The sequence below is a fragment of the Paenibacillus dendritiformis genome, from assembly GCF_945605565.1.
Lineage (GTDB): Bacteria > Bacillota > Bacilli > Paenibacillales > Paenibacillaceae > Paenibacillus_B > Paenibacillus_B dendritiformis_A.
Genome location: NZ_OX216966.1, coordinates 4,709,841 through 4,825,183 on the forward strand (window position 1 = coordinate 4,709,841; position 115,343 = coordinate 4,825,183).

The following is a 115,343-nucleotide window of genomic DNA, read 5'->3' on the forward strand; positions in this document are numbered from 1 at the left end:
GGATTTATCCATAGTTTGCTGGAACAGCGGAAGGTTTATGCATCGTTTCCTATGTTACGCTCTTCAGGCAGACAACTCTGCCATCAAATCGGTTCTTCTTCGACTTCAAAATTATCGCGGTTGTCGCACAGACATTGCTTGAAGCCCGTTTCCACACGGCCTTTTTCCCTCTTGCCGCGCAGCACGAACTTCTCTCCGCACCGGTTGCAGCGAATGGTTACTTTTACCCGCACACGCTCACTCCTCCATCATCTGTAAGAGGTGTTCACAACGTCGCTGTGAACACCTCGCTTCGGAGAGGAAACAGCAAGGATCGCTCCTCACTTCCTATGTGCCAGTATTGCCTACCCGTTCACATATTAATCTCTTCCTCCCGCTTCACCAGATGAAGAGGCGAGCGGGCATTCGCCCGGCGCACCTTGCCCATGCCGTAGTACCACAGAAAAATCATCAGCGGTACGACAAACCATATCCAGTAACGTGTCACCGTCAACAATATCAGATCATAAATGCCATGCCAGAAAATAGGGAACAGCAGGGAATAGGCCAGGTAGCGCCTGGTCCGTCCGCCATTGTCCTTGGTGAACTTCGCCTTGCCCATATAGTAGCCCATCATCACGCCGAACATCGCATGCCCCGATACCGGCAGCAGCGCCCGCAGGAGCAAATGCGAGAAGGAAGAATGATTAATCCATGCATACAGGACGTTCTCGATGGTGGCAAAGCCTAGAGACACTGCAACGGCGTATAAAATTCCGTCGTAATGCTCGTCGAACTCAACATGATTATAGATCATATGATACAGCACGAACCATTTGACCGCCTCTTCCACCCCAGCCGAAATGGCGAAGGAGGATACGAGCGGGTTGTCTCCCCACCACAGCACGAGCCCGTGCTGCACAATCATTATCGGGAAGACAATCAAAAATCCGAGCAGGAACACGCGCACGACCATATGAATCGGTTCATAATCATAGCGGTCCTTCAGATAGAAGTACACCAACAGCGCAATGCCGGGGGCTATCGCGGCCGTCAGCAAAGGCAGTATCGGCGTCGTTGATTCCATCGTCTGCACGGCCGTATCTGAAGTGCTGGCGGCTATCGCTGTGATAGCCGGTACTATGCCCACACTTACACCCACCCCCGGTAGCGCGCCGCTTCAGCCGTCTTGCGCACGCCGACCATATAAGCGGCGAGCCGCATGTCCACTTGCTTCATCTGATGCGTCTCGTATACTTTGTTGAAGCCCGCCGTCATCAGCGTTTGCAGCTTCTGCATAACTTCTTCCTCACTCCAGTAGTAGCCTTGGTTGTTCTGAACCCATTCGAAATAGGAGACGATGACGCCGCCGGCGCTTGCCAAGACGTCCGGCACGAGCAGAATGCCCCGTTCCGTGACAATCTTGGTCGCTTCGATCGTCGTCGGTCCGTTGGCCGCTTCGACGATAATGCTCGCCTGGATCTGATGGGCGTTGTCCTCGGTAATCTGATTCTCAATCGCTGCCGGAACGAGAATATCGCAAGGCTGCACGAGCAATTCTTCGTTCGTAATCGTATTCTTGAACAGATTGGTGACGGTGCCGAACGAATCCCGGCGGTCTATCAAATCCGGGATGTCGAGCCCTTCCGGATCGTAGAGCGCACCGTTGACGTCCGAGATGCCGACCACCTTCGCTCCCGCTTCATGCATGAACTTGGACAGATAGCTGCCGGCGTTCCCGAAGCCCTGCACGATGACGCGCGCATCCTTGAGCGGAATGCCGCGCACCTTGAGCGCTTCGAAGATCATCATGACGACGCCCTGCGCCGTGGCGGTCTCGCGCCCCTTCGATCCTCCAAGCACGATCGGCTTGCCCGTAATGAAGCCCGGGGAGTCGAACTCCCGAATATGGCTATACTCATCGACCATCCATGCCATAACTTGCGAGTTGGTCATGACGTCCGGCGCCGGAATGTCCTTGTTCGGACCGACCATCTGGCTAATCGCGCGGACATATCCGCGGCTCAACCGCTCCAGTTCGCCGAACGACATCCGCCGCGGATCGCAAATAATTCCGCCTTTGCCGCCGCCGTACGGCAAGTCTGCAATTCCGCATTTCAAGCTCATCCATATGGACAGGGCTTTGACCTCTTCTTCCGTCACATCCGGATGAAAGCGCACGCCTCCCTTGGTTGGACCGACAGCATCGTTATGCTGGGCACGGAAGCCGGTGAACACCTGAACTTTGCCGTCATCCATGCGCACCGGTATCCGCACCGTCAGCATGCGAAGCGGTTCCTTCATCAGGTCCACCATATCTTGTCCATAACCCAGACGCTGCAATGCCTGTTCAATGACGAGCTGAGTAGAAGCAAGTAGGGAGTTGTGATCATTAGCGGTCATCATTATTCACCTCATAGGTTTATAGTAGAGAAACTCATTGAACCCGGGTGTCTGGACATTGCTGTGTCCAATGAGAGCAAGCTTGAATATACTGACTGACATATGATGACAAATGAAAACAGGGGACTCGCTCCGTTCCGAAGCGGGCGCTCCCTGTTAATCAACAGAAACCATTTAGGCGTGCCGAGGAGGGAAATGACTGCAAATGACGGAAATCGCATTCTCCGGGAGAATGCATGTACCGTACTCCTCCAGAACTGCGGCGGTGACGGACGCGGCTTCCCCATACTCAGCAAGAATGGAAACCAGACCTTGCAGACGGTGAGAGTCGAGATCCGCCGGTTCCGTATAATATATCCACTGATTATTATATTGGTATAGCGCACCTGAGACGGAGAAATTGGTATTCACCGTATGAGCCGCCTCGATGAAATGCTCAAAATCGCGGAAAGCGAAAACGATGGTGTCGCTCTCTTCCAGCGTTACTTCCATTTCATACACATCATCCAGCTCGTCTTCATCCGCGCCGCTCGCATGATGCCCCGCACCATCCCAGCGGGTTCGGGTTACAATGACGACCATGCCTTGGGCAGGCATTGCGAACACTTCTACGGCAAGCGGTCCCGTCGCGTCGAATCCGAGTTCAGTGTAAGCCTGGTCCATCATTTCCGCGAACAGCTCCTGCAGCTTCGTCATCTCGCGCCACAGATCTTCGCGTTGGATCCCGCGCTCCGACAAATCGTCGAACGTAAGAAAAACACGGATTTTGTCTTGGCTCAGACGTTCGATTTTCATGGACAGGACCCTCCTTTGCAACTTCGGTTATAACAGATTATGAAGCAACATATAATATGTGCTGAAAATGGTTCCTTGTAACCTCATGTTATCATTAATTCAAATGTTTTGCACTACATAAAATAGCCTGTTCGCATCTTCTTAGGTATGTACTGGAAATACCCAAAAAAGCCGTCGATGAACGCTCGACGGCTCTTGTTGCCGGTTGCTCGATCAAGACGGCCCGAATCGGCTGCATGATCGTGCAGCCATTCCTTGCTATTTCATTAGTGGCGGGCTTGCTGCTGCATGTCCGCTTTGGCCTCTAACGCTTGAACCGAAGTCTTTAAGGCATCCTGGGCGGTCGCGGCAGCAGCCGAAGAATTCATGGATGAAGGCAGCGGAGCCAGTCCGTTCTCGCTCAGAATCGCATCAACCTTGCGCTTGACTTCCGGATCGCTGTCGATGAGCTGCTTAACTTTGTCCAGGCTGAACTCGTTCGCGTTCGCTTGGCCGGCCGCTTTGGACAAGGCGTTGCCCATATTGGCCAGATTCGTCATCGCAGAATCCATCACTTTGTTTTTCGCTTGGCCCATCACGTCCTGCATCACGTTTCCAGCCACCTGAAGCTTGGACTGCAGGTTCGCAAGCGATCGGCGATCGGCCATATACATGCCAGCGATTACACCGAGAGCCGAACCGGTAAAAAATGCTCTCATATTCACTGCTGTTCCCTCCTCGATTATTAGGATTCAGTAGTTAGTGTGGTCGCCGTTCACCTGAACCATGCGCAATAAATTCAGGAAACAATGGGGCATGCCGTCGCCAGGACAGCCAAGTGCGGTCTTTGCCTGTTAGCGTGCCCGAAGCGTAATGAAATGAACCTCCGGCGGGCTGCACAGGCGGAAAGGGACATGCGAGGTCCCATATCCCCTGCTGATGAATAATCGTGTGTGATGTCCGTCTTTGTCGGAGAACGGATACCAGCCGGCCAAGTATTGGCGGTAAAACTTCCCTGTCCGGATAGGTCCGAGGCCCGGCAAGCAAATTTGGCCGCCATGAGTATGCCCCGACAAAACCAAATCGATGCCCTCCATATTCTCCCCGCGCAGCGAGCGCGGATCATGAGTAACGACGATGGTGCACCCCGGCTGCTCCCGAACGTCAAGCATACTGAGCCTGGCGTTCGTTCTTCCCGTACTGAAGTCATCCCAGCCGACCAGCCATATCCCCGCTCCATCCCGCTCCAGCCGGACGGCTTCATTGTCCAGCAGCTTCACGCCCAATCCCCTCAGCATATCGTCAAGCCTGCGGATATCGGTCTTGTAATCATGATTGCCATGAACGGCAACGACAGGACCAAGGCGCGACAGCATCCGTATGTTATGCCTGCACCGTTCCAGCGGAACGCCGGCTTCCGTTATATCGCCGCCAAGGATGACGAGATCCGCCTTGGCATGCTTCAGCAGAACTGCCATCTCCCGCTCGGTAATGGTCCGGCGATGAATATCAGAAATAAAAAACAAGCGGGTGCCGTCGAAGGATGACGGCAGCCGCCTTAACGACACTTCCTCTTCCACAATGTTACATCCGCTCGCTTCCCGCAACATGTAGCCCGTAACGGCACAGAAGCCCAGTACAACAAGACCGATAACAGCAATCATGGCGAATTATCCCTCCAACGCCATCTTATGCCGCCCCCACAAGAAGAGAGCGATTAAAAGCCCGATAAACAGCAAAAACAATATATTGTAAAACCATTGCGTAATTTTTGCGTAGTTGGAAGGATACAATTCTTTGCGGGATGGCAAATAACGATCTTCATCCTCTTCCTCATCAAGGAGAGCCACCGCTTGATCCCCCGGCTCGTCTCCCTGATGGTTCGATGCTGTTGTCGTGGTGTCTGGATGGGATCCGGCCGGTTCCTTCCCAGGGGCGGAAGCCTTGGGCGCCGAATCTTCCCGCAGCCGGCGCAGCGCAGTGAGCGCCGGACTGTCTTCCATGTCGGGGGCCGCAGATCTGCGTGTGAACCCGCGAAATGACGGGTCTGGCCGCTTCTCGCTCATAACTCCCTCCGAAAGCGTAAAATAAGTCCCATAATCAAATCAATGAAAAAATGAGCCGCAATAGGCGCCCACAATGTTCCCGTCCACTCGTAGACGGTCCCGAGCGCATAGCTGATTAGAAATACCATCAGTGTCGGCAGCCAATGGCGCAAATAGCGGACATGGATCGCGGCGAACAGAATGCTGGTCCAGTACGGACCAAAAGCATGCTGCACCGCCCCCCGGAACAGCAGCTCTTCACATATGCCTACAATAAGGCAAATGACGACAATATGCCACACCGGCCGCTTGCCGAACAGCTTCTCGTTCATGCCCCCGTCATCTGTCATTTCCTCCGGCACGAATTGCGATACGGCAATATCGACGAGCACGACGACGACGGCCAGTCCGGCGCTCCACCACAGCCACTGCCATCCTGCCGGCAGAGCCAGAAGGGCGAACGGATTTCTGCCCTGCAGCCATATCCATATGAGTCCTGCCAGCAGGGTCAAGCCTTGCGTCAGGTACAGGTTAAGGAGCAGGAGGCGATCGTCCAGTTCGTGAACACGAACCTGCCGTTCTTTAAATTGATTCCATTTCTGTTTCATTCGATCCCTGCCTTACCGATATATACACGAAGATGCAAGTAAAGTTGCGACAAACCGACAGATGAATCATATCAGAAAAAATGACTCCGATACAACCTCGGCCATTGCAATCAGCTCGACGCTTCCTCTACAATAGGTAAAGTTAGCAATGATTACCACCCCCCGCCCGATTCGGGCGACACGTTCATTCATGAAGGAGGCAATGCCGCATGTCCAACTTGGTTGTAGAGGCTTTCGTCGAAATTCCGGCTGGAAGCCAAAACAAATATGAGTATGACAAGGAAAAAGGCCGATTCATTCTCGATCGCGTTCTCTACTCCCCGATGCATTATCCAACCGAATACGGGTATGTGAACGATACGCTGGCGGAGGACGGAGATCCGCTTGACATTCTCGTTCTCACCACCTTCCCGACTTTCCCGGGCTGCGTCATCGAGTCCCGCGTCATCGGGGTGCTCATCATGTCCGACGACAAAGGCCGCGACGAGAAGCTCCTCGCCGTGCCGACGAAAGATCCCCGCTGGAATGAAGTGAAATCGCTGCACGACGTGCAGCCGCATCTTTTGCAAGAAATCTCGCACTTCTTCCAAGTCTATAAAGACTTGGAGAACAAGAAGACGACCATCGAAGGCTGGAAGGATGCCGAATTCGCCAAAAATCTGTATGAACAGTGCATTGTCCGATACAACGCAACCAAATAACCGTTTTCACTTCCGATTACGCGGTATTATGCCGTTTTTCTCCCTATTGACACTGATCAGGAAGCGTGATACATTAAATGCAATTTCATGATGTAATACGGTGAAGGAAAAGAACAGATGCGAAGGCCTCCAGAGAGCCGATGGGTGGTGGGAATCGGCGGCGGACCATCCTGTTCCAGCGTTCCGGAGTTGTTGTGCTGAAGCTTGCAGACGGCAAGTGCGTAGGTCCGACCGGCTAGAGCCCGTTACTGCTCGGCATCTCGTTGCGAGATGGTCAAGGTCTGGCGTGCAAGCGCCGGGCGAATAAGGGTGGCACCACGGAAGAAGACTCTCGTCCCTTACTACGGTCGTAGTATGCGGACGGGAGTTTTTTTATAGATAACTATGATTTAGATATTGGGAGGAGATATCCATGTTTAAAGTACTCGTATCGGATCCGATCAGCGATTTCGGCATCCAGCAGCTGGTCGATGCGCAGGATGTGACCGTCCTGAAGAAGACCGGATTGTCGGAAGACGAGCTGATCGACATCATCGGCGATGTCGACGCCCTGCTGGTCCGCAGCCAGACGCGGGTGACGGCGCGCATCATGGAAGCCGCCAAGCAGCTCAAGGTTATCGGACGCGCGGGTGTCGGCGTCGACAACATCGATCTGGAAGCCGCGACGAAGCGTGGAATCATCGTTATCAATGCGCCGGACGGCAACACGATTACGACCTGCGAGCATGCCTTCGCCATGATGATGGCGTTGTCGCGCCATATTCCGCAAGCGTATGTGAAGACGATTAGCGGCGTATGGGACCGCAAATCGTTCCTTGGCGTCGAATTGATGAACAAGACGCTCGGCGTGCTCGGGATGGGCCGAATCGGGAGCGAGGTCGCGAAGCGCGCCAAGGCGTTCGGCATGGAAGTCATCGGCTACGATCCGTTCATGACGGACGAACGGGCGGAGAAGCTTGGCATTAAGCTCGGAACGGTTGACGAGATTATCCGCGCAGCCGATTTCATCACGGTCCATACTCCGCTTACCGACGAGACGCGCCATATGATTTCCCGTCCGCAGTTCGAAGTGATGAAGCGGGGTATGCGCATCATCAACTGCGCGCGCGGCGGCATTATCGATGAACGGGCGCTTATTGAAGCGATTGACGAGGGCATCGTAGCCGGAGCGGCCTTCGACGTGTTCGAGGCGGAACCGCCGGCTGCGGATCATCCGTTCTTGAGTCATCCGAAGATCATTGTCACCCCTCACCTGGGCGCATCGACGGTAGAAGCGCAAGAGAACGTGGCGGTTGATGTCTCCGAGCAGGTGCTGCATATTTTGCGGAACGAACCATTCAAAAATGCGGTGAATATGCCGCCGGTCGCGCCAAGCGTGCTGAAGAAGATCCAGCCTTACTTCAAGCTCGCCGAGAAGCTGGGGCAGTTCGCCGGCCAAATGGCCAAAAGCCCTGTCCTGGAGATCGTCGTCAATTATTGCGGCGACCTGGCCGAGGTGGATACTCAGCCGATTACGCGCCACATCGTCAAAGGCGTTCTGTCCCGCCATCTTGGCTCCGATGTGAATGAAGTCAACTCGATGCATCTGGCCAAGGTCCGCGACATCCATATTTTGGTGGAGAAATCCCATATCGCCAAAGGATTCACCAACCTGCTGACGGTCAAGCTGCGCACCAGCACCGAGGAACGGCTCGTAGCCGGCACGCTGCTGAACGGATACGGAGAACGGATCGTCCAGATCGATAAATATACAGTGGACTTGGTGCCGGAAGGCTATCTCCTTCTTATCTCGCATCATGACAAGCCGGGCGTCATCGGACTGGTCGGCTCCCTGCTCGGCAACAACGGCGTGAACATCGCCACGATGCAGGTAGGACGCAAAATCGCCGGCGGAGACGCGATTATGGTGCTGTCTGTGGACAAGTCGGTGCCGCAGGATGTGCTCGCGGAACTGAAGGCTCATGCGGATATCAATAAAGCGAAAGTCATCGTATTATAACGAAAAGATATTCAGATATAGCAAAAATGCGCGGCTTGTTCCACGAGCAACAAGATTTTGGTAAAAAATCCGTCTTGCTCTGACAACATTAGCGAATTGCCGCACGACACAAAACTCCCTTCTCCGCCAAGCGGAAAAGGGAGTTTTCTCATTTCGTCATCCGTTCTCTTTTTGTGACACCGGGATCGGGAGCTGGATGGTGAACGTTGTCCCCTCGCCCTGGATGCTGTGAACCTGGATAGAGCCCTTGTGGGCCTCCACAATATTTTTGACGATAGCCAGACCCAATCCGGTCCCGCCGGTTGCTTCCCGCTTGCGGGCCTTGTCCGCCTTGTAGAAGCGGTCGAAAATATAGGGGAGATCCTCAGACGGTATGCCCTGGCCGTGGTCCTGAACGACGATGCTGAGCGTCTCTCCGCCGTCGGCGGACATGCCGCGGCTCGTGCCGATGCCTATTTCCTCGCCGGCCGAAGAATGCCGCAGCGCATTGTCCAGCAGATTGGTCAGCACCTGCTCCAGCCGATCCTCGTCGGCGGCGGGCAGCACCGGATCATGCGCTTCGAGCTTCAGCACGATCGGAATCTGCTGCTCCTTCGCGAGCACCGTATATTTGCGATACACGCGGTGAATCAATTCATTCACGTCGGTCTCGTTCCAATGCATCTGCATATGGCCCGATTCCATCTTGGCCAGATCAAGCAGATCTTTGACAAGACGCCCCATGCGCAGCGATTCGTCATGAATGACCTGGACCAGTTCCTGACGTTCCTCCGGAGAGGCGGCGATATCATCCATCAGCGCCTCGCTGTACCCTTGCAGCATCGAGAGCGGGGTCCGGATCTCATGGGACACATTGGCGACGAAGTCCGTCCGCATTTTCTCGAGCTTGACTTCCTCCGTAATATCCCGCAGCACGGCGACCGCCCCGCGCACGCGGCTGTCGGCATGGAGCGGGCCCATCACGACCGACCACACTTCCTTCTGTACGTGAACCCGCGCCGTCACTTCCTTCCCTTCCTTCACGACCGTGTGGAAATAAGGCTTCAACGGATCGGGAACCGCCGAAGATTCGGCCCCTTCCTCCTGAATGTTCCACTCCATCTGATTCCAGGTATTCAGGATCGCTTCACCCTGCGGATTCGTGAGCAGCATCTGGCCGGCCGCGTCGAACGTAATCACCGCGTCGGTCATGCTCCGCAGCACGCTGGCCAGGTGCTCCTTCTCATGCTGCAAATCCTGAATGGTCAGCTTCAGCTCCTCCGCCATATGGTTGAACGTGCGCGACAGCTCGCCGATCTCGTCGGAGGAGCGTATCGTCACCTTCGTGGAGTACTCTCCTTGCCGGATCGTGTCGGCCGCCTCCTTCAGCTTGCGGAGCGGCTGCGTAATCTTCGTGAACAGGAACAACGCGAAGAACGTCGTCAGCGAGAAGCCGGTAATGGCGGTATAGACGAACAATTGCTTAATGTCATTCGGATGCGCGAAGTTGCTGTCAATGTACGGCAGCAGGTATACGCCCAATGTCGCCATGACGAAGGCGACGAGGCCGATGATAGTCATCCATAGCTTTCCGACAATGCTTCGCCAAAATTTCACGTTATTTAGGCACCTCTAACTTGTAACCGACGCCCCATACGGTCGTAATCATGGCCGCCGCCTCCGGAGACACCTTGTTCAGCTTCTCGCGCAGACGCTTCACATGAGTATCCACCGTCCGCAGATCCCCGAAAAATTCGTAGTTCCATACATCCTTCAGCAGTTCCTCGCGCGAGAACACTTTGTCCGGAGATATCGCCAAATAGTGAAGCAGCTCATACTCCTTCGGCGTCAGACTCACTTCCTGGCCGCCCGCCGTGACGCGGTGGGCATCATGCTCAATAACCAAATGAGGGAATACGATATTGTTGCTCGTCTTCGGATCGTTGGTCAAGAACGCCGTCGCCGACGAACGGCGAAGCACCGCCTTGACCCGGTAAATCACTTCGCGCGGACTGAACGGCTTGACCACATAGTCATCCGCCCCCACCTCAAACCCTTGCACCCGGTTCATTTCTTCGCCCTTCGCGGTAAGCATTATGATCGGCGTCGCCTTAACCTGCCGCAGCCGCGTGCATACTTCGATGCCGTCTATTCCCGGCAGCATCACGTCGAGCAGGATCAAATCATAATCTTCGCTTACCGCTTTGCGGAGCGCCATTTCTCCATCTTCCGCCTCATCAATCGCGTACCCCTCTTTTTCCAGATACATTTTGAGCAAGCGGCGAATGCGTTCTTCATCATCAACTACCAGTATGCGATTCACATGTTCAGACATATACGACTCCCCTTCCAATGGTTATACGCGTAACTGGACAGAACAAGAGTCCTGTCCAGTCGCATGCGCAGCTGCCCGGATTATACTCCGGCATAGGAATGCAGCCCGGAGATAATAAGATTGACTCCGACCAAAGTAAACATAACAATCAAAAAGCCAATGACGGCAAGCCAGGACGATTTCGTCCCGATCCAGCTGCGGGACAGGCGCAGATGCAGGTAGGCGCTGTAAAAGAGCCACGTAATGAGCGCCCACACCTCCTTCGGATCCCAGGCCCAGAATCGGGACCAGGCAATCTGCGCCCAGATCATCGCGAAGATAAGCCCGCCCAGCGTAAATACCGGGAAGCCTAGCGCAATGGACCGGTAGCTGATCTCATCGGCCAGCTCCGGATCGACGCCGCGGACAAGCGGTTGAATCGACTTCGCGATCGGCTTCCGGATGAGCAGGCGAATGAGGCCATACAACGCGAGCCCGGCCAGAAGCGACCAGATGACGGTGTTCAGCTTCCGTCCCGCCTGCACGCCCTTCATCCAGCTTGGCGCTTCCATCAGCGGAAGCGAAATGCCGATGAAGCTCGGCACCTTCTGCAAGGAAGCCGAATCGCTGTTGTACGGAGCGACCAGCGGCGGCATTTGATACGTGACCTTTTCCAGCCTCGTCTCGATTTGACCGTTCTTGACGCTCTCCACCTTCTGGTCAATGATGACCTCGTATCCGGCCCCGCGGAAAATAAACACAATCGAGATGAAGCCGACGACGATGACGATGCTGGCCATCGTGAACTCAAGCCATCGCTGCGGCCGGCGCGGCGCACCGGCATCCCAGCGGACCGAGCGCAGCAGATGAAGCAGCCCGGCCAGGAAGCCGACCGCGAAGAACGCGTAGCCAAGCGCGACCATCGTTACATGGATATAGAGCCAGATAGAGTCTAGCTGCGGGATTAGCGGCTGGACTTCACTTGGAAAGACAGAGGCATAACCCATAATGATAACAGCCAGCGGCACCCCGAATGCGCCGAGCACCGTTGAACGGTATATCAGATACACCACGACGAAAGCGGCAATAATCATCATCGCCAGGAAGGACATAAATTCGTACATATTGCTGACCGGAATATGTCCTGCGCCAATCCAGCGCGTGAAGAAGTAGGCGGCCTGCGCCAAGAAGCCGATAAGCGTCACGGCGAACGCTATCTTCCCCCACTTCCGCTCCCGGCGGCCGGAAGCCTGGGATTTGCCGCCTCCCAGGGCGAACACGAACAGAATGAACGCGATGCAGAACAAGAAAAATGCGACGATATAGGCATCCTGGCTAAATTGTAGCAGATTCAAGCCTTATTCCCCCCACGATCTATCATTTTGGAATCCACCTGCACATCGGCGGCCGCCAATGCTCGTGCCACTTCATTGCGCAAGCCGAACCAATTTTTGTTCGTATGCGCTCCCAATGCCAGATTCTGTCCATCCAGCCGCAGCCACACGCGGCGGTGCTGCCAGTAGAAGCCCATAATAAGACCGATCATGCTGATGGCGGCTCCGATCCAGATGAACGGCATCGCCGTATCCTTGCGTACCGTCAGGTAGCTCATGGATTCGGACATCGTCACATCATTCATGGACGGCACGCGCAGCTCGAACTGCTCCGCCATCTTGCCGTTGATGACATCCTGTTGGAAGCGGACCTTGTCTTTTTGCAGCGGGAAATAGAGATAAGGCTCTCCTTCATCCGATAAGCCAGGTCCCTTAATCAGGAAAATAAAAGCGGGAGCATTCGGCTCCTGCGACAGATTCGTCGGCTCGCCTTTGCTGTTCAAGCCAAAGTCCATGAATTTGCTCGTTAATTCCAGGGTATAAGGCCCTACCTTATACTCGCGTTCCGTCCGGTTCACTTTCAGCTCAAATTGCCCATATACTTCGCCGGTAGCCGGATTCCGGAGCTCAGGCTTGACCGCCACGAGCTTCGGCGTCAGATCGAAATCGAACTGATACGCCGAGATGCCATCGTATTCCAACGGCTCGTTGACCCGGATATCATGCTGGTGAACCTTCTCCAGCACCGGCTCTGCGACCGGATCGTCGCACTTGTCGACGCAGCGGAACAGGGTCGCCTTCGTCTCGAACAGCTTCGGGAACACCCGGCCTTCCTTGACGAATTGCTCCGGCATCTCGTCTTCCGAGTAATACTCGACCTTGAAATGATCATTTTGCAAATAGTACGGCGTATTCGGAATCTCCCGCGGCTCACCCTGCGGAAATCCGGCATAATACTCCATATGCCATCCCGGAATGCTTCTTGCCAGCACCGCCAGCAGGAAGACGATAAGCCCGATATGGTTGATATAAGGCCCCCAGCGGCTGAAGCGGTTCTTCTCCGCGAGCAGCGCCCCATCGTCGCGGACGATATGGTAGCCGCGCTTCTTGAGGGCGTCCGACATTGTGTCCAGCCACGCCTCCGGCTCCTCCTGGATGTCGCCCTGATAGACGACGCGCTGCCGCGTAATGAATTGCTCATGCTTGCGAACCTTTTGCTTATGTAAGGCGCGGTACAGCGGAAGGACCCGGTCCAGACTGCATATGACGAGTGAAGCCCCGATCATGACGAGCAGCATAATGAACCACCACGATTCATACGTATGGGACAAGCCGAGCAAATAATAGATATGCCCGAGCGTGCCATAGGTCTGCTTGTAGTAGGTCGCGGCGTCGATCGAGATAAAATTGCTTTCCTGCGGATAAATGGTTCCGAGAGAAGCCCCGATCAGCGTAATGATAATAATGATGATCGCGATTTTGACCGAAGAGAAAAAGTTCCATATCCGGTCAATCCATGAAGGATTCGCTTTTTGCGATTTGCGGGCGACGCCGTCATATCTCATTTCGAGCACCGCATCGGACCCGGGCTCCTCGTTTTGCGGTTTGCCGCAGGCTTCGCACAACACCGTTCCTACGGCATTCTGATGCCCGCATTCACATTTCGTGTTGACAAACGCCACGTCATTGCCCCCCTTCCATATCCCGGTTAGGTGCCTGTAATCTGCTGAAGATAAGCATTCAGCTGATCAGGGGATAATTCTCCGATATGGATGGCGTGGACCTTGCCGTCCGGCTTAATGAAAAACGTGGTCGGCATCGGCCCGATACCGAACGCCTTGATCGCCTTTTTCTTCTGATCCAGCAGCATCGTGAAATGCACGTTCACTTTTCTCATATAATTCTCGACGACCAGAGCATCTTCCCCCGCATTGACGCCGACAACCTCGACCCCGCGTTCCTTCCAGTCATCTGCCGTACTTTGCAAGGCGGGCATTTCCCGCTCGCACGGCTCGCACCATGATCCCCAGAAATTCAGGACGACCGTCTTCTCCCGGTAATCGCTTAACTGAACCAGATCGCCCTGCACGTTCTGCAGTGTCAGGTTCGGTATCGCGTCCCCGGCTTTCGGCGTCTCCGACTTCTTGAAGGCAGAGCTGACAGCGAAGCCGCCGAGCAGCAGGATGCCCGCTAAAATAATGATTTGGACTGTCTTATTGCGTTTTCCCATCATCTACGCCCCTTCCAGAGGTTGTTCAAAATCCGGTTTTGATCACGAAGAGATTCGGGAAGTAACGCGGCATCGAATCTTGCATTCACTCTCGAAGTCCGCTGCTCATGTAGTATTGCCTACACTGCGCTGCTCCTTCTTCGAGTTCAAGCAACCTTCTCGGTGCTGAAAACCGGATTTGCTGAACACTTATTACTATGACTTTTTTCACAATCAGGCAGAAGAGTTGCTACAATTTCCGCACACCATCCACGATCATTATAATTCATTGGTTGAGCGCCCCCTCTTCCTTAATATGAAAATTATGTGTCATAGCAACGGGAAACAAACCCCACGCCTGCCGGGTTCGTTCCGACCGATTCAAGAATCGGCTCAGGCCTCTGTGCGGTTCGCCTTGATCGCCATCTTCAGTTCGTTGACCTCGGATTTGGTCAGATGACGGAATTTGCCCCGTGGAATCCCTTGCAGGAAGATGTTGCCGAATTGAACCCGCTTCAGCTTCACGACAGGATGCCCAATCGCTTCGAACATCCGGCGGACCTGGCGGTTGCGACCTTCATAGATCGTAATGCTGATCGTGGCCGATTTGCGCTCCATATCGACATCATGATATTCCACCTCGGCCGGCTGCGTCATGCCGTCCTCAAGCTGAATGCCCTCTCTCAGCTTCTCCAGCAGATCGCCGTGAGGAATGCCCTTGACGGTCGCGTGATACGTCTTCGCGACATGATGGCGCGGATGCATAAGCATATTCGCGAGATCGCCGTCATTGGTCAGAAGCAGCAGCCCTTCCGTATCATAATCAAGCCGGCCTACCGGATAGACCCGTGCCCCGATGCCCTTGACGAAATCAAGCACCGTTTTGCGCCCTTCCGGGTCGGACATGCTCGTAATGACCCCTTTCGGCTTGTGGAAGGCGGCATATACTTTGTTGGCATTTGCAGTAATCGGCTTGCCGTTCACGGTAATGATGTCTGTCGCGGGATCCGCCTTGACCCCTAACGCGGTCACGACCTCTCCGTTAACCTCCACCTTTCCGTCCAGTATCAATTGTTCACATTTGCGGCGCGACGCAACCCCTGCGTTTGCCATAATTTTTTGCAATCGTTCTTCCATCGATGTCTGTCACCTCAAACCTATGATATCCTTTTGTGAACAAGACCACAAGCCGGAGGTTCAAAATATTGTCGAAATCCATAACAAAGGGGGTGTCCCAAAAGTAGTATTCAACTACATTGAGACAGCCCCCTGATTCTCAAAGCTCGACTCGCCGACAAACTGCAAATATACACCATTCCTTGATGAAGTGTACTCCGTTACAGGGAATCCTGCAAAACGGCATCAATTTCAGACTATCCAATCGATAAAAGACAAAAATCGATGAAAATAATGTACTATTCAGGCTGTTGGAAAACCCCTGTTTTTTACGAAGGGGTGGAGATTGTCCATTTACCTAATCAAAACTTGGCACGCATAGCGTTTTAAGTCGATTTTTTCTACTGAGAGACGAGATCCACCATATAAAAAATAAAGTGGAGAAAATTCCCACAGACTTCTCAACGGCCTGATTTTACGGGATCCAAGAGACCGCGTCGGATCCTGGGGGCATCATCGCCTCGTTGCCTCTCGGGGCTTGAACGTGTGGAGGGAATTGCTGCTATTTTACAGGAATTTCGGCTCAATGGGTCCACATCCCGAGGAATTGCTGCAAATCTACATCATTTATGGCCCTCTTGCTTCAAGTCGAAGCAAAACGGGTGAAATTCCTGCAGTTTTGCAGGATTCGCTTTCTGGTAAAGTCGTCCATATCGAATTGCTGTATTTCCGCAGGATTTTGCTTACCGAATAGAAGTGTCTGGAGAAATCGTGTAGTTTTGCGGATTTCGCCTACCGGATAGACGTGTCTAGGGAAATGGTGCAGTTTTCAGGTCGTTGGAAACCCCTGTTTTTTACGAAGGGGTGGAGATTGTCCATTTTCCTACTCAAAACTTGGCACGCATAGCGTTTTAAATCGATTTTTTCTACTGAGAGACGAGATCCACCACATAAAAAATGAAGTGCCAAAAAATCCCTTGGACTTTCTCAACAGCCTGACTATTGCAGGAATTTCATCAAATAGCGGCTGAAAGAACAGAAATTGCTGCAGATTTCACTCCTTCATCCATCTTCCACCGTTTTTGCGCACCGCCGTTTTTCCGAACTGTACAGTTTCTATGCGAGTGTATCTGAACTTTACAGTTTCTATCCGAGTGTATCCGTTTTTCCGAAATGTCCAGTTTCTAACCTAGCGTTTCCGTTTTTCCGAACTGTACATTCTCTATCGAGCGTCTCCGTTTTTCCCGTATCCACATTCGCTGTTGACTCGTCACCTCAATCATTTTGCAATGCTTATGAGACGCTCCCTTCCCATGATTCGATTCCGCCATGTCACCCGAAGACGAGCAAACAGACGATAATGGCGGCTACAAATCCGACCAAATCGGAGAACAAGCCCACCTTGAGCGCATAGCGTCCCTTGCGGATGCCGATCGCTCCGAAATAGACCATCAGCACATACAGCGTCGTATCCGTGCTGCCCTGAACGGTGGAAGCCATTCGTCCGATCATGGAATCCGCGCCGTAGGTCTTAATCAGATCGGTCGTAAAAGCGAGCGAACCCGCACCCGTTATCGGCCGCAGGAAGGCAAGCGGCAGCACCTCGCTCGGCACGCCGAACCAGTTGAGCAGCGGAGCGAACCAGCCGACGATCCACTCCATCGCCCCGGAGGCCCGGAACACGCTGATGGCAACCATCATCCCCACGAGTGCAGGAATGATGTTGATCGAGGTCTGGAAGCCGTCCTTAGCCCCTTCCACGAATGATTCATAGACGGGGATGCGCTTGAAATACGCGTATAAAGGGATGAAGACGATAATGGCCGGGATGGCCCATGCAGAAATAAGCGACACTACAGCATACATGAGCAGCCGTCCTTTCCGAACGAGTGATGAATTCCCTCTTCAGCCAATGGCGCTTGACCGCATGACCGGGCCTGCCCGGTCTTAGTCAGGCATCGGCGGCACGCCAAGCCCGGTCTGGCCGGTTCCGGCCGTCTTGCTCGGCGGGCGGGCCGAAGCCCGGTTGCGGTACCACCGATCGGCCGCAATCGCGGCAGCCGTCGCCACCATCGTAGCCAGCAGCGTCGTCCCCACGATCTCAGCCGGATTGGCCGATCCGAAATTCATTCGAATCGCGATGAGCGTCGTCGGAATCAGCGTGATGCTGGACGTATTGATCGCGAGCAAGGTGCACATCGCCGGCGTCGCCGTCTCCTTGTCCGGATTCAGCTTCTGCAGCTCTTGCATCGCCCGTATCCCCATCGGCGTCGCCGCATTCCCCAGTCCGAGCAGATTCGCGCTCATATTGGACATGATGTACCCGAGCGCCGGATGATTGGGCGGCACGTCCGGGAACAAAAAGCGGACGACCGGGCCAAGCGCCTTCGCGACTTTAGCCAGCAGGCCGCCGTCTTCTGCGATGCGCATCATCCCCAGCCAGAACACCATCACGCTAATCAGACCGAAGCTGACCGTCACTCCGGTCTTCGCTCCGTCAAAAACGGCCTCCGTTACCGCCTCAATCCGCCCTTGAGCGGCTGCCGCGATAAACCCGACCAGCAGCATGAACATCCATATTGCATTGACCATCGTTCTCCCCCCTTATGACATCCGGCGTCCCCTTCCCTGACCATTAGCGCGCATGAAATAACGAGCCTGCCGCGGTCCGCATCCCGTGGAACCATCTGGCGGCGGCGGAAGCCTCCTTGCCCGTTCCAGCCCCGTCGCCGCCTGCCGCAGCTTCCTCCAGCTGGACGGAAATCAGCGGCTCCCCGTCCAGCTCATAACGAAGCGAACCGCGATAGCCTAACCGGTAATCGAGACTTCCCGCCGGTATCAGCCGCACGGACGACTTGACCCGGTCGCGCTCGTCCGCTCCGAGCGGGTAGGCGACAGAGGCCGAAGCTTGAAGATGCTCGTAGCCTTGGATCTTGTCGCCCTTGGCGACCAGCGGTACCGCCGGAAAGGCCGAGAACCCGTAATTAAGCAAGCGGGAATGATCGAGCCAGTCGTTGCCGTCATTGAGCGTCACGACCGCCAGCTGCTGGCCGTTCCTCGTCGCCGAGCTGACGAGACAGCGAAGCGCTTTGGACGTATAACCGGTCTTCACCCCGTCGGCACCCTCGTACAACTGCAGCATCTTGTTCTTATTCGTCCATCTATAATCCCATTTCTCATTCGGATTCGGCACGGTCTTCACCTTTGTACGCACAATCTCCTGGAAGGTCGGGTTATGAAGCGCGTACGCGGACAGCCGGGCCAGGTCGTTCGCCGTCGTATAATGCCCGTCGGCATCCAGCCCATGCGGGTTGCGGAATTGCGTCTTTTCCAGTCCAAGCATTTCCGCCTTCTCATTCATCATGTACACGAACCCTTCTTCAGACCCGCCGACATGCTCTGCGATAGCGACGGCGGCATCGTTGCCGGAGCGCAGCATCAACCCGTACAGCAGATGGTGGAGGCTCATTTCCTCGCCTCTGCGCAGGAATAAGGAGGAGCCTTCCTTGGCGAAAGCCCGCTTGCTCGTCTTCACGGCATCGCTTAGCTTCCCGGTTTCAATCGCCACGATGGCGGTCATAATTTTCGTGGTGCTTGCCATCGGAAGCGGCTCTTCGCCATTCCGGCTATACAGAATACGCCCGCTTGCGACGTCGATCAGCGCCGCGGCCTTGGCATGGATGGCGGGGGGCTTTATCCGCTCGGCAAGGGGTTCGGGCTCGCGTTCGGGTTCAGCCTGCACAACCATCCCCGTAGTATCGGAAAATCCCGCGCTTCCGTACCACGCCTCGCTGAACGGGCTAAGGACAAGAAGCACGGAACTAATGAGCAGCAGTTTTTTGGTGAATCCCGCATTGGTGAATCGGATCATAGGGTCCTCCTTTTTGTGATGCCAGTCCAATTGTTACCATGTGTATGCTTGTCTTCTCCCAGGTATGCGGAAGGAGACGAGAAATAACGGAAGCAGACGAGAAAACATGCGAAAGAAGACGCAGACAGAACGACAAACAGCGCCAAGCCCGCCTCCTCCTTCGCACATCGCATAGCAGATGGGGAAGGCAGGCGAACTTGACGCTTCTGCGTGTAAGAAGCATTACGATATCACGCCTCTTCTTCATTCGGTCCGTCGTAACGGTCGCGCGTGAACATCGCTTCTATCCGATCAATCACGCTTGGCGTGACGTCGATAATCCGTTCGAGCAGATGGGTCTGATTATCAAGCGATACGACGTTGATGCCTTGCGGGCCAACGACAAGGAACGCAATCGGGGTCAAACAAACGCCGCCCCCGCTTCCGCCGCCGAACGGCATGGCATGATTCGATTGCCGATCCTCATGCCCGTTCCCGGATCCGGTTCGACGCGGATCAATCCGGAAGTCGCTCCCGCCCGCAGCGAAGCCGAAAGCGACTCTGCTGATGGGAAGAATAACGCTGCCGTCCGGGGTCTGAACCGGATCGCCAACGATCGCGTTCACATCGACCATTGCCTTGATATTCTCGAACGCAGCTTGCATCAATCCTTCGACAGGATGTTCTGCCATTGCCTTGAGTCCTCCTCCGCATATATAAAATAGTGCCGTTCCAAAAGCCGCATATGGCTTTTTCCACACCTATCCCCACATCAGGTACTGCCTGCACGTGCATAGCTTGCGCACAAATAAAGCGTAGTATGTATAGGCTAGCTCTGTACTTTCCGTGTACTGGCGTTCGCCAGCGTCCGCCGCCACATGCGGATTCCCCCTTCGGCACGCACAATGCGGAAGACAAGCCGGGCCAGCGAGCGAACGACATGGCCGAATCGTATCTCGGCGATACAGACGATGCGGGTGGAGAAGTACGGATGATCAAATTGAGGTGTAATCTCCAGAATAGGATAATCCTGAAAACGAAGAATATAGCTTAGCTTGCCGACAAGCCATGACTTGACGGACCAGGTCGTGCCCGTGACGATGGCGGTTCCGGCCGGATCGCTAAGCCCGATCTCCGTCTCCCAGATGAACAGACTGCACTTCATCTTGTCCATCGTCTCCTCAAGCCACTCGACAATGCCTCTTGTATGCCGGACCAGCCGCTTGATCCGTCGGGCGTACTTGGCAACCGTCCGCCGGTTCACCTTACTTCTTTTTTTATCCTGGCTTCTCCCGCCGAAGTTCTCCTTCTTGTTCTGCTTCAGATCGAAGCCTTCCTCCATATTGAGGAAGCGGATAGATCGCCATTCGTACCGCCAGCGAATCCATCCGTAGAAGGCCCGGATAATAAGGAAGACGCGCTCATGCTTATCCGCTTTGTGGATGACCAGCTTGCATTGAATGGTCGAGAAGAGAATCAGGAAGAGCAGCATGGCGATGACCGCTGCGATGCCTGCCATAATCCATATCCCCATAGTCTGCCTCCGATCCGAATGATTTCCTGAACTAACCGTATTATGGCCTTTTATCCAATCAGACATGCAAGAAGTTCCATCGCCGCATTGATGAGGCGGATACCGGGGACGGCAAAGCCCGCCACAGATCGACTGACGTCGTCCATTGGCGGGCTCGTTGATGCCTTTTTATTTCAGCTCTTATTCATTTCATTCGCTCTGCCGCTCTCAGGCTACCTCCCGCTCATCCTTAACGCGGGTCAGCCAAGATCCAATTCATCCGTGTCAAGCGATTGGCCCGGCGCGAGTTCAACGCCCTGAATGCCGATCACTTTCAGTTGGGACACGAAGGCCGCGCCATCCTGTTCAATCGGCGGGAACGTATTGTAATGAATCGGGATGACGACCTTCGCCTTGCTCCATTGCGCCGCCAGAAGCGCGTCCTCCGGATCCATCGTGAAGAAGCTGCCGATTGGCAAAAAGGCGATGTCCGGCTTATACCGCTCTCCGATCAGCTTCATGTCGCTGAACAAGGCGGTATCTCCGGCATGGTAGACGGTCAATCCATCCATCTGAAGCACGATTCCCGCCGGGTTGCCCAAATATTGAGCCTGCCCGTTCACCGTTACCGAAGAGCTGTGGAGGGCATTGACCCATTTGATCGAGCCGAAGTCGAACGTGCCTCCTCCGCCCAGATTCATGCCGATGGCGCGCGCTCCCTGCTGCTCCATGTAGTCGGCCAGCTCCACGATGGCCAATATGGTGGCTTCATTCCGCTTCGCAATGTCTGCCGCGTCGGCGATATGATCGCCATGGCCGTGGGTAAGAAGCACATAATCCGCCTGAATCTGATCCGGCGCGGCCTTGGCGGCCGGATTGCCCGTCAAGAACGGGTCGATGATAAGCCGATGCTTCCCGGTATCGATTTCGACGCAGGCATGCCCATGAAACTGAATACGCATTTTAACGATCTCCTCCTTCTTCGTTCACATCTTCAATCGTCAGCTGCCGTCCTTCTAATTTCTCGAACAACAGCTGCGTCTCCTCCTCCAAGCCTTCACTTTGTTCGAAGGCCGAGGCTTCCGGCAGCTCGGACAAGCTGGCGAGCCCGAAATAATCAAGAAACGCACGCGTCGTGCCGTATAGAATCGGCCTTCCGATCGCTTCAGCCCGGCCCGTTTCTTCGATCAGGTCTTTGTTCACAAGCGTCTGAATGGCCCGATCGGATTTGACGCCGCGAATCTCCTCGATCTCCACGCGAGTGATTGGCTGGCGGTATGCCACGATGGCCAGCGTCTCGAGCGCCGCCTGGGACAAAGACGAGCGGGAAGGCGAATAGGCCATCCGTTCGAAATAAGGCGCATGATCCGGCAAGGTCGTCAATTGATACATGCCGGCAATGGCCACGATCTGGATTCCGCGCTTCGAACGCTCCATGTCCGCCTGCAAATCATGCAGCGCCTCCATGACGATTTCCTGCCGCTGTTCCGTAATTTCTGCGATTTGCTTACTATTTAAACCTTCATCTCCCGCCATAAACAGGAGGCCTTCAATAATCGACTTCAACGTCTGAAAGTCCATCGTCTTCCACATCCCCTTGCCACTGAATCACAATTTCATCGAATACCCGATCTTGAAAACAACGAATCTGCTTCATCTTCATTAATTCCAGCACCGCAAGGAACGTCACGACCACCTCGTGGCGGTTCAATTGCTCGCTCAGCAGCTTGGAGAACAGCAGCTTGCCTCCCCTTCCCACCGGCCGCAGAACGGTGACGATATCGCGAATCCGATCCTTCACGGAAATCTCGTCGCGATGAATCGTGGCGACCATCGTGCGCCGGGATGCTTTGCGCAGCGCCTTCTGGAAGGCGGCAATCAAGTCCGACACATGGAGCCCTTCCACCGGATTCGACGGCTTCGAAGGCATGAACGGAGTCAGATCCTCCGGTTCCTTCGTGAACAGCAGGCTTCGCTCCGACTCCTTTTCCCGCAAATGCTCGGCGATTCCTTTGTACTTCCGGTATTCAATCAGCTTGCGGATCAGCTCCGCTCGCGGATCCAGTTCCTCTTCTTCGTAGTCCATCATGTCGTCGTCCCATTCCATGACAGGCGGCTTCGGTAAGAGCTGCTGGGACTTCATCGCTAACAGGGTCGCTGCCATAACGAGAAACTCGCTCGTAATATCCAATTCCAATTCCTTCATGCTATGTAAATAATCCATATATTGATCGGTGATCTCGCTGATCGAGATATCCTGAATAGCAATCTCCGCTTGATCGATAAGGTGAAGCAGCAGATCAAGCGGCCCTTCGAACAGCTCCAGCTTGTAAGTGACGGACACGAACGTTCCTCCCGTAAAAAACAAATGTAGCGCCCTATTATAAAGGCATGTACCTCTATAAAGGGCACTACATTAAATAAGCACTATTTCAACTGATTCGTCAAGTTTGCCATTTCAATTGCCGTTGCGGCTGCTTCCCAGCCCTTGTTGCCGGCCTTCGTGCCTGCGCGCTCGATCGCCTGCTCGATCGAATCCGTCGTCAGCACGCCGAACACGGTTGGCACGCCTGTTTTCATATTCACTTGGGCGACCCCTTTGGCCGTCTCGCTGCACACATAATCGAAATGCGGTGTAGAACCGCGAATGACTGCGCCCAACGTGATCACCGCATCATATTTGCCGCTTTCCGCCATTTTCTGGGCGATAAGCGGAATCTCGAACGCGCCGGGAACCCAGGCGACCGAGATCTCCTCGTCCTTCACGCCGTGGCGCTTCAGCGCATCCAGTGCACCGGACAGCAGCTTGGAGACGATGAATTCATTGAAGCGTCCGGCAACGATGCCATATTTTAATCCTTCCGATACTAAATGACCCTCAAATACATGTGGCATAGGTAAAACCTCCTGATGGAATATAGTTTGCTGTGCTGATTGCTAGCTTGCGGTTCAGGTTTCGATTTGTTCGTTCTGCTCGATGTCATCGAATACAAGCATATGTCCGAGCTTCGCTGCCTTCGTATGCAGATAACGCGTATTGTCTTCGTTTTCCTGCATCTGAATCGGCACCCGCTCGACAATTTCCAGGCCGTAGCCTTCAAGTCCTCTGATCTTGCGGGGATTGTTCGTCATGAGCCGGATGTGGCGGACGCCGAGATCCTTCAGAATCTGCGCGCCGATTCCGTAATCCCGCAGATCCGCCGGGAACCCGAGCTTCAGGTTCGCGTCCACCGTATCCAGGCCTTGTTCCTGAAGCTTGTACGCTTTCAGCTTATTAATGAGGCCGATCCCCCGGCCTTCCTGGCGCATATAGAGGAGCACGCCGTTCCCTTCCCGCTCAATTGCGCGCAAGGCGGCGGCGAACTGAGGCCCGCAGTCGCAGCGGTGAGAATGGAACACATCGCCGGTCAGACATTCGGAATGGACCCGGACCAACACCGGACTCGTACCGTCGATCTCGCCCTTGACCAAGGCGACATGCTCCTTGTTGTCGACCTCGTTCGTGTAGGCGATCGCCCGGAACACGCCGAAGTCGGTAGGCATGTTGACTTCGACTTCGCGCCGGACCAGATTCTCCTTCTCGTTGCGATAATGAATCAGATCTTTGATGCAAATGAGCTTCAAGCCGTGCTTCTGCTTAATCTCTATCAGGTCTGGCAGCCGCGCCATCGTCCCGTCTTCCTTGATCACCTCGCAGATGACCCCCGCCGGCGACGCTCCGCACAGGCGGGCCAGGTCGACGGCCGCTTCGGTATGGCCTGCGCGGCGCAGAACGCCGCCCCGCTTCGCGATAAGCGGGAAAATGTGGCCCGGACGACGGAAGTCCGCCGCTTGCGCCTTCGGATCGAGCATCTTCTGAATCGTCAGCGAGCGTTCATAGGCCGAGATGCCTGTCGATGTCTCCACGTGGTCGATCGACACCGTGAAGGCCGTCCCGTGATTGTCGGTGTTATGCGTAACCATCGGCGGCAGATCGAGTTCTTCTGCCCGCTCGGGCGTAATCGGCACGCAGACGAGCCCGCGGCCCTCGGTAATCATGAAGTTGATCGCATCCGGCGTAGCCTTGTCTGCAAGCGCCACGAAGTCGCCTTCGTTCTCGCGATCCTCGTCATCGACGACGATGATCACTTTGCCTTCCATTAAGTCTCGTATGGCATCCTCTATCGTATCGAACTGAAATTGTTCACTCATCGCCCTTCCCCCTTTGCATGATGTCACATAAAGCCGTGTTCCGCCAAAAAGGCGCTGCTGATGCGAGAGCTTCCGCCAGTGGCGGAGCGGCTGCCGAAGGCCAGCAAATGATCGACATATTTGGCCAGCACGTCGCATTCGATATTGACCGTGTCTCCCGGCTGCTTGCCATGCAGCGCCGTCTCGGCTAGCGTATGCGGAATAATCGAGACGGCGAACATGCCCTCCTCCGCCCGGGCCAGGGTGAGGCTAATCCCATCCACGGTAACCGATCCCCGGGGGATCATATACTTCGCCATGCCCGGATCCTCGGCCAGGAATTCGAACACAACCGCATTCGCCTGCGCCGTCCGGCGCATAATGCGCGCCAGCCCGTCGACATGGCCCTGTACGATATGTCCGCCGAAGCGGCCGTCCGCCGCCATGGCCCGTTCCAGATTGACCGGAGCGCCCGGCTGCAAATCCTTCAAGTTCGTATGCCGGAACGTCTCCGGCATGACATCCGCCATGAAGGAGCCGGAGTCATAGGAGACCGAGGTCAGGCATACTCCGTTCACGGCGATGCTGTCCCCGATCTTCATCCCTTCCAGCACTTTCGCGGCACGGATATGCAGCACCATCGCTTCTCCGCGCTTCGTCACGGCCTGCAGCCGGCCGACTTCTTCAACGAGTCCCGTGAACATCGTCGCTTCCTCCCTTCTCATCCAGCGTTGCGGCAATCCGTTCAAACACCGTGCCGAACGGATATCCGCTAATGCAAACATTGTCTCCTAGAGTTTCCACCCGCGTATGCCGGAGCCGGTACGCGTCGTTCATCCGGCTTATGCCATCGAAGGCGAAGTTGGCCGGCGACCCCGCACCGCCGACAATCGTCGGCGCATAGAACAGCACGACCCGATCCACCCAGCGGCCCTCCAGCATCGCGCCATTCAGGCGGCCGCCGCCCTCCAGCAGGATGGAGCCGATCTCCTGGCTTCCGCACCATTCCATCATTCGCCGCAGATCGACCTGCGGCCCGTCGCCCGCCGCGATAACCTGCACGCCGCGAGCCTCCAGCTCTTCCCGCTTCTTGGCGTCCACCCGGGAAGTCGTGAACACGATCGTCGGCGCGGAGCGGTCGGCGACGACCTTCGCCTCCAGCGGCAGCCGCAGCTGTGAATCGACGATAAGCCTCGTCGGATGAAGTCCCGGTACCGCAAGCCGCGTCGTCAGCGAAGGATTGTCGGCCAGCACCGTGCCGATACCGGCCATAATCGCCTGATGGCGGTGCCGCATCGCGTGCACCCGTTCCCGGGCCTGCTCGTTGGAGATCCACCGGCTGTCGCCCGTATGCGTCGCGATGCGGCCATCCAGCGTGCTCGCCGTCTTGAGCGTGACGTACGGCAAACCGGTCGTGATGTACTTGGCGAACATCTCGATGAGCGCCTCGGCCGCGGGCTGGAGCACGCCCGCCACCACCTCGACGCCCTGCTCACGCAGCAGCTTGGCTCCCCGGCCGCTGACCGCCGGGTTCGGATCGAGGCTGCCGATGACGACGCGCTTGATTCCGGCTTCCAGCAGGCGAAGGCTGCATGGAGGCGTCTTGCCGTAGTGGCTGCAAGGCTCGAGCGTGACATAGGCGGTAGCGCCGCGTGCGGCTTCGCCGGCCATCTGCAGCGCATGCACCTCCGCGTGGCCTTCGCCGCGCTGCAGGTGGGCCCCCAGACCGACGACCCTGCCTTCGCGGACGATGACGCAGCCGACGGCCGGATTGATGCTGGTCTGTCCCATGGCCCGTTCCGCCATATCCAGCGCCAGCTTCATATAGAACTCGTCATTGATTACCGCATGCACCAGAGCGTCCCTCCTTCTTTTTACAGCTTGCCCCATCGCAGCAAAAAACCCTTCGGAATCCTCCGAAGGGCTAGGTTGTTGAGCTTACAGGTATGTACTCTTTTTCATCATAGGTACAGTCAAATAAACAGTCCGGCATCGTTCGCGAAAAAGACGCAACCGCCTCCCGCGTACGACAAATAAACCGGCTGAATATCGGTAACTGAAAAAACTATGTGAAAAAAAGAACTAAAAAGAGTTAAAAAGAAAACTCTTCTCCTGACGCCCTTCTCCCATCCAGACTATACTGTCGGCTCTGGAGTTGCACCAGATCCACCGTTCGAACGAAGTTCGCCCGGGTCACGGACTAAGGAAGACGATAGCCGTCAACTGCGCTACCGTTCCATCACCGCCGGTCGGGAATTGCACCCTGCCCTGAAGGTTCAGCAGATATCATATTGAGTAATCAACAATCGATTACGTAACGGATCTTATCATTTCAAGCGGAAAAAGGCAAGGCTATCCCTCACCTTTGTATTCGACGCCTCAGCCCAAGACGTCTGGATCAAAAAAGCGGGTTCTGCGTCGCCACACAAACCCGCCCAAAATAGCATCCGTGGAAAACTACGTATGATACCACCAAAAATAAGCTACCACAAAAAGCAGTGCGTTCCAAGATGTAATGTATTCACAGCATAGTAGCTTTGAAAAGGGCACCTGGTAAGGCCTGGCCTCTCATCAGACAAGTGACCTTTTCATAGCACAGTTAAAGTGAGATTTTCAAGAATAGGTGACAGACTCCCCCTCACCTTACCTTCTCCGCCGGGCCGCGATCACGATCAAATAGGCGGCCAACACGAGCACCACTCCGATAGAGTCGACCGCAACATCGGCGAGATGTCCGGTCCGCCCGGGTACGAAGGTCTGGTGCCATTCATCGGAGCAGGCGTATAAAACGGCAATCAGGCCGCTCCCCGCCGCTACCAGTCCCTTCGAACGGACGCGGGCCGACAGCGTCAGGATAAGCAGCAGCGTCAGCAGGGCGAACTCGGCGATATGCCCGCATTTGCGGATAAAAAATTCGACGAAATGGTAAGGCTCCCGCCACGACACAAGACTCCCGTCATAGAAAAATTCCCAGCGCGGAACATAACGAAGCAGCTTCTCTTCGGAGACGAAAGAGCCGAGCGCCGGCTTCATATCCTGAACCGAATACGGTTCGGCCGATTTCATGAAGATAAACGCCATCCAGGCGATGGTCAAAATGAACCATAGAAGGCCTAACCGGCTTCTCTTGCGCATAGATTCGCATGCCCCTTTCTATTTAGAGCTTCCAGCCCGTTCAATTCGCCTGTCTTGTACGCTGGATTCTCATCGTCTGAGCCGGCTTCTGCTGCTTCGGAGAAGCCATATTCGATCCCGACTTCTTTTGGGCCGTCTTGACGGCCTGCGCAGCCTTTGCCGCTTCGCGCTCATAATGGGCCTTCGCTTTCAGCACTCTTTTCGTATAGGCGCTGTCCAGCGTGCCTTTGTCCTGAATCCAGCGCTTGGATCCATATCTACCACGATTATAAGCGAGGAGCATCGCTTTTTCCAGGTCATCGCCCTTATACTTGTCCTTCCAATAAGCGCGGCATTCGAGCAGTTCGGCCAGGCCGAGCAGAATATTGTCTTTCGGCTCGAACATATCGAGATTCGGGCGCCCGATCGCTTTGGACAGCCGCGATACGTTGACGGAGTTCATTTGCACGAGCCCGTAATCCTCCGTCCCGTTTGGATTGCTGTGCACCAGGTCTGTATCGAAGTTGCTTTCCACTTTGATCAAAGCCAAAAAGGTAATATAATCAATCTTCTTTTTGCGCGTTTCCTTCCAGATCATATCAAGCACGTCATCCGGCAGCTTAATCGACGGAATGTGCGGACGAATGGGCGCCTCGCTCTTTGCCGACGCTGATTGAATACGAACCTCTTTTTCTTTACCGCTGCTCTTATGCAAGTCTACTTGCCGCGCTTGACGTTCCATTTCCAGCTCGAATACGAGCGGCACCCGATCCATATACTCCTGATACGTTGCCGTCTCTCTGTTCAGTCCGTCCAGGCTGCAGGATGTAAGAACAATTGCCGCGCCTACGACGGTTATGACACCTTTCCTCATGTTCATCTCCTCTTAATGACCCTACCCCGACTTCGTCGGTACCGATAACCGGTTGCGTTTCTCTCTATCTCTGCTTATTCAAACTTGGTCAGCTTGAAACAAATCATGGTATTTCCGATTCTCATCAGGGGACATGTGAGATATACGGGAAGGCGGAAATGATAGAAGCGATGTAATACGGATGCAATGGATTGGATTGAAAAAGGAGGCGTTCATATGGGGGATCAGTGCAAAATAATCGTTGCTTGCCCGGCATCGAACGATTCCGGGAGACGATTACCTATTCGCTTCAACCTGATTTGTTGTCAATAGCTTCGGGTCTGTTCTGATTGGCATAAGCCGCCTGCTTGCGTTGTCGCTGCCGGCCGGCTGGACTGCCATGTTAACTAGGGAACGCATGTTCGTTCTTTCCTAGCATTTTATCATCTTCTATGATTATACGCAATATTTTTATCTTGTCTAATGTTTCTGAATGTAAAAAAAAACCTGCTCCGCAGGTAACGGGAGCAGGGAGGCGAAATTCTAGCCTTCTACGACGCGTACTTCCTTCATTTTATCGCCTTGCTTGATTTGGTCGACAACTTCCATTCCTTCCATAACTTTACCAAAAACCGTATGCACGCCATCCAAATGCGGGAAAGCGTCATACGTGATGTAAAATTGGGAGCCGCCGGTGTCTTTACCGGCATGTGCCATCGCGAGCACGCCGCGCACATGCTTGTGCGGATTGCCTTGCGTCTCGCACTTGATCGTATACCCCGGTCCGCCCATTCCGGTTCCTTGCGGGCATCCGCCTTGAGCGACGAATCCCGGAATGACGCGGTGGAAGGTCAACCCGTTATAGAAGCCCTCATTCGCCAGCTTCTCGAAGTTGGCTACCGTTCCCGGCGCTTCTTTCTCGTGCAATTCAATTTTGACGGTTCCGCCCTTTTCCATCTCAATTTGTGCAAATTTGCTCATTATGTATGAACTCCTCTCATATCTCGTTGTGGGATGACTATCGTTAACGATTATACGTTATTTGAGCGCAAAAAGAAAACCGCCCCGCTCCGCCAACTTGCAGGCAGAATGCGGGGCGCCGGATTTAGCGGCCAACTGGCTGCGATTCGCGTTTTTCCAGCCGTGCCGGAATCAGATCGCAGCGGACAATATCTTCATGCGTTTCGCGGCGGACGACAAGATCCGCTTCGCCCTCCCGGACAAAGACGACAGCCGGGCGCCGAATCCGGTTGTAATTGCTCGCCATCGAATAGTTATACGCTCCCGTGCAACAGACGGCGAGCAGATCTCCAGCCGATACGGATGGCAGCGCCACATCCCAGATGAGCATATCGCCGCTCTCGCAGCATTTGCCCGCAATCGATACGACTTCATCGGCCGCATCCTTCGCACGATTGGCAACCATCGCCTCATATTTCGATTCGTACAGCGCCGGACGCGGATTGTCAGTCATGCCCCCATCCACGGCAACATACTTGCGAACCCCAGGGATATCCTTAATCGAACCGATAGTGTACAGCGTCGTGCCGGCTTCCCCGACGATGCTGCGGCCCGGCTCAATCCAGATCTCCGGCAATTCGCTGTAGATCGGCCCGAAGTGAGTGCGTACCGCCTCCGTAATCGCCTTCACGTAATCCCGGACAGCCAGCGGCGTATCGCCCTCAACATAGCGAATGCCAAAGCCGCCGCCCAGATTCACGACCCGGAAGACGACATCCATCTGGCTCCGCACGTTGGCCGCGAACTCCGCAACGCGCTGGACAGCCATCTGGAATCCTTCCGTCTCAAAAATTTGCGATCCGATATGGGAGTGAATCCCGAGCAGATGCACGCCTTCCGCATCGGATGCTTGCGCGACGGCCTGAAACGCCGTTCCGTTCCCGATATCGAAGCCGAACTTGGAATCCGTCTGCCCGGTCGAGATATATTCATGGGTATGCGCTTCGACGCCGGGTGTAACGCGGAGCAGCACCGATACTTGCTGACGCCGCATTTTGGCGAGCGCATTCAGCAGGTGCAGCTCTGCGAAGCTGTCAACGACGAAGCATCCGATGCCGGCATCGAGCGCCATTTCGATCTCGTCCGGCGTCTTGTTATTGCCGTGAAAGTGGATCCGATCGGCAGGAAAGCCCGCCTGCAGCGCCGTATGCAGTTCCCCTTCAGATACGACATCAAGGGACAAGCCCTCTTCGTCCGCGATGCGGCACATGGCCATCACGCAGAACGCCTTGCTCGCGTAGGCAACCTGGAAGTTCAGCCCCGACTCGCGGAACGCTTCCATATATTCGCGGGAGCGGGTACGAATGAGCGCCTCATCCATAATGTATAATGGTGTTCCGAACTGGTTTTTCAAGGTGGTCACATCACAGCCGCCGATTTCGAGGTGGCCGGATTCATTGATTGTACTTGTTCCATGTAAGTGCATCGTTTTCTTCTCCCCATTTCCTCATCCACACACTGGATCTCCCAGCACCATGAAAAATATTACATCGAGTATACCAGTCCATTCTATATGGAAGAATGGACTTTTGTACATAACGTTTGCATTATATCTTTATCGCTGCACCGTGTCACTCTCTACGTCTGAAGCTCGCCGTTATTCGGATCGGAAGAGGGATCCGGCGGCATCTTCGTACTATCGCGCGTCTTGTTGAAGCTCGGCCGCGTTTTCATGTTCAGGACCGGCTGGCGGAACAGAATGTTGAACATCGCCTTCGCGTTGAACGGAATGAACGGCCACAGATAAGACGAATTGTAGGAGCGGTTCAGCGACAGCCATAGAATGAACAGCGTAATGCCGATAACCAATCCCGGCACCTTGAACAAGGCGACCGCCACAAGCAACAGGAGCCGGACAACCCGGTTGGCGAGCGACAGCTCGTAGCTAGGCGTGGCGAACATCCCGACCGCGGTCACAGCCAAATACAAAATGACCTCATTGACAAAGACGCCTGTCTTCACCGCAATCTCGCCAACCATGACCGCCGCCACGAGACCAAGCGCTATCGCCAGCGGAGACGGGGTATGGACAGCCGCCATGCGCATCAGGTCGATGCCGATTTCAGCCAGCAAAAACTGCAGGAAGATAGGCAGCTTCGCCATTGTATGCGGACCGATAATCTGCAGGGCCGGCGGCTTAATTCCGGGCTCGATCACCATCAGCATCCAGAGCGGCAGCAGGAACAAGGACGCAAATATGCCGATGAAGCGAATCCATCGCATATAGGTCCCCATGAACGGCGTCTGGCGGTTCTCCTCGGCATGCTGGCACAGATCGAAGAACGTTGTCGGCAGTATCATCACGGAAGGCGAGGTATCGACGAAAATGACGACATTGCCGTCAAGCAATTGCGCGGCCACCACGTCCGGCCTTTCGGAATACCGCACAAGCGGATACGGATTCCAGCCTTTGTTGATAATAACCTCCTCCAGCTGCTTATCCGCAAGCGGCAGCCCTTCCAGATTGGCAGCCTTAATCTTTTTACGGACGGCTTCCACCTGCGTCATGTCGACGATATCATCAATATATGCAATGCATACGTCGGTTCGCGTCCGTCTTCCGACCTGAATGATCTCATACTTCAAGCCCGGATCGCGAAGCCGCCGCCGCACTAGCGTAACGTTCGTGAGCAGCGTCTCGGTGAATCCGTCGCGAGCCCCGCGCACGACCTTTTCCAGCGAAGGCTCCTCTGGCCCCCGGGACGGGAAGGTCTTCACATCCGTGACAATCGCTTCCGACTCATGCTCGATGAAGAAGGCACTGCCGCCAGCGAGCACCTTATTGATCACTTCACTGAACTTGTCTACCTTTTCCACCTGAATATGCGGGATATAGCAATCAAAAAATGCCTTAAGCGCGTTCGGGGTCAGCGATTTTTTATCCAAGAAGGTAAGACGCGTCAAAATGATCGTCATTACCTCATCCTTGGCAAAGCCATTCAAATAAAAGAGGCCGACACGCCGCCCGCCGAATGTCATTTCGCGAAAAATCACATCGAACGAATCGGTAAAACCGACGACCTCCTTCAACGTCTTCTTCGTATCCTCCAGCCTCTTCGGAATATCATCATCGCCATTCCAATACGCGATCGCCTCTTCAATCGTATTCGAGACTTCAACCGGTCCCTGCATGCCATTGCCTGCCGCATTCGCTTTCCCGCGCTTATTGCCTTTTCCTTTCTGTATGGGTCCACTCTGCTGGCATGCGTTCGCCGTGCCGCCTTGCCCATGATCCTGAGCTCCAGACCCAATCGGACCGGAAGAACCGTCCGTGGAAGGTGGAGGCTGATGCTTCCCTTCCGTCTGAGCCGACTCATGCGTCTGCTGCTCCGTCATTGCCAAAACCTCCTGTCGCCATGTTGATCTGTAGTCTTTAGTATGGTTGAGTTCCATTGCATTATGTGGAAAGATACGGGTAGGAAACATTTGCATCGATTTAGGGGCTTGGTCCACCTTCCTCCGACCTCGAATCGGACTGATTTCATTAGCAGCCTTTATCCTCTCGGAAGCCTTTTCACGAGTCTCTCCTCCGGTCAGGATAAATGAAGCGGGGCACGTTGATATGTAAGCAGGACCTTACGAGCATTATCCCAATCAGTCAGGGGGCCGGCATGTTAGCAGAGCCTTATGAGTATTATCCCGTTCAGTAAGGCCGCTCGGCATGTTAGCTGCACCTTATGAGCATCATCCCATTCAGTCAGGCGGGTCGGCATGTTAGCTGCACCTTATGAGCATCATCCCGTTCTGTCAGGGGTCGGCATGTTAGCAGGGCCTTATGAGCATTATCCCGTTCAGTAAGGCCGCTCGGCATGTTAGCTGCACCTTATGAGCATTATCCCAATCACTCAGGCGGGTCGGCATGTTTGCAAGTCCTTATGAACATTATCCCGTTCAGTCAGGCGGTTAGCTGCACCTTATGAGCATTATCCCAATCACTCAGGGGGCCGGCATGTTAGCAAGTCCTTATGAACATTATCCCGTTCAGTCAGGCGGGTCGACATGTTAGCAGTCGTTGTGATCATTATCCCGTTCAGTCAGGCCTCTCGGCATGGAGCAGGGCCATTCTATTGCTACCTACTCCGTTTTTGCGGACGACAGAGTTCGGACGCTGAGCTAATGGGATAATGCTGTAAAGGGCTTTCCATCACCATCTCCTCATTCGACACAAGTACGAGCACCTGACGCTCTCCCTTCGCAATAACACCACATCAGACGCGACAATGTACATCGAACCCATAACACATAGACCCAACAACATCATTAGATGCAACGACGCATTTTATTCTTTTGCCGGACCATTTGTGAATCTAAACCGACATATATGCTCTTGATGCTGTGCTATCCATTCAGCCTTGCGTGGGGATAGTGTTCGGACTCTGAGCTAATGGGATAGTGGTGTAAAGGGCTTTCCAACACTTCCTCCCCATTCGACACAAGTAGGAACACCTGACGTGCTCCCATCGCAACAACAACATCCCCCCAACAACGCGCATTAGACACCATGACCATCAGACCCAACAACGCGCATCAGACGCAATGACCATCATATCCAACAACGTGCATCAGACGCCTTAGCCCCATCAGTCCCAAGAACATGATCAGATGCAACAACGCTCATCAGTCATTAGCTGAAGCATTTATGGACCTAGACAAGCATATATGCACCCGCCTGAAGCGGCATGGACAGAAATAAAGACACCGCAGGAAGACTCCTTGCGGTGTCCGCACTATTGCGCAATTTGCGCCTTGATGGACTGCAATATTTTTTTCTCCAGCCGGGATACTTGCACCTGGGAGATGCCGAGCCGGCCGGCTACCTCCGACTGCGTCTGGTCGCGGAAATAGCGCAAATAGACGATGAGCCGTTCCCGTTCGCTCAAGCCTTCAATCGCTTCATTCAGCGCGAGCTTGTCGAACCAGCGGTCCTGGGAATCATCCGCGATCTGATCCATCAAGGTGATCGGATCCCCGTCATTCTCGAAGACGGTCTCGTGAATCGAGCTCGGCGGCTTGTTCGCCTCTTGGGCGAAGACAACATCTTCCGGCGTGATGCCCAGTTCGTCCGCGACTTCCTTAATGGTAGGCAGACGATCGAGCCGCTTGGACAGCTCGTCCTTCATTTTGCGGACCTTGTTCGCCATTTCCTTCAAGGAACGGCTCACTTTGATCGTCCCGTCATCGCGGAGAAAGCGCTGAATCTCTCCGATAATCATCGGCACGGCATAGGTGGAAAATTTGACGTCATAGGTCAAATCGAATTTGTCGACCGATTTGAGCAAGCCGATGCAGCCGATTTGGAACAAATCATCCGGTTCGTACCCGCGGTTAATAAAGCGCTGCACGACCGACCATACAAGCCGGATGTTGCAATTGACCAGCGTTTCGCGAGCCACGGCATCACCCGCTTGGCTCAGCGCTATTAGACGTTTCACTTCTGCGTCGTCCAAATAACTTTGCGACGATTGCTTCACATCAGCTTTCATGGCTTCAACCCCTAATTGTAGAGCGCTTTTTTGGATTCGATCCGCTTTTTCATGCGGATGGTGGTACCGGCGCCCAATTCGGTCGTCACTTCAAATTCATCCATGAAGTTCTCCATGATGGTGAAGCCCATGCCCGAGCGTTCCATGTCCGGCTTGGATGTAAACAGCGGTTGTCTGGCCAGTTCGACATCTTCAATACCATGACCCCGGTCGGAAACCGTTAGCATAATCTGGTCGCCCTCGATTTCCGCCGTAATCGTCACGATGCCTTCCGGATTGTTGTCATATCCATGAATGATGCTGTTCGTCACCGCCTCGGAAATTACGGTTTTCAAATCCGTCAGCTCTTCCAGGGTCGGATCCAGCTGCGCAACGAAGGCTGCCACGGCGACGCGGGCGAACGCTTCATTTTCCGAACGGCTGGAAAATTCCAATGACATTTTGTTCGAATGTCCACTCATGATACGTCCTCCAATCCAAGGAGCGCCTGGCGCTCGTTATCGTAGACATGCATGATTTTGAACAAGCCCGACAGCTCGAATAACCGCCGTACGGCAGGGTTCAGGTCGCAGACGGCCATCTTTCCGCCTCTGCCCTTAATCTGCTTGTATCTGCCGAGAATGACCCCCAGACCGGAACTGTCCATGAAGGTCAATTCGCTCAAGCTCAACACCACATGGTTCACCTGTCCGCGCTGAATCGCTTCATCCAACTGCATACGTACAATTTCCGATGTATGATGATCCAGCTCTCCCCTCAGACGGGTGATCAGTACATTGCGCCGGTGTTCCAATTCCACCTGCAAGTTCATGCGAATCACTCTCCTCCCATGTTGCCGATACCATTCGTCACCGCTAAACCCAATTCCTGCCTGGCGACAAAACTAGAAGAAGCACGCTGTTATTTGACAAAAAACAACTTTCCGCACGTCCGTTTGAACAGCGTCCACCAGCCAGCTTTCGCTACAGACTCGGTTGCTTCGACAGGGTATTCGCGGATCGCTTTATCTCCTTGATACACGATAATTTTGCCAAGCGACTGGCCTTTCTCGATCGGCGCCTTGATGGATTCCGGAGACTCCAGCTTGAAATGGACGTTATCCTTGGATCCGCCCTTTTTGAGCAGCACATGGTAAGGACGCTGGGCCACCAGATCAAGCGACTCCACCATCCCTTTTTCCACCCGAATGCTGCCGATGGTGTCGCCCTTTTTCAGAATCGGGACGTTCATGTACTGGGCAAATGTGAAATCAAACATCTGCGTCACTTCAGCATTGCGCGTTTTCGTATTCGGCTCACCAAGCACGACCGCGATTACACGCAGATTGTCCCGCTTGGCCGTGGCAGACAGGCAGAACTTCGCTTCCGAGGTGTATCCCGTTTTCAGGCCGTCCGCCCCTTGGTAGAACCGGACCAGCTTGTTCGTGTTGACAAGCCAGAACTTTTTATCGGTATTCTGGCGCAGGTAATCTTCGTAAGCCCCCGTATATTTCGTGACCCCCGGGTATTGAAGCAAGGCTTGAGACATTAGAGCGATGTCATACGCGGATGTATAATGATTGTCCGCAGGAAGACCGTTGCTATTCTCGAAGTGGGTATCCTTCATGCCGAGTTCTTTGGCCTTCTCATTCATCATCTGCACGAATGCTTTTTCCGATCCTGCCACCTTCTCCGCCATGGCGACCGAAGCATCGTTGCCTGAAGCCATTGCAATTCCCTTCATCATTTCATCAACCGTCATTTCTTCGCCTGGCTCGAGGAAGATTTGAGAGCCACCCATTGATGCCGCGTACTCACTGGTCGTAACTTTATCCGTCGGCTTCAGCTTGCCTTCATCTATCGCTTCCATCACAAGCAGCATCGTCATGATTTTCGTAATGCTGGCCGGCGGCAGCCGATCATGGCTGTTTTTCTGAAAAATGATGGTACCCGTATCCGCATCCATCAGTATGGCCGAGCGTGCATGTTCCGCCAGCTGCACTTCTGCTGCGCCCGTTGATGAAGTGGCCTGACTAGGCTCTTCCGTTCCGGTCCATGGCGGCACGTCGGCGAACGCTGCAGCGGCGCCGGTTGTCATCAGGCTTGCGCTCAGCAATGCGGAACATGCCACTCTATATAGCCTATTCTTCAAAGCAGTTCCCCTCCTACAAGAGTTGTGCACAACAGAATGGACGGGTCTATCCTCCGCCAGATGTGCTTAGTTTCAGTCTTGTCTGAATGCAAGCAAAATATTCCACTATTTCCGGACATAAAAAAAGTTTCTAGCAAAACCAAAGGTTTCGCTAGAAACGGTATCCCTCATTGAGTGCCGTTGAGGGAACGGCTTCTTATGGAACTGTCGCAAGAGAAGCGCTGTCAGACAAATCTCTCTACGCCGTCCTTCGTGACGATAGCGTATACCAGCGGCGCCGCCGCTCTCGCCTCGGAAGTAATCCGGTACGCCTGGATAATCTTCTGTGCCGCTTCCTCCAGACGCGAAGCATCGTTGACATGAAGCACGGCCAGCACATCGCCTGCATTCACGGCGTCTCCCACCTTGGCGCGGAGATCGATGCCGACACTCAGATCGATAACGGAATCCTTCGTCTCCCTTCCGGCTCCGAGAAGCATGGCGGCAATGCCGATCTCTTCGGCTTGAATCGCCGCTACCGTGCCGCCGGATTCCGCCTTCACTTCGATGCGATCCCGGGCATGCGGCAGCCGTTCTGGCTGATCCACGACCGACGCGTCTCCGCCCTGGGCCGCAATAAGCTCCTTCAGCTTCCCAAGCGCTGAACCGTCCGCAATCAATTGCTCCAGGCGCGCTTCCGCTTCAGCCGCATCCCGGGCGACACCGCCCAGCACGAGCATATGGGCGCCCAGCACGATGCAGAGACGATGCAAATCGCGCGGACCTTCGCCGCGCAGCGTCTGTATCGCTTCCTCCACTTCGAGTGAATTGCCGATAAGATGGCCGAGCGGCTGGTCCATATCCGAGATGACCGCAATCGTCTGCCGTCCCGTATCCGTGCCGATATCGACCATGGCCTGCGCGAGGGCAATCGAGTCATCCAGTGTCTTCATGAATGCGCCGCTTCCCGTCTTCACATCAAGCACGATGGCGTCAGCTCCGGCCGCGATCTTCTTGCTCATGACAGAGCTGGCAATGAGCGGGATCGATTCGACCGTGGCCGTCACGTCACGCAAAGCGTACAGCTTCTTGTCCGCCGGGGTAATATTGCCGGTCTGCCCGATAAGAGAGACGCCAATATCGTTCACCTGCTTGAAAAATTGCTCCCGCTCCAATTCGACCTGGAAGCCTGGAATCGACTCCAGCTTGTCAATCGTTCCGCCCGTATGGCCCAGACCGCGCCCGGACATCTTCGCCACAGGCACTCCTGCCGCGGCGACGAGCGGCGCGAGAATTAAGGATGTCTTGTCCCCGACGCCCCCTGTCGAATGCTTGTCGACCTTGACGCCGCTGATCGAGCTCAGGTCGATCTGATCGCCCGAACGCGCCATCTCCAGCGTGAGGCTCGCCGTCTCGCTCGCCGTCATCCCTTGGAAAAAAACAGCCATCGCCCAAGCAGCGATCTGATAATCCGGCACCTCGCCGCTGCTGTAGCCCTGAATGAGAAAACGAATTTCTTCAGCGGTCAGCTCGTGACCTTCCCGTTTTTTGTGAATGATATCGACTGCCCTCATCTTCGCTCCTCCTAACCGGATGCTGTAATCAAGCTTACATTTTCGGAATCAGTGCCAGTACCAGCTTCAAGAAGGCGTCCTTCACTTTATCTGCCGTCTCCATCACCTCATCATGGGACAAAGGCTGATCGAGAATTCCCGCCGCCATGTTGCTGATGCAGGAGATGCCCAGCACCTCAAGGCCCGCATGACTGGCGACGATGACTTCCGAGACGGTCGACATGCCTACCGCGTCCGCGCCCATCGTGCGCAGCATGCGGATCTCGGCCGGCGTCTCATAGTTCGGTCCGAGCAGCCCGGCATAGACCCCTTCGCGGAGCGAGAAGCCCTGATCGTCCGCCGTGACCTTCGCCAGCTGACGAAGCCGCGGGCTATACGCCTGGGACATATCCGGGAAGCGGACGCCCAGACGGCTGTCATTCGCCCCGATAAGCGGATTGCGGCCCGTCAAGTTGAGATGGTCGCTAATGACCATCAGATCGCCCGGCTCATAGCCCGTATTGATGCCGCCGGCCGCATTTGTGACGAGGAGCTTCTCCGCGCCGATCGCCTTCATGACCCGCACCGGGAACGCCGTCACTTCCGGACCGTAGCCTTCATACATATGGAAGCGCCCTTTCATCATGACGACCGCACGTCCTTCAATCGTGCCGATCAGCAGGTCTCCCGCATGGCCTTCGACGGTAGATACCGGAAAATGCGGAATCTCCCGGTAAGGAATCGTGACGGGATTCTCAACAAGATCGGCCAGCACGCCAAGACCCGAGCCGAGAATTAACCCGATCTCCGGACGGACGCTGGTACGGCTCTGAATATAGGATGCCGCTTCCTGGATGTGTTCATAAGCTTGACTCATTATTTTTCCTCCCCGACTGATGATGTTCTCGCGCGCGGATGCGCGTGTGTGTATACATCCTTCATGCTCGTTCTTGACATCTGTGCGATATACCGCTGCGTCGTGGCTAATTCCGTATGGCCGAGCATCTCCTGCACAGCGCGCACGTCGGCCCCGTTCTGCAGCAGATGCACGGCGAATGAATGGCGCAGCGTATGCGGCGTAAGCGGAAATGGCAGTTCCAGATGCTCCGCATATTTCTTGATGGTCTTCCAAAACCCTTGCCGGGACATGCGCTGTCCGCGCACATTGAGAAATAACGCCTCTTCCTGAATCTCCGCAGCGGCGCCGTTCCGTGTAGTCTCGTCTCCGTGAGCCCGCCCTTCGCCGAGCAGCCGGGGCCGCGACTCATCCAAGTAGCGCTGAATCGCCTCTGCCGCAGCTTGTCCAAGCGGGATGACCCGCTCCCGGTTCGCGGAAGCGCAGCGCACGAAGCCCAATTTGGGCTGCACGTCGCCGACATTCATCGCCATCAGCTCAGACACGCGCATGCCAGTCGCGTACAGCGTCTCCAGCATGGCGCGATCGCGGATGCCTTGCTCTGTCGCAAGATCAGGCAGGCGGAGCAGCCGTTCGGTATCCTCCGGCGACAAAATCTCAGGAGGCTTTGCTTCCGGCTTCGGCCGCTCCAGCCCGAGCGTCGGATCAAGATCCAGCCATCCTTCGCGGATACAAAAATGGCAGAAGGAGCGAATCGAAGCGACAAGGCGGGAAATGCTCGATGCGGCCCGCCCTTCCCGCTTCAACTGAAATACATATTGATTCACGTGAAAAGGCCGGATTGCCGCAATCGAATCCAGTCCGCTCATCGTATCCGCTCCCAGGAACGCGCGAATATCCCGCAGGTACGCGGCTCGGGTATGTGAAGACATTCGCCGCTCCTGCGTTACATGCTGTTCATAACGTTCGATGCACTCTTCTATCGGATGCTGCATGTCCAATCTCCTTGCTGCGTCTTTCTCCTACTATAGAGGTGCCAGACCTGAATAGATTCCTTTATACTTTCCACGCGAGTCCCGCACTTTCCTGCTTCGGACCGTGTGACTGATGCGTGAACACAACGGTTATTCCCCTAACCAATAAAACAGGCGAAGGCGTTCCTTGAACGTATGGGGCTCGATATCCGTCGCCCCCTCAATCTGGAACACCTTCATCGCTTTACCCTGCGGCTCTCTATATTTATCGACAGGAGATATCCAGTCGGATACGCTTCCCAGCAGGTGGGCCATCGCATACGTCAAGAGCAAAAAGAGCGCCACGAACTTGAGCCGGTTCCATACTTTGCGAAGCGATACGATCATCCTCTCACGTCCCCCTTATCCGATTCGTCTCACTACTCGTAACGTATGAGACGAGCGGACAGGTTATGCCAGCGGCATAAAGGGCGTTAAGCGGACGGGAACGGCTCCGGACGCGCCTCGTAGCCAAGGGCTTCCGCGACGACGCGGTGAACGACGCCGCCTTCGTACGTCGTGAGGCCGCCTCTCAACTCAGGCGCGCGATGAATCGCTTCCTCCAACCCCAATGAAGCCAGCTTCCGCACATACGGGAGCGTAGCATGCGCCAAGGCCAGCGTTGACGTGCGCGGCACGGCGCCCGGCATATTGGCGACCGCATAGTGGACGACGCCATGCTTGACGAAGGTCGGATGCTCGTGCGTCGTCACGCGATCCATTGTCGCGATCGAGCCGCCCTGATCAATGGCGACATCGACAATAACCGAGCCGGGCTTCATCTGCTTGACCATATCTTCCGACACGATGCGAGGTGCCTTTGCGCCCGGCACGAGAACCGCTCCGACCAGCAGATCCGCATGGCGGACCGCTTCTTCCACATAGAACGGCTGAGAGACAACGGTCGTCACCCGCCCTTCGAACAAATCGTCCAGCTCGCGCAGCCGATCGATGTTCAGGTCGAGAATCGTTACCCGGGCACCCATGCCAAGCGCGATTTTGGCCGCGTTCGTGCCGACCGCCCCGCCGCCGATGATAACGACTTCTCCTGGCGGAACACCCGGTACGCCGCCGAGCAGCACGCCCCGTCCGCCTACATACGATTCGAGCAGATGGCTTCCGATTTGCACGGACATTTTGCCGGCGATCTCGCTCATCGGAGTCAGCAGGGGCAGCTTGCCGTTCGGGAGCTGCACCGTCTCATAAGCGAGCGAGCACATCCCGGATTGGACAAGCGCTTCCGCCAGGTAAGGAGCGGCTGCCAGATGAAGATACGTGAACAGCATTTGATTGGACCGGAAAAAGGCCGTCTCCTCCGGCAGCGGTTCCTTGACCTTGACAATCAGATCTGATTCGCCCCATACCGCGGCGGCATCCGGCGCAATGACTGCGCCGACCCGGACATATTCCTCGTCCTCAAATCCGCTGCCTACGCCGGCTCCGCGTTCCACGATGACCTGATGACCGTCCTGCACAAGCGCATGGGCTCCCGAAGGGGTCAAGGCGACGCGTCGCTCATTCGTTTTGATTTCTTTAGGCACTCCAATTTTCATACAGAATCCTCCCTAATCGATAATTTTGGCCTTTCCCGGGCAAGCGCTCCATCCTCCATCCAGGCGACAAATGCATCGCTGAGGCATCACCGTCTTCCATCCGTTCCCATACTCTAATCGTGTGCCCCTACAGGAAGGCACAACGGAACCAATCCTGAATGGAACGGGAGGACAGTACGGCATGCGCAACTTAACCCGCATGTTACAAGCCGTCGTGCACGAGAAACCTGCCCGGCACACGGTACGGAAAATCATCGTGCTAAAAGATCGAAAAAGCTTCAATGCGTGCGTTCGCGAGTTGAAAAAGCAGGGCATCGTTCCCGTGAAGCAGGTAAAATCGGCCTGCATGCTATGCTGTCATGTTCATCCTCATGCCAAGCTGGCCGAATTAATGAAGCATCCCAGCGTACGCAGAGTCGAGAATGATGCCCGTGTGCGGGCTCATGCGGTTGGTCGGGGTTGGCGTTCTTCTTCCACTAGAGTGCGTTCCATAAAGCGGAACCATTCCACAGCCAAAGGTCAAACAGCTTCTATGCAGCAAATTCCATGGGGTGTCAAGCGGATTCAGGCGCCCAAAGTCTGGCCGTCAACCCGGGGCAAGGGCATTCGGATTGCGATTGTCGATACAGGTATCTCACCCCATCCGGATCTTCGCATCTCCGGGGGGATCAACACGATTCGCCCAGGGGCATCCTATGACGACGACAACGGCCACGGCACCCATGTGGCAGGTACGGCCGCAGCGCTCGGCAGAGGACATCTCCTGTACGGCACAGCTCCCGAAGCAGAGTTGTATGCAGTCAAAGCACTGGATGAAAAAGGCGAAGGGTATGTATCCGATATCGTAGAAGGTGTGGAATGGTGCATTCGGAACCGCATGGATGTCATTAATCTGAGCCTCGGTCTGAACGGCCCCAGCAAGCTGCTTCGCAACACGATCCGCCGCGCCCACCGCCAAGGCATCGTTCTCGTCGCTTCCGCCGGCAATAACGGCAAGGATGCCGAAGCCATCGATGAGCCGGCGATCTATCCGGAAGTGATTGCGGTCGCGGCGACCGATAGGCTCAACTGCATTGCCAGCTTCAGCAGCCGCGGCGGAGGAATCGATGTCGCAGCCCCCGGCGCAGATATCTGTTCAACGAGCTATCAGGGCGGCTTCGCCGAAGATTCCGGGACCTCGATGGCGGCGCCGCATGTCTCGGGCACGGCCGGATTAATGCTGGCCGCTTGTCCCGGCATGCTGCCGGAGCAGATTCGCTCCGCGCTGGTTCATACTTCCCAGCGATTGCGCGGGGAGCCAGTGACGGCCCAGGGCGCGGGACTCATCAATGCCCAGAAGGCAGTCGCGTATACGGCAAAAGCAAAGCACCACGCGGAGAAATCGGTCAATCCCGCCCTGCCGGCAGCGCTTACAGCAGGCCGTCCGGCGAGGAAGAAGCCGACTCCTTCGCGGCAGCCCGCTCCATCCGCGGCCGCAGCAGCCGTGTCAGGCGAATGGAGGAAGGCGGCAGGGGCCGCCTCTCGCAAGCAGCGTTCGCCAAATCTGTCAAGAAACTCCATCCAACACAGATTAAATAAGCCTCGACGTCGTTGACATCGAGGCTGTATGTTATGATTCATCGTTCGATGAAGATTCCTTGCGAAGGCGCTCCTTCTCCTGGCACTCCCGGCATATGCCCTGGAAGTCAAGCCGATGGTCGACGACGTGGAATTGAAACTCCCTCTCCAGTCGCTCCTCCAGCGGGCCTAGCCAGTCTTCCTGTATCTCTTGCATCGAACCGCATTGGACGCAGATCAAATGATGATGGTGATGCTTGTTGTTATCGCCGCGCAAATCATAACGGGCTACACCATCCCCGAAGTTCAATTTTTCCACCACGTGCAGCTCATTCAGCAGCTCCAATGTCCGGTACACGGTGGCAAGACCGATTTCAGGGGCCTTTTCCTTCACTAGCATGAATACATCTTCCGCGCTGAGGTGATCCTCTTCGTTCTCGAGAAGAACGCGAACGGTTGCTTCACGCTGGGGTGTCAGCTTGTACCCTTGGGATTGCAGTTGTTGTTTGATCTTCTCAATACGCGCTTCCATGATCTCCCCCCTTGCCCGCCAATCCGCAATTCTATTCGCTTCTATCATTATAGGGGGAGAATGCAATAAGTGTCAAATCATTTACGCAAATGAAAAAGGGTCTCATCCTCCGGATACCGCTCCGGCAAGCAGCGGGGCGGCCAGTTTCATCAAGGAGGGGGATACCCAGGTCATGACGGCGGCGACGACGGCCATTCCGGCGGCCGCCGACGTCTGAACGAGAACGAAGCGGCCTAGCGGCTCGCGCAGCGACTGAACCTTGGGCATGAAGACCCGGTTCTTCAGTATATACGTCGCGAACGTAATCGAAGCGACGCTGGCGATCAGGATAAGCGGTATGGCCAGCAAATTATGCGGGGCGACCGAAGCGAAGGCGAACAGCATCCCCTTCCATCCGTATTGGCCGATCAGCGTGCCCACCGTGAAGCCGATGAAGATTCCTTTGGCAAAGACAAGCACAAGGACAAGCGGAAAGCCGATGATCGAAAAGCCCAGCAGCGCGATCAACCCAATCCATTTGCCGTACAGCATGGCGGATTCGGCGAACATCCCGGTCCGATCCGGAGATGGACTATCTCCGTCCAGCATGACAAAGAAGTGACCGAGATGACTGCCCAGATCCTGCTGCTGCTCCAGCGTCAGCGCATTGACCAGCAGCGCCCCGAACACGACGCCGACCAAGAACAAAATCGAGACAAAAAGATATAGATGAAGTTGCGGACGAAATGAATATGATGCCGGCTTCATGAGGGGAACGGCTCCTTTCCCATACGATGGACTCACAGCGGCTCTGTGTCACTCCATTGTATGCGGCGGCTCGTCCGAATATGAACGCGGGAGCCGTTCGTTCTGTTCGACAGGCTTCGCCGTTAAGCGAGGACTTTGCCGTAGGTTCCTCCTCCGCCGCTCGCCAAGACCAGTTCTCCGCATCGCGCCTTGACGATATATTCCGCCGTCTTCTCCCCGACTGTCTCCGCCAGCTCCTCCGCGGTCGCCTGATGCAGCACCGCCATCTCGGTGCCGAACCGGTCCAGCAGCTTGTTCAGCGTGCGGGGCCCGACGCCCGGAATGAACTCCAGCGGAACCTGCATGATATACGGCGGGCGATGAGCGGGAACCTGGCTGCGCTCTCGATCCGAGATGGCGTGAATGCGGTCGAGCACGCCCTGCACGATTTTGGCACTGCCGCAGGCGGGGCATGCCCCGGGAAGCTGCGCCGTCTCGGGCACGGCTCCGCAATCCGTGCAGCGCGAGCGGTGATACTTGCCCAGGCTCGGATTCAGCCCGTAATTGGCATTGACGCACCGGCCGTCCCGGTTCTGAAGCGCCAACGCCCACTCCTTGAAGCTGGGCTCGGCGACCGTCAATTGGTTGTACTCCCGGGCAATTTTGCGAAGTGAATGGGCATCCGAATTCGTCAGCAGCGTGTAACGATCCAATTCGGAGATGAGACCGGCCATCTCGGTGTCGGCGCTAAGGCCCAGTTCCACCCCATCGATAAGCTCCATGTCCAATATATCCGCCATGCGATCGGAGCAGTTGCCGTAGATGCTCTTGAACGGCGTGAATACATGCGCCGGAATGAATACGCCCCCGTGCGCGGCCGTCTGCTCCTGCAGCGCCTGTCCCGATACGTATACCCGCTGAGAAGACAGATTCATATTAGTCACGTAAGGCGACAGCCACGCGGAGAAATGACGCATCGCATCGAAGCTGGGAAGATAGCACAGCACATGCGCCATCCCGAGCCCTTCCGCCCGGATTTCAAGCTCAGTGCCAAGGAGCAGCGTCGTGTTCCGGTACCGGATGCCGCCGTCGGCCAGTTCCTCCATCTCTCCCCGCTCAAGCAAGGCGGCGATATCCTCCTGTACGCCTGGCGCGTGCGCATCGATAATCCCAATCAGGTGCAGCCCTTTGCGCTCCGACGCTTCCTTCGCAATCGCTTCGAACGTCAGATCCCGGCTTGCGCTCATCTTGCAAGGTACGCCGCGGGACGTGCTCCCGATATGGATATGGAAATCTCCGAATATGCGCATGCCGGTGAACTTGGAGCCTTCCGCGGGCGTGGTTATACCGGCCATGAGCCCGTCATCTCGTATATTTTCCAAGCATAGAGCGCTTGTATTGTCTTCGCATCGCCGATTCGGCCTTGACGCATCGCCTCGAACGCTTCGTCCATCGTCAGAGCGCTTACTTCGAGGAACTCGTCTTCGTCCGGCTTCATCGTGCCTTCTTCCAATCCATCCGCCGCATACAGATAGATAATCTCGTCCGCGAAGCCGGGAGAGGTCGAGAACGCCCCGAGCGGAATCAGGGAAGCTGCCCGGTAGCCGGTCTCCTCCTCCAGCTCCCGCTTGGCCGCATCCTCCGGCCGTTCTCCCGCGTCCAGCTTGCCTGCCGGAATCTCGACCTGCGTCCGCTCGAGCGGCTTGCGGTACTGCTCGACGACCAGCATCCGCTCGTCCTTGATCGCCAGCACTGCGACCGCGCCCGGATGGCGGACAATTTCCCGAGTTGCTTTGCTCCCATCGGGTAAAGTAACAGTAACGACCTGCAGATCAATGATTTTCCCTTCGAAAATCGTAGTCGTATCAACCGTCACTTCTTCGAGCGACGGGCGTTTTTTGGCTTGATTGACATCATCGTGCACGCTCATCTAGTGCCCACTCCCTTATAACAAATGGTTGGCTCATCCTTCCGGGGCTGTTCAGCTCCGGATCAAGCCATCGCTATGCATACATAATTCCGTTCGATGCAACATACTCATTATACCAAAACGGCTCGTCCGAACGAAATGAGGGTAATGACATGAAACAATATTATTCCAAGCAGGATATGCTGTTCGTGGGGAAAAGCTATGAAATTCGCGCCGAGCTGAGAAGGCTCATGATTCGGGAAGGCCGTACCGCCACGTTGTCCATGACGCTCCAAAAGCAACAGAGCCGGGCTAAAAAATAGAGAAACATGGCTTTGCGGCCAGCCCGAGCTCGCGGCAATAACAAAAAGGGTACGGACCAAGGCGGCCACCGCCTCATCCGTACCCTTGTCTTAATTTGCGGGATGATGCTCCCGCACCGCAGCCGAACATTTCGTCACGGCTTCCCAAATGCCGTTCAAGTAGACGGCGCCGAGCGCCCGGTCATACAACCCATACCCGGGGCGCCCCTGCTCGCCCCAGATCATGCGGCCGTGATCCGAGCGCAGCGGGCCGGTATACCCGATGTCCGCCAGCGCGCGCATAACCGCGGTCATGTCGACGGAACCGGCGGACGACAGATGGGCCGTCTCCTGGAACGAGCGATGTCCGGTAACCAGCACGTTGCGCGCATGAACGAAATGAATGCGGCCCGCATGGCCGAATTGCCGGATCATATGCGGCAAATCATTCGCCGGATCAGAGCCCAGCGATCCGGTGCAGAAGCACATGCCGTGGGCGGGATGATCGAAGAGCGATAAATAGCGGGCGAACTGCTCTTCTCTGCCCAGGATTCGCGGCAAGCCGAATATCGGCCACGGCGGATCATCCGGGTGAACCGCCATCCGCATCCCCAGTTCCGCCGCCTCCGGCATGACCCGCTGGACGAAATAAGCGATGTTCTCCCAATACTGCTCCTCGCCGATGGAACGGTAGCGTTCGAACAGGCGGCCGACTTCCCCGTCAAGATAGCTCGTGTCCCAGCCGGGAAGGCGCAGCGTTCCGTCCGCCGGATCCATCTGTTGAATGACGTCATCCTCATAGATAAGCGTCGTGGAACCGTCCGCCAGCACATGATCAAGCTGCGAGCGGGTCCAATCGAACACCGGCATGACGTTGTAGCAGACCGTCCGGATACCTTCCGCCGCCAGATTGCGAAGCGTCGCAATGTAATTGTCGATATACCGGTCCCGTCCGGCCAGCCCCAGCTTGATATCTTCATGGACCGGAACGCTCTCGATGACGGCGAGCCGCAAGCCGTGCGCCTCCACCGTCTCCTTCAGGCCGCGAATCCGTTCCCGGCTCCATACTTCACCGACCGGAACATCATAGACGGCCGACACGATGCCTTGCATCCCCGGAATCTGATGAATATATTCAAGCCGGACCGGGTCATCCGCGCCATACCAGCGGAACGTTAATTCCAAGCTCTTCGCCTCCTTTTACCGATGGATTCGGAATGACGATCGCATTCGCCTGCGCCGCCAGCGCCAGCTCGGCCGCCTTGAACGCATGCTGCTGCGTCATCGCCCGCTCCGTCCGATGAAGGCAATCGCTAATCAGCTCTCCGAAGAAAGGGAATCCGACCTTGCCGGACACCGGGATATGCCGTTCTCCCTCATGGTTGACGAGATAGACATGATCCGGCGTGTTGGAGCGGGCGACATCGATATATTTGCGCAGCTCGATATAGCCGTCCGTGCCGAGGATGACGGTGCGGCCGTCCCCCCATGTGCCGAGTCCGTCCGGCGTGAACCAGTCGACCCGGAAATAATTGGTGGCGCCGTTGTCCCCCAGCAGCATGGCGTCCCCGAAGTCCTCAAGTTCCGGATATTCGGGATGCGCGTAATTCGCCACCTTGCTGTGCAGCACTTGCGCATCGCGGCAGCCCGCATAGTACAGAAATTGCTCGGCCTGGTGACTGCCGATATCGCATAATATCCCGCCGTAACGCTCCTTCTCGAAAAACCAGGCCGGACGCTGCGGCGCCTGCAGCCGGTGCGGTCCCGTTCCCATCACCTGCAGCACTCTGCCGATAGCGCCTTCCTGAATCAGCTGCCCGGCATACACCGCGCTCTCCGAATGCAGCCGTTCGCTGTAGTAGACCATATACTTCCGCTTCGTGTCAGCGACGGAGCGGCACGCCGCTTCCAACTGCTCGAACGACGTGAACGGCGTCTTATCCGTAAAGTAATCTTTGCCGTGCTCCATTGCCCGGAGCCCGAGTGCGCACCGGTCCGCCGGGACGGCAGCCGCGGCGATAAGCCGCACCTCGGGATCCTCCAAAATCTCCGCTTCCGAGCGGGCGGCCCGCACCCCGGGATAACGGGCCTGGAACGCTTCTACCTTGGAGGGATCGGGGTCGTAGACCCATTTCAAGGTCGCTCCCGCCTCCATCAAGCCGTTGCACATGCCGTAAATATGCCCATGCTCCAGCGCCATCGCTGCGAACACGAATTCCCCCGGCCCGCATACCGGGTTCGGCTTGCCTTCCGGGGCGTAGCGCATGCCGTCAGTGCGGTTCATCGCGAACTCCCCCTGGCGCTTCCGGCTTCCTGACGGGCTGCGGCTCCATCCGCAAGCTCCTTCATTAGCGAGACGAAGCCGCGCAGCATGTCGCCTGAGGAATGGACGCCGCTAAAATCTTCCACCCCGCAATAGCCGTCATAACCGACAGCGGTCAAGTCCTCCATCACCTGCTGCCAGCGGACGAATCCCCGCTCCAGCGGCGACCATTCCAGCTTCGGGCCGTTATTGTCCCGAACGGCCGCAACATCCGCATTTTTGACATGGACATGCGCCAGGTACGGCCCCAGCATTTCCAGGCCCATGCGGTGGTTCTCATACCCCTCGAACACCATATTGCCGGGGTCGAACAGCACACCGATATGTTCCGGGTCGAAGGAAGACGCGATCCGGTATGCCGCGCTTGCGCTTGGCGCGATCGTCATATGATGCGTCTCGATCAGTCCCCGGATGCCATAGTGCTTCAGCAGCGGCACAAGCTTCGCAACGTATTCCATCTGCTCGTCATACAGCTCGCGGTAAGGCCGGCTCCGGTTATAGCCATGGACGCCGATGCGCATCATCGGTGCGCCCAGCGCCTGGGCAAGGCGCATCACTTCTTCCGCCGCCTCCACATCTCCGACCTTCAAGTAGGGCATGACGGCGGCGCTGTCGAGGCCATGCTCGCGCATCTGCCCGCGCAGGCCCTCAAGCACTTCCGGAGCGGTTCCGGGCTCGATGGTGCACAGATTATTGCCCCAGAAGGATGGCGGCTGGCTTGTCGCCTCCGCCGGCCTTGGCGCGCAGCGCCATTCGATTCCGTGCAGCCCGGCCTCCGCTGCTGCCGGAATGACTTGTTCCACCGATAGATCGGGAACAGCTACGGTAAAGACAGACCATTTCATAGATGCGTCCTCCTTCATATAGAGACAGTGATTTGAAATTGCTTGCTGTGTTCGTTGGTGTATTTCAGCATAAGCTTCCTTCCGGTCCTCGCCGGATCCTGGTTCAGTTCGATCTTGGATGAGCCGGACTGGCATCTAGATCGTCATCGCGCCGAAGCCGCCATCGACGCGGATCAATGCGCCGGTCACAAAGCCCGAAGCCCGCTCCGACGCCAGCCAGACGGCAGTTCCTTGCAGCTCCTCGGGGGTGCCGAACCGCCCCATCGGCGTATGCCTCATAATCGCTTCCACCCGCTCCGGGGACAGGATCGCCCGGTTCTGCTCCGCCGGGAAGAAGCCGGGGATGATGGCGTTGACCCTGACGCCGTGAGGAGCGAATTCACGAGCCAAATATTTGGTCATGCTGTTCAAGGCCGCCTTCGACATGGAATAGGTAAACACGCGGGATAACGGCGGATCCGAGGAGACGGAGGAGATGAGAATAATGGAACCTCCGCTCCCGCCTCCGATCATCGATTGCCCGAATTGCTGGCACATCCGGATGGCGCCCTTCACATTAACGTTCATGATATGGTCCCATTCTTCCATCTCCAGCTCGAAGAACGGGGTCGCGCTGTTCACTCCGGGACAGTAGAGCAGCACATCGACCATCCCGTAGCGCTCCATCACTTCGGCGTGGAGGCGCTCGATATCGCGCTCGTCCGTCATATCGCCCAGGAACGCCTGGGCGTCTCCTCCCGCCTCGGCCAGCTGCGCCACCACTTCAGCGGCCGCATCCGCCTTGCGCCCGATGATAGCGACCTGGGCCCCATGCGCAGCCAGTGCCTCGGCCATGGACCGGCCCAGCGTGCTCGTACCTCCGGCAATAACCGCGGTCTTCCCGCTCAAATCAAACCATTGCGACATGTTCATCCTCCTTGCCTTCCCTCATCCGGCGCGATGCCGGCGAACGTCCGGAATTGACGGTTGAACCATTCATCCGCATCCCGTTCCATCTCTTCCCGCGACACCGTCCATCCGGCCCGCGCGAGGCGGATATATTGATGAGCCAGCACTTCGGCGACCGTATGGCGCGAATAATCCCACTTCGTAATTAGCTGCTCCAGCACCCGGCAATCCGAATGCTGCGGGACGAAGGAGGTGCCGAGCAGCTCGGTGCGCATCCGGGTCATCTCCGCAATCATCGATTCGGTATGCAGGAACCACCAGCAGCCAAAAGGCAGCAGATTACGGAACTTGCGCGCCAGCACCGCCAGCTCATGCTGATTCTCGCGGGCGAGCAGGGTGACCATGAACCGCTGCGACGGATAGCGGACAAGCAGCCGCTCCAGCATGCCGATGTCGGTCCGCTCCCCGCGGTCTCCCGCCAGCCGCAAGGCCGGATTGACCTGGCGCTTGACGCCGATCATGAGCGCCAGCGGCAGATTCAGCTCCCGGCAGACCGGGATGACCGCCTCGTCGAGCATGCGGCTGCTCCACCCGTCGTCTGGATACCGGAACGTTCCGGGCAAGGATGCGGCAATATAGACCGCCTTCATCCGCACCGCCCATTCCTTCAGGAACCGTCTCGCCTCGCGGACATTCTGTTCGCCGCCCGGCCCGTCCCATTCCGCCGTCACCGCAAAGCCCTCCGCCTGCAGCTTCGGACAGGCCGCTTCCCAGTCCAGCAGCAAGGAATCGATCCGGAGCGCCGCCAGGAACCGGGAATCCCGGACTCCGCCGCCCTGCCAGACCGGCCGCTCCAACGGGTCGAACGGGTCGTTGGTCATCACGACTTGCTTCACATTCGCCAAGCGGAAAATATGATCGATATGCTCCGATAAGCTTACCTTCGACCACGCTTCCCGGAGCGCCTCGATGCTGCGGCTGGCGATTGGCATGCCGAGCCGCTGGCATATGCCGACGACCGCAATCGCCGCCTCGCTGACGGGAGAGCGATCGACGAACAAGGTCTGGAACACGTGATCCGCCTGCCGCTCCTTGCTCCAACTCCAGAATGTCTCTTCCGGAACGGCGGAATGGCGGAACATTTCGGCAATCAGATAATGGTACGTCAACAGCTCATCGATCCCCCAGAGCAGCAGGGAGCCGAAACTCTCCGCATACAGATGGGTATGCATATCGGTGACGGCGCATTGCTTCACGACCTCATGCGCCATCTGCCGAATCGCCTGTTCGTCCTGGTTCATCCACAGTCAACCTCCTTCTCCCTTTGTCCAGCCGTTATCCTCGGAATGTCTGCGACACCCTGCTGTCCGGTTGACAGCCGGCTACGAACCGAACGAACGGCTCATATCCGCCGGAGCCCGCACCTCTTCCGGCGCATCGGCCGCATAGCGGGACTGGGTAATCCGCTTCTGCAGCTCCGTATGGAACAGATCCTCATCCAGCGGGAACGTAACCCAGTTGTCCGTCCAGGTCGACAGCAGCATCGCGTTCGACAGCGTCAGGCCGTGGATGCCTTCTTCGCCCGGCGCAAGAAGCGGCGCGCCTGTCCGGATCGCGTCGGTCCAGTTCTGAATAATGTAGCGGTGCTCGCCGCCCTGTCCATGGACCGGGATTTCGCATTTCCAGCATTCAGGCTGTCCGAACATGCCTTCATATTGCCGGTTGAACTCCGGCTCAGACACCCGCAGCCGCCAAAACGTCAGCTTCCCGTTCTCGATGACGACCTTGCCCCGATCCCCGGTGATCTCGAAGCGGTTCGTGCCCGGCGCCTCGCCGGTCGTCGTCACGAATACGCCGCTCGCTCCGTTCTCGTACTCTACATAGGCGGTGACATCGTCCTCGACCTCGATGTCCCGATAATGCCCGAAGCGGCAAAACGCCCGCATCCGCTTCGGCACAAGGCCGGTCGTCCACTGCCACAGATCAAGCTGGTGCGGATCCTGATTGATAAGGACGCCGCCGCCTTCCCCTGCCCAGGTCGCGCGCCAGCCGCCCGAATTATAATAGCTCTGCGGCCGGTACCAGTTCGTAATAATCCAGTTCGTCCGCCGGATCTCGCCCAGCTCTCCCGATTGAATCAGATCGCGGAGCTTCTGGTAGATCGGCTGGCTGCGCTGATTGTACATGATGCCGAACACTTTGCCGCTTCGCGTTGCCCGCTCGTTCATCTCCCGCACCTGCTTCGTATAGACGCCGGCCGGCTTCTCGATCAAGACGTGCAGCCCATGCTCGAATGCGTTGATGGCCGATTGCGGGTGATGGTAATGAGGCGTCGCGATCAGCACCGCATCAATCTTCCCGGAGGCCAGCATCTCTTCCTCTGTCGAATAAAACGAGATGTGCTCCCCCAATTCGGACTGCGCCCACTCCTGGCGGCCGGGAACGCTGTCGCAGACAGCGCCCAATACCGCCCCTGTTATCTCGCCGCGCGCGATGCACTTCGCATGCGCGCTCCCCATATTTCCTAATCCGATGACGCCAATTCGTACGGTATCCACTCGCGTTTCCTCCTTAACTGACGAATAAATAAGCTGGAACGCAGCCGGTACGGTTGCATTTGTACGTAGCGTATCACAAGACGAGTTGAGTGCGCTTTCATCGGATTAAGCGTTTCTGGAGCTCATTTAACTGTGGTTGGCATTCAACGGATGGAGGCGGCGCCTGCTGGAGACAACCGTCCCTTCTTTCCGGCCGCCCAGCCAAAAAAAGCTTCCGTTCCAGGTTACCCTGTCTCGGAAGCTTGAAGCTGCTTGCGGTATTGATCCGGCGAACACCCGACCATTTGCTTGAACAGGCGGGAGAAATGCGATAAATGCTTGAACCCCGTCCGCATCGCCACCTCGGTTACCGACCAATCCGGTTCCGTCAAAAACCAGATCTTCGCCTGGTTGATGCGGCGGTGGTACAGATACGTGAATACGGTCGTACCGGTCACTTCTTTGAATACTTTGCTGAGATAATGCTTGTTCATATGCAAGCGGCTGGCGATGTCCTCCAGCGTAATCTCCTCTTGATAGCAGCCTTCGATGACCTGTATCGCCTCCTGCACCCGGATCTCGGGCTCCCCTTCGGCCGACCGTTCCGCAAGCGGCTCCTGACACCAATCATAGATGCAATACAGCAGTTCGAGAAAAGCAAGCCGCTGCCGCTGAACGCCGACGAAGTCCCCGCGCCCTTCCATCAGGCTCATGCGGTCGAGCAGCTGCATCGCCTCGTCCAACTGGCCTTCGGACAGCCGCAAGCGGGCGTACTTCAACGCCCGGAACGGGCGCAGCAGCTCCTGCGCGGCATCGCCTGCCGCATGGATCGCCTCCACATACCGCGGATCGAAGTGAATGATGGAGCGGATGTACGGATAACGGGTGTCGATATTCGGCCGGTGCAGCGTCAGGCCGTGCATCAGAATCAGATCTCCCGGCTGAAGGAGATAGATCTGATCGCCGATCAAATAGTGAACATGGCCGGAATGGAACAGATAAATCTCATAATTGGCATGAGAATGGAAATACGGCGTCTCGTAAGGCGCCGTATTGCGATATTGAAAATCGAACATCGAGGAATGATGAATGAAGGACAATCGTCTCTCCTCCTTCAGGTGGCCGCTTCACAGCCCGGACGCTTGCACAGCCGGTGCGGCGCGGACCAATTCCCGGCGCAGTCCGCACACGGCAAACGGCAGGCTTCCATCCGAATCGCTCAGCCGCTTACGCCTTCGCCGCCTCTTCGATCAAGGCAACGACCAGTTCGCTCGTCCGTACCAGATCGGATACGTGAATGCGTTCGCTCGTCGTATGGATATCTTCGTAGCCTACAGCCAGATTGACCGTCGGCACGCCCATGCCGTTAAAGATATTGGCGTCGCTGCCGCCGCCGGAATGGAACAGGCGGGAGACGGAGCCGATTCGCTCGATGGCGCGCTGCGCCAGCTTCACGACTTCATCCTTTTCCGTAAAATTGAACGCCGGATAGACGATATCGCTCTTGAATTCCGCACGGGCGCCGTACTCGGCGGCCACGCTCTCCAGCGCTTCCTTCATCTTCTGAACCTGGGCTTCGACCTTGCTCTGCACGATGCTGCGCGCTTCGGCGTCCAGCTTCACATAATCGCAGACGATATTCGTGGCGCCGCCGCCCTCGAAGCGGCCGATGTTAGCCGTCGTCTCATGATCGATGCGTCCCAGCGGCATGCGCGCAATCGCCTTGCTGGCAACCTGAATCGCGCTGATGCCGTCCTCCGGATTCACGCCGGCATGCGCCGACTTCCCGAAAATCTCCATCGAAATCTTCGCTTGGGTAGGCGCCGCCACCGCGATAGCGCCGACCTCTCCGTTCGAGTCGAGCGCGAAGCCGAGATCGGCTTGAAGATGCTCGGCTGACATGGCCCGCGCCCCGACGAGGCCCGATTCTTCACCGACCGTAATGACGAATTGAACCTGTCCATGCGGGCGGTTCGTCTCCGTGATGACGCGAATGGCTTCGAACATGGCCGCCAGACCTGCCTTATCGTCCGAGCCGAGGATCGTGGTGCCGTCGCTGCGTATGTAGCCGTCCTCTCCGAGCTGCGGGCGAATGCCGTTGCCCGGCTTGACCGTATCCATATGGGAGGTGAAGAACAGGCGGGTGCCGCCTTCCTGTCCCGGCGTCGCCGGCCAGTTCACGATCAGGTTGCCTGCCCCATGCCCCGTCACCGGAGCCGTATCGTCCTCGGTCACCTGCAGTCCGAGCGCTTCGAATTGCTGCTTGAGCACGTCGCAGATTGCGCGCTCGTTTTTCGTCTCGCTGTCCACCTGCACCAATTCCATGAAATGCTTCACTACTCTATCCTGTTGAACCATATTCGCTTTCCTCCTGACGAATTGTTCGTTACAATAAGGGTAATGATCTGAAATTCAGCTATTGCTGAAGAAAGGAGCTTACCCGTTACATGCAATCCAAAAAGTGGTTCAAAATTATCGTCTATCTGATGCTGGCGGCCATGCTCGTGTCCACTGTGCTTGTGCTGATCGAGCCGTTATTGTACGGCTGACAGCGGCAGCATCCGGAATGGGAGGGACAGGCTGTTCCCGACAGGACGCCCTGCCCTCCCGCTATCCCTGCGCAGCCTTCGTTCCGCCACTCCGCTCAACGCCCATGCAGGGGCGGGAACTCACTCCGCCTGAATCCGCTGCTACCTGCTCCGCGCCTCCAATGGCTCGACAATCGCCTCATCATACTCCAGCACCTCGGCCAAGTAAGGCAGCAGCCGTCTGCCGACGTCCTCTACCGTAAATTCCATGCCTGTGCAGTCCTCCAGAGAAGTGACACCATACTCGCTGATTCCGCACGGCACAATGCCGCTGAAGCCGGCTGCCTGGATGCCGCTCTTGACGTTCAGGGCAAATCCGTGGCTCGTGACGAAGCCCCGGTGCCGGGAGCATTTATTGAACTTGACGCCGATAGCGGCCAGCTTCACGTCTCCGACCCAGACGCCCGTATATTCCGGCTTGCGGCTTCCCTCGATCCCGAACGAAGCGAGAAGCCGAATGATCGCTTCCTCCAGGGAGCGCAAGTAGCCGTGAAGGTCGATCCGCTTCCCTTCGAGCAGCAGCAGCGGATAGCCGACAAGCTGCCCCGGACCGTGATAGGTGATATCCCCGCCGCGGTCAATCTGATAGACCGCGATGCCTTGCGCCTTCAATTGCTCGGGAGACAGCAGCAAATGCTCCGGATGCCGCTGCGATCCGATCGTGTAGGTCGGCGGATGCTCCAGCAGCAGCAGCGTATCGTCCCGCTCCCCGCTGTCGACCTGCTTCACGATGCTTTTTTGCAGTTCCCACGCTTCGCCGTAGTCGGTAAAGCCCAAATGATGAACACGAAGTTTTCTCCCGCCTTGTGCCGATTCTGCCGTTCCATTCATCCTGATATCGCCTTCTTTTGTTAAAAAGTCTTCTCTCGTGCCGTTCATGCCGGTTCCTGCGCTCAGTACACTTTCGTATCGAGCGTATAGCCTTCCAGATTCTCCTTCACGCGCTGCAGGAAGCGGCCGCAGATGACGCCGTCCAAAATGCGGTGATCGAGCGATAAGCACATGTTCGCCATCGAGCGGACCGCGATCATGTCGTTGATGACGACCGGCTTCTTGACGATCGACTCGAACGTCAGAATCGCCGCCTGCGGATAGTTGATTATCGGGTAGGACAGAATCGAGCCGAACGAGCCCGTATTGTTCACGGTGAAGGTTCCGCCCTGCATATCATCGGGTCTGAGCCGTCCTTCGCGCGTTTTGCGCGCCAACTCGTCGATTTCCCGGGCGAGGCCCGCAATGTTCTTCTGATCCGCATGCTTGATGACCGGCGTCAGCACCGAGTCTTCCGTGCCGACCGCCAGCGACAGATTGATGTCCCGCTTGACGATAATCTTGTCGACAGCCCAGACCGAGTTCATGATCGGATAATCCTTAATCGCGTTGACGACCGCCTTGAGCACGAAGGCGAGATAGGTCAGATTGAAGCCTTCCTTGCGCATGAACTCGTCCTTGACCTTGTTGCGCAGCAGCACGAGATTCGTCACGTCGACTTCAATCATCGTCCACGCATGCGGAATCTCGGAGACGCTTTGCCGCATCCGGCTCGCAATCGTATGGCGGATAGGCGTCACGTCAATGAACGTCTCTCCGCGGCCGGCTTCCTCTACTTCGATGGTCGGTATGCGCGGCGAATCCGCCAGATGGAGCCCCGAATGGCGCACCGGCACCTGAGCCGCATCCGGCAGCGGCTCCGAAGCTGCGTTAGGGGCCGGAGTTCCGGCCTGGCCCGCCGGCGATGAGGCTGCTTGGCGAAGCGTCTGCCCGCCCGCACCTGCTCCAGCGCCTGCGGCAGTCGCTCCCGACTCGACGGCCGCCTGCACGTCCTTCCGCGTAATCCGGCCGCCTAAGCCGGAGCCCTTCAAGCGGGTCAGATCGATGCCATGCTCCGACGCCAAGCGTTGGACGGCAGGCGAGTAGCGCCCGCTCATATCTTGCCCGGCGGAAGCAGGCGCCGGGACGCTGCCCTGCGCGGCGGCAGGCTTGTTCGCCTGCCCTGCGTCCGCCGGAACCGCAGCCGCTTCCGTGCGGACGCGGCAGATAACGGCGCCGACGGCTACGGTCTCGCCCTCTTGCGCGATAATCTGTTCCATGACGCCCGCTTCGGTAGCCGGCAGTTCAGCAACGACTTTATCGGTAATGACTTCACAGATTGGCTCATACGCCTCGAACGAGTCTCCGGGCTTCTTCAGCCATTTGCCGATCGTAGCCTGCACAAGCGATTCGGCCAACTGCGGCATCGTGATTTCTTTCCCATTAACATCAGACATTGATTTTCACTCCCGTTCTTGACAACCGGCCGGACCCTGCGAATCTGCGGCATGCTTGAGCACAGTGCCGGCGTTCCGCCTGTCCGGCCGCTTCCCGTCCTTAGAACAACGCCAGCTCGCGCATGGCATCCTTGACCTTATCCTTGTTCAACATAAAGAACTTCTCGAGCGGAGGGCTGTACGGTCCTGCCGGAATATCCGGGCTGCACAGTCTCTTGATCGGCGCGTCCAGATCGAACAGCAGCTCTTCCGCAATAATGGCGGAGACCTCCGCGCCGATACCTCCCGACTTGTTGTCTTCATGAATGATCAACACTTTGCCCGTCTTCGCCGCCGCTTCGAGAATCGCTTCCCGATCCAGCGGTTGAATCGTGCGCAGATCAAGAATATGCGCGCTGATCCCTTCCTTGGCCAGCTCATCCGCAGCTTGCATCGACATATGGACCGGCAGGCTGTAGGTGATGACGGTAATATCCGTTCCTTCGCGCACGACATTCGCTTGTCCAATCGGAACGACATAATCGCCTTCCGGCACTTCCCCGCTAATCATGCGATAGCATTTCTTATTCTCGAAATATAATACCGGGTCCGGGTCGCGGATAGCCGCAATGAGCAGACCCTTCGCGTCATAAGGCGTGGCCGGAGCGACGATCTTCAATCCGGGCGTGCCGAAAAAGACCGATTCGGGACATTGTGAATGGTACAGTCCGCCAGCCACCCCGCCCCCAATCGGGGCGCGAATGACAAGCGGACAGGACCAGTCATTGTTGGAGCGGTAGCGGATTCTCGCCGCTTCGCTGATAATCTGGTTCGTCGCCGGGAACATGAAGTCCGAATACTGCATTTCTGCGATCGGCTTCATCCCGACCATCGCGGCGCCGATCGCGACGCCCGCGATCGCGGATTCGGCCAGCGGCGTATCGAGCGAGCGCGCTTCGCCGAATTGCTCATACAGCCCCTTCGTCGTCGTGAACACGCCGCCCTTGAGCCCGACATCCTCGCCAAGCACGAATACGTCGGCATCCCGTTCCATCTCTTCCTTCATTGCCGTTCGTATTGCGTCAATATAATCGATTACCGCCATGTGCCTGCTTCCTCCTCCGCATAGACGTGCCGCAGCGCCTCTTCTCCAGCCGGGAAGGCAGCCTGCTCGGCGTACGCGATATCGCGATCCACCATCGATTTGATGTCCGCGATGAGCTGCGCGTCCTCTTCCTCTGACCAGAGGCCGCATTCCATCAAATACGCCTTGTAGCGAGGCAGCGCATCGTTCTTCCAGTTCATCTCCACTTCTTCCTTCGACCGGTATACCATATCATTGTCCGAAGTCGAATGCGGAGCCAACCGGTACATCACCGCCTCGATAAGAGTAGGCCCTTCGCCCCGAAGCGCCCGCTCGCGTGCTTCCTTGACGGTGCGATACACCTCCAGCACATCGCAGCCGTCGATGCGTACCCCAGGGAAGCCATAGCCCAGCGCCCGGTCGCTGATGCGTCCCGCCACCTGCTTGTCCAGAGGGACGGAGATGGCATACTGGTTATTCTCCACCATCACGATCATCGGCAGCTTATGCACGCCCGCGAAGTTGCACCCCTCATGGAAATCCCCCTGGTTGCTCGAGCCGTCGCCCAGCGTGACGAAGGAGACCGCTTCTTCGTTGCGCATTTTCGCCGCCAGCGCAATGCCTACGGCATGCGGCACTTGCGTCGCCACCGGACTGGATCCGGTGACGATGCGAAGTCGCTTGCAGCCGAAATGGCCCGGCATCTGCCGGCCGCCGCTGTTCGGATCCTCGGCCTTGGCAAAAATGGCCAGCATCAATTCTCTTATCGTCATACCGACGGACAGGACGAATCCGTAATCGCGGTAATAGGGTAAAAAATAGTCTTTCTCCTTATCCAATGCAAATGCCGCACCGATCTGGGCAGCTTCCTGACCGATACCGGATACGTGAAAATTGATTTTTCCCGCCCGCTGCAGCAGCAGCGCCCGTTCATCGTACATGCGGGCAAGCCGCATCTTCCGGTACATGTCAACCGCCTGTTCATCCGAGAGTCCGAGGGACTCATGCCTCGTCTTCTGACGAGTATTCACTTCCGGCGTCATGAAGCAGACCTCCTTATTCATTCAAGTCTGTCGCAAGTATAATACCAGGTACTAAGACTTGACTCTAAACTTATTATACTCTCATCGTTCTGAAAAAGAAAACATCAGCTAAAGTCAGGTTCCGCTTCCGGATGCGTCAGATATGAATCGCTTTGCCTTCTACGGCCAGCATCGCTTCGGTCAATATCTCGGAGAGCGACGGATGCGGCCGGATGACCTGCCCCATCTCCCACGCGGTCGCATCCAGCAGCATGGCTGCCGAAGCTTCCCCGATCAGCTCGGTCGCATGGGGCCCGACAATATGAACGCCGAGCAGATCGCGGGACCGGGCATCCGCAATCACCTTCGCGAACCCTTCCGGTTCGCCGTGCACCAGTGACTTGCCGACCGCATGCAGCGGCACGCGGCTGACCTTCACGTCATAGCCTGCGGCTCTCGCTTCCTGCTCCGTCCAGCCGATTGAGGCCGCTTCCGGACGGGAGTAGATCGCGCGCGGAATGTTCCGCGAGTCATAACCAACCGACGTATCGCCGCACAGATGGCGCACGGCGGTCAGACCTTCGGCTGCAGCGGCATGAGCCAGTTGCAGGCCGCCGATCACGTCGCCAATCGCATAAATATGGGACTCGTTCGTCTGCATCCACTCGTTGACGCGGATGAACCCTTTCTCCGTTTCCAGGCCGACATTTTCCAAGCCGATATTCTCGATATTAGCCTGTCTTCCTATAGATACGAGCAGCTTGTCCGCATTTATGCTTACGCTCTCCCCGTTTTCCTCAATAATGAGATGAACTTCTCCCCGCTCTTCATCCTTATGTACCGCTTCCGGCTGAAGCGCCGCCTTCGTATGGAAGCGGACGCCCCGCTTCGCCAATTGCCGCTGGAGCTCACGCGCCGTCTCTTCCTCTTCCATCGGGACAATGCGCTCCCCCGCTTCGATGACATCGACCTCCACGCCGAAGTCGGCAAGCATCGATGCCCATTCGACGCCGATGACGCCGCCGCCCAATATGGCAACGCGCGCCGGAAGCTTCTCCCATTCCAACGCCTGATCCGTCGTAACGATGAGGTCTCCATCGGCGTCCAGTCCCGGCAGCATCCGCGGACGGGATCCGGTCGCGATAATGAGATGCTTCGGCACGATCGTATCGGCCTCCTTATCCGGGTATTCAACCGCCACCGAACCGCTCTTCGGGGAAAAAATCGACGGCCCCATGACCCGTCCGGTGCCATGAATCACTTCAATCGCATGCTTCCGCATCAGCATCGAGACCCCTTGATGCAGCTTCTCGACAACGTCCCGTTTGCGGGCCTGGACATGGTCAAAGCGCAGCTTCACGCCCTCGACCTCGATGCCGTAGGCCGAACCGTTCACCGCTTGCTGATACACTTCCGCGCTGCGCAGGAGCGCCTTGCTCGGAATGCACCCGCGGTGCAGGCAGGTTCCGCCCAGCTTCTCCCGTTCAATGACGACGACCGATTTCCCCGCTTGCGCCGCCGCGATGGCCGCGACATATCCGCCCGTTCCTCCGCCCAAAATGGCTACATCGACTTGCTTTGTCATACCAAGCACTCCTTTTTATCGTCCGAATCCATTGGTTCTATTGTACTCCCTTTTTCCGGCACCGCCAAACCTGAATCTGTCAACCGCCCTCGCCCCAAGGGCGCGATCTGATTAGACAATCCCCCGATTTCAAGGTAAGATAAAACATAGTTAATGATGAATGATGAACATATTCCGACAGGTGATCTATTCATGAGACAGGATACGCATGTGATAACCCGCTTTATTGCCATCTTGCTGCTCGTCATTCCGGGCCTTCTTGCGACCTTCGGCTTTTTGACGATGAAGAACGTCATCTTCGATTACATCGCCGACCATGGGAATGACAGTCTCGCCGCCCCTTCCTTCGGCTGGCTTCCTTTCCTTGGCGGCTTCGTCATGTTCGCCATCGGAGTCGCCTTTATCGGCGGTTGGGTGTTCTACCGCGACCGCAAGCGGAATTACGTCGCCCCCCGCTTCCGCAAGAAGAAGGGGCCGCGGCCGGCCTCGTTCAAGCCCATGATCGATCAGCAGGCCAGTGCCCGCGATGGTTCGTCTTCCGAACCTCCGGCCTCGTCATAGCACAAAACGGTCTCCCCGCCCTTCCGGACGGTTGGAGACCGTTTTTGCTTTTCCTCTTATTTATCGGACCGGTCTTGATCCAGCTTGGCGCGCAGCCGCGCCAGTTCCCGCTCTACCTGCTCCTCCCGGCTCCATTGCTTCGCCTCGTCTTCTGCGGCCTTCTCTTCCTGCTCCGCCCCTGCATCGGGCCCGCCCGATGCAGCAGAGGCACCATGTTGAGGATCGGGTATCTCGTCCACAGATAGCTCCTCCTGCGGCTCCGCCACAGCATCCGCCCGAATAATAAGCTGCGATCCATCCTGGAACTCCATCGTACGGCGGACGGGAGGATTCTCTTCTGCATCCTCCCTCGTCTCTTCCGGAACGGCCGATCCCGCGTAAGGCAGCATCCGGTCCGGTATCGTGATGGCGTTGCGGGTTCCGCTCATCTTTTCATAGAAGAGACGCTTATCCCGCCGGAAAATATGCAGCAGCACATGCAGACCCACGAACGCATTGAAGACGAGCCATAAAATGATGACAATCGGCGCGAACCCGCCCAATTCGGCGAGATAACCGGAATTCAACACGTAGAAAAATACATAATTGATCCCGCCGATACCGAAATACAGCAAGCCGTACCGGATGAGCAGACCTTTGAAAGAAAGCTTGTTCGTCCGCTCCGGATCCGCCGCCAAGCGGTCATCGATCAGATGAATGCGCGTCACCCATTTGCCGAATGTCTTCCCTTCGGTCCACAGCGGCATCAGAATGAAATAGACGAAAATCGTTATCGCCAGCACCCATCCATTGGACTCCAAGTAGTTCAGGAAGTGATCGACGTCATTCCCGTTGGCCGCCACCATGAAAATGGCGATAATCCAGTAAATAAATCCGATGCACAAATAGTCGAGCCAGAGGGCAATCGCCCGGCGAATGAAGCCAACCGGCCTGCGCGTCAGATCCACGTCCGCATCCAATTTGCTGCTATGCGGCAGGAAATACGTAATCAAGGGAGCCAGCACAAATCCAAGCATCCCGCCGACCGTATTGAGCATCAAATCATCGACATCGAACAGCCGGTATGGGCACGCATAGATCCCGTATAAGCCCGTGCGCTGCGTCGTCTCGAAAAAGAGAGACACAACAAAGGCGATAATCGTCGTCGCCAAGAACGATTTTCGGAAATAATAACGAAGATAGACCCCCAACGGCAATGTTAATGCGACGTTGAAGGCCGCCTGCCAGAAAGCCCGCTCCCCTAATATCGTCACATAGGTCGAAGGCTGGGACCAGACGACATTCGTCTCCTTCATAATGTCGCGGATAAATGTGAATGGAATCCATTGAGAAAATACACCGCTCCCGCCGGGCACGCAGTTATCGCGATTGGCTGGCAGAGGCAGAATGACGAGATAGTACGCTGAAATAAAATAAAGCAGCATCGAGTACAGCACAAAGGACCGTACTTTGTTCACGTAGCCATATTTGCGGTACTGCACGATTAAAAACGGCAGTGTCAGAAAAAAGGCCGCGATCGGAAATGTGATCAACGCGATTTTGATCGGAAATAAATAAGCATTCATCGTTGCTGGCTTACCCCTTTGTTGCACAGTCATGTTTTTGTATGTAAATAGCGTATGGCTGCCGCACACCGAAGTCTTATTTTGGACGCAGACGTATGCGGCGATTCCTTCAACGCTCGTCTATTTTACCGTATTTCGCCGAATTCTCCAATAAAAATCGTGCAATGCACCATCCCAGCGAACCGAGGCCATTTCTCGAACCTGACAATTCAAAATTTCTTCTTATTTTATAGCCCTTTTTCGTCATGTTTTTCCATGCGAAGCCTGATAAAATGGCAACATGCAACAGCCAAATCGGATAAAGGAGGAATCAACGAGCCGTGATTCATGTAGGAATTTTACTGTATAACGACGTAGAGGTACTTGATTTCGCAGGGCCATTTGAAGTCTTCGCCGTAACGGAGCAGACGCTGAACTCTACAGCCAGTCCTTTTCTCGTGCAAACCGTGTCAGAAGACGGCAAGCTGGTAACCGCGCGGAACGGGTTAAAAGTACAGCCCGATTACAGCTATGACCATGCACCTCGCTTCGATATTCTCATCGTGCCCGGCGGCCCGGGAAGCCGGACAGAAATGTATAACAAGACGACGATTCAATGGGTGCAGAATCGCATGGATGAGGTAAATATTATGGCCTCAGTCTGCACCGGGGCCTTAATCTTGGCAGAAGCCGGATTGCTCGACGGCAAGACCGTAACAACCCATTGGAATTCCTACGATCGGTTGGAAAATGACTACCCTAACCTGACGGTGAAGCGAGACGTCAAATATGTCGATGAAGGCAATATCGTCACATCCGGCGGCATCTCGGCGGGCATTAATATGTCCTTCCATCTCGTCAGCCGGCTGCTGGGCAAGGACGTTGCCGAACGCACGGCCAAAAGAATGGAGTATGATATTGATTTATCGAATGAGCCGGAAAAAACATCATAAAGCAGATCTAACTTGATGAGGTTAAAACAGAGACAATGCCAGAATCAACCCTGCTCATCGCTCCATTGAAAAGAACTGGCGTTAACACCGCACGACTTTTGGACTGCCTGGTTAGATAATGGAAAAGCCCCCGGCGGGATATATCCGCTTGTGGGGCTTTGCCTTCACCGCATGCTTATATTCATGAAGAGCAACTCCCTGGAGACCAAGTAAATGCATCCGCGCTAACCTTTATTCGCACTCTCCCCATCAGTCAGGACAGACGCATATGGGTTTATTCCGCCCTATAATCATTCTCCCCATGCTTCAGGAGCCCAAATACGTATGTGAGGCGTCGACTATCAGTTAAATCCCGTTTTATTCAACAGGGCCTTTTTCATATGACTTGCGGTCAGATACGCCAAGATACGACTTCAATCCATCCTGAAGAATTCGCGAGAAATTAACATTCGCCTCTTCCGCAGCGTCGTTAAGCCATTTCGTAATGGTTAACGTTTTCTTGACAGCCTTCTGCGCCATATAGTCACGGAAGGGCGGCATCCATACGTCGACGAGAACAGCCGACTCGTTAGCATGGAGTCTAAGGTCAAGCGTACGGGTTGGTTCCGGAATCACTTCTCCGTCTTGTTCCATCCCGTACAGATGGACCGCAAGACATTCTTTTGCCATACGAAACGCCTCTTCGTCGGTCTCCCCGCAAGAAAATGCTCCGGGTAAGTCCGGGAACCTCACGGAAATACCATCATCTGCATAATCGAAGATCGCAGCAAAGATATATCGGTCTTTCATAATTTTCAACTCCCTTACTATTATTCCATAACTCCTCTACTATATCGGAACTTATAAACTGCTGGTGAAAAATGAGGAGCCTGTTAATCGCTTAGATTTTAAGCTTCACAAGAAAGTGAAAAAAGGGGGATGATTTTTAATACAAAGAAACTCCATTTCGGTAATCAAAATGGAGTTTGCGGGTAGCTTAAACAATTTATAGCTGGGCTACCTTGATCATGGTTAGCCTAGGCAAATATATATTTAATCCAGTACAGCCGGGATAATGCCTTCCTTAATCAGTGTCCATCGATCACGCGGATTGATGCTGAATTCGGATGCAATGGCAACGACCAGTTCCTTTTCCGGAATGCAGCAAATGACATTACCGCCATCGCCTAGTGCCGAGTAGGCAAAAACTCCGTCCTCTTCGCGCAACCACCATAGATACCCGTAATGATTGGGGTTCATCTCCGTTGACTGGTCAATCCATGTTCCCGAAATCACCTGGTGATGGTCCCACATGCCACGGTGCAGATACAAAACGCCAAACCGTGCCATATCCCGGGCAGTTAACGTAAGTCCCCACCCTCCCGTGGAGTTGCCTTGAGGATCCGTAACCCATCCTTTCACGTTTTTCCCGAATAAGTCGTCAAAGCCGAATGATTTCATTTCGAAATTCGGGATTTCTCTCATGCCGATCGGTTTACATAAATGTTGGTCGGCAAACTCACGGGCGCTTTTTCCGGTGCTGCGAGTGATAATGGCTGAAAGCAGGTGCGCCCCGGCGGTGGAATATTTGAAAGCTCCGATACTCCCTTTTTGGCCCAGTATATCCAGCGTATACTTTACCCAATCGGGTTGCATGCACAGCTTGTCCAACGGTTCATGCCAGTTCTCAAATGGATAGGGAGCCGTCATCGTGAGAAGATGGCGAATCGTGATGTCCCGCTTCTGCCCAACAGCGTCGGCGGCCACATACTCGGGGAAAAAATCAAGCACCTTCTGGTCAACATTTTGAATATATCCTGCATCTATGGCAATCCCAATAAGGGCAGATAGGATGCTTTTCGTTACAGATGCAACATGATGCGTATCATCCGGGCCATAGCCATTAAAATATCTTTCATAAGCAATGTATCCTTTTCTCACTACCACAATGCCGTTTATATTGCTGTACTCGGATTTTATCGCAGGTTCAAGCCCTAACAGCTTGTCAGCGTCCATTTCTAAAGCTGCCGGGTCTGCGGCTTGCCATTCTGTCGTTGGCCAGTAACTTCTTTGCATGATAGGTACCTCTCTACAAGACGTTATTTTTTCTTTACAGGAAAATACACTTCGGTAACGATATCTTCAGGCACTACTTGATTGGGGTCGGTTACATACACTTCATATGGGGATTTCACCAATTCATAGCCTTCATTTTCTACCCATTCCCTCAGCCTGGCATATACCGATGTCAGTTCTGAGTATGAACCCTTTAACACAGATTTCGCACAAAGGCCTCCGGGGAAATCTCTCGTTCCCTTTACCGCTTCCGCTACCGGGATGGCAAACTCTGTGTCGTTGCCGGCCGGATTGTATTCCGGGCTGTGATAAATCGTCATCGGCGCACCAAGCAGGGTGAGTTTTTCAGTAGCAATTTTTGTATAGAGCCCGCTAAAATACGTTCCATATCCTGCAACATAGTCATCACTGCTCAGCATCTGCCGCATATAAAGGATATTCATTGGCCCGGTTTCAACAAGCTGCACCTCTATATGGTCAAGGTGTGACATCATTGGCATGCCCTTCTCTAAATTTGCAATATCGCGATTCATTTGATTTAGGGCATATGCGAAAGCATTTATCTTTTCCTGTACTTCCCTTCGCTTGCGATTCAGGGCAGAACGAAGCTTATCTTCTGATTGATCCTCTTCCCATTCCAAAATGTCTTTAATTTCTTCGAGAGAAAAATAATAAGATTTCAGACGGTTAATCAGGAGCATCTTTTTGAGTTGCCTGATGGAATAATACCGATAACCGTTTTCGGGATTAATCTCATCAGGATGGATTAGCCCAATTTCAGCATAATATCGAAGCGTTTTTGTAGACACTCCGCATATCTTTGAGAATTCTCCAATCGATAGCAAGAGGTCACCTCCATTCTTCATTTTTTACGGACGAAATGCTTTACATATCAATCTTATTCCATTTCACTGTACGCTTTACCCTACGGGCAAAGTCAACGGCAAAATAAAAAAGGAACCCAACGTTAACGTGGGTTTCCCTGCAAGGAGAGCCTTAACAGAAGTACTCGGTATTGATAATGCTGTACACCTGCCAAAACCACGCAAGCCGCGCACATCGAAAATAAAGTTAGTAAGTCACGGCTTCGACGAATTGAAAATTGTAGTCCATTGTCCAGTCGTGATGATCCCGAAGAAAATCGTAAAATGTTAAATTCCGAAGGAAGTCGAGAACTCGTAATATAAGCGCCTGTTCGTCGGCTTCTTTACGTTTTAACAGCCCCAGCCATAATCCGGCCTTTGTGCTGGTATATACGTCACCTTCGTCCTTCTTGCACACATGATACATCCACATTACATTATTCTCGATAGCGACTAGGTAATCGTCTGCGACTAAATACCCGTTCAGATGGATGATCTCATAGCCGAGATCCAGTTCTATGACCGCCTGTTTCATGCCGCGCTTACCTGCTCTATAATGAAACCGAGCTTCAACATTTGGTCGTATGTCACCGTACCTACTCCGGCAACCTCGTCGGCCAATGTCTGCGGTGCGATGCTGTGTATAACGCTCGGAAGGAATACCGGCCGTTTAACGCGTTTCTTATCGAAGCTGGACTTTGCCGGATCGGCCCACGGTACCTTCTCGCTGCGAATCATTAGCGCGTCGCTTTCTGCGGCTAGGTATTCCTCCCGGTCTACTTTGAGGACTACGTTCAGCAATTCAGTCGTTCTCTCGCCCTTCGCAAGAAGTTGTGCGTCTCGTTGATTTATCGCCATATCCATCGTTTTCATGTCGTTACTCCCTCCTTAATATTGATTTCCTCAACAATGTCGGTAATGGTCATCATAACGTTCAAGCTGCGTCTAATCCGTTTGCTTTCCGTACGCTTTCCGGTAACGCTGATTGACGGCCTCTACCTACGAATCAAGCGCCGCCTTGACGGACTGATTCGAGGCAAGCTCGTCCGTATCACTTCGATTGAGCTTATTAAGCTGTTTGACATAGCTTTGCACCATACACATGCGATTCACCCCTTATTGGCAATAGGAAACTAGCAGAAAAGTGTATACTTTTCCGAAAAAAAGAGTATAATTTTAACAGCAGTATACGCTTGAGGTTATATTAATAATATACGCTTATGGTCATAATATATCAAGGGGAAATTATAAAATGTTGAAAATTAAGATCAAGCTCAAGGAAGTTTTGAAGGAAAGAGGACTTACCCAAATGGAGCTTTCTGAACTATCAGGAGTGGCGCAGGCTAGAATCTCAAAACTCTGTAGCGCAAATAGACAGGAGGTTAATTTAGAGATGTTAGAGAAGATTGCCCACGCCCTAAATATCAAAGATATATCTGTTCTATTGCAATTTGAAGAAACAGAAACAAACGATTAGAACAGAGACCAAATAAAGTAGACGTTTAAAAATCGATATGCTATGCTATCATATAAATAGAAAAGGAGCCGTGCTCGAACACGACTCCAGTGCAATAGCCGCTTCAAAGGCGCTGGCTTTTATGGTGTTGGAAATAGACCGCTAACCTTTTCGCGAGGGCGGTCTATTTCTTTGTGTGCAGGTATATCAGCAGCGTCACGACAAAAATCAATAACGCGATTCTCCATATTCCGAATTACGGATAGCGCTTTATATACACACACTGGCATCACCTCCCTTACGGGAGATTAGCCGACCACCCACAAAGCCATTCTATTGCATGGCAATTATACCGGTGAAAACCACCGAACAAAGAAACGGCCCCGCCAGCAACGGCAGGGCTTTTTCACGTGCAGTCCCAACGATAATCCGAACAATATCGACGAACGGGTTTAAAAAAGGGATTTCGAGAATTCTAACGATTGCATGTCTTTTGTTACGACACCGACAAGTTATCGAGCATAAACGTTCAAAATCCCCCGCCAACCCCCACTACGCCTTTCACGACACCTTATGCTCAATCCGCAGCTTATCGGCAACCATCGCGATGAATTCGCTGTTGGTTGGCTTCGACTTGCTGATGTTGATCGTGTAGCCGAACAGGCGGCTGATGCTGTCGATGTTGCCGCGGGTCCAGGCCACCTCGATGGCATGGCGAATCGCGCGCTCGACGCGGGAAGGCGTCGTTTTGTATTTCTCGGCAATGGCCGGATACAGCGTTTTCGTGATGGAGCCGAGAATTTCGATGTTGTTGTACACCATCGTAATCGCTTCGCGCAAGTACTGATATCCTTTAATATGCGCCGGAACGCCGATTTCATGTATGATGGACGTAATATTTGCATCCAAATTCTTGGTCTTGCCCAATTGGACGACATTCGACTTCGAGGAGGTCATGTAGCTGCCGGCATTGGAGCCGCCTACGGACGGAGTCGAAGCGACGCCAGCCAGCTGCCGGATGCGGTTCGCCAGGATATCCATGTCGAACGGCTTCAGGATATAATATGACGCGCCGAGCTGCACGGCACGCTGCGTAATGCTCTCCTGGCCGAATGCGGTCAGCATGATGATCTTCGGTTGCGGGGACAGATTCATACTGCGTAAACGTTCTAACACGCCCAGACCGTCCAGGTGAGGCATAATAATATCGAGAATGAGCACATCAGGCACCGCTCTCGTCTGTTCCAGGAATTGAAGCACCTCTTCGCCATTATAGGCGACACCGGTGACAACCATGTCTTCCTGTTCCGATAAAAAATCAGCTAATAAGTTCGTGAACTCTCGGTTGTCGTCCGCTAACAGTATTTCGATCTTTTGCAACTTCTGATCCTCCCTTGTCAAAGTTTAGCATTCCCGAACATTCATGTCGTTGGCTTTCCTCTACAAGAATAACTTATTCGACACCAAGAATGAAATTCCTTCTGTCGAAAACTTTTTTTCTTTATTTTTTTAGGAACATGATTTATAATGTATAGTTATTCATTTTTTCTACATCATTCGTATTCCTTCGACATGCAAAAGGCGAATAAGCGCATAAAAAGAAGGCTCACGCAGCATGTGAGCCTTCCCTGCTGGAGGTCGGGGGTGGCGAGAGCACCACGCCCGCATCCTGCAGCATCCATTCAATGAAGCAACCGTAGCCGGAGCTCGGATCATTGACGAACACGTGAGTGACGGCGCCAATGAGCTTGCCATTCTGTATGATGGGACTTCCGCTCATCCCTTGGACAATGCCCCCGGTCTTTTGCAGCAATCTAGGGTCTGTAATGCGGATGACCATCCCTTTGGTGGCCGGTGACGTCTGCTTCGTCACATGAACCACTTCCAGCTTGAATCGTTCCACCTGCTGGCCGTTGACGACCGTAAGCATTTCGGCGGGGCCTTCCTGCACTTCCTCGCTGAAAGCGACAGGGATCGGCTCCGTGTACAGACTATGCTCCGGCTGATTCGTCATTTTGCCAAAAATGCCAAACGGTGTATTGCGTTCAATATTGCCCAATACGCGGCTTTCCTTCAAGAAATGAGCCCGCTTCTCGCCAGGCTCGCCATTCTGGCTTTTGGAGATGGAGGTTACATTGGACTGAACAATTTCGCCCTGGCCTACCGTGATGGGCGTCTGTGTATCCATGTCGGTAATGACATGGCCAAGTGCCCCGTACACCCCTTGATCGGGAGCATAAAAAGTAAGCGTGCCTACCCCCGCGGCGGAATCCCGGATATATAACCCAAGCCGCCAGGTCTTATCCTCCACATCATAGGCCGGCTTCAGCTTCGTCTTCATCTCGGTGTCGCCCCGCTGAATGATCAGTTCAATCGCCTGTTTCTTCTCGCCGGCTTCGCGAACAATATCCGCCACCTTGGTCACATCGTTAAGGCGGGTTCCGTTCATGCTCATAATCATGTCGCCTAACCGGACGCCTGCTTCTTCACCCGGCGATATTTTGCGCTCAGGTCCGACATGAACAAGATGGTGCCCGACGACGAGAATCCCCGACGATTTGACCTTGACGCCGATCGTCTGCCCCCCGGGAACGACCCGCAGGTTAGGAACGACATTGACCTTCAACGTCTTCAACGGAATGCCGCCGAACAGCTTCAGCTTCAATTCAGCCTGTCCGGTCTGGGAGGATTGCAGCGAGATCGGCTTCTGCAGCGATAAGCGGAAGGAGGTCTCGCTCTGCCCGTTGACCTTCAGAATATCAGGCCGATCCACGGTGGCCTGCGCTTGCACAGGCATGACCAGATTCAGTTGCTTGTGTTCTCCTTCAAAAAGGCGCAGATGATCAGGCAAAGCCGCGTAGGTGCGGAAAGGGGCTGTGGTGCAGCATAAACAAACAATAATGGCTAGCATTAGACCGAGCAGCCGTTTTGCGTTGGGGTTCAAAGGTGTCACACTCCTTTGTTGACGGAAGCTTTGACGAAAAAGGGCGTGCCCGTTTCGTAACATTAAGGTAACCTTGACCCCAGCGTTTTATGAGTGAAAATCATTCCTCAAGCCCTTGAATTACGCACCTTTTTGACGTTCAGCCAACTTCAGCATTTCTTGAGCATGATGCATGGTTCTTTCCGTTACTTCCACTCCGCCAAGCATGCGAGCCAGTTCGGCAACACGCCCTTGTTCCTGCAATTCCGTTACCTGGGTCGATGTGCGTTCATCCCGCACCAGCTTCTCTATGTAGTAATGATGATCCGCCATGCAGGCGACTTGCGGGAGGTGAGTAATCGCGAACACTTGGCCGCTGCGAGATACTTCCGCCAGCTTCTCCGCGATGGCCTGGGCCGCCCGGCCGCTTACTCCGGTATCCACCTCATCGAAGACCAGCACCGGAATGCGATCCATCTCGGCAAATATCGTCTTCAACGCCAGCATAATCCGCGACAGTTCCCCGCCGGATGCGATCTTATGCAGCGGACGCAGCGGTTCGCCCGGATTCGGAGAAATCAGGAATTCCGCATCGTCCCATCCGTTCTTCGTGAAGCGGACGTTCACTCCGTTCACGTCGAAGCCTTGTCCGTCCTGAAGCCGTTCCAGACGGACATCGAGTCGGGTTCGTTCCATATGAAGATGCTGCAGCTGCTTCTCGATCCGCTTCGTCAGCTTATCGGATAATTCCCGTCTGGCATCGCTTAATGCCCGTGCCCGCTTGGCCAGCTTCGCGAGCCGCTCCTCGCCTTCCTTCTCCAGAGCGGCAATCCGCTCATCCTTATGCTCGATTTTATCCGCCTCAGCCTGTATCCGTTCGCCATAAGCGATCATTTCTTCCACTGTCGCTCCATATTTCCGCTTCAACCCGTTCAACTGCTCCAGCCGATCCTCAATCTGCTCCAACCGCTCCGGATTGAATTCGATATTCTCCCGGTAGTCGCGCAGCTGATATGCCGCATCCTCCAATTGATAATAGGCGGTCTGCAGCTGTTCGACCATCGGCTGGAACCGCGCGGGATCATACGGCATGACGTCCTCGAGCTTCGCGATGGCGACGCTGACCGCATCCATCGCGCCTTGACCATACAACCGCTCATAAGCATGATTGACATGATCCATCAGCTTCTCGGCATTTGCTAGTTTGCGCTTTTCTTCCGCCAATAATTCATCCTCGCCCACCTGGAGGCCGGCATTGTGAAGCTCTTCAATCTGAAAACGGTACAGATCAAGCATCTGGTACGCTTGCTGGCTTGTCTGCTTCAGTTGGTTCAGCTCATGCTGCAGCGCCATGAAGCAGCCGAATTCTTCGCGGTACCGCTTCTTGAGCGCAGCCAGCTCTTCCCCGCCGTAAGCGTCAAGCCAATCCAGATGCCGCTCTACCTTGAGCAGAGATTGATGCTCGTGCTGCCCGTGGATATTGATCAGCAGCTCGCCAACTTCCCGCAGCATCGTCAGATTGACCATTTGGCCATTGATGCGGCACATGCTCTTGCCGTTGGCCGTCAATTCCCGGCGAATGATAAGCAATTCTTCTGCATTGGCCTGAATGCCCAGCTTCGCGACAGCCTCCCATGCCGGATGATCTTCGGGCAGATCGAAGGAGGCCTCCACTTCCGCCCGATCACAGCCATAGCGCACGAATTCCGAGGAACCGCGGGCTCCCCCGATCAATCCGAGCGCATCAATAATAATCGATTTGCCGGCGCCTGTCTCCCCGGTCAGAACGTGAAATCCTTGATGAAACTGAAGCTGAACGGATTCAATGACCGCCAGATTGGTGATGGATAATGCGATTAACATGGACTCCCCTCCCAGGATGCCGTTTACGAAATATACTCTTCAATTTGCGCTACGACTTGATCGCTTTGCTGCTTGGTCCGGCAAATGATAAGTATCGTGTCATCTCCGCAGACGGTGCCCATAATCTCCGGCCACTCGATGTTATCCATCAGTACGGCAATGGCGTTCGCCGTGCCCGGCAGACATTTAATCACGACCAGATTTTCCGTGCTGTCGATGCTGATGAAGTTATCCAGCAGCGACCGCTTCAGCTTTTGGGCCGGGTTGAATCGCTGATCGACCGGCAGCGAATATTTGTACCGCCCGTCTTTCATCGGAACTTTGATCAAATGCAGTTCCTTCATGTCCCTGGACACGGTAGCCTGCGTCACGTGGTAGCCTGCGCTCCGTAAGGCATCGACTAATTCATCCTGGGTTTCGATCTCGTTGTTCATTATGATTTCCCTAATTTTGATATGTCGTTGACCTTTCATATGAGCCCTCCGTTTTCGTTCCTTCTACTCTTGGCCTTGGCTGCAGCCAGCGAGACGGTTGTTGATATCCTTAGTATTGCCTTAATCACCGTGGACATAGGCTTCCCCCCAGTCCATGCGAATCAGGCGCACCCTGCGTTCCAACATATCTACGACTAGCAGGCCGGCGCTGTCGGGATAGGCGGCGAAGTAAGGCATCCACTGCCGCTTCATGCCGCTGCCGTCCCAATCGAGCTGCATCCGTTCGCGTGCGATACGAACAATATACCACTGATTGTCGCGCTTGACGATCATATCGATCCAGATGCGGGCATCGATCTCCTCTCCGTCTGCCGTGAAATGCAAGGGCATGCAGAACTTGCCGCCAATCAGCTCATACCCGGCATCCTCGACGAGCTGCAGCGCTTCCTCATCCTCCGGAAACCGATCGCTAAGGCAGACATCCTCCATCGGCTCGGGAGAATGGGCGTACTGCCGCACGCCGAAGCCGATCCAAATCAGTATCCCGATAAAAATCAATCCCATTACCCAAATATCGCTCAATGGAATCACCACCCCGCTATGATGGCAAGCGAACCGCCGCTGCCTGCCAATGCATAAAGAAAGCTCATCCGTCGGATGTCTGTCCCGGATGAGCTTCTGCGGATGGAATCGAATGAAGGATTAAGAGGTCGAGCGGAAGACCGAATTGGCTTCGTGGACGACCCCGTGAATCTGCTCGCGGGATGCCGCGGGTTCCGGCGAGCCGCCTTCCGGCACGCTCCAATAGGCCAAAAACTCGATATTCCCTTCTCCTCCCGTAATAGGAGAATAGGTCAATCCTTCCAGACGGAAGCCCAATGATGCGGCAAAATCCAAAATCTCCCTCAGCACCTGCTCATGCGTCCCCGGATCCCGGACGACGCCCGATTTGCCGACCTTGTCTCTTCCCGCCTCGAATTGGGGCTTAATCAGCGCGATGACCCGGCCCGGCTTACCGATGAGCGCCTGAAGCGGCGGCAAAATCAGCTTGAGAGAGATAAAAGACACATCGATGGTCGCCGTATCCGGAACCGGGCCTTGCAGATGCTCCGGCTCCGTGTACCGGAAATTAGTCCGCTCCATGACATGCACCCGCTCGTCATTGCGAAGCGACCAATCAAGCTGGTTATAGCCGACATCAATGGCATACACGTAGCGCGCCCCATGCTGAAGGGCGCAGTCGGTAAATCCGCCTGTTGAAGCACCGATATCCAGCATGACGGCATCCGTCATCGAGAGGCCGAAGTGGCGAATCGCCTTCTCCAGCTTCAAGCCGCCCCGGCTTACATAAGGATGGACCGCGCCCTTCACCGTAATCGTTCCGTCCCGGGGGACCTTCGTCCCCGCCTTCTCAATCCGTTCCTCGTTCACATATACCAAGCCGGCCATAATGGCGGCTTTCGCTTTTTCACGACTGTCGTAATAGGCCTGCTCCACGAGCAGAACATCAATCCGTTCCTTCGGTATGGACATGCTGTACTCCTGTCTGTCATTGCGTACTCGGGCTAGGCCCGGCTCATCCGGTTATCGCCATGGGCGAAGAGCATCGTATGCACTTCCTTCACCAGCTGTTCCGCCGTAAGGCCCGCCTCCTGGCGCTGCTCCTTGATGCTGCCGTGTTCTACGAAGCAATCGGGAACCCCGATAGGCTTCAACTTGACGCCGAATACATGATGCTGCGCATAATACTCCATAATGGAGCTGCCCAAGCCTCCTGCCACGGAGCCCTCCTCCAGCACGATCATCGGCAGCTGCTCTCTGGCGAGCATGGTCAGCATCGCCTCATCCAGCGGCTTCATGAAGCGCGCATTGATGACGCGCAGCTGAATGCCTTCGCGCCGCAGCTGCTCCGCCGCTTCCTCGGCCACCTGAACCATCGGGCCGATCGCGAACACAGCGGCATGATCGCCAGGGCGTACCACTTCCCATGTCCCGATCGGAATCGGAAGCAGCTCGGCATCCAGCTCGACGCCGACACCATTCACGCGGGGGTACCGCACTGCAATCGGTCCTTCGTCGTAATCGAGCGCCGTCTTCAACATATGGCGCAGCTCGTTTTCGTCCTTCGGCATCATCAGCACAATATTCGGAATATGGCGCATAAAAGCGATATCGTACACGCCTTGATGCGTCTCTCCGTCCGGTCCGACGAACCCGGCGCGATCGATAGCGAAGATCACGTTCGCGCTCTGGCGGCAAATGTCATGCACCACCTGATCGTATGCCCGCTGCAGGAAGGTGGAGTATACCGCAAATACCGGCTTCATCCCTTCCATAGCCAACGCGGCGCACATCGTGGCGGCATGCTGTTCGGCGATGCCGACATCGATCATGCGCCCCGGGAAGCGCTCTGCGAATCCGAGCAGTCCGGAGCCGCCCGGCATGGCCGGCGTAACGGCCACCACGCGATCGTCCTGCTCCGCCAGCTCGACGAGCGTCTTGCCGAACACCTCGGTGTACATCGGATTGCCTACCGCCTTCAGCACTTGTCCGGATTCTATCTTGTACGGCGAGATGCCATGCCATTTATGCGAATCGGCTTCCGCCGGCGTATATCCTTTGCCTTTGCGGGTAACGACATGAATAAGCACCGGGCCGTTCACGCGGCTTGCTTGCTGAAAAATATCGATCAGCTTGTCAATGTCATGCCCGTCGACGGGTCCGAAATATTTCAGCCCGAACTCTTCGAACAGCATGCCGGACACGACCAAATATTTGAAGCCGTCCTTCACCCGTTCCGCGGTCTTGGCCAGCTTGCCGCCAATCGCCGGAATCTTTTTGAGCAGCTGCTCTACTTCTTCTTTCGCCTTTAAATAGTTCCGGTCAGAGCGTATTTTGCACAAATAGTTATGTAGCGCTCCGACATTCGGGGCAATCGACATCTCATTGTCGTTCAGCACGACCATCAGATTCTTCTTCTCATGCCCGATATGATTGAGCGCCTCGAGCGCCATGCCTCCAGTTAACGCACCGTCGCCGATAACCGCGATTACCTTGTTGCTCTCGCCCTTCAAATCCCGGGAGAGCGCCATTCCCATCGCCGCGGACAGCGACGTGCTGCTGTGACCGGCTTCCCATACGTCATGCTCGCTCTCCGCGCGCTTGACGAAGCCGCACAGCCCCTTGTACTGGCGCAGCGTATCGAACCGCTCCTTGCGGCCGGTTAATATTTTATGAACGTATGCCTGATGGCCGACGTCGAATATCATTTTGTCCCGGGGACTGTCATATAAATAATGCAAGACAAGCGTAAGCTCGACGACGCCCAGGTTCGATGCCAGATGTCCTCCGGTCACCGCCAGCTTTTCAATGAGAAATTGTCGAATTTCTTCCGCCAGGACAGGCAGTTCTTCCTTCGTCAACCGCTTCAGATCGCTAGGTTGGTTAATCTGTTCGAGCAGCACGGGAATTCCCTCGCTTTCGTTGTTTCGATTTGCCGCGTTTCTTGGTGAACAAGCGGATATGGAGCTTGGTCTCCAAAAAATAGAAGCATTTGCCGATTAGTAATACAATCGATGTGGAGTAATGAATCGCAAATGACTTCCCCAACGCTTTGCCTCCGACGGTTAATGCGGATACGAGGCCGGTGAAGGTAACGCTTACCACCGTCGTCATCCATACGCTCTCCGCATTCATGGACCATAGCAAATTCGTCACTACGATCGCCGTGGCCGAACCGCTAATCACCCCTGTCATGTCACCAATCACGTCATTGCAGAAGTTCGAGAAACGATCCGCGTTGCGCACGATATAGATCGCTTGCTTGGCTCCGCGCACCCTCTCCGCCGCCATCGCATGGAACGGAGTCTCCTTCGCGGCTGCCGCAGCTAAGCCCATAATATCAAAAAACACTCCAATAAGCACGAGCATCAACACGATCACCATACCGACGGCCCAGCCCGCGTTCCCCAGCATTGACGTGGAGGCAACAGACAATATGACGGCCATCGCAAAGGTGACGAAAAAAATGAATATGCTCCACTTGACGGAATGTTTGAATGAAAACTTCATTATCGCTGTCAACTCATCCTTTTATGAGATGTTCCCACGAACGAACTCATTATATGTGTCTTGATAACCAATAATGGTTGGAGTGGTAGCTTTCTGGATAAACGCTGTGGCTTAGGTCCAGTAGGTTTTCCCAGACGCCCGCCTCCCCGTCGCCGGGCAGGCCGTTTCCAATTAAGAGCGTCTTGACGCCGTCGCCGGACGTCAGACTGGATTACCACTTAGACCACACTATAATCCCCACAAAGCCTCACAATGTGAACAGTCTAGGAGTTTTCCTCGAGCAGCCCTGAACCGACCCTTAGCCTCTTTTGCAAATCAGATTTCAAGCGGCATCCGATAGGCAGGTCTTTGGCCTAAGACCTTCGTATCTACACATCCGCTATCCCTGCAGACTCACTCAAGGCAGGCTACGCTACATACAAGCCACCCGCACGGAACGATCCGGCAAGCCGGAGAGCGTTCCGCGTGACTCGCAATATAGGTTCATACCCCAAGCCGTAATGCGGCGCGCGAGGGCGCCGTACCACGCACTTGGGCCTCCGCGGAAGCGGGGTCAACGCCCACATGCCATTGTGGATCGCCCCACAACCTTAACTCCCAGCATCAGCCCACGACTGGGCGTCGCAAGCCAACACCAGGAACTTCATCGATGTGCCCTTTGGCGAATTTTTAGGCCCGCCTTCGGTGTCGGGAGGCCGACTAGAATACTGCACCACTCTATGTACGCTCTATTATATCACAAAACGGGAAAGCGAATCACTCGATATCATTTCCATGGAAGCGTGGCCCTGGAATTCCACCGGTCATCAGACCGGCGAGGGATTCAGAATTGGCGCTCCAGCAAATAATCCGCCAGCTCGTACAGGCGCGCCGGATAAGGAAATCCGGCCTCCCTCACCGCTTGCTTGGCTTCTTCCGTCAGCCGGACGACCTCCTGCTTCGAGGCCTCCAGACCGATAAAATACGGGTAGGTCACCTTCCCGCTCTTCTCATCGCTTCCCTTCGGCTTGCCGAGCAGCCCTTCTTCGCCGGTGATGTCCAGAATATCGTCCTGAATCTGGAAGGCGAGGCCGAGCTTCGTCCCGAATTCGGTCAACGCGTTCAGCTGCGCTTCATTGGCCCCCGCCAGATGGGCGCCTGCGCGAAGCGCGAACACGATCAGATCGCTCGTCTTGTGAAGATGAATATATTCAAGCTGGTCCAGCGTCGTCAATCCCTGCTCACCCTGCATATCGGCGGTCTGGCCGCCCACCATCCCACGCATGCCGGCATAGACGGACAGCTCCTCGGTGATAGTCAGGGCGATCTCGGCCGAGATGCCATGACGGCGCGCACATTGCGCAACCGTGTAGAAGGCATGGGTCAGGAGCGCATCGCCCGCCAAAATGGCGAGGGCTTCCCCGAACACCTTATGGTTAGTCGGCTTGCCCCGGCGGTAATCATCGTTATCCATCGCCGGCAGATCATCATGCACGAGGGAGTACGTATGTATCATCTCGATGGCGCAAGCCACCGGATCGGCGGCTTCCAGCGGGCCGTTCAGGCTCTCGCATGCGATGACAACACAGAGCGGCCGCAGGCGCTTGCCCCCGGCCATCAGCGAATACAGCATCGATTCCTTCAATTCGGCAGGCACCTGCCAGCCGGCGGGGAATTGAGCCGGCAGCAGCCGCTCAATCCGCGCGACGTGACGCTCCAAATAAGAAGCGAACCTTTCTTCCGCTCCGGCGTTACTCAATCCGATCACCCGCTTCTTCCGCTGGGAACGGCTGCCGCTTCAATTCGCCATTCTGCTCCGACAAGACCTCGATTTTGCGTTCCACCTGCTCCAACTTGCGGGCGCATAGACCGGACAGGCCCATCCCTTCCTGGAAAAGCTCGATCGCCTGCTCCAGCGGCACATCTCCGCTCTCCAACTGCTCGACGATATGTTCGAGCTTCTCCATTGCGGTCTCGAAGCTCATTTCCTGCATGGTAGTTTTTTCTTGATTATCCATCGATCAATCGCTGTCTCCTTTCATCGACCAGACGTGGCAATCGAGCTGCCCGTCGTTCAGCTTCACGCGCACGACGTCTCCCAGCTGCACATCCTTAATCGTGCGGATAATGTTCTCTTCCCGCTCATCATAGACGAGGCTGTACCCGCGCGCCATGATCTTCAACGGACTCAGGGCGTCCAGATGCTTCAGATGCGCGCCGAGCTTCAGCCGCCGCTCATTCATCTGCATCGCCATCGTCCGGTGAAGCTGCCGTTCGATGCCGTTCAGCCGCTCCCGCGCGGAACGCACCTGATGCACCGGCGTCTGCTCCCGCAGGCGTCCGCGCAGTTCCCTCCACCGCTCGTCCGCTTGCTTGAAGCGGCTGCGCGACCGGTATGCGAGCCGCTCACGCAGCCGTTCATACCGCTCCTGATGCTTCGCCGTCAGCAACTCGGGCTTGCGAAGCACGGGCGAGCGCTGGGCGCGCAGCAGCCGCTCCTGGCTCTGCTGCACCGTTCGCCGCATGCCGTGCCGCATCCGCTCCGCCAGATGCTGAAGATGCTGCCGCAGCTCCTCCTGATGCGTCACCGCCAATTCGGCGGCCGCTGTCGGCGTCGGCGCACGCAGATCGGCGACGAAATCCGCAATCGTGAAGTCCGTCTCATGCCCAACGGCCGAAATGATCGGGATCGCCGACTGGGCGATGGCGCGCGCCACGATTTCTTCGTTGAAGGCCCACAGCTCCTCCAGCGATCCGCCGCCGCGCCCCACGATTAGCACGTCGGCTTCCTGGTGGCGGTTCATCGCCTCGATGGCCGCCGCGATCGAGGCAGCCGCCTGATTGCCCTGCACCAGCACCGGATAGAGGACGACATGGACGCCGGGCTGGCGCCGCTGCAGCGTAATGATAATATCGCGCACCGCGGCGCCCGTCTGCGACGTAATAACCCCGATCTTCTTCGGGTAGCGGGGCAGCGGCCGCTTGCGCTCGACAGCGAACAGCCCTTCCGCTCCCAAGCGCTCCTTCAACTGCTCGAACGCCGCATACAAGCTGCCGATGCCGTCCGGCTGCATATGCTGCGCATAGAATTGATACTGGCCGTCGCGCTCATATACCGTCACGTTGCCGCGGGCGATGACGCGCGCCCCTTCCTTCGGCCGAAAGGGAAGCCGTTGATTGTAGGATGCGAACATAATCGTCCGCAGGCGGCTGTCCGCATCCTTCAGCGTGAAATACATATGGCCGCTGGAATGGTGGGTGAAGTTCGATATTTCGCCCCGTACCCAGACATCCTGCAGCCGGGCATCCCCATCCAGCTTCATTCGTATATAACGGTTCAGATCCTTAACGGACAGAACCCGTGCCTGATTCGCCATTCCGGCAGCCTCCTCCCCCCGAGACATCCTGCCATATGAACGTTAGCGGTTGCGGCCCGTGCGGCGGTTCGTTGCTGCGGTTCATCCTTCGGTTCGTCCCCCGATCCGCTGCATGGCTTTGCAACCTGCCGCCGGCTACGCCTGGGCCAAAGCCTTCGCCAAGCGGTGGAACCGTTCCGCCGACTTGAGCGTATTGGACATCAGCATCGTAATCGTCATCGGACCGACGCCACGCGGCACCGGCGTAATCCAGGAGCACAGTTCCTTGACATCGTCGGTGTCGACATCGCCGACGAGCTTGCCGTTCTCCAGCCGGTTCATGCCGACATCGATGACGACGGCTCCCGGCTTAATGAAGGAGCGGTTCACGAAATGCGCCTTGCCGATGGCGACGACGAGAATATCCGCCATTCGGGACAACTCTTCGATATGCTGCGTGCGCGAATGGCACATCGTCACCGTCGCATGCTCGCGTTGCAGCAGCAGCGAGATCGGCTTGCCGACGATATTGCTGCGGCCGATAACGACGGCATGCTTGCCAGCGATCGGAATGTCGTTGCGCTTGAGCATTTCCATAATGCCTGCCGGCGTGCAGGGCAGAAGAGACTCGTCGCCAAGCACCATGTTCCCGACGCTGACCGGATGGAAGCCGTCGACATCCTTCTCCACCGCAATCGCGTCAATGACCGCCTTCTCATCGATATGAGACGGCAGCGGGAGCTGGACGAGGATGCCGTGAATCGTCGCTTGCGCGTTCAGGCGGCCGACCAGATCCAGAAGCTCTTCCTGGGAGGTCTGTTCCGCCAGACGGTGCACTTCCGAATAGAACCCCAATTCGAGACAGGCTTTATGCTTGCTGTTCACGTATACATGGGAAGCCGGGTCGTCGCCCACGATGACGACTGCCAATCCGGGGCGGGTTCCTTGCTCGATCAGCCGTGCCGCCTGCTGCTTGATTTCTTCACGTATCGTCTGTGATAATGCTTGTCCATTCAAAAGTTGCGCTGTCATGGTCTCTCCTCCATTCGTTCATATAAGCTCGCCCTAGGTTGCCGATTATCCCCGCAATTCGCTCTCCGTCGCGGTTCCATCCGCCGGCTCATCGTCCTTGCGATGAGCGCTTCCGCCTGCACCCGCATCCGCACCGTCCTGCTGGCCGCTGCGATCGCGCAGCATTTGGCCGAGCACGCCGTTCACGAACTTGCCCGACTCGTCGGTGCCGAAATGCTTGGCCAAAATGATCGCTTCGTTGATGGCCACCTTCGGCGGCACATCGGTACGGAACGCCATCTCATAACAGGCGAGGCGCAGCACCTGGCGATCGACCCGCGACAGCCGGTCGACCTGCCATCCTTTCAAATAACGGGCCAGGATAGCATCGATCTCGTCCCGCTTCTTCCAGGTGTCGCGAACCCATTCCAGCACATGCTCATGCATCGCCCGCGCGTGCTCCGGCTTCAGCCCGATTTCATTCTCTTCTTGATTCGATTCCGAAACGATCATGTCCACCGCTTGTTCAGGGGTCACGTCCGTCATTTCCAGCTGATACAAGCTTTGAACTGCCATCTCTCTGGCAATGCGTCTCTTCATGAAAAAAACTCCTCCTGCATCTATATAGCATCCGACTCGCCACTTTCACACAACCGTCGAAGGTGGCTCCTTCTCTCTAGGCTGCCATGGCCCATCCGGAATCATGCCCAGTCCAAAAAATCCTATGACCGCCCCGATTGTTGTTCCGTCGGTAAGAGACCGGCGGTCAAGCAGTCGTTCGGAGCGTCCATAGGACTACTTAAACCTATCAAACCGTTCTGACAGCCATAATCCGATACGCCGCCACGGGAACATGGGGCCCAGCTTCAAATCTTTTTGCCTGCCTACATTGTATCCGATGAAGACGAGCAGCGCAAAAAATAACATATCCCAAAATCCGGCGATCAAATAAATGACGCCGAAAAAAATTCCAGCCGCGATGCCGATGATGCGATTCCTGTGACTCTCCCACCATTCATTCCACATCCGGAAAGCTCACCACCTATTCAACTCGCGCTTTGAAGGTCTGCGTCTGGACCACATTCGCCACATACACCGATACGTATGATACCGGAATCCCCGTAATTTGCTGTACATAGTCGCGAACCTGGCGCTGGACCTCCTCCGTCAGCTCAGGAATGGACGTCTCGCCGTCTACGACCGTCCGGATAACAATGTCCAGTCCGGCCTCATTCGTGCGGATGCGGGCCTTCAAGTCCTTGACTCCCCGTACTCGTCCGGCCGCCTTGAGCGCCAGGTTCTCTATCGTCTCAATCGAGATCTTGATATCGCCAATCTCTGTCCGCTGATCGATCGAAGGCAGCGCCGTACGCTCTCTCCGGATCGACACATAGAAAAAACGGATGCTCAACAGAAACAACACGGCGGCGGTCGCGATGACCGTCGACTGCAGCCAGAACGGCTCCGTCAGCCGAATCGGCTGGGCGATGAAGCCTGTAGCGGCAAGAATGACAGCTATGGCAATCGTGCCGATCGCGAAACTGTATATAAACAGGAAGAGCCTGTCCACAATTTTGCTCACACTAGCCTGCCTCCTTTGAACAATTTCGTATTGAATGGCAGTAAACCCCCTCCAAGAGGGGGTTCCATATCGCTCTTATTTAACTCGTGCCGGATCCGTCTCTTCCACCTTCTCTTGCGCCTTGAAATGGACGTCATGCACGTGCACGTTCACTTCTACGACATGAAGCCCGGTCATCATCTCGATCGAGCGCTTGATGTTCTGCTGAATCTCGCTGGCTACGGTAGGAATGCGATGGCCGTACTCAATAATAATATTGACATCGACAGCCGCTTCACGCTGTCCTACTTCCACCTTCACGCCCTTGGACAAGTTCTTCCGTCCGAGCATCTCCGCGATGCCGCCGGCGAATCCGCCGCTCATGCCTTCTACGCCTTCCACTTCGATTGTCGCGAGTCCGGCGATAACTGCAATGACCTCCGGCGCAATCTGGATGTTGCCCAAATCCGTGCGCTCAAATTCCGATGCGATTGCCTGATTCATCCGTCACACTCTCCTCATCTTTTTGTACTAGAGGCAGTTCCTGTCCATGATTAACCTAACTATACCATTTGACCCTGCACAAGACAAACGGCGCTGGCCAATCTAGGACTATTAGACCTCGTGTTCTTCCAAAAACTTAATGTCAAAATCACCCTTGATGAACGTAGGGTGTTCAAGCAGGCGGATATGAAACGGTATTGTCGTATGAATGCCCTCGATCGCGAATTCGGACAGCGCCCGCTTCATGCGGTCGATCGCCTCTTCACGCGTCGGCGCCCATACAATGAGCTTGGCAATCATCGAATCATAGTGCGGCGAGATCAGGCAGCCTGGATAGGCGGCGCTGTCGACGCGAACGCCAAATCCGCCCGGCGCCAGATAGAAACCGATCTGGCCGGCCGAAGGCATGAAGTTGCGTGCCGGATCCTCCGCATTAATGCGGCACTCTATAGCCCATCCGTCAATGACGACATCCTCTTGACGGAAAGATAAAGGTTCGCCTTGAGCGACGCGAATCATCTCCTGAATGAGATCGATTCCCGTAATCATCTCCGTTACCGGGTGCTCAACTTGAATCCGGGTATTCATTTCCATAAAGTAAAAGCTACCGTCCGGCCCGAGGAGAAACTCCAACGTGCCTGCACCGGAGTAATCGACAGCCAGCGCGGCCCGAACTGCCGCTTCTCCCATCCGCTCCCGGACTTCGGGCGTCAATACCGGACATGGCGCTTCCTCGACCAGCTTCTGGCGGCGCCGCTGCACGGAGCAGTCGCGCTCACCCAAATGAACGGCATGGCCATGCTTGTCGGCAATGATCTGAATTTCCACATGTTTCATTCCGGTTAAATACTTCTCCAGATACACGCCCGCATTGCCGAACGCTTTCTCGGCTTCCTGCTGAGCAGCCGTCATCTGCTTGATCAGGGCTTCTTCGTCCTCCGCGATGCGGATTCCTTTGCCTCCGCCGCCTGCGGTAGCCTTAATAATGACAGGATATCCGATATCACGCGCTATCATAAGCGCCTGCTCCAGATCCTCGACCAGTCCGTCCGATCCGGGAATAACCGGAACGCCGGCGTCTTTCATCGTCTGCTTGGCGACGGATTTGTCGCCCATGCGCTCGATGGCATCTGCAGACGGGCCGATGAACGTAATGCCGCATGATTCGCAGATCTCCGCGAAGTCCGCGTTTTCCGCCAGGAACCCGTACCCCGGGTGCACGGCGTCGCATTCCGTCAACGTGGCGACACTCATCAGATTCGTAAAGTTCAAATAACTGTCCTTGGACGCGGTGGGACCGATGCAATAGGCTTCATCGGCAAGACGCACATGCAGCGCTTCCCTGTCCGCCTCCGAATATACGGCGACCGTCGCGATACCGAGCTCGCGGCAGGCGCGAATGATGCGAACGGCTATCTCACCGCGGTTAGCGATTAAAATCTTATGGAACTTCATCCTTGGACCTCCTTGGCTGGGCATCGTAATGGAATGACGGGATACGTCATTCTGGCTTCACCAGGAATAAAGGCTGGCCGAATTCGACCAATTGACCGTTCGTTGCTAGCACCTCGACAATCTCGCCCTTGACCTCGGCTTCCAGCTCGTTCATCAATTTCATCGCTTCCAGAATGCACACGACCGTCTTCTCGTTGATCTTGTCGCCCACCTTGACATACGCCGGTGATTCCGGGGAAGGCGCGCTGTAGAAGGTGCCGACCATCGGGGATACGATGCGGACCAACCCCGCCTGCTCTTCCTTCTTCTCCGGCTGTGGCTCAGCCGCTGCCGTGACCGCCTCTGAAGGGGCAGCGACCGCTGCTGGAGCAGGCGCTGGATATGTAAGCGGAGCGGCCGATGTCTGGACATTGAACACCTCAGTCTTGCCGGGCTTCCGGATCGCGATGCGGCAGCCTTCGTTCTCTATTTCCAGTTCATGTACGGATGTCTGGTCCAGGAGCTTGATCAGTTCCTTGATTTCGCTAATTTTGAACAACTTGAATCACTCCTTGAGACGATATGTATGAGCAAGTAGATTATGTTATCAGGCGGACAATCTACGACGTATGTATTATATCATAATCGCCTCAAATGGAAAGAGCCCAGTTTTTTGACCGGGCCAGTTCCGACAACTCTGCATTATTCCGAGACATACTGCACGCTTACCTTGTCCTGCGTCACGTTCAGCTCTTTCATCATTCTCGAGATGATGTCCACCGCTTCGGACACTTCCATCTTGTTGCTCTGCACAACGACGGTGAACCGGTCGTCCTCCTGTGTAATGACCGCGCTGTTGTAATCTTTCTGCAGCTCGGTTTCCAGATTGGAGATTTTCACCTCGCGCTCCTCCAACTGGTTCATATCTTCATAGGCTTGCGCCAGCTTGTCGCCCGTCGTCTTGTCGTCGTTGATCATGCCCATCAGCTTTTCCAGCTCCTGCTGGTACTGCTCGTTGCGCTCCATCTGCTTCTGCTCGATCATGCTGCGCTTCATCACGTCTTCGGCCACGACTTGATCCAGCATCGCCTGCTCCTTGTCCTCCGGAGTCGCCTCTGGCGCCGCCGCATCCTGTCCTGGCTGTCCGCCCTCGACGTTGACCGTAGGGTCGGCTCCTTGCTCTTGTGCTTGCTCCGGAGCGGCCGTTCCATTCTCTGCCGCCTTGGCCTGCTCCCCGACGGACACCTCGGTCACTTCCACTTGCGGAAGCTGGGTCGCTTCCGTCGCGTCGCCCTTCAGCTGCTGCTGCTCGGCCGCCATTTCAGGGGCTTTGGGCGTGTCCTCCGTGAACAGATAATAAGCGGACAGCACCACCATCAAGCTAAGCATCGATACCAGCCATATCGTTTGTCTTTTCGTATTCATCGTCCTTTTTCTCCTCCTTCACGATTCATGCATTATGCAGGTTGATTTGCTACTCGGCGATTTTGCGCGGCACGACGGAGATTCGATAGGCAGGCACATTCAGCCCTTTCTCGACCGCATCGACGATGAGCGACTTGACGACGGCATTCTCCGCTCCTTTGGCGACGACGACAACGCCGCGAACCTTCGGCTTGATGCGCTTGGTCACGATCGGCGTCTTGCCGTCGGAAGACTCGTACATCACAATCTCGCCGTCCCGGGTATGCTGCGTCGTATGCCGCTTGCCCCCGTTCGCATCGGTCTCGTCCGTAAGCTGCTGGTTGTCCTTGAAGTTGCGCTGGACGACGATTTCTTCTGTCGAGTCAATCGTGACCAATACATCGACTTGTCCCACACCTACAATTTCCTCCAAAATGGACTTCACCCGGGCTTCGAATGTCATCTCCACCGACTCAAATGAGCCCGGCGCAGCCGGTGTGGACGCGTTCTGCTCCGCGCCGTCAAATACGCCTACCGCCGGCGGTTCGCGATTGCTTGTGCCCTTCAGCCATCCGCCACCCCCGGACTGAAACGTGCCGTACAAGAGGAGCGCCGCGCCGGTCAAGCCGAGAAGAAGCAGCCAGCGGAACGCTTTGATCCGTTTGGAACCGTTCGAGCCCTTGCCGATCCACTGTTCAATCTGCTGCAACCACTTCGCCAACGCTATCGACCGCCTTTGCGTAGTATGGACCTGCTCTCACTTGTCCTATTTTCACCTATACGCGCGGCTGGCGATTTTATGACGGTTTGTCCGCATTTTTTTTGCTGAAACTATCTTTTATAGGCGCCTGCCGGGACCGCGCCTTCCGGCGACCAGGACACCGCAATCTGCTCGGGCTTCACGAGCCAGGCGGAGGTCAGCGCCCCGACGGCGGCCGCCTCCAGGCGCAGATGCTCGCTGCCCGTGCCGGAGGCAGGCGCGTCCTCCGGCGCTTCCGGCGGCGGGCTGCCGGCCTCGATCGGCTCGATCCGAACCGGCTCGATGGCCGCGACCGGGTTCGGCTCGGGCGGGCCGCCGCTGGCCGGGGCTGCCGCCTGCTCGGTGGCCGGGGCCTCCTCCAGGGTGAGCGCTATCCGCTCGATCGCCGGCTGCCCCTGCCTAGCGACATGCGTCAGCGTCACGTGCACGGCCGCCACCTGTACGGCCGCTCCCCCGTTGGACCCGGCAGCGCCCGCCTGGAGCAGCGCCCGGTTGATCTGCTCCTTCATGCTCGCTTCCATCTGCGCGCCGGCTAATCGGAGCGCCTCCTGCTCGCGTGCGCGCGCCAGCCGTTCCCCTTCCCGCCGGATCTGCTCCAGCGTCTTCCCTTCAGGACTCTTGGCGGTAGAGGTGTTCAGCAGGGAATCCCATTCGCGGGCGAGCTCCGCCGTCACGTTGGAGTCGAACAGGCGCAGCACCGGAGATAGCAGCGTGAGGAGAATAATCAGGCTGAGCATCAGCTTGACATAGCGCTGCATCGAACGATTCGGCAGCAGCAGGTCGATGAAGGCGGCCAGCAAAATGACCATGATGATCTCTTTGAGCCATTGACTGAACCATTGCATATTCCTGCCTCCCTTCTCTCCCGCCTACCTCATCATGACCGCGACATTACCTGCCGTCAGCAATATCGTAATGGCCAGGAAGAACATCAGGCCGACAGCCGCGAGCGCGGCGAAGACGTAGATCATGCTTTTGCCGACCGTCTTGAGGCACTCGGCTGCCGGCGTGTCGCCAAGCGGCTGCATGATGGCGGCGGAGACGTTGTAGATGAGCGCCAGCGTCACGATTTTCAATGCCGGGAACGCGCAGATGAACAGCAGGATGACCACCCCGGCCAAGCCGACCGCGTTCTTTACGAGCAGCGAGGCGGATATGACCGTATCGGCGGCATCCGAGAAGACGCGGCCGACGACAGGCACGAAGTTGCCGGTAATATACTTCGCTGTCCGGACCGTCACGCCGTCGGTGACCGAGCTCGTCGCGCCCTGCACGGAGATGACGCCCAGGAAGACGGTCAGCAGGACGCCCAGGAGGCCGATGCTGATATTGCGCAACAGATTGGCCAGCTGGGTTACTTTGTACTTGTCCGACAAGGCGCTGACAATGTGCAGCAGCGTGGAGAAGAACAGCAGCGGAAAGACGCCGGTATAGATGAGCGTTCCGATGAGATGCACCATGAAGACGATGAGCGGGTGCATGACCGAGACAGTAACGAGATTGCCCATCGAAGCAAGCAGCGTGAACAGAAGCGGCACCATCGCCATCATGAAATGAATCATGCCCGATATCGCTTCCTTCGCATAGCCGATCGCCACATGGAAGCTGTTGATGGCCAAAATAATGATGACCATATAAGATACGGCATAGGCGATCTTGCTGACGGCATTCCGTTCGAACGCCGATTGCAGCGTCTCCAGCACCATGCTGAATACGGCCAGAATGACAATGGTCAGAATGAGCTTGCCGTTCAAGATTACTTCCTGCATCAGGAACTTGCCGAGCGCTTGCAGTACCGCCCCGGTTGTGAGCTTCTCTCCCCCGGGCAGCAGCAGATCGATAAAATCGGGCAGCGAGTCTCTGGGAAAAAAGCCGCTGTATTTGCCCAGCAGTTCGTTCCAATAGCGCTCGACATCCCCCGTATCCAGCTTGTCCGCCTGCTCGCGGCCCCACTGTTCGGTTACCGCCTGTACATGGGAATTCCCCGATTCCCCCTGAGGGGACTCGGGAGAGGCGTACCCGGACCCGATGAAGGCGAACAGGAAGCATAGCAGAGCCGAAGCCCAGATGCGCATCCTCTTCAGCGGCGGCTTGTCTATACGTCGTAATCGATTCATTCCCTCTCCACCTTATGTTGGCAGCAGTCTCATTACGGTCTCGATAATGACGCTAATGATTGGAACCGCCAGCACCATGATGAGCACCTTGCCCGCCAGCTCGATCTTCGAGGCGATGCCTTCCTGGCCGGCGTCCCGCACCACCTGGGCGCCGAATTCGGCAATATAGGCGATTCCGATAATCTTGAGAATCGTCTTCAGGTAGACTGGCTGAATCCCGGATCGATCCGCCAGATCCTCCAACACGTGAATGACGATATCGATTTTGCCGATTAGAAAAATAAAAATAATAACTCCGGTCACGGTCGAGATCAGAAAGGCGAACATCGGCTTCTGTTCTTTGACCACCAGCACAAGAATGGCTGCAATCAATCCGAGACCGACCACCTGTATGATTTCCACGGAAACACACCTACCCGGAAAATGCGGCCACGCCGCGCTAGTCAATTTCACTCATTGGAACAAAAAGATGGTCCGGATCTCTTGAAAGAGATGATCCAGCAGACGGACGACCATGAACAGGACAACGACGAAGCCGATGACCGTCACCCAGTGCGCCATGTCCTCTTTGCCCATTTGCTTGAGCACGGTATGTATCATGGCCACGATAATGCCGATCCCGGCGATTTGGAAAATGGCGCTGACATCCACATTCATTTCCTGGCACCTCAATACATCAAGATAACGGCCAACAAGCCGCTCAATACGCCGAGACTGCGGCACATCGTGCCATACCGCTGGTATTCCTCACGGGCCACGAATTCTTCCTGCTCCAGCTGCTTGATCGCATGGCGGATATGCTTGCGCTGATCGTCGCGATCGCTGATGCCGAGGCTGTAGCCCAATTCGAGCAGAATGCGCAGGTCTTCATTCGCCAGCGCCGTATTCCCGCGATGCCGCTCCCAGGACAACTGCCACGCTTCGCGTGCGGTGAGCGGGATCGCATCCGCGGCGTCCATCCCCTGCGCCGCATCGGCGAAGACGGCGCGCAGCGGAGACGGCAGCTGACGGCTAATCTCGGCGAACGCCGCAGCAAGCGGCGTATGGCCGTACATGATGGCCGTCTCCAGCCGCTGAAGCGCATGGTTGAGCAGGCGGAGCTGCTTCGGCCGGGCCGCGTAGGAAGCGGCCTTGAGCCAGCCGATGCTCGCCGCGGCGGCGATCAAGAGGGCCGATCCGAGGAGCTTGAACATTCCGGCCGCCTCCCTTCCATCGTCAGCACGGGCTTTTGCAGCACTCTGCCTTTCTCGTCGTATACTCTTCGCTGCCATTCCCTTTTGGCCCGGCGGAGCGTGACAATGCGGCGGAAAGCCCCTTCCTCGAGCAGCTGCCGGAGGCCGGGGCGGCGCAGCAGATCGTCCATATCCTCCGCATGCGCGGTGGCAATCAGGCGGACGCCGGCATGCATCGCCTCTCTCATCGCCAGCACATCTTCCTCCCGTCCCATCTCGTCGACGGCAAGCACGTCGGGCGACATCGAACGGATGAACATCATCATCCCTTCCGCCTTGGGGCACCCGTCCATCACGTCGGTCCGATAGCCGAGATCATAGCTCGGTACGCCCTTGATGCAGCCGGCAATCTCGGACCGCTCGTCGACGACGCCTACCTTGAGCGCCTTCCACCTCGCTTCGGGATGATGCCATAATCCGCTGCCGATCGCCCGCACAAGGTCGCGCAGCAGCGTCGTCTTGCCCTGCTGCGGAGGCGACACGATCAGCGTATGATGAACAAGGGCATGCTTGAAATCAAGCAGCATCGGCATAACCGAAGCCGCGATGCCGTGCACCTCGCGTGCAATCCGCAGATTGAAGCCGGTAATCTCCCGCAGATGGCTTACCCGGCCTTGCGCGAGCACCGTGCGGCCGGCGAGGCCAATCCGGTGTCCGCCCGGAATCGTGACGAATCCGCGGCGCAATTCTTCCTCCATCGTGTACAACGAATGATTCGTTATCAGATCGAGCAGCTGATGCCCATCCTCCCGGCTTGGGCGGTAGGCGGCATCCGGATTGTCCGTACGCTCCCCCCGCTCCGTCACGAGCTGGAAGTCGCCCATGACGCCGATTTCGAGCGGGCGTCCTACGCGGATGCGAATCTCCTCCAGCTCCCGATATGTGCCGGCGGGCAGCCGCATCAGAATTGACTTGAGCATCGACGGCAGCACGGCCGACCAGCTTAGCGCTTCCATTGGCATTCCCTCCCGTGTCATCATTCGACAGCCGGACAACCTGGGCTTGTATCCCTATATGTATGGCGCCGTGCCGCGTTTTATGCCCTCTCCGGGCCCGGCGCCTCGAATGCCCGGTTCCTACTTTTTCAAAATGCCGATAAGCAGACAGGATACCCCGGCCGCAATCCAGGCGATCTTGCTCCAGTTCAGCTTATCTGCGATGCCGATGAGACCGATGGTCGTCGTCGCGATGAGAACGAGCGGACCGACAAGCGCAAGCAGAGAATTGACGGCCAGCGCCTTCTCCGGCTCATTCAGCTTGAGCATTATCAGAGCCGCGGTAATTTCCAGGCAGCCCGATATTATGCGGAGCCCTGACATGCTGGCTACAAATTTATCGACGGACAACTTCGCACCTCCTTTCGCTGCGACGGTAACGGATGAGCCGATCCATATTCACCGGCAGCTCCGACGCCCGCAGGCGTATTCTGTGTGGCCTGTCCTTCCCTGTCATTGACCATTGTATGCGAAGAGCTATCCCTTTCATGCTCGTCCCTTATATTCCCGCGCCATCTTCTCCCTTGCCCGCACTTCCCGCCGGGGTAGGCACCTGTCAGCAGGCGGGCGCATATATTGCTTGCATGATTCGACTAATCTGGGGATATGAAGGGGATTATGTGATGAGTCTTTCTGAACCTCAAATCGAACAATGGCCTCTCGCCATGGTAGATCCGAGCGGAGTACGAACCCACAAGCCGAGAACAACCGGATTGACGATGGTGATGGACAAAGGCTTGGGAGCGAACGCATTTGCCGATCTCCTCTCTACAGCTCATGAGCATATCGATATCATTAAGCTGGGCTTCGGCACGGCTGCGGTTACGCCGGCCCCGCTGTTGTCATGGAAGCTGGACACGGCGCGGCAGTACGGGGTTACGGTGATGCCAGGGGGGACATTTCTCGAATACGCCGTCGCCAAAGGCATGGTCGAACCATTTTTTCATATGATGAAAGAAATGGGCTTCACTGGAATCGAAGTATCCGACGGGACGATTGTGCTGCCGCGGCAGAAGCGCAATGACCTGATCCAGCGCGCCCGCGAGGAAGGGTTCTTCGTCTGCTCCGAATACGGGAAGAAAGCAGCCGGCTCCACCTTCATCTGGGACGATGTGTTGGAAGCGTTCAATGAAGATATTGCGCATGGCTCCGAATGGATGACGCTTGAAGGCAGGGAATCGGGAGCAGGCGTCGGCGTATTTGACGAACGCGGGAGCTGCGATACGGAGATGGTGTCAATGATTGCCGAAGCGGTGCATTCCCCGCAGCGGCTCATGTGGGAGGCTCCGCGCAAGGATCAGCAGACCGCCATTCTCCGAACGCTCGGTCCGCAAGCCAATCTGGGCAATATCGCGCCGGATGACATTATCGCTTGCGAGGCGCTACGGCGGGGATTGCGTTCCGATACGATGGGTCATTTGCTGGACACGGTGAAGTAGAGCCTCAATCTAACGGCATCGCCAATGCGAATTCGAGAGAGGAAGGGGGGAGCAACTATGCAAGTCGATGTCATAGCTAGCGTCAATGAAGCAAGAGCGATTGAACTGGCGAACCGAACGGTCATCGTCATCGATGTGCTTCGGGCGACGAGCACCATCATTACGGCGCTGGCGCACGGGGCATCCGGCATCCTGCCGGTCGAAACGGTGCAGCAGGCCAAGCAGGCTGCCCGTGACGGGGACATAACGGGAGGCGAGCGTAATTGCAAAAAAATACCGGGCTTCGATGCCGGCAATTCTCCGTTCGAATATATGGGCGAGAGCGTGTACGGGAAGCGTGTCGTGCTGACGACGTCGAACGGGACGCGGGCCATCCACAAGGCGTCGAAGGCCGACGTCATATTGGCCGGCGCCTTCCTGAACGCGTCGGAATGCGCGCGTACCGCCTACCAATTGCGCAAGGACATTGCGGTATTATGCGCCGGCACGCAGGATGAGTTCGCCTTCGAGGACGCTCTATGCGCCGGTCTCATCGTCGCCGAGCTGTTCCGGCTTGGCCGCCAGGAACAGGAGATGCGTACGAATGACCTCGGGAGCATTCTCGTCAGCGCCTATCGCCACCATGAAGGAGCGATTCCGGAGGCGCTGCTCGCCTGCTCCGGCGGCATGCGCCTTGCGAAGCTGGGCTACGCCAATGATGTCGAATACTGCGCCGGCATCGATACGGTGTCGGTCGTACCGGTGTGGGTTCAGCAGATGATGCTTCCATTTGCGACATAGAACGCGCCTGTTCATGGATGATAAGGTATGATCGTTGTTCTAAACGGAAAGGGCTTGTTCATACAATAAATAGAGGATGTTCAATACGTCCCCATTTGATCAATTGGACGGACAAACTTTCTTGTCGAGGAGCAATAATCATGAATGGCGAGTTGGTACTGGTTATACTCATTGTTGTCGGACTGGTCAGCCGTTCTCCGATCATTACGACGGCTGCATGCATTCTGCTTATCGTTAAGCTCGTACATCTGGAACGGTATCTGCCTGCCATCGAGCGGAGAGGACTGGAATTGGGGCTATTGTTCCTGACGATAGCCGTGCTTGTCCCCTTCGCCGCCGAGCGGATTACGGCCGAACATCTCTGGAGCACACTGACATCTTGGCCGGGAATTCTCGCGTTGACCGGCGGGGCCATCGCCACGTCCATGAACGGCCGCGGCCTGGAACTGCTGAAAAATGATCCGCAGATGATCGTCGGCCTTGTTGCCGGGTCTCTGATCGGGATCGTTCTATTGCGGGGCGTGCCCGTGGGCCCGCTAATGGCGGCCGGAATTACCGCCTTGCTCTTGACCATTAGCCGATGGATTATTGATAAGTTCTAGCCCGTTTCCCCCGCCTCTTCAGAAGCATGACAACAAGCCGGCCCTCGCGGACCGGCTTATCTTGCAGCTTCCTATATTATCTGCGGTCTTTCGGACCGCCGACGAACGCTTCCTCTACCGCATCCAGGCCGTATGAAGTGTGAAGTGCACCAATAATATCATTCAGCTTGCCGTTGGACACGACGCAGGAGACTTTGATCTCGGACGTGCTTACCATTTTAATGCTGACGCCCGTCTCCGAGATGACGCGGAACATTTGCGCCGCGACGCCAGGGTGGCTGACCATGCCTGCGCCGACGATCGAGATTTTGACCAGATCGGCTTCAGAGGTCACTTCGCGGTAAGGAACTTCGCTCCGGATGTTCTCCAGCACCTGAACAGCGCGATCCCGGTCATGCAGCGCCGTCGTGAACGAGAAATCGGCCTCCCCGTTCGTTACCCCGCTCTGAACGATGATATCTACATCGATCTGCTCATCGGCGAGCGCGCCGAACATGCGAGCGAGTACCCCCGGAAGATCGGCGACGCCGAGAACACTGATGCGTGCCACATTTTTGTCATAGGCGATGCCGCTAACGACCACCCCTTGCTCCATCTTCGCTTCCTCCTTCACATAGGTCCCTTCATTGTAATTGAAGCTTGATCGCACGACGAGACAGACCTTGTTATGCTTCGCATATTCTACAGCCCGGGGGTGAAGAACCGCCGCGCCAAGATTGGCCAGCTCCAGCATTTCATCGTAGGAGATCTCCTTCAGCTTGCGCGCACGGCGCACGATTCTCGGATCGGTAGAATAGATTCCGTCGACATCCGTATAGATTTCGCACACATCAGCTTCAATCGCCGCAGCCAGCGCGACCGCCGTCGTGTCGGATCCGCCGCGGCCGAGAGTCGTAATCTCACCGCCCTCGGTCATGCCTTGGAAGCCGGCGACGATGACAATGTTCCCCGCTTGCAGAGCCGATTGCACGCGCTCCGGAACAATGTCCGTAATGCGCGCCTTCCCATGCGTGGCGTCGGTCCGGAAGCCCGCCTGCCAACCCGTCATCGACATGGACGCATGGCCCAGCTTCTGGATGGCCATCGACAGCAAGGACACCGAGATCTGCTCGCCCGTACTCAGCAGCATATCCATCTCACGGGCCGGAAGTTGATCGTTTATACTTTTCGCTTGATCAATCAAATCATCCGTCGTATCGCCCATGGCAGACACAACGACAACACATTGGTGGCCTTCTAATTTTTTCTCTACGATCCGTTCGGCAACCCGCTTCATCCGTTCGACCGTGCCGACGGAGCTGCCACCGAACTTCATAACGTATAGTGCCACGCTGACTCACTCCCACCCTCAATGGACTGTATCAATCATTAATTGCATATTATAGCACGTTTTTGGGCGGATGGAAGAAGAAAATACAAAAATCACGGACGACCTGATACCCTTCATCCTACTTCGTTCGGATTGGGCAAAATAGAAGAAACTGTGCTCATGACCTTATGAATATCGTCCCCATCGCTCAGGAGCTTTCTTACTTATTTTATATCCTGCTGTGCCCTAAACAGTGATTCTCCCAGACACTTAGGTCGCCTCGCGCATCCTTATGACGAATCTCCCAAGCGCTCAGGTACCACGCGCAACCTTATGGCGAGTCTCCCAAATACTCAGGTACCTCGAGCATCCTTATGACGAATCTCCCAAACACTCAGGTACCTCGAACATCCTTATGACGAATCTCCCAAGCGCTCAGGTCTGCTCCAACCTTCAAAAAATCGTTTCCTAATATGAGTTGGACATACCCAATCAAATTATGATTTCATTGGGATTTTTCAGGCTCTATTATTCCACTTTCATACTTGTTATGGAAACATATGTTTGATATAATCAGAAACAAGAACACATGTTTGTATTATTTATTTAGGAGGAGGCTGCTGTGATGAATGGGTGGTCGAACGTCGGTACGTTGGAGGAGTTAATGAGTCAGTATCCTACAGAAGAATCATGCATTCCTGCCCTGTTTGCGTTGAAATGGCCTCACGGCTTTCGCTGCCCGAACTGCCGGCATACCCGCGCCTATGTAATCCGGACGCGGCGGCTTCCTCTGTATGAATGCAGCGACTGCCAACACCAGACGTCTCTGATGGCCGGTACGATCCTGGAAGGAAGCCGGACCTCTCTGCGGAAATGGATCGCTGCGATCTGGCTTGTCTCTCATCCTGCTGCAGGAATTAATGCGGTTAGGCTGAGCTCTATGCTTAAGGTTACCTATAAAACTGCATGGGCGATGCTGCATAAGATTCGTATAGCGATTAGCTGTGCCGATGAGGAAGAACGGCTTGATCATCGTGTGTTTGGCTTTATTGCCTTTAATGGCCCGCGCCAATATCCCAATGTCGATCTGGCTCCACGGGAGCAGCCGATTATCGTGGCAGCCTCGCTGGATTCGAACGGAGAGGAACGGCAATATAAAATGAAGCAGGTTAACCGGCAGCATATGTCCGGGAAGCTGTTGCTTCCTTGCGGCCGCGATCATTTTATCGCAGAACATGTCACTGCGACCGAGTCCATGATCTCGATCATTCGCCAACGATTTCGGGTAAAGCAAAACAGTCCATTGTATACTGTGTTCCGACGTGCGCAACGTTGGTTATGCGATACGTTCCGCGGGATAAGCGGCAAGTATTTGCAGTATTATTTGGACGAATTTTGTTACCGGGAAAATGCTATCGCACTCCAGGAGGCAGGATGGGAACCCTTGGCGGCGATATGCTGTGCCGATAACGGGGCAAGACGCCGGTACTTATGGAGAGCTACCTCCTCTCAAACCCACGATCGCTATCTTATAGCTGCCTGAATGAATCACTACAGGAATCCTCAAAGGGGATATGCCTGGTGGACTGATCAGTCTCTCTGTTCTCAGTAAATTTTGTTGAGAATCTAGTTAAAAGTTCTATTTTTTGATTGGGTCTGTTTTTGTGCTTATCACTACATTACCGAGCTTCTAGCAACGCAGCTTCCTGAGTTACGGGGATAACGGGGTAAGGGGAGTTTGGTTTTGTCATTTCTTTAGAAAAAAGAGCCTGAGCTACGGGGATATTGTGCATAAGGGGAATATACAGATGTCCTGGGCTCGCAAGCTGAACATACTTATTCCTCAGACAGAGTTAATGGTCCTGTCAAACAGTGTTTCTGGCCATATCATGCGAAGAATTGATCGTTCAGAAGGAGTATCTGATCATATCAGGTAGAGTTACTAGTCATGTTAGGCAAAGTTAGCGGTCAAGTCAGGCAGCCGTACACGCTTGACTTCCTGAGCTGCGGGGATACTCATCATAAGAGTTCGAGGATACTTACATACATAAGTCCGGGGATACAGACCCTGTCATAAGAGACGCAAGGCAACCACAACAAGGCAGATAAAAACCCCAGAAGCGATCTATCTGCTTCCGGGGTTTTTCGGAGCCGGCGATTGCCGACATCCGTTAATTAGGCGCGGGAAATATATTTGCCTTCTCGCGTGTCGATCAGAAGGACGTCTCCTTCGTTGATGAACAGCGGCACTTGAACGTTGAGGCCGGTTTCCACGGTCGCGTTTTTGGTTGCGCCTGTCGCTGTGTTGCCCTTGACGCCTGGCTCGGTCTCGACAACCTTCAGCTCAACGCTGTTCGGGAGATTGATGCCGATAATCTCGCCTTGGTAGCTGCTGATATGAACGATCATGTTGTCTTTGAGGAAGTTCAGTTCCCATTCGAGCTGATCCTTCGTCAGATTGAACTGATCATAGGTCTCATTATCCATGAACGTATATTCATCTCCGCTGTTGTACAGGTACTGTACTTCGCGGTTGTCGATTTGCGCCTTCGCAAGCGTCTCGCCCGCGCGGAACGTTTTCTCCACCGTGTTGCCGTTGCGCAGGTTTTTCAGCTTGGAGCGCACAAACGCAGCGCCTTTGCCCGGCTTCACATGCTGGAAATCGAGGACCGTAAAAATATCTCCGTCCACTTCAACTGTCAATCCTGTCTTAAAATCGTTAACTGATATCATTCGCTTGATTCCCTCCTACAATTATGCAACCCAGATTCCTTGGACGGAGTAGATCCCTGATGCTCCCCAATCCTGTCCGACTACATGTCCAATACGAGCAGTTCCTTGGTCGATTGAGTCATAATCTCAATTCCGCTGTCCGTAATGACAATATCGTCCTCAATGCGCACACCGCCGAAGCCCGGCAAATAGATGCCCGGCTCGACCGTTACCGTCATGCCCGGGGTGAGCACATCATCGGACGAAGAAGCAAGACGAGGCATTTCATGGATTTCCATGCCTACGCCGTGCCCGGTGCTGTGTCCGAACTGATCGCCATATCCATGGCGCTTGATAATATCGCGCGCCAACGCGTCAGCTTCCCGTCCCGTCATGCCCGGACGGATGTGAGCCAGCGCATTCAGCTGTGCTTCCAGTACAATATTATAAATGTCCCGGTGTTTATCCGACGGAGTGCCGAGAACGACAGTCCGTGTCAGATCGGAACAGTAGCCGTTGTACAATGCGCCGAAATCAAATTTAATGAATTCGTTGCCTTGAATGACCCGTTCGCTCGCCACGCCGTGCGGAAGCGCCGAACGCTCTCCGGATGCGACGATCGTATCGAACGAGCTGGATGTGGCCCCATGCTTGCGCATGAAAAATTCCATTTCCAATGCGAGATCCTTCTCCCGCACGCCAGGCTTGATGAAGCCAAGAATGTGACTGAAGGTTCGGTCGGCCAGTTCGGCAGCTTCCCTCATTACCGCCAGTTCCTCCGCATCCTTGATCATCCGCAGATCTTCTACCAGTCCGCCGACCGGAACCAGTTCGATCCCTTGCAGTTGCTCGCTGTATGCGGCATATGTCGAATACGTCACATGCTCCTGCTCGAAGCCGATTCGGGTCAGGCCCGCCTCGGACAGCAGCTGCTTCAGTGTGTCTGTCATTTTCGGCGCGTGCTCCACCACTTGCATATGCTTCGCCTGATCCGATGCTTGCGTCGTGTAACGGAAATCCGTCATTAGAACCGCCCGATCGGCTGTAATGAAGACGTAGCCTGAAGATCCGGTAAATCCGGTCAAATAACGCCGGTTAACCGCACTGGTCACAAACAATGCTTCCAAGCCGCGAGCTTCCATCGCTTCTCTCAATCGAGTAATGCGGTGTTGACTCATACTCATCATCTCCTGACATGGACTATTGTCAATCCGTTATTCGGGCCCGCCCGATTATTCCCGCTTCGAATCGCTTACAGCCTGATGAAGCGCCATAAGTCCCAACTCGTAGGACCTCGATCCGAATCCCGCAATCTGACCGAGGACAACCGGTGCGGTCACCGACACATGCCGGAAGGCTTCCCTTTTATGTATGTTCGACATATGAACTTCAACTGTCGGGATGTTCACGGCGCTGATCGCATCGCGCAGCGCATAGCTGTAATGCGTCAGTGCGCCCGGATTGATCAGGATGCCGTCATGCGTGCCGTAAGCGGCATGGATGCGGTCGATCAGTTCGCCTTCGTGATTGCTCTGGAAGGTCTCCAGCCGGACGCCCCATTCCTCCGCCATCCTCGTCAGCCTGCCCTCTATGGCAGCCAACGATTCGTCTCCGTAGACTCCGGGCTCACGTATGCCGAGCATGTTCAGATTCGGTCCGTTCAATACCAGATAGGAAGCCAAGCCGTACACCCCTTTCCCCGTACACGATTACATGAGAATCCTCACGTATTTTAACATACGAAGCGGCAAATGAGAAGCGCAACCGCAGAGGAGAAGCTTACTTTTCGGCACCCAGACAATTTACATGACAGGCTGAGGCTGCGTGCGGTCGTCGGATGCATCCCCGCCGCCGTCATTCCCTCCCTTGTCCGGCGAATCTTGCCGGTCTCCCGGCGCACCGGATTGATCGGGATCTTGCGGCTCGCGCTCCCGCTCTTCATTGAATTCCGTCGCCACGGTATAGCCGATGAACAGCCCCCACAGCAGCATCGTGCACGATTCCGTCCATATCGTATTCCATGTCGTCTGCCGCACCGGCGGAACCAGGCCTAGCAGCGGCCCGGGTATGACGAACAGGATAACCCACCACACGAGACCGTAGACTACGCCTGCCCAAGGTCCCGGCACTTTGCGGAGCACAAGCACATACAGCAGCGCCGCCAAAATCGAGAAGACGATGAATGCGACAAGCCCGAGAAGCTGGCCGTCCACCGTAGTCAAATAGGCATGCTTGTAAAACGGCTCGACCAAAAAACCGGGCACGATTATCGTAAAGCTAAATATATAGCCAAGCCAATGCAGTCCCCCCCATATCAATCCGGCAAAAAAACCGGTCAGCACGCCGAACGAGAACGGATTCGTCCGCTTCTGCTGCATCCGGGTTTGACGTTCGTTCATATTGATTGCTCCCCTTTCCTCGGACAATATTACATATGCGGTAGTATGCTCCAATCGGGAAAGGGAGATTACAGAATTCCGCAAATCATGATGTGGAAAACGGTGTTGAAATTCGTTACAATAATATAACATTCCTAATACATTAGTACTGACTGCACAACTGTTTTTGAATACATGAGGATGGTGAAGAATTTGTCTGAACAGCAAAACCGGTCAATTTATGGCGGACAGGCCGTTATCGAAGGCGTCATGTTCGCTGGCAAGCATGTCAATGTGACAGCGGTCCGCCGTAAAAATAAGGAAATCACTTTTTATGAAGTTCCGCGCGAAGACAAGCCATGGCTTACCGCTTTGAAGAAGATTCCCTTTATCCGCGGGTTCGTCAGCCTGCTGGACGCAAGCGGCAAGGGGTATCAGCATTTGACTTATGCTGCGGAGAAGTACGCCGAGGATGAGGAAGGAGAGGATGCGGCGGAACAGGGAAAAGACGATGGCAAATGGAATCTCGTCATGATTATCGGGGTCGCAGCCGTCGGCGTTCTGTCGCTTATTTTCAGTAAAGTCATCTTTACCGCCGTTCCCGTCGTCATTGAGCAATTTTTATTCGGAAAAGCATTCGATAATCGGGTCATTCATACGCTGATTGAAGGAATTATTAAAATTATTTTCCTGCTTGCCTACTTGTGGCTGATCGCCAAGACGCCGATTATCCGAAGACTGTTCCAGTACCACGGCGCGGAACACAAGGTTATCACCGCCTATGAAGCAGGGCTGGAGCTGACGGTTCAGAACGTGCAGAAGTTCAGCACGCTTCATTACCGCTGCGGCAGCAGCTTTATCATTTTATCGGTCATCGTAGGTGTCGTCATTTACTCCTTCATCCCATATGATAATTTATGGGAACGGATTTACCCCCGACTCCTGCTTATCCCCGTCGTCATGGGCGTAGCTTATGAGTTCCTCCGCCTGACTAATGCGCTGAGAGATGTACCCGTGCTGCGCTGGCTCGGCTACCCCGGCTTGTGGCTGCAGTTGCTGACGACGAAGCCGCCGACCGACGATCAAGTGGAAGTATCCATCGCTTCGTTCAACCGAATGCGCGAGTTGGATCAGGAGTTGACCGCGAAGAAAGCGGCCTCCTGAGCAGCATCGGCTTCTGCGGTACAAGACCACAGGCGAAAGGAATGATGATATGCGCGCATTTCCAAGATGGGCTCTGGCTGTAATCCTTGCGTTGGCCGGGATTGGCGTACTGTACTCCGCCCTGCAAAGAGGCATCGCATCGTTGCTCATTCCCGTCGTGCTGATTGCAGCGGTGTTCCTCCTATATAAGCTGGGACCGAAGAAATCAGCCGCCCCCAAAATCAAGAAGTCGGCACAAACGGAAGCCAAGGCGAAGGGCAACGCGAACCGGCAGCCGAAGCGGATCCGGCCCCGATCTCAGGCCAACCTGCGGGTCATTGAAGGAAGCAAGCCGAAGGAGAACAAGAAGAATACGAAGTAGCGGAACGGAAGCGCTCGCCATGGCGCTTCCTTTTTTATTTCTTAACATTTCATTAAAATTCCATTAAATAAAGTGACAGATTGATGCATTGCGATTCATCTCCCTGTACAATCAGACCGTAACGCTTCTTTTTTCTTGATGCCGACTCGGCTCCCCTCCTTCGCTGCACAAGCGTCAGTTGGATGCGCAACTTTTTTCCTCAATTGTACGTAAAAGGCTCTGGAATAATTATTTAACAATTATCCAACACGCATGTTACCCCCTAAAAGAGAAGGAGTGTTCTTGATGAAACGCAACAAATCAGGTAGTGTGAAACTTATCGCATTCAGTACGGTTTTGGCTTGGCAGTTATTATTTCCATTTGCTGCCGTACAAGCCTCCGATGCAAGCCATGTGCTTGCTTTAACAGCCGATAAGGCCGCAATGTCTCATAATGGACAAGAGCTTGCTGCCGATCAGCCCGTTGTCGAGAAGGACAACCTGGCTTATATTCCGCTGAAGAGCGTGGCGCTCCTCTACGGATTCTCCGTAACCTATGATGCCGCTGCGAAGGAAACGGTAGCCAGCAAAGAAGACATGACGCTTCGGTTCAAAGCAGGCGCGAAAACAATTGATGTCAACGGGACGGCAGTGGAATCGGCAGGAGAGATTTTCAGCCAGAAGGGCAGCTTAATGATACCGCTTCGCACATGGGCTGACATTACGGAGAGCCAGCTGAAGGTGTCCGGATCGGAATATACGCTGTCCTGGACAGAGGTCATCGTCGAGCCCTCCCCTCCCGTCGCCAATTTCAAAACCGACAAGTCCGTCTATCGAATGGGCGAAAATATTCGGTATGAGGATCTGAGCGAAGACGAGCATAGCGAGATCGTAAAGCGTACCTGGACAGGCAAAGCGTCCGCCTTCTTCGAACCCGGGGAGCATGAAGTTACGCTTCGGGTCGAGAACGAACACGGGAAGAGCGATACGATCACTCATAAGATTACCGTTACCAATGATTCCTTATATACACCGAACGAGCACGGGCTGCTCTACGCTGAACCCGGAAGCAAATTTCCGGTTGACCGCAATGACGTGCTCGTCTATGAACCGGTCAATTATACGACAACGACCAGTCCAATGACCTTCGTCCGCAGCAATAGCCCGGAGCATCTGTATGGGGAGGAAGGTATCGGTTACCAGGATACGCTCTCGGGAAGCTTCCGGATTAACATCCACAATCAGAACCGTTCGCAGCAAGATATATCCGTATACTTGCTGGCGACGAATCATGGCACCTCCGATGCCAATGTCAAGCTCAACGCCTTCGGGATGGGCGGCCCGACCAAATATGTGTCCACCAGCGGCAAAACCGCCGTATCGCGGTTCCTGGACTCTCTCGCCAAGTCCGAACCGGTCCGGACGATGAAGGTGCCAGCCGGCGAGACGGTCGTGGTCCTGCCCGAGATCAGCAAATCTCCGATGAAGGGCGGGCTGACCATGACATCCTATTCCGAAATTCATACGGACCAAGAACTTGAATTCTCGGTTGTCATCCTGAATCCGGACAAGGATCCGATCGAAGCGCTGCCGGAGCTTCCCGTGCTGGATCGGGACGGCAAGCATGTGCGCGGAACATTCCCCGAAGGAAACCGCACGTTCCACGTCAATCAGGTGCTTGGCACCAAGCCGCAGCGGATGATTATCGGGGATAATGATCTCGATACGTTCGTGACAGGCTCCGATAGCGTCACCGGCCTGGAGGAGGTCAATATCGGGAACACCGGGGTGCTCTATGATGTGGAACTCCAGGTTGCCCCGCACACCCTTGTCGGACTGAACGCGCGCGGCGGACATTATGCGGGCGCCTTCCTCGTGAACGGCAAAGTCGTAAATATGCTGGATGGAAGCATACTTATCAATCCGGAAGAGGTCGGCGTTCTGCACCGGACAGGCGATCGAGAAGAGACGGTTCATCTGACCTTCGTCCTGGCCTCCGGAAGCAATCTTCCGATTCATATGCTGTTCCTGCCGGTGCCGGAAGCAAAAGAATAGGGTTGCGTTATTGCGCAGTTACGCGCATCCTATATAGAGAGAAAAAAATTCGGTTGATTGGCGCCATCAAGACGCTGCCGGGCGGAATGCCCGGGGCGTCTTGAAGCATGTCCCGCCGCTTCGCTTCCAGAGGGGACGTGTCACAACGCACAATCGTACCTACACTGCAAAGGAGTCAGTCTGATGCCGAAAGAGACCATTCTATTGGTAGACGATGAGAAAGAGATTATTGAGCTTATCGAAATTTATTTAAAAAATGAAGGGTATGAACTGCTGAAGGCGCCGAATGGCCTGGCCGCCCTCGAATTGCTGCAGAACCATAAGGTCGATCTGATTATATTGGATGTCATGATGCCGAAGATGGACGGGATTCAGGCCTGTATGAAAATACGGGAGCAGAACAACACGCCGATTATTATGCTGTCGGCCAAGAGCCAGGATATCGATAAAATCGCAGGCCTTAGCATTGGAGCGGACGACTATGTCACCAAGCCGTTCAATCCGCTCGTCCTTATTGCCCGCGTCAAGTCGCAGCTGCGCCGCTACAAGCAGTTCAATACGGCGCGCCCGGCGGACGAGAATGAGATCCAGATTGACGACCTCGTCATTAATTTTGCCACTCACTCGGTAACCGTGGATGATGTGCCCGTGAAGCTGACTCCGCGCGAATTCGCGATCCTGAAGCTGCTGGCGGTGAATCGGGGGATCGTATTGAGCATGGAAAAAATATATCAGGAAGTATGGAACGAACCGTTCATGGAATCCAAAAACACCGTCATGGTCCATATTCGCAAGATTCGCGAGAAGATCGAAAAAGATAACCAAAATCCGAGATTTATTAAAACCGTATGGGGCATTGGCTACAAGATGGAGTCCCTGTAAAACGGGATGCGATAGGAGTGTCATGAATGGGAAAACCGAAAAGCGCCAACCTCATCCGTACCGTCCGCTGGAAGTTCCTGCTCGTGTTCCTCGGCAGCGTGAGCCTAACCGCATTCATCATGCTGCTTGGCCGCTTGCTGGCCGGGTACTTGCTGTTAGAGCCTCCCTACAACGGACCGCTCATCTGGGCGGTGAACAATATCGGCTCGAAGCCGATCATGATCGTGACAGGTATCGCATCGTTTCTATTGTTTTATTTTCTGTTCAGCCGTCCCATCATCCGTTATCTGAACGAGATAACATACGGACTTCAGGAAATTGCCAAGGGACAATTCGATTATGTCATTCCGGTCAAATCGTCGGATGAAATCGGATCGATCGCCTATCGGATTAACGTGTTGTCCGAAGAGTTGAACAGCTATTTGCAAGAGATTACTTACGGACTGCAGGAGATCGCCAAGGGGGAATTTGAGCATGTCATTCCGGTAAAGCCTGCCAACGATCTCGGCCTGGTCGCCGAGAGCATCAATCATATGAGCGCCCAACTCTATCACTCCATTCAGGAGGAGCGCAATGCCGAGAAGACGAAGAACGACCTGATTACGGGCGTCTCGCATGACCTGCGCACCCCGTTGACCTCGATTCTCGGCTTCCTTGAGCTGATCGAAAATGACCGCTACCACGATGAGGTCGAGCTGCGGTACTATGTTAATATTGCATATGAGAAAGCATTAAGCTTGAAATATTTGATCGATGACCTGTTCGAATTCACGCGCATCAACAACGGACTTCCTCTCGAATTGACCGAACTGGACATGACCAGCTTCATCCGGCAGCTGGCGGAGGAATTCGTGCCGAGTCTGGAGAAATCGGGCATGATGTGCCGAATCAACGCCCCTTCCGAGCCGCTGTACATCATGGCGGATGGAGACCGTCTCGTCCGATCGTATGAAAATCTCATCTCGAATGCGATCCAGTACGGCAAGTCCGGGAAGTATGTCGATATCGAGCTCGGCAAAGAAGAGGAGCAGATCTATGTGAAGGTCACCAATTACGGCGATCCGATATCGGAGAGGGATCTGCCATATATATTCGACCGCTTCTATCGGGCGGAGCAGTCCCGTTCCAAGGAGACCGGCGGGACCGGCTTGGGACTGGCCATTACGAAGAGCATTATTGAGGTTCACGGCGGGAAGATCTCGGCGACGAGCGATCGCAACAAGACGACATTTACGACTCGCTTCCCTTGCGCCTGACCCGCCGGCGCCTTCCTCATCGTTTGCTAAGAAAATAATAAGGATTTCCGATCCGTTTTCGTAAGATACATATTTTATACTCGTTTATAGGGCATGTTCCGCAGGAACTGGTTTAAGGCCTGCTTGAACATCTTCTTATAGATATTTCGCATGGGAGGTATGACATCATGGCAACCGGACGTGAAAAGCTGTCCGAGGTGCAGTTGGTACGCGCGATGGCGATCATCGGAGTCCTGTCCGTTCACTCGACGTCATTTGCGACGCTGCAGATGAAGGATTCCAATTTTTACTGGATGTACAGCTTCATGAATATATTTATGAAGATTGGCACACCGACATTTTTATTTCTGAGCAGCTTCGTGCTATTCTACAATTACTTTTCGAGGCCTTTGGATTCTAAGCTCATCGGTAATTTCTACAAAAAACGGCTAAAGTACATTATCATTCCTTATTGTTTGTTCTCGGTATTTTACTTCGTCATTTTGCATTTTACTCATTACCGGGACCGTGCTCTGGACGAGACGCTGATCAAATTTTTCACCCAGTTGGCTACGGGCAAGGCGTATACGCATCTATACTTCGTCTTCATCAGCATCCAATTCTATCTGCTGTTCCCGATTTGTCTGTGGCTGTTCAAGCGGAAGCCGGCCATCGCCAAGTGGAGCATTCCGCTCGGACTGGCCATTCAGTGGGGCTTCATCCTGCTTAATAAATACGCGCTTCAGGTGCCTAACAAAGGGAGCTGGTCGCTCGCGTATATGTCCTACTTCATGCTGGGAGCCTTTCTGGGCATCTACTATCCAAAGCTGAAGAACTGGCTCATCATCAGCCGGGAAAACGCGACCGCGCCGCGTATCGTATCCTGGATTGCCCTATGGACGGTCGGGCTATGCGCCGGACTCGGACATGTGTACATCTGGCATACGACACGGCTGTATGGCGCAAGCTACAATTCGCTCTTGTATGAATTGATGTGGAACGTTCACACCTATACGTTCGCGATTATGGCATTTCAGATCGCGTTTCTGCTTCGGCGCCATGCTTGGCCGTGGCTCGTTAACGGAATGCATCGGCTTGGGGAAATCTCATTCGGCATTTATTTAATTCATCCATTCTTTTTGTTCGTCTATCGCAATTTCCCGCCGCATACTTCAAAATCGCCGCTCTTGCATATGTGGTATGCCGGCGGATTCTTGTCGGCGCTTATCTTGTCCTGGATTACGGTCTCCCTAACGGTGCGCTTCGTGCCTCAGTCGTGGCTTATCTTCGGGAGCACGCCTCCACGGAAGAAAAGCAAGCCTGAACAGGGCGTGGCCGCGAGCGGCTGACCCTGAATACTCCGTCCCGATCTGATGCGGGGCGGAGTTTTTTGCGTCCTTATTAAGGAATGCTTAAGGAAGGTGGTAATTATTTCGCGTTAGATAAGCATTTGTTAAGATTTGACTCACAAGATCATTAAGATCCTCCCTCTACAATCTCGTTATGAGATGAACGAAGGAGGATTTTTTAATGAAAGCCCGCTTATTATACCCTGCCAAAATCGCACTTGCGCTTCTGTCTTTATTCATGGTGCTGCAAGGCTGCGGCTTGAACCGAAGCGTTAAGGAGGTAGCATTCATTATAAATGGACAAAAGTTGGAGAAACCCGTCTCCGTTGTCGTGGACGACGGAACGCTGATGGTCCGGGCATCCTCTGATCAGATCTGGAAGGAATTGGGGATGTCAATCGAGGAATATTCCCCGCCGACATCATCTTCCGTCTACTATTCGAACCAGGTTGCCGTATTAATGTACCATCAGCTCGTCGACCAGCCGGATAAGAAGAAGCCTCACTTGCTGCCGGTCGATCAATTCGAGGAGCAGATGAAGCTGCTTAAGGAACGGGGATTTCATGTCATCAGCATGGATGAATATATTGATTTTATGACGGCGGGATCCTCGATTCCGGATAATGCCGTGCTGCTTACCTTTGATGACGGCTACGAGACGTTCTATACGCACGCCTTTCCAATATTGCAGAAATTCGGCTACACCGCCACGAACTTCGTCATTGTCGCCAGCATAGACAACCAGACCGGCAAGCCGAAGCTGACGTGGGATCAGATGCGTGAAATGAAGAAAGCCGGCATGAGCTTCTACAGTCATACATACAACTCCCACCGCCATGGCCCAATTAATGCCACAGGCAAGGAGAAGCCGATGCTGAGCCGCCATCTGTACTTGAAGGACCGAGATCGAGTCGAGACCGACGAGGAATATATCGGCCGCATTACCGGCGACCTGGCCACCGCCGAGAAGCGGCTCCGGGAAGAGCTGGGCAACACGCGCAGCATCGTCGCGTTCCCGTACGGAGCTTTTAACCAGGATGTGCTTGGCGTTCTCAAGACGCTGAATATTGAGCTCTCCTTCACCATCAAGCCGGGAATGACCAGCCGGGAAGACCGCAACGCCTTCCGTTTCAATGCGGGAACGATCAAGCAAACGCCCGAAGAGCTGATTCAGTTGCTTAGCGAAGGCGGGTATGCGAAGAAGAAGAAAAAAAATGAGGTTTATGTCCAGGTCAACGGCAAAAATGTCAATTTTAAAAAAAAACAACCCCTGTTAGAGGATGGGGACATCTTGATTCCTTTGCGGGAACTGTGCCAAATGTATAACATTGAGCTCAACTGGAACGGCTCGCAAAACACCGTTTCATTGAAAACCGATCCCGTACAGGAGGATTCCCCTGTGGATCCTGGAAGCGATGGCGTCACTTCCCCATGACGCGTTCCTTCTTCGCGAACCTGACTTTTCGCCCGCGCCTTTCCTGCCCGAATTCAAGACCGAACCGAAATAGCGCTGCTGCTTAACCGCGGAGCGCTATTTTTCTATATTTTATAAGCCATGCTATGAAAAGCTTTGAACATCTCTTTGTACTTTCCGAAATCCCAACCCTTAAAGAACTCCGTGCCCGCCTCCAGGCCGGAAGCGAATAACGCCATGCTCTGCTCCAGCGTAAGATCGAAATCAGTCGTGCCGATGCCAAGCGTCGGAATTTTGATGGTCCGGTACTGGTTATGCTTCTCGATATACCGCTGATCATGAGCGGACATCATCGTGCCGAAAATCGCTTGCAGCATCGACAGCAGCCCGGAGATCCGGTGCGGATGGTTCTCCCTCTTCCCTACCATCTGGATTCCGATCGTCGGAATGCAGTTTTTGCCCCCGCCCGCCGCATCCTCATCGAACAGCCATAGCGGAAAATTGCTCAGCAAGCCCCCGTCGACGATATAGGAGAACTGCTTATTGAACGGCTTGCTTTTGCGCACAGCCGATTGGAAGGACTGACGGATGATAACGGGATCAAAAAAATACGGAATGCTGGTGCTCATCCGAACGGCTCTGCTTACGAGAAATCGGTTCGGATCGATTCCGTACTGCTTAATATCGTCGGGAAGCACGAGCAGCCGCCCATTGGAAATATCCGAGGCGATAATGCGCAGCCGGCCGGGCTTGACGTCGCCGAAGGTGCGGACCCCTTTTTCCAGCAGCCGCTGATGGACCCAGTATTCGAGCCGTTCTCCGGAATACAGGCCTTTCTTCAGCAGCAGCCGCATGGCCGGCCCAACCCATTTGACTTGAAAAATCGGAGCCCGCTGCAAAAAGGAGGAGAATGGCATCTCCATCATGAGATGGCGCATCTCTTCCGCCGAGTAGCCTGCAGCGAGGAGCGCGGCCACGACGGAGCCCGAAGAAGTCCCGGCCACGCGATGAAAGGAAAATCCGTAGTTCTCGGCGGCCTGAACCGCTCCGGCCAACGAAATGCCTTTGACGCCGCCGCCTTCAAAAACAGCATTGATTTTCATAGAGGGAATACCCCCTTCCGGCACATACGCGGATCGTATTACTGTTATGTATGCGCGGAAGAGGGCGGTTATGATGAGGTTATAGTAGTGCGGTACTTTTATTGCTCATAATACTGCTTCAGCCGAGCAGCCACGTCCTTCGCATTGTTCAGCAAATCCTTCGCGCTGAAGAAAATGCTGCCGGCCACGCTCTCATACTGCTTGTTGTAGTCCAGTTGGCGGATAAGCACATCGGCGCTGGACCAGTCCTTCTCCTTCGCGTCCGCGAGTTTGTAAGCGGCATGCCCGATATACAGATCTACGCCGGTTCCTGCCGTCTCCTTCATCCACCAATCGACCAGCGTCTTGTAGTCTGCTGCCGAGTGGCCGATATGCCAATATATTTGCGGCGCGATGTAATCAATCCAGCCATTCTTAATCCAGGTGCGCGTATCGGCATACAGGTCATCATAGGTGTTCACGCCGGCCTTCGTATTCGAACCTGTCGGATCAAGACTCGCATTGCGCCACACTCCGAACGGGCTGACCCCGAAGCGAATATTCGCCTTGCTCGCCTTAATTTCCCCATTCAATTGCTCAATGAACTGATTGACATTGTTGCGCCGCCAATCGCCTTTGTTATTGAATACTTTGTTGTACGCTTTGTAGGAAGCGTCGTCACGGAAAGGCTCGGCAGCCTGTCCGTACGGATAGAAGTAATCATCCAGATGGACTCCGTCGATATCGTATCCGTTCACTACTTCCATAATCGTATCGATAATGAACTGGCGCGCTTCCGGCACGCCCGGATCATACATCAGCTTGCCGCCATGCTTGACGACCCAATCCGGATGCTGCTTCGCCGGATGATCGGCCGCCAGCTTGGCTATGTCTCCCTGCACGCTGATCCGGAACGGGTTGAACCAGGCGTGGAACTCCATTCCCCGCCGGTGGGTCTCTTCGATCATATAAGCGAGCGGATCATAGCCCGGGTCCTGCCCCTGCTTGCCAGTCAGCCATTCCGACCACGGAAGAAGCTTCGAAGGGAAGAAGGCGTCCGATGTCGGTCTCACCTGAACGAAGACCGCGTTTAACCCCATACCTTGCAGCTTGTCCAGCATATCGGAATATTCCTTCTTCTGCTGCTCCGGGTTGGCCCCTTTGCGGGGATCGGCTGGCCAGTCGATATTATATACGGTGGAAATCCAAGTGCCCTTCAAGCCCTCGGTATGTATTTCTTCCGCCCCTGCATTTCCTTGCGAACCTGTATTTCCTTGTGATCCTGTATTGCCTTGTGCTCCTGCCTCGCCCGTGAACAGATTCACCCTGCGCTCCTCCTGATTCCACTTGACGGTCAGGCCCGTGTTCTCCCCGATGAACCGCAGCGGCACCATCGTTCGGCTGTCCCGCATCTGCGCTCCGGCGTCCAGCGCCACCTTCTCTCCGTTGACGAGCGCCGTATCGCTGCCAATCATGAGCTGGATGACGGTGTCATCCTTGCGGAACTCCACCTCCTGCTTGCTCTTGTCCCAGCCTACCGTCGCACCCACAGCTTCCCCGACGGCGCGGAACGGAAGCATCGTTACGTTCTTCCCCGGCACTAGATAAGGTGCCACGTCGGTGACAAGCCTCTTCTGATCGAGAAAAATGGTAATGTCATTCGCCGCTGCCTGCGCAGGCGCCGCCAATCCGGCCCCGAACAGCAGCGCCGCCATCGTTCCCGACAGGAGGCGTCTCCAGATTGTCATGAATCCTCTCTCTCCCTTGCATCTGATATTTCAGACTTGATCACATATTCAAGCCCTACTCTATTAGACGCACAAAACAAAACATCTGTTTCTCTCGAAACAGATGTTTTTAAGAAGATTCGTTCTCTAATTCACCGCGCACGCCGGCGAGATCCTTGATGCGTTCGGGGTCACGCTTGAAATATTCGACAAGCGCTTCGATGCACGTAATGGAATCCCAGCTCAAGTGATGCTCGATTCCTTCCACATCCGTGTAGATGTTCTCATGCTGCACGCCGATCATCTCCAGGAATTCCTCGAGCAGATGGTGGCGGTCTACTAGCCGTTTGCCGATTTTTTTGCCCTTGCTCGTCAGCACGAGCCCGCGGTATTTCTCATAGATCAGATATTGATCCTTATCCAGCTTCTGAATCATCTTCGTAACGGAAGATGGATGTACCTCCAGCCCTTCCGCAATATCCGATACACGGGCGTACCCTTTCTCATCAATCAGCTTATAAATACGTTCCAAATAATCTTCCATGCTTGGCGTAGGCATCAAGCGTCCCTCATTTCATCCACGATCGCTAACAATATCCATAAGATAGTGTACCATGTTCATGTAAGCAAGTTCAACCATAGCAGGGAAATACGGCTTTTTCCATGCGAATTTGAGTGAAAAATGAAGCATACTAACCGGGTATGATTGCCTGCCGGGAGCTTGTTGCCCGGTGCGGGCCGGCAGTAACCACTATCGAGGAGGGGCGAGCGAAATGGCGTCACAATCCGAAACACAGCAGGACAAGCGGCGGGATACGCGACTGTTCGTGCCTGATCTCGTCTATTTCGAGCCGGGGGCGCTAGAATATCCGAAGGGAAAGCAGATTATGGACTGGGTCAAGTCGCGGGGGATAGAATACCGGATGACGACATCGCATAACCGGATTATGGATTTGCCGGGGGATACCGATGCGGAGAAATACCGGATGGCGAAGCGCACCCTCGTCGTAGGCGTCCGGAAAACATTGACCTTCGATCAATCCAAACCTTCCGCCGAGTACGCGATTCCGATCGGAACCGGCTGTATCGGCCATTGCCATTATTGCT

General features: G+C 55.2%; 119 protein-coding genes and 1 riboswitch (1 of these 120 only partly in view). Of the genes, 21 read left to right on the forward strand and 98 right to left on the reverse strand.

Annotated features, from left to right (window positions below; genetic code table 11):
* Positions 1-83 precede the first annotated feature (83 nt).
* From NNL35_RS21095 to NNL35_RS21130, 8 genes are all read right to left on the reverse strand, one after another.
* Entirely contained in the window at positions 84-233 is a 150-nt protein-coding gene (locus NNL35_RS21095) for a hypothetical protein (RefSeq protein ID WP_006285250.1), read from the reverse strand.
* Between the two features lie 119 nt (positions 234-352).
* On the reverse strand, positions 353-1,066 hold the full coding sequence (gene prsW / locus NNL35_RS21100) for a glutamic-type intramembrane protease PrsW (RefSeq protein ID WP_111157026.1): 714 nt from the start codon (positions 1,064-1,066) through the stop codon (positions 353-355).
* Between the two features lie 65 nt (positions 1,067-1,131).
* Positions 1,132-2,382: a Glu/Leu/Phe/Val family dehydrogenase gene (locus NNL35_RS21105; protein ID WP_111157027.1), complete on the reverse strand. Its 1,251-nt coding sequence runs from the start codon at positions 2,380-2,382 to the stop codon at positions 1,132-1,134.
* A gap of 174 nt (positions 2,383-2,556) precedes the next feature.
* Positions 2,557-3,177 (reverse strand): genetic competence negative regulator, encoded by a 621-nt coding sequence (locus tag NNL35_RS21110; protein WP_254553690.1) that lies wholly within the window; start codon positions 3,175-3,177, stop codon positions 2,557-2,559.
* Positions 3,178-3,443: 266 nt separating this feature from the next.
* Positions 3,444-3,875, reverse strand: coding sequence for a DNA-directed RNA polymerase (locus NNL35_RS21115; RefSeq protein WP_111157028.1), 432 nt, complete (start codon positions 3,873-3,875; stop codon positions 3,444-3,446).
* A gap of 135 nt (positions 3,876-4,010) precedes the next feature.
* Complete coding sequence (locus NNL35_RS21120; RefSeq protein WP_254553691.1) at positions 4,011-4,820, reverse strand: metallophosphoesterase; 810 nt, start codon at positions 4,818-4,820, stop codon at positions 4,011-4,013.
* A 6-nt stretch (positions 4,821-4,826) separates the two neighbouring features.
* Positions 4,827-5,222, reverse strand: a complete 396-nt coding sequence (locus tag NNL35_RS21125) for a hypothetical protein (RefSeq protein WP_133381242.1) — start codon at positions 5,220-5,222, stop codon at positions 4,827-4,829.
* Positions 5,219-5,809 carry a CPBP family intramembrane glutamic endopeptidase gene (locus NNL35_RS21130; protein WP_111157017.1) on the reverse strand — a complete coding sequence of 197 codons (591 nt, stop codon included), beginning with the start codon at positions 5,807-5,809 and terminating at the stop codon, positions 5,219-5,221. The genes NNL35_RS21125 and NNL35_RS21130 overlap by 4 nt, the downstream gene beginning before the upstream one ends.
* 209 nt (positions 5,810-6,018) lie before the next feature.
* On the opposite strand from NNL35_RS21130, the gene NNL35_RS21135 reads away from it, so the two are divergent.
* Entirely contained in the window at positions 6,019-6,510 is a 492-nt protein-coding gene (locus NNL35_RS21135; RefSeq protein WP_254553692.1) for an inorganic diphosphatase, read from the forward strand.
* A 412-nt stretch (positions 6,511-6,922) separates the two neighbouring features.
* Entirely contained in the window at positions 6,923-8,509 is a 1,587-nt protein-coding gene (serA, locus tag NNL35_RS21140) for a phosphoglycerate dehydrogenase (protein WP_133381245.1), read from the forward strand.
* Positions 8,510-8,665: 156 nt separating this feature from the next.
* Here the strand turns inward: serA and NNL35_RS21145 are convergent, their stop codons facing one another.
* From NNL35_RS21145 to NNL35_RS21170, 6 genes are all read right to left on the reverse strand, one after another.
* Positions 8,666-10,105 (reverse strand): sensor histidine kinase, encoded by a 1,440-nt coding sequence (locus NNL35_RS21145; protein WP_254553693.1) that lies wholly within the window; start codon positions 10,103-10,105, stop codon positions 8,666-8,668.
* A gap of 1 nt (position 10,106) precedes the next feature.
* Complete coding sequence (locus NNL35_RS21150; protein ID WP_111157021.1) at positions 10,107-10,823, reverse strand: response regulator transcription factor; 717 nt, start codon at positions 10,821-10,823, stop codon at positions 10,107-10,109.
* Between the two features lie 80 nt (positions 10,824-10,903).
* Positions 10,904-12,157, reverse strand: a complete 1,254-nt coding sequence (gene ccsA, locus NNL35_RS21155) for a cytochrome c biogenesis protein CcsA (RefSeq protein ID WP_111157022.1) — start codon at positions 12,155-12,157, stop codon at positions 10,904-10,906.
* Positions 12,154-13,818, reverse strand: coding sequence for a cytochrome c biogenesis protein ResB (resB, locus tag NNL35_RS21160; protein ID WP_254553694.1), 1,665 nt, complete (start codon positions 13,816-13,818; stop codon positions 12,154-12,156). The genes ccsA and resB overlap by 4 nt, the downstream gene beginning before the upstream one ends.
* Before the next feature lie 26 nt (positions 13,819-13,844).
* A complete protein-coding gene (locus NNL35_RS21165) occupies positions 13,845-14,366 on the reverse strand; it encodes a redoxin domain-containing protein (protein WP_254553695.1) in 522 nt (173 codons plus the stop codon).
* 372 nt (positions 14,367-14,738) lie between these two features.
* Entirely contained in the window at positions 14,739-15,482 is a 744-nt protein-coding gene (locus NNL35_RS21170) for a pseudouridine synthase (RefSeq protein ID WP_111157025.1), read from the reverse strand.
* Between the two features lie 565 nt (positions 15,483-16,047).
* Here NNL35_RS21170 and NNL35_RS21175 point away from each other — a divergent pair.
* Complete coding sequence (locus NNL35_RS21175) at positions 16,048-16,215, forward strand: hypothetical protein (RefSeq protein WP_254553696.1); 168 nt, start codon at positions 16,048-16,050, stop codon at positions 16,213-16,215.
* 578 nt (positions 16,216-16,793) lie between these two features.
* Here the strand turns inward: NNL35_RS21175 and NNL35_RS21180 are convergent.
* From NNL35_RS21180 to ald, 26 genes are all read right to left on the reverse strand, one after another.
* The gene (locus NNL35_RS21180) at positions 16,794-17,327 is read right to left on the reverse strand and encodes a spore maturation protein (protein ID WP_006676823.1); all 534 of its coding nucleotides are present in this window, start codon (positions 17,325-17,327) and stop codon (positions 16,794-16,796) included.
* An 81-nt stretch (positions 17,328-17,408) separates the two neighbouring features.
* Positions 17,409-18,053, reverse strand: coding sequence for a nucleoside recognition domain-containing protein (locus NNL35_RS21185; RefSeq protein WP_006676822.1), 645 nt, complete (start codon positions 18,051-18,053; stop codon positions 17,409-17,411).
* Positions 18,054-18,096: 43 nt separating this feature from the next.
* Positions 18,097-19,332 (reverse strand): D-alanyl-D-alanine carboxypeptidase family protein, encoded by a 1,236-nt coding sequence (locus NNL35_RS21190; protein ID WP_006676821.1) that lies wholly within the window; start codon positions 19,330-19,332, stop codon positions 18,097-18,099.
* Between the two features lie 230 nt (positions 19,333-19,562).
* The gene (gene ytfJ, locus NNL35_RS21195; RefSeq protein ID WP_006676820.1) at positions 19,563-20,003 is read right to left on the reverse strand and encodes a GerW family sporulation protein; all 441 of its coding nucleotides are present in this window, start codon (positions 20,001-20,003) and stop codon (positions 19,563-19,565) included.
* A gap of 137 nt (positions 20,004-20,140) precedes the next feature.
* Positions 20,141-20,845, reverse strand: a complete 705-nt coding sequence (locus NNL35_RS21200; protein WP_006676819.1) for a DUF2953 domain-containing protein — start codon at positions 20,843-20,845, stop codon at positions 20,141-20,143.
* A gap of 239 nt (positions 20,846-21,084) precedes the next feature.
* Positions 21,085-21,786, reverse strand: a complete 702-nt coding sequence (locus NNL35_RS21205) for a metal-dependent hydrolase (RefSeq protein ID WP_006676818.1) — start codon at positions 21,784-21,786, stop codon at positions 21,085-21,087.
* A 1-nt stretch (position 21,787) separates the two neighbouring features.
* A complete protein-coding gene (gene scpB / locus NNL35_RS21210; RefSeq protein ID WP_040731143.1) occupies positions 21,788-22,405 on the reverse strand; it encodes an SMC-Scp complex subunit ScpB in 618 nt (205 codons plus the stop codon).
* Complete coding sequence (locus NNL35_RS21215) at positions 22,374-23,168, reverse strand: segregation and condensation protein A (RefSeq protein ID WP_006676816.1); 795 nt, start codon at positions 23,166-23,168, stop codon at positions 22,374-22,376. Before NNL35_RS21215 ends, scpB begins: the two co-directional genes overlap by 32 nt.
* 83 nt (positions 23,169-23,251) lie before the next feature.
* On the reverse strand, positions 23,252-23,719 hold the full coding sequence (ribH, locus tag NNL35_RS21220) for a 6,7-dimethyl-8-ribityllumazine synthase (RefSeq protein ID WP_006676815.1): 468 nt from the start codon (positions 23,717-23,719) through the stop codon (positions 23,252-23,254).
* Between the two features lie 54 nt (positions 23,720-23,773).
* The gene (locus NNL35_RS21225) at positions 23,774-25,015 is read right to left on the reverse strand and encodes a bifunctional 3,4-dihydroxy-2-butanone-4-phosphate synthase/GTP cyclohydrolase II (protein WP_040731140.1); all 1,242 of its coding nucleotides are present in this window, start codon (positions 25,013-25,015) and stop codon (positions 23,774-23,776) included.
* Between the two features lie 23 nt (positions 25,016-25,038).
* Positions 25,039-25,698 carry a riboflavin synthase gene (gene ribE / locus NNL35_RS21230; protein ID WP_006676813.1) on the reverse strand — a complete coding sequence of 220 codons (660 nt, stop codon included), beginning with the start codon at positions 25,696-25,698 and terminating at the stop codon, positions 25,039-25,041.
* Positions 25,679-26,848, reverse strand: coding sequence for a bifunctional diaminohydroxyphosphoribosylaminopyrimidine deaminase/5-amino-6-(5-phosphoribosylamino)uracil reductase RibD (gene ribD, locus NNL35_RS21235; protein WP_006676812.1), 1,170 nt, complete (start codon positions 26,846-26,848; stop codon positions 25,679-25,681). Before ribD ends, ribE begins: the two co-directional genes overlap by 20 nt.
* A gap of 260 nt (positions 26,849-27,108) precedes the next feature.
* A riboswitch (FMN riboswitch) is annotated at positions 27,109-27,274 on the reverse strand.
* A gap of 363 nt (positions 27,275-27,637) precedes the next feature.
* Positions 27,638-28,129, reverse strand: coding sequence for a VanZ family protein (locus NNL35_RS21240; protein ID WP_006676811.1), 492 nt, complete (start codon positions 28,127-28,129; stop codon positions 27,638-27,640).
* 40 nt (positions 28,130-28,169) lie between these two features.
* Positions 28,170-28,982, reverse strand: coding sequence for a transglycosylase SLT domain-containing protein (locus tag NNL35_RS21245; protein WP_006676810.1), 813 nt, complete (start codon positions 28,980-28,982; stop codon positions 28,170-28,172).
* A gap of 522 nt (positions 28,983-29,504) precedes the next feature.
* Positions 29,505-29,942 (reverse strand): peptidylprolyl isomerase, encoded by a 438-nt coding sequence (locus NNL35_RS21250; protein WP_006676809.1) that lies wholly within the window; start codon positions 29,940-29,942, stop codon positions 29,505-29,507.
* 124 nt (positions 29,943-30,066) lie between these two features.
* Positions 30,067-31,407 (reverse strand): diaminopimelate decarboxylase, encoded by a 1,341-nt coding sequence (gene lysA / locus NNL35_RS21255; RefSeq protein WP_254553697.1) that lies wholly within the window; start codon positions 31,405-31,407, stop codon positions 30,067-30,069.
* 152 nt (positions 31,408-31,559) lie between these two features.
* Positions 31,560-33,317, reverse strand: a complete 1,758-nt coding sequence (locus tag NNL35_RS21260; protein ID WP_006676807.1) for a spore germination protein — start codon at positions 33,315-33,317, stop codon at positions 31,560-31,562.
* A gap of 1,391 nt (positions 33,318-34,708) precedes the next feature.
* The gene (gene sigF / locus NNL35_RS21265; RefSeq protein WP_006676806.1) at positions 34,709-35,464 is read right to left on the reverse strand and encodes an RNA polymerase sporulation sigma factor SigF; all 756 of its coding nucleotides are present in this window, start codon (positions 35,462-35,464) and stop codon (positions 34,709-34,711) included.
* Between the two features lie 11 nt (positions 35,465-35,475).
* Entirely contained in the window at positions 35,476-35,925 is a 450-nt protein-coding gene (gene spoIIAB, locus NNL35_RS21270; RefSeq protein ID WP_006676805.1) for an anti-sigma F factor, read from the reverse strand.
* On the reverse strand, positions 35,922-36,275 hold the full coding sequence (gene spoIIAA / locus NNL35_RS21275) for an anti-sigma F factor antagonist (protein WP_006676804.1): 354 nt from the start codon (positions 36,273-36,275) through the stop codon (positions 35,922-35,924). The genes spoIIAB and spoIIAA overlap by 4 nt, the downstream gene beginning before the upstream one ends.
* Positions 36,276-36,364: 89 nt before the next feature.
* Positions 36,365-37,594, reverse strand: coding sequence for a D-alanyl-D-alanine carboxypeptidase family protein (locus NNL35_RS21280; protein WP_006676803.1), 1,230 nt, complete (start codon positions 37,592-37,594; stop codon positions 36,365-36,367).
* 224 nt (positions 37,595-37,818) lie between these two features.
* Positions 37,819-39,147, reverse strand: coding sequence for a pyrimidine-nucleoside phosphorylase (locus tag NNL35_RS21285; protein ID WP_006676802.1), 1,329 nt, complete (start codon positions 39,145-39,147; stop codon positions 37,819-37,821).
* Positions 39,148-39,181: 34 nt separating this feature from the next.
* A complete protein-coding gene (locus NNL35_RS21290; RefSeq protein ID WP_254553698.1) occupies positions 39,182-40,003 on the reverse strand; it encodes a purine-nucleoside phosphorylase in 822 nt (273 codons plus the stop codon).
* A complete protein-coding gene (locus NNL35_RS21295) occupies positions 40,003-40,977 on the reverse strand; it encodes a tyrosine recombinase (protein ID WP_254553699.1) in 975 nt (324 codons plus the stop codon). Before NNL35_RS21295 ends, NNL35_RS21290 begins: the two co-directional genes overlap by 1 nt.
* 129 nt (positions 40,978-41,106) lie before the next feature.
* Positions 41,107-41,343, reverse strand: coding sequence for a DUF4227 family protein (locus tag NNL35_RS21300; RefSeq protein ID WP_006676799.1), 237 nt, complete (start codon positions 41,341-41,343; stop codon positions 41,107-41,109).
* Positions 41,344-41,429: 86 nt separating this feature from the next.
* Entirely contained in the window at positions 41,430-42,548 is a 1,119-nt protein-coding gene (gene ald / locus NNL35_RS21305) for an alanine dehydrogenase (protein WP_254553700.1), read from the reverse strand.
* A 181-nt stretch (positions 42,549-42,729) separates the two neighbouring features.
* Between ald and NNL35_RS21310 the strand changes: the two genes are divergently transcribed.
* Positions 42,730-44,142 carry a S8 family peptidase gene (locus NNL35_RS21310; protein ID WP_276540141.1) on the forward strand — a complete coding sequence of 471 codons (1,413 nt, stop codon included), beginning with the start codon at positions 42,730-42,732 and terminating at the stop codon, positions 44,140-44,142.
* A gap of 15 nt (positions 44,143-44,157) precedes the next feature.
* On the opposite strand, the gene fur is transcribed toward NNL35_RS21310, so the two are convergent.
* The 4 genes from fur to NNL35_RS21330 form a co-directional block, all read right to left on the reverse strand.
* Positions 44,158-44,637, reverse strand: coding sequence for a ferric iron uptake transcriptional regulator (fur, locus tag NNL35_RS21315; RefSeq protein WP_006676796.1), 480 nt, complete (start codon positions 44,635-44,637; stop codon positions 44,158-44,160).
* Between the two features lie 102 nt (positions 44,638-44,739).
* Positions 44,740-45,384, reverse strand: coding sequence for a stage II sporulation protein M (gene spoIIM / locus NNL35_RS21320; RefSeq protein ID WP_254553701.1), 645 nt, complete (start codon positions 45,382-45,384; stop codon positions 44,740-44,742).
* Between the two features lie 122 nt (positions 45,385-45,506).
* Positions 45,507-46,718 carry an endonuclease Q family protein gene (locus NNL35_RS21325; RefSeq protein WP_006676794.1) on the reverse strand — a complete coding sequence of 404 codons (1,212 nt, stop codon included), beginning with the start codon at positions 46,716-46,718 and terminating at the stop codon, positions 45,507-45,509.
* A complete protein-coding gene (locus NNL35_RS21330) occupies positions 46,706-47,293 on the reverse strand; it encodes an NUDIX hydrolase (protein ID WP_254553702.1) in 588 nt (195 codons plus the stop codon). Before NNL35_RS21330 ends, NNL35_RS21325 begins: the two co-directional genes overlap by 13 nt.
* A 152-nt stretch (positions 47,294-47,445) precedes the next feature.
* On the opposite strand from NNL35_RS21330, the gene NNL35_RS21335 reads away from it, so the two are divergent.
* Positions 47,446-47,595: a hypothetical protein gene (locus NNL35_RS21335; protein ID WP_158000447.1), complete on the forward strand. Its 150-nt coding sequence runs from the start codon at positions 47,446-47,448 to the stop codon at positions 47,593-47,595.
* Positions 47,596-47,685: 90 nt separating this feature from the next.
* On the opposite strand, the gene NNL35_RS21340 is transcribed toward NNL35_RS21335, so the two are convergent.
* From NNL35_RS21340 to NNL35_RS21375, 8 genes are all read right to left on the reverse strand, one after another.
* Positions 47,686-48,759 (reverse strand): mannonate dehydratase, encoded by a 1,074-nt coding sequence (locus tag NNL35_RS21340; protein WP_254553703.1) that lies wholly within the window; start codon positions 48,757-48,759, stop codon positions 47,686-47,688.
* Entirely contained in the window at positions 48,725-49,858 is a 1,134-nt protein-coding gene (locus NNL35_RS21345) for a Gfo/Idh/MocA family protein (protein ID WP_254553704.1), read from the reverse strand. Before NNL35_RS21345 ends, NNL35_RS21340 begins: the two co-directional genes overlap by 35 nt.
* A complete protein-coding gene (locus NNL35_RS21350) occupies positions 49,855-50,742 on the reverse strand; it encodes a sugar phosphate isomerase/epimerase family protein (RefSeq protein ID WP_254553705.1) in 888 nt (295 codons plus the stop codon). Before NNL35_RS21350 ends, NNL35_RS21345 begins: the two co-directional genes overlap by 4 nt.
* Positions 50,743-50,877: 135 nt before the next feature.
* Complete coding sequence (locus NNL35_RS21355; RefSeq protein WP_420832861.1) at positions 50,878-51,648, reverse strand: SDR family oxidoreductase; 771 nt, start codon at positions 51,646-51,648, stop codon at positions 50,878-50,880.
* A gap of 2 nt (positions 51,649-51,650) precedes the next feature.
* Positions 51,651-52,931, reverse strand: coding sequence for a glucuronate isomerase (locus NNL35_RS21360; protein ID WP_254553707.1), 1,281 nt, complete (start codon positions 52,929-52,931; stop codon positions 51,651-51,653).
* 81 nt (positions 52,932-53,012) lie between these two features.
* Entirely contained in the window at positions 53,013-54,188 is a 1,176-nt protein-coding gene (locus tag NNL35_RS21365) for a Gfo/Idh/MocA family protein (protein ID WP_254553708.1), read from the reverse strand.
* 224 nt (positions 54,189-54,412) lie between these two features.
* A complete protein-coding gene (locus tag NNL35_RS21370) occupies positions 54,413-55,267 on the reverse strand; it encodes a helix-turn-helix transcriptional regulator (protein ID WP_006676786.1) in 855 nt (284 codons plus the stop codon).
* 127 nt (positions 55,268-55,394) lie between these two features.
* A complete protein-coding gene (locus NNL35_RS21375) occupies positions 55,395-56,525 on the reverse strand; it encodes a M20/M25/M40 family metallo-hydrolase (protein ID WP_006676785.1) in 1,131 nt (376 codons plus the stop codon).
* An 89-nt stretch (positions 56,526-56,614) separates the two neighbouring features.
* On the opposite strand from NNL35_RS21375, the gene prli42 reads away from it, so the two are divergent.
* Complete coding sequence (gene prli42, locus NNL35_RS21380) at positions 56,615-56,716, forward strand: stressosome-associated protein Prli42 (protein ID WP_085982251.1); 102 nt, start codon at positions 56,615-56,617, stop codon at positions 56,714-56,716.
* Positions 56,717-56,857: 141 nt separating this feature from the next.
* Here prli42 and lipB read toward each other — a convergent pair whose 3' ends face one another.
* The 5 genes from lipB to lpdA form a co-directional block, all read right to left on the reverse strand.
* Complete coding sequence (gene lipB / locus NNL35_RS21385; RefSeq protein WP_006676784.1) at positions 56,858-57,586, reverse strand: lipoyl(octanoyl) transferase LipB; 729 nt, start codon at positions 57,584-57,586, stop codon at positions 56,858-56,860.
* Between the two features lie 62 nt (positions 57,587-57,648).
* Positions 57,649-59,022 (reverse strand): dihydrolipoamide acetyltransferase family protein, encoded by a 1,374-nt coding sequence (locus NNL35_RS21390; RefSeq protein ID WP_254553709.1) that lies wholly within the window; start codon positions 59,020-59,022, stop codon positions 57,649-57,651.
* A 100-nt stretch (positions 59,023-59,122) separates the two neighbouring features.
* Positions 59,123-60,106, reverse strand: a complete 984-nt coding sequence (locus NNL35_RS21395) for an alpha-ketoacid dehydrogenase subunit beta (protein WP_006676782.1) — start codon at positions 60,104-60,106, stop codon at positions 59,123-59,125.
* The gene (locus NNL35_RS21400; protein WP_006676781.1) at positions 60,097-61,128 is read right to left on the reverse strand and encodes a thiamine pyrophosphate-dependent dehydrogenase E1 component subunit alpha; all 1,032 of its coding nucleotides are present in this window, start codon (positions 61,126-61,128) and stop codon (positions 60,097-60,099) included. The genes NNL35_RS21395 and NNL35_RS21400 overlap by 10 nt, the downstream gene beginning before the upstream one ends.
* A 136-nt stretch (positions 61,129-61,264) precedes the next feature.
* Positions 61,265-62,692: a dihydrolipoyl dehydrogenase gene (lpdA, locus tag NNL35_RS21405; RefSeq protein WP_006676780.1), complete on the reverse strand. Its 1,428-nt coding sequence runs from the start codon at positions 62,690-62,692 to the stop codon at positions 61,265-61,267.
* Positions 62,693-62,884: 192 nt separating this feature from the next.
* Between lpdA and NNL35_RS21410 the strand changes: the two genes are divergently transcribed.
* Entirely contained in the window at positions 62,885-63,253 is a 369-nt protein-coding gene (locus tag NNL35_RS21410) for a DUF2627 domain-containing protein (RefSeq protein ID WP_040731133.1), read from the forward strand.
* A 56-nt stretch (positions 63,254-63,309) separates the two neighbouring features.
* On the opposite strand, the gene NNL35_RS21415 is transcribed toward NNL35_RS21410, so the two are convergent.
* Positions 63,310-64,818, reverse strand: a complete 1,509-nt coding sequence (locus NNL35_RS21415) for a VanZ family protein (RefSeq protein ID WP_006676778.1) — start codon at positions 64,816-64,818, stop codon at positions 63,310-63,312.
* 320 nt (positions 64,819-65,138) lie between these two features.
* Between NNL35_RS21415 and NNL35_RS21420 the strand changes: the two genes are divergently transcribed.
* Positions 65,139-65,750: a DJ-1/PfpI family protein gene (locus NNL35_RS21420; protein ID WP_006676777.1), complete on the forward strand. Its 612-nt coding sequence runs from the start codon at positions 65,139-65,141 to the stop codon at positions 65,748-65,750.
* Positions 65,751-66,107: 357 nt separating this feature from the next.
* Here NNL35_RS21420 and NNL35_RS21425 read toward each other — a convergent pair whose 3' ends face one another.
* The 5 genes from NNL35_RS21425 to NNL35_RS21445 form a co-directional block, all read right to left on the reverse strand.
* Positions 66,108-66,539, reverse strand: coding sequence for a type II toxin-antitoxin system HicB family antitoxin (locus tag NNL35_RS21425; RefSeq protein ID WP_006676776.1), 432 nt, complete (start codon positions 66,537-66,539; stop codon positions 66,108-66,110).
* Positions 66,540-66,782: 243 nt separating this feature from the next.
* Complete coding sequence (locus tag NNL35_RS21430) at positions 66,783-67,805, reverse strand: serine hydrolase domain-containing protein (protein ID WP_006676775.1); 1,023 nt, start codon at positions 67,803-67,805, stop codon at positions 66,783-66,785.
* Positions 67,806-67,828: 23 nt separating this feature from the next.
* A complete protein-coding gene (locus NNL35_RS21435; protein ID WP_006676774.1) occupies positions 67,829-68,650 on the reverse strand; it encodes a MerR family transcriptional regulator in 822 nt (273 codons plus the stop codon).
* 226 nt (positions 68,651-68,876) lie between these two features.
* Complete coding sequence (locus tag NNL35_RS21440; protein WP_006676773.1) at positions 68,877-69,203, reverse strand: hypothetical protein; 327 nt, start codon at positions 69,201-69,203, stop codon at positions 68,877-68,879.
* Entirely contained in the window at positions 69,200-69,541 is a 342-nt protein-coding gene (locus tag NNL35_RS21445) for a hypothetical protein (RefSeq protein WP_006676772.1), read from the reverse strand. The genes NNL35_RS21440 and NNL35_RS21445 overlap by 4 nt, the downstream gene beginning before the upstream one ends.
* Before the next feature lie 379 nt (positions 69,542-69,920).
* Here NNL35_RS21445 and NNL35_RS21450 point away from each other — a divergent pair, with 379 nt between their 5' ends.
* Complete coding sequence (locus tag NNL35_RS21450; RefSeq protein ID WP_006676771.1) at positions 69,921-70,145, forward strand: helix-turn-helix domain-containing protein; 225 nt, start codon at positions 69,921-69,923, stop codon at positions 70,143-70,145.
* Positions 70,146-70,685: 540 nt separating this feature from the next.
* On the opposite strand, the gene spo0A is transcribed toward NNL35_RS21450, so the two are convergent.
* The 27 genes from spo0A to NNL35_RS21585 form a co-directional block, all read right to left on the reverse strand.
* Positions 70,686-71,504 (reverse strand): sporulation transcription factor Spo0A, encoded by an 819-nt coding sequence (gene spo0A, locus NNL35_RS21455; protein WP_006676770.1) that lies wholly within the window; start codon positions 71,502-71,504, stop codon positions 70,686-70,688.
* A gap of 226 nt (positions 71,505-71,730) precedes the next feature.
* On the reverse strand, positions 71,731-73,068 hold the full coding sequence (gene spoIVB / locus NNL35_RS21460) for a SpoIVB peptidase (RefSeq protein WP_111155074.1): 1,338 nt from the start codon (positions 73,066-73,068) through the stop codon (positions 71,731-71,733).
* Between the two features lie 120 nt (positions 73,069-73,188).
* Complete coding sequence (recN, locus tag NNL35_RS21465) at positions 73,189-74,910, reverse strand: DNA repair protein RecN (RefSeq protein WP_006676768.1); 1,722 nt, start codon at positions 74,908-74,910, stop codon at positions 73,189-73,191.
* A 23-nt stretch (positions 74,911-74,933) separates the two neighbouring features.
* Positions 74,934-75,383 carry a transcriptional regulator AhrC/ArgR gene (gene ahrC, locus NNL35_RS21470; RefSeq protein ID WP_006676767.1) on the reverse strand — a complete coding sequence of 150 codons (450 nt, stop codon included), beginning with the start codon at positions 75,381-75,383 and terminating at the stop codon, positions 74,934-74,936.
* A gap of 81 nt (positions 75,384-75,464) precedes the next feature.
* A complete protein-coding gene (locus NNL35_RS21475; RefSeq protein WP_254553710.1) occupies positions 75,465-75,926 on the reverse strand; it encodes a DNA-binding protein in 462 nt (153 codons plus the stop codon).
* Positions 75,927-76,046: 120 nt separating this feature from the next.
* Positions 76,047-76,877, reverse strand: a complete 831-nt coding sequence (locus tag NNL35_RS21480) for a TlyA family RNA methyltransferase (protein ID WP_254553711.1) — start codon at positions 76,875-76,877, stop codon at positions 76,047-76,049.
* Between the two features lie 32 nt (positions 76,878-76,909).
* A complete protein-coding gene (gene dxs, locus NNL35_RS21485) occupies positions 76,910-78,808 on the reverse strand; it encodes a 1-deoxy-D-xylulose-5-phosphate synthase (protein WP_254553712.1) in 1,899 nt (632 codons plus the stop codon).
* Positions 78,789-79,415 (reverse strand): CNNM metal transporter family protein, encoded by a 627-nt coding sequence (locus NNL35_RS21490; RefSeq protein ID WP_254553713.1) that lies wholly within the window; start codon positions 79,413-79,415, stop codon positions 78,789-78,791. Before NNL35_RS21490 ends, dxs begins: the two co-directional genes overlap by 20 nt.
* 823 nt (positions 79,416-80,238) lie before the next feature.
* Positions 80,239-81,153 carry a polyprenyl synthetase family protein gene (locus NNL35_RS21495; RefSeq protein WP_420832862.1) on the reverse strand — a complete coding sequence of 305 codons (915 nt, stop codon included), beginning with the start codon at positions 81,151-81,153 and terminating at the stop codon, positions 80,239-80,241.
* Positions 81,146-81,412: an exodeoxyribonuclease VII small subunit gene (gene xseB, locus NNL35_RS21500; RefSeq protein ID WP_006676761.1), complete on the reverse strand. Its 267-nt coding sequence runs from the start codon at positions 81,410-81,412 to the stop codon at positions 81,146-81,148. Before xseB ends, NNL35_RS21495 begins: the two co-directional genes overlap by 8 nt.
* A gap of 3 nt (positions 81,413-81,415) precedes the next feature.
* Positions 81,416-82,771, reverse strand: a complete 1,356-nt coding sequence (xseA, locus tag NNL35_RS21505; protein WP_006676760.1) for an exodeoxyribonuclease VII large subunit — start codon at positions 82,769-82,771, stop codon at positions 81,416-81,418.
* Between the two features lie 135 nt (positions 82,772-82,906).
* Entirely contained in the window at positions 82,907-83,782 is an 876-nt protein-coding gene (folD, locus tag NNL35_RS21510; protein WP_006676759.1) for a bifunctional methylenetetrahydrofolate dehydrogenase/methenyltetrahydrofolate cyclohydrolase FolD, read from the reverse strand.
* A 45-nt stretch (positions 83,783-83,827) separates the two neighbouring features.
* Positions 83,828-84,361 (reverse strand): transcription antitermination factor NusB, encoded by a 534-nt coding sequence (gene nusB / locus NNL35_RS21515; protein ID WP_006676758.1) that lies wholly within the window; start codon positions 84,359-84,361, stop codon positions 83,828-83,830.
* Between the two features lie 195 nt (positions 84,362-84,556).
* The gene (locus NNL35_RS21520) at positions 84,557-84,787 is read right to left on the reverse strand and encodes a DUF2273 domain-containing protein (protein ID WP_006676757.1); all 231 of its coding nucleotides are present in this window, start codon (positions 84,785-84,787) and stop codon (positions 84,557-84,559) included.
* Between the two features lie 16 nt (positions 84,788-84,803).
* On the reverse strand, positions 84,804-85,343 hold the full coding sequence (amaP, locus tag NNL35_RS21525; protein ID WP_006676756.1) for an alkaline shock response membrane anchor protein AmaP: 540 nt from the start codon (positions 85,341-85,343) through the stop codon (positions 84,804-84,806).
* 75 nt (positions 85,344-85,418) lie between these two features.
* Entirely contained in the window at positions 85,419-85,826 is a 408-nt protein-coding gene (locus NNL35_RS21530; RefSeq protein ID WP_006676755.1) for an Asp23/Gls24 family envelope stress response protein, read from the reverse strand.
* A 111-nt stretch (positions 85,827-85,937) separates the two neighbouring features.
* Complete coding sequence (gene accC / locus NNL35_RS21535) at positions 85,938-87,281, reverse strand: acetyl-CoA carboxylase biotin carboxylase subunit (protein WP_006676754.1); 1,344 nt, start codon at positions 87,279-87,281, stop codon at positions 85,938-85,940.
* Between the two features lie 46 nt (positions 87,282-87,327).
* Positions 87,328-87,819, reverse strand: a complete 492-nt coding sequence (accB, locus tag NNL35_RS21540; protein WP_006676753.1) for an acetyl-CoA carboxylase biotin carboxyl carrier protein — start codon at positions 87,817-87,819, stop codon at positions 87,328-87,330.
* 143 nt (positions 87,820-87,962) lie between these two features.
* Entirely contained in the window at positions 87,963-88,685 is a 723-nt protein-coding gene (locus NNL35_RS21545) for a SpoIIIAH-like family protein (RefSeq protein WP_006676752.1), read from the reverse strand.
* Positions 88,686-88,734: 49 nt separating this feature from the next.
* The gene (gene spoIIIAG, locus NNL35_RS21550; protein WP_006676751.1) at positions 88,735-89,385 is read right to left on the reverse strand and encodes a stage III sporulation protein AG; all 651 of its coding nucleotides are present in this window, start codon (positions 89,383-89,385) and stop codon (positions 88,735-88,737) included.
* A 110-nt stretch (positions 89,386-89,495) separates the two neighbouring features.
* Positions 89,496-90,269, reverse strand: a complete 774-nt coding sequence (gene spoIIIAF, locus NNL35_RS21555; protein ID WP_254553714.1) for a stage III sporulation protein AF — start codon at positions 90,267-90,269, stop codon at positions 89,496-89,498.
* Between the two features lie 24 nt (positions 90,270-90,293).
* A complete protein-coding gene (spoIIIAE, locus tag NNL35_RS21560) occupies positions 90,294-91,541 on the reverse strand; it encodes a stage III sporulation protein AE (protein WP_254553715.1) in 1,248 nt (415 codons plus the stop codon).
* Positions 91,542-91,553: 12 nt separating this feature from the next.
* Entirely contained in the window at positions 91,554-91,943 is a 390-nt protein-coding gene (gene spoIIIAD / locus NNL35_RS21565; protein ID WP_254553716.1) for a stage III sporulation protein AD, read from the reverse strand.
* Between the two features lie 51 nt (positions 91,944-91,994).
* Positions 91,995-92,198, reverse strand: coding sequence for a stage III sporulation protein AC (spoIIIAC, locus tag NNL35_RS21570; protein WP_006676747.1), 204 nt, complete (start codon positions 92,196-92,198; stop codon positions 91,995-91,997).
* A gap of 11 nt (positions 92,199-92,209) precedes the next feature.
* On the reverse strand, positions 92,210-92,734 hold the full coding sequence (gene spoIIIAB / locus NNL35_RS21575) for a stage III sporulation protein SpoIIIAB (protein ID WP_006676746.1): 525 nt from the start codon (positions 92,732-92,734) through the stop codon (positions 92,210-92,212).
* Complete coding sequence (gene spoIIIAA, locus NNL35_RS21580) at positions 92,704-93,729, reverse strand: stage III sporulation protein AA (protein WP_254553717.1); 1,026 nt, start codon at positions 93,727-93,729, stop codon at positions 92,704-92,706. Before spoIIIAA ends, spoIIIAB begins: the two co-directional genes overlap by 31 nt.
* A gap of 120 nt (positions 93,730-93,849) precedes the next feature.
* Entirely contained in the window at positions 93,850-94,119 is a 270-nt protein-coding gene (locus NNL35_RS21585) for a YqhV family protein (protein WP_206106231.1), read from the reverse strand.
* Between the two features lie 272 nt (positions 94,120-94,391).
* On the opposite strand from NNL35_RS21585, the gene comA reads away from it, so the two are divergent.
* The 3 genes from comA (at position 94,392) to NNL35_RS21600 (ending at position 96,589) form a co-directional block, all read left to right on the forward strand.
* Positions 94,392-95,207, forward strand: coding sequence for a phosphosulfolactate synthase (gene comA / locus NNL35_RS21590; protein ID WP_040731126.1), 816 nt, complete (start codon positions 94,392-94,394; stop codon positions 95,205-95,207).
* 57 nt (positions 95,208-95,264) lie between these two features.
* Positions 95,265-95,987, forward strand: coding sequence for a 2-phosphosulfolactate phosphatase (locus NNL35_RS21595; protein ID WP_006676742.1), 723 nt, complete (start codon positions 95,265-95,267; stop codon positions 95,985-95,987).
* A 140-nt stretch (positions 95,988-96,127) separates the two neighbouring features.
* On the forward strand, positions 96,128-96,589 hold the full coding sequence (locus NNL35_RS21600) for a DUF441 domain-containing protein (protein WP_133381315.1): 462 nt from the start codon (positions 96,128-96,130) through the stop codon (positions 96,587-96,589).
* 76 nt (positions 96,590-96,665) lie between these two features.
* Here NNL35_RS21600 and NNL35_RS21605 read toward each other — a convergent pair whose 3' ends face one another.
* Positions 96,666-97,919 carry an aspartate kinase gene (locus NNL35_RS21605; RefSeq protein WP_254553718.1) on the reverse strand — a complete coding sequence of 418 codons (1,254 nt, stop codon included), beginning with the start codon at positions 97,917-97,919 and terminating at the stop codon, positions 96,666-96,668.
* A 604-nt stretch (positions 97,920-98,523) separates the two neighbouring features.
* On the opposite strand from NNL35_RS21605, the gene NNL35_RS21610 reads away from it, so the two are divergent.
* Positions 98,524-99,441: a transposase gene (locus tag NNL35_RS21610; RefSeq protein WP_006676739.1), complete on the forward strand. Its 918-nt coding sequence runs from the start codon at positions 98,524-98,526 to the stop codon at positions 99,439-99,441.
* A gap of 632 nt (positions 99,442-100,073) precedes the next feature.
* Here the strand turns inward: NNL35_RS21610 and efp are convergent.
* The 4 genes from efp to NNL35_RS21630 all read right to left on the reverse strand — a co-directional run bounded on the left by efp (position 100,074) and on the right by NNL35_RS21630 (position 103,009).
* Positions 100,074-100,631, reverse strand: coding sequence for an elongation factor P (efp, locus tag NNL35_RS21615; protein WP_006676738.1), 558 nt, complete (start codon positions 100,629-100,631; stop codon positions 100,074-100,076).
* 80 nt (positions 100,632-100,711) lie between these two features.
* Positions 100,712-101,788, reverse strand: coding sequence for a M24 family metallopeptidase (locus NNL35_RS21620; protein ID WP_006676737.1), 1,077 nt, complete (start codon positions 101,786-101,788; stop codon positions 100,712-100,714).
* Positions 101,789-101,842: 54 nt separating this feature from the next.
* On the reverse strand, positions 101,843-102,292 hold the full coding sequence (aroQ, locus tag NNL35_RS21625; RefSeq protein WP_254553719.1) for a type II 3-dehydroquinate dehydratase: 450 nt from the start codon (positions 102,290-102,292) through the stop codon (positions 101,843-101,845).
* Positions 102,293-102,412: 120 nt separating this feature from the next.
* On the reverse strand, positions 102,413-103,009 hold the full coding sequence (locus NNL35_RS21630) for a YqhR family membrane protein (RefSeq protein WP_254553720.1): 597 nt from the start codon (positions 103,007-103,009) through the stop codon (positions 102,413-102,415).
* Between the two features lie 192 nt (positions 103,010-103,201).
* Between NNL35_RS21630 and NNL35_RS21635 the strand changes: the two genes are divergently transcribed.
* From NNL35_RS21635 to NNL35_RS21665, 7 genes are all read left to right on the forward strand, one after another.
* On the forward strand, positions 103,202-104,152 hold the full coding sequence (locus NNL35_RS21635; protein WP_254553721.1) for a DUF1385 domain-containing protein: 951 nt from the start codon (positions 103,202-103,204) through the stop codon (positions 104,150-104,152).
* A gap of 49 nt (positions 104,153-104,201) precedes the next feature.
* Complete coding sequence (locus tag NNL35_RS21640; protein ID WP_006676733.1) at positions 104,202-104,513, forward strand: hypothetical protein; 312 nt, start codon at positions 104,202-104,204, stop codon at positions 104,511-104,513.
* A 423-nt stretch (positions 104,514-104,936) separates the two neighbouring features.
* Positions 104,937-106,547: a copper amine oxidase N-terminal domain-containing protein gene (locus tag NNL35_RS21645; protein ID WP_254553722.1), complete on the forward strand. Its 1,611-nt coding sequence runs from the start codon at positions 104,937-104,939 to the stop codon at positions 106,545-106,547.
* A 183-nt stretch (positions 106,548-106,730) separates the two neighbouring features.
* The gene (locus NNL35_RS21650; protein ID WP_006676731.1) at positions 106,731-107,429 is read left to right on the forward strand and encodes a response regulator transcription factor; all 699 of its coding nucleotides are present in this window, start codon (positions 106,731-106,733) and stop codon (positions 107,427-107,429) included.
* Between the two features lie 26 nt (positions 107,430-107,455).
* On the forward strand, positions 107,456-108,685 hold the full coding sequence (locus tag NNL35_RS21655; protein WP_254553723.1) for a sensor histidine kinase: 1,230 nt from the start codon (positions 107,456-107,458) through the stop codon (positions 108,683-108,685).
* Between the two features lie 167 nt (positions 108,686-108,852).
* Positions 108,853-110,013, forward strand: coding sequence for an acyltransferase (locus tag NNL35_RS21660; protein WP_006676729.1), 1,161 nt, complete (start codon positions 108,853-108,855; stop codon positions 110,011-110,013).
* Between the two features lie 181 nt (positions 110,014-110,194).
* Positions 110,195-111,448 (forward strand): polysaccharide deacetylase family protein, encoded by a 1,254-nt coding sequence (locus tag NNL35_RS21665; RefSeq protein WP_254553724.1) that lies wholly within the window; start codon positions 110,195-110,197, stop codon positions 111,446-111,448.
* 104 nt (positions 111,449-111,552) lie between these two features.
* Here the strand turns inward: NNL35_RS21665 and NNL35_RS21670 are convergent, their stop codons facing one another.
* From NNL35_RS21670 to mntR, 3 genes are all read right to left on the reverse strand, one after another.
* A complete protein-coding gene (locus NNL35_RS21670) occupies positions 111,553-112,530 on the reverse strand; it encodes a patatin-like phospholipase family protein (RefSeq protein ID WP_006676727.1) in 978 nt (325 codons plus the stop codon).
* Between the two features lie 98 nt (positions 112,531-112,628).
* Positions 112,629-114,257, reverse strand: a complete 1,629-nt coding sequence (locus NNL35_RS21675) for a family 10 glycosylhydrolase (protein ID WP_006676726.1) — start codon at positions 114,255-114,257, stop codon at positions 112,629-112,631.
* Positions 114,258-114,366: 109 nt separating this feature from the next.
* The gene (gene mntR, locus NNL35_RS21680) at positions 114,367-114,795 is read right to left on the reverse strand and encodes a transcriptional regulator MntR (RefSeq protein WP_006676725.1); all 429 of its coding nucleotides are present in this window, start codon (positions 114,793-114,795) and stop codon (positions 114,367-114,369) included.
* A 214-nt stretch (positions 114,796-115,009) separates the two neighbouring features.
* Between mntR and splB the strand changes: the two genes are divergently transcribed.
* Positions 115,010-115,343, forward strand: the 5' portion of a protein-coding gene (gene splB, locus NNL35_RS21685; RefSeq protein ID WP_006676724.1) for a spore photoproduct lyase. The gene runs 734 nt beyond the window's last position; 334 of the gene's 1,068 nt are visible here — the first part of the coding sequence; it begins with the start codon at positions 115,010-115,012; its stop codon lies beyond the right edge, outside the window.

Coding starts and splice junctions, on each gene's coding strand:
- prsW (WP_111157026.1), bottom strand. CDS start 1,066: ATGGAATCAACGACGCCGATACTGCCTTTGCTGACGGCCGCGATAGCC.
- NNL35_RS21105 (WP_111157027.1), bottom strand. CDS start 2,382: ATGACCGCTAATGATCACAACTCCCTACTTGCTTCTACTCAGCTCGTC.
- NNL35_RS21110 (WP_254553690.1), bottom strand. CDS start 3,177: ATGAAAATCGAACGTCTGAGCCAAGACAAAATCCGTGTTTTTCTTACG.
- NNL35_RS21115 (WP_111157028.1), bottom strand. CDS start 3,875: ATGAGAGCATTTTTTACCGGTTCGGCTCTCGGTGTAATCGCTGGCATG.
- NNL35_RS21120 (WP_254553691.1), bottom strand. CDS start 4,820: ATGATTGCTGTTATCGGTCTTGTTGTACTGGGCTTCTGTGCCGTTACG.
- NNL35_RS21125 (WP_133381242.1), bottom strand. CDS start 5,222: ATGAGCGAGAAGCGGCCAGACCCGTCATTTCGCGGGTTCACACGCAGA.
- NNL35_RS21130 (WP_111157017.1), bottom strand. CDS start 5,809: ATGAAACAGAAATGGAATCAATTTAAAGAACGGCAGGTTCGTGTTCAC.
- NNL35_RS21135 (WP_254553692.1), top strand. CDS start 6,019: ATGTCCAACTTGGTTGTAGAGGCTTTCGTCGAAATTCCGGCTGGAAGC.
- serA (WP_133381245.1), top strand. CDS start 6,923: ATGTTTAAAGTACTCGTATCGGATCCGATCAGCGATTTCGGCATCCAG.
- NNL35_RS21150 (WP_111157021.1), bottom strand. CDS start 10,823: ATGTCTGAACATGTGAATCGCATACTGGTAGTTGATGATGAAGAACGC.
- NNL35_RS21165 (WP_254553695.1), bottom strand. CDS start 14,366: ATGGGAAAACGCAATAAGACAGTCCAAATCATTATTTTAGCGGGCATC.
- NNL35_RS21170 (WP_111157025.1), bottom strand. CDS start 15,482: ATGGAAGAACGATTGCAAAAAATTATGGCAAACGCAGGGGTTGCGTCG.
- NNL35_RS21175 (WP_254553696.1), top strand. CDS start 16,048: ATGGGTCCACATCCCGAGGAATTGCTGCAAATCTACATCATTTATGGC.
- NNL35_RS21180 (WP_006676823.1), bottom strand. CDS start 17,327: ATGTATGCTGTAGTGTCGCTTATTTCTGCATGGGCCATCCCGGCCATT.
- NNL35_RS21185 (WP_006676822.1), bottom strand. CDS start 18,053: ATGGTCAATGCAATATGGATGTTCATGCTGCTGGTCGGGTTTATCGCG.
- NNL35_RS21190 (WP_006676821.1), bottom strand. CDS start 19,332: ATGATCCGATTCACCAATGCGGGATTCACCAAAAAACTGCTGCTCATT.
- ytfJ (WP_006676820.1), bottom strand. CDS start 20,003: ATGGCAGAACATCCTGTCGAAGGATTGATGCAAGCTGCGTTCGAGAAT.
- NNL35_RS21200 (WP_006676819.1), bottom strand. CDS start 20,845: ATGGGGATATGGATTATGGCAGGCATCGCAGCGGTCATCGCCATGCTG.
- NNL35_RS21205 (WP_006676818.1), bottom strand. CDS start 21,786: ATGCGTATTCAGTTTCATGGGCATGCCTGCGTCGAAATCGATACCGGG.
- scpB (WP_040731143.1), bottom strand. CDS start 22,405: ATGGACTTTCAGACGTTGAAGTCGATTATTGAAGGCCTCCTGTTTATG.
- ribH (WP_006676815.1), bottom strand. CDS start 23,719: ATGCCACATGTATTTGAGGGTCATTTAGTATCGGAAGGATTAAAATAT.
- NNL35_RS21225 (WP_040731140.1), bottom strand. CDS start 25,015: ATGAGTGAACAATTTCAGTTCGATACGATAGAGGATGCCATACGAGAC.
- ribE (WP_006676813.1), bottom strand. CDS start 25,698: ATGTTCACGGGACTCGTTGAAGAAGTCGGCCGGCTGCAGGCCGTGACG.
- NNL35_RS21240 (WP_006676811.1), bottom strand. CDS start 28,129: ATGCGCAAGAGAAGCCGGTTAGGCCTTCTATGGTTCATTTTGACCATC.
- NNL35_RS21245 (WP_006676810.1), bottom strand. CDS start 28,982: ATGAGGAAAGGTGTCATAACCGTCGTAGGCGCGGCAATTGTTCTTACA.
- NNL35_RS21250 (WP_006676809.1), bottom strand. CDS start 29,942: ATGAGCAAATTTGCACAAATTGAGATGGAAAAGGGCGGAACCGTCAAA.
- lysA (WP_254553697.1), bottom strand. CDS start 31,407: ATGCACTTACATGGAACAAGTACAATCAATGAATCCGGCCACCTCGAA.
- NNL35_RS21260 (WP_006676807.1), bottom strand. CDS start 33,317: ATGACGGAGCAGCAGACGCATGAGTCGGCTCAGACGGAAGGGAAGCAT.
- sigF (WP_006676806.1), bottom strand. CDS start 35,464: ATGAAAGCTGATGTGAAGCAATCGTCGCAAAGTTATTTGGACGACGCA.
- spoIIAB (WP_006676805.1), bottom strand. CDS start 35,925: ATGAGTGGACATTCGAACAAAATGTCATTGGAATTTTCCAGCCGTTCG.
- spoIIAA (WP_006676804.1), bottom strand. CDS start 36,275: ATGAACTTGCAGGTGGAATTGGAACACCGGCGCAATGTACTGATCACC.
- NNL35_RS21285 (WP_006676802.1), bottom strand. CDS start 39,147: ATGAGGGCAGTCGATATCATTCACAAAAAACGGGAAGGTCACGAGCTG.
- NNL35_RS21290 (WP_254553698.1), bottom strand. CDS start 40,003: ATGAGTCAAGCTTATGAACACATCCAGGAAGCGGCATCCTATATTCAG.
- NNL35_RS21295 (WP_254553699.1), bottom strand. CDS start 40,977: ATGCAGCATCCGATAGAAGAGTGCATCGAACGTTATGAACAGCATGTA.
- NNL35_RS21300 (WP_006676799.1), bottom strand. CDS start 41,343: ATGATCGTATCGCTTCGCAAAGTATGGAACCGGCTCAAGTTCGTGGCG.
- ald (WP_254553700.1), bottom strand. CDS start 42,548: ATGAAAATTGGAGTGCCTAAAGAAATCAAAACGAATGAGCGACGCGTC.
- NNL35_RS21310 (WP_276540141.1), top strand. CDS start 42,730: ATGCGCAACTTAACCCGCATGTTACAAGCCGTCGTGCACGAGAAACCT.
- fur (WP_006676796.1), bottom strand. CDS start 44,637: ATGGAAGCGCGTATTGAGAAGATCAAACAACAACTGCAATCCCAAGGG.
- spoIIM (WP_254553701.1), bottom strand. CDS start 45,384: ATGAAGCCGGCATCATATTCATTTCGTCCGCAACTTCATCTATATCTT.
- NNL35_RS21325 (WP_006676794.1), bottom strand. CDS start 46,718: ATGGCCGGTATAACCACGCCCGCGGAAGGCTCCAAGTTCACCGGCATG.
- NNL35_RS21330 (WP_254553702.1), bottom strand. CDS start 47,293: ATGAGCGTGCACGATGATGTCAATCAAGCCAAAAAACGCCCGTCGCTC.
- NNL35_RS21335 (WP_158000447.1), top strand. CDS start 47,446: ATGAAACAATATTATTCCAAGCAGGATATGCTGTTCGTGGGGAAAAGC.
- NNL35_RS21345 (WP_254553704.1), bottom strand. CDS start 49,858: ATGAACCGCACTGACGGCATGCGCTACGCCCCGGAAGGCAAGCCGAAC.
- NNL35_RS21350 (WP_254553705.1), bottom strand. CDS start 50,742: ATGAAATGGTCTGTCTTTACCGTAGCTGTTCCCGATCTATCGGTGGAA.
- NNL35_RS21355 (WP_420832861.1), bottom strand. CDS start 51,648: ATGTCGCAATGGTTTGATTTGAGCGGGAAGACCGCGGTTATTGCCGGA.
- NNL35_RS21360 (WP_254553707.1), bottom strand. CDS start 52,931: ATGAACCAGGACGAACAGGCGATTCGGCAGATGGCGCATGAGGTCGTG.
- NNL35_RS21375 (WP_006676785.1), bottom strand. CDS start 56,525: ATGGTTCAACAGGATAGAGTAGTGAAGCATTTCATGGAATTGGTGCAG.
- prli42 (WP_085982251.1), top strand. CDS start 56,615: ATGCAATCCAAAAAGTGGTTCAAAATTATCGTCTATCTGATGCTGGCG.
- lipB (WP_006676784.1), bottom strand. CDS start 57,586: ATGAATGGAACGGCAGAATCGGCACAAGGCGGGAGAAAACTTCGTGTT.
- NNL35_RS21390 (WP_254553709.1), bottom strand. CDS start 59,022: ATGTCTGATGTTAATGGGAAAGAAATCACGATGCCGCAGTTGGCCGAA.
- NNL35_RS21395 (WP_006676782.1), bottom strand. CDS start 60,106: ATGGCGGTAATCGATTATATTGACGCAATACGAACGGCAATGAAGGAA.
- NNL35_RS21400 (WP_006676781.1), bottom strand. CDS start 61,128: ATGACGCCGGAAGTGAATACTCGTCAGAAGACGAGGCATGAGTCCCTC.
- lpdA (WP_006676780.1), bottom strand. CDS start 62,692: ATGACAAAGCAAGTCGATGTAGCCATTTTGGGCGGAGGAACGGGCGGA.
- NNL35_RS21410 (WP_040731133.1), top strand. CDS start 62,885: ATGAGACAGGATACGCATGTGATAACCCGCTTTATTGCCATCTTGCTG.
- NNL35_RS21415 (WP_006676778.1), bottom strand. CDS start 64,818: ATGAATGCTTATTTATTTCCGATCAAAATCGCGTTGATCACATTTCCG.
- NNL35_RS21425 (WP_006676776.1), bottom strand. CDS start 66,539: ATGAAAGACCGATATATCTTTGCTGCGATCTTCGATTATGCAGATGAT.
- NNL35_RS21430 (WP_006676775.1), bottom strand. CDS start 67,805: ATGCAAAGAAGTTACTGGCCAACGACAGAATGGCAAGCCGCAGACCCG.
- NNL35_RS21440 (WP_006676773.1), bottom strand. CDS start 69,203: ATGAAACAGGCGGTCATAGAACTGGATCTCGGCTATGAGATCATCCAT.
- NNL35_RS21445 (WP_006676772.1), bottom strand. CDS start 69,541: ATGAAAACGATGGATATGGCGATAAATCAACGAGACGCACAACTTCTT.
- NNL35_RS21450 (WP_006676771.1), top strand. CDS start 69,921: ATGTTGAAAATTAAGATCAAGCTCAAGGAAGTTTTGAAGGAAAGAGGA.
- recN (WP_006676768.1), bottom strand. CDS start 74,910: ATGTTAATCGCATTATCCATCACCAATCTGGCGGTCATTGAATCCGTT.
- ahrC (WP_006676767.1), bottom strand. CDS start 75,383: ATGAAAGGTCAACGACATATCAAAATTAGGGAAATCATAATGAACAAC.
- NNL35_RS21480 (WP_254553711.1), bottom strand. CDS start 76,877: ATGTCCATACCGAAGGAACGGATTGATGTTCTGCTCGTGGAGCAGGCC.
- NNL35_RS21490 (WP_254553713.1), bottom strand. CDS start 79,415: ATGAAGTTTTCATTCAAACATTCCGTCAAGTGGAGCATATTCATTTTT.
- xseB (WP_006676761.1), bottom strand. CDS start 81,412: ATGGATAATCAAGAAAAAACTACCATGCAGGAAATGAGCTTCGAGACC.
- xseA (WP_006676760.1), bottom strand. CDS start 82,771: ATGGCGAATCAGGCACGGGTTCTGTCCGTTAAGGATCTGAACCGTTAT.
- folD (WP_006676759.1), bottom strand. CDS start 83,782: ATGACAGCGCAACTTTTGAATGGACAAGCATTATCACAGACGATACGT.
- nusB (WP_006676758.1), bottom strand. CDS start 84,361: ATGAAGAGACGCATTGCCAGAGAGATGGCAGTTCAAAGCTTGTATCAG.
- NNL35_RS21520 (WP_006676757.1), bottom strand. CDS start 84,787: ATGTGGAATGAATGGTGGGAGAGTCACAGGAATCGCATCATCGGCATC.
- NNL35_RS21530 (WP_006676755.1), bottom strand. CDS start 85,826: ATGAATCAGGCAATCGCATCGGAATTTGAGCGCACGGATTTGGGCAAC.
- accC (WP_006676754.1), bottom strand. CDS start 87,281: ATGAAGTTCCATAAGATTTTAATCGCTAACCGCGGTGAGATAGCCGTT.
- NNL35_RS21545 (WP_006676752.1), bottom strand. CDS start 88,685: ATGAATACGAAAAGACAAACGATATGGCTGGTATCGATGCTTAGCTTG.
- spoIIIAF (WP_254553714.1), bottom strand. CDS start 90,269: ATGCAATGGTTCAGTCAATGGCTCAAAGAGATCATCATGGTCATTTTG.
- spoIIIAE (WP_254553715.1), bottom strand. CDS start 91,541: ATGAATCGATTACGACGTATAGACAAGCCGCCGCTGAAGAGGATGCGC.
- spoIIIAC (WP_006676747.1), bottom strand. CDS start 92,198: ATGAATGTGGATGTCAGCGCCATTTTCCAAATCGCCGGGATCGGCATT.
- spoIIIAB (WP_006676746.1), bottom strand. CDS start 92,734: ATGTTCAAGCTCCTCGGATCGGCCCTCTTGATCGCCGCCGCGGCGAGC.
- spoIIIAA (WP_254553717.1), bottom strand. CDS start 93,729: ATGGAAGCGCTAAGCTGGTCGGCCGTGCTGCCGTCGATGCTCAAGTCA.
- comA (WP_040731126.1), top strand. CDS start 94,392: ATGAGTCTTTCTGAACCTCAAATCGAACAATGGCCTCTCGCCATGGTA.
- NNL35_RS21595 (WP_006676742.1), top strand. CDS start 95,265: ATGCAAGTCGATGTCATAGCTAGCGTCAATGAAGCAAGAGCGATTGAA.
- NNL35_RS21600 (WP_133381315.1), top strand. CDS start 96,128: ATGAATGGCGAGTTGGTACTGGTTATACTCATTGTTGTCGGACTGGTC.
- NNL35_RS21610 (WP_006676739.1), top strand. CDS start 98,524: ATGAATGGGTGGTCGAACGTCGGTACGTTGGAGGAGTTAATGAGTCAG.
- efp (WP_006676738.1), bottom strand. CDS start 100,631: ATGATATCAGTTAACGATTTTAAGACAGGATTGACAGTTGAAGTGGAC.
- NNL35_RS21620 (WP_006676737.1), bottom strand. CDS start 101,788: ATGAGTCAACACCGCATTACTCGATTGAGAGAAGCGATGGAAGCTCGC.
- NNL35_RS21630 (WP_254553720.1), bottom strand. CDS start 103,009: ATGAACGAACGTCAAACCCGGATGCAGCAGAAGCGGACGAATCCGTTC.
- NNL35_RS21640 (WP_006676733.1), top strand. CDS start 104,202: ATGCGCGCATTTCCAAGATGGGCTCTGGCTGTAATCCTTGCGTTGGCC.
- NNL35_RS21645 (WP_254553722.1), top strand. CDS start 104,937: ATGTCTCATAATGGACAAGAGCTTGCTGCCGATCAGCCCGTTGTCGAG.
- NNL35_RS21650 (WP_006676731.1), top strand. CDS start 106,731: ATGCCGAAAGAGACCATTCTATTGGTAGACGATGAGAAAGAGATTATT.
- NNL35_RS21655 (WP_254553723.1), top strand. CDS start 107,456: ATGGGAAAACCGAAAAGCGCCAACCTCATCCGTACCGTCCGCTGGAAG.
- NNL35_RS21660 (WP_006676729.1), top strand. CDS start 108,853: ATGGCAACCGGACGTGAAAAGCTGTCCGAGGTGCAGTTGGTACGCGCG.
- NNL35_RS21665 (WP_254553724.1), top strand. CDS start 110,195: ATGAAAGCCCGCTTATTATACCCTGCCAAAATCGCACTTGCGCTTCTG.
- NNL35_RS21670 (WP_006676727.1), bottom strand. CDS start 112,530: ATGAAAATCAATGCTGTTTTTGAAGGCGGCGGCGTCAAAGGCATTTCG.
- NNL35_RS21675 (WP_006676726.1), bottom strand. CDS start 114,257: ATGACAATCTGGAGACGCCTCCTGTCGGGAACGATGGCGGCGCTGCTG.
- mntR (WP_006676725.1), bottom strand. CDS start 114,795: ATGCCTACGCCAAGCATGGAAGATTATTTGGAACGTATTTATAAGCTG.